We start from the raw sequence: 83774 nt of genomic DNA, 5'->3' as shown, positions 1-83774 counted from the left end.
CCAACGGCGAAGAGGGCAACGCGGCGGTTGAGGCGAAGGTGAAGGCGGACGTGGCCGCGCTCTGCGCCCGCTTCCCCATCTACCCCACCCTCTGAGGCCGGACCAAGGGGTGGCCCAAGGCCCACCCCACCTGCCGCTCACAGACCTCAGACACCACCACACCCCAAAGCCAACAGCAGGTCCGGTGGGCTTCAGGCCACCGCTACAAGGCCACATGCCGGAGCGCGGCAGGAGGGCAATCGCTTGTTTGCGACACGCAGGCGAGCAACATCTGCGATTAGGTCTACACGTAGGTATCGCGGTCCTACCTGCCCAAAAATTCCGGTGCTTCGGTATAGCTTCTCTCCTTGAGCCACCCTATTGGGTTGGGCGCCCTTAGGCCCATTCAGCACCTGACGCAGCGGTAGAGTTTTTTAACGCCGAGACGATCCCAGACTCATAGCTCTGCGATTGGTAGCCTGATCCGTGCAGGACTTCGGGCAATAAAAAGAAGGATGTTCAATGAGCCCTAAGCTCAGGACTCATAGCCAATAGATAACGCGCGCGGCGAGCGCGACTGCTGAGAGGAATACGTTCGGGCATCTGTCGTATCGCGTTGCCACGCGCCGCCAATCTTTGAGCCTGCCAAACATGATCGCGATCCGATTGCGCCGTTTGTATCGGTGCCTTTGCAGTTGTCGCGTCACTTCTTCTTAAGCCGTTGCGATCGATGAAGATAATCCCACGCGACACGCGTTGATTATGGATGCGTGGCTTGCCACGGGACTTTGGGAAAAAGGGCTGAAAGTGTGCCATTTGCCCGTCGGTCAGCCTAAATGGAAAGGACATATCAACGCTCTTTTTTAAACTGTGAAGCACACCATACCAAGGAAATGAGCGGGTCCTGACCCTAAGGCACGGGTGGTTTCGCTAGCGGCTTCGAAATTTGTCAAACCACTGTTGGCCGCTCGATCAGATGCTGCAAGAGGCGCATTTATCTTTTTATATTAACAGCTTGTTCGCTCGCCGAGTTTGGAAATCGAGGGCGAATCCCACCAGCAACTTTCCAGGCGATATACTTAAGGTTGAAGAATCACTAATTTTCTGAAAATATCTTGAAATATTTAATAGTTTTTGGAGAAAGAAGCCATGCGAACATTTGTTCTCATTGCGTTTATTACGGCGTTAGCAACTGCCACGCATTCGCCGCTGACCGCACAGACCTGTAACCCGTCCGTTCAAGCTTGCCGCTAATCGATTTGGTCGAAGTATTTAAAAATGTCCGAAATTGCAGCGCTTTTTTTCGGCGCGACGATTATTGTTTTCTTTTCATATGAACGCTTTAACCGCGCCAGCTACGACGCAGGTAGCAGACTAGAACGACTGATAACCATGCTCTCGCCCGACAAGCTTCGGGCCAGACGTGTCGTTTTGCAGGCTTGGTGTTTATATACGACCGCACTGTTGCTGATTTACGTTTTGTCTTGCGCCTACGTCGAAGTCCTCCCTGAGATCGACCGTACCCAACTTGCCGGTGCAAGCAACCTTCCTGACAGCTCAGACGAAAGCAAGCAAAGCGGTTCGATTGGAATACCACCTGGTGTTTCGCTCGGCGTCGCCCTGATCCTGGTGGGGCTCGCTCCATCCGTACCCATTCTGAAACGTTTCGAAAACTGGCTGCGTCAGACAGCGCATCGCTTGGCGGGAATCCCAACGCGGGTTTTGAGTAACAGCGAAGAACTGCGCACAAACGCGATAGATCTGAAAGTAGAGGGGGATGAAAAGCTTCTTATTCCTTCAGGATATTGGGAGCGACGAGAGCACTACAAAAAGGCAACGTCAGATCAACTTACCGCGCCTTCCGACTTTGCAAACGATATTGACCTGATCTTTGCTGTGACCGCTTGGTTGATTGATCGTCGACTGAAATTGAGCAATGTGGATATGCGCGAAAAGTTTCAATTGCTCGAAGACGAACTTCGCAACCGCAAAGACGTCATGATTCTCGAACTCGATGAGAGAACCAATTTTGTTTTGGGTGGCGCGGTATCGACGCAGACGTCTTCCGGGCCGGCCACAGCAGACGAAACCGCGACAGAAGAACTCAAACGCCGCAGTTGGGAGCGCGTCGCGTCAGACGTCAATAATTTGGCGGATGATCTTTGCGTTCTTCTGGCGCTCTACGTTGAGCATGGGTTTATTCAGATTGACCCGGTCGACCAAGTGGAACCAAGGTCCAAAGGTATCGCACGCGCTGTACCAACAACCGCGGTGCGTCAATCCGCACGCCAGCAAGACTTAGCGCGCGCGCGATTGCTTGGCTTCGTCTGGCCCATTTTGGGCGATGGCCTGAACAAAATCCAACCCTCGAACACGACGCCAGCCCTATTTTGGTCAACCATTCTGATATTCATCGTGACACTTGTTTGGAGCTACTGGCCCGGGCTTTACGAAATGGAGCTTCGCTGGATGGGCGTTCCAAGCACTGGATATCAGCGCGCAGGAGATTATCTCGTCGTCGCATTCAATGGCTTCATGATCCCTATGTTGATCGCTGTTGCGCTGCGTGATGCGGGTCTGCAATCCAAAACTTGGATCAATATATGGCGCGCTCCTCATTGGACCGCATCCTTGCCACAAATCTTAATGATGCTGGCTTTGGCCTGGTTTTCAGCGATTTTCATCGTGATTGCCATAAATTTTTGGAACGTTGCAATCACTCAGAACCAGGGATTCGACAGAAACGGAAGCTTTGACGTTGTCCGGACCGCTTTTGAAGCAGACGCCCTATTTATTCTCAGAGGCTCGATTTTTGCAGTCCTTGTCGTACTGCTCCTGGATGGGATCTCCGCCCAATTGCCTTCGCTGCAAAAGCAAAAGACTTGGCGCTCCAGTTTGCTTTGGGCGTCTCGCGTTGCCGTAATCATGGGCGCTTTGGGATTTTGTGCACGCACGATACGGTCGATTGTTGCTGCGCGTGTGGCTGAACCGCCGCGCCCGGGCCTGGACGCCATCGACTTTGGCTTAATCTTCTATTCGACGGTCTACTCTGCGCTTATTGGATTTGTGGTCGTTTTCTTTCTTAGCGAAGTATTGCTGAACCAAAGGCAGGGCAAGCGTTACAGTCTCATCCCCAACATCACCAAACCAGCTGAATAATCATGACGTATTCACTTGTCCCATTGTATCTCATTGCCTTTCTGACAGCCTCGTCCACCGCCTTTGCGTCAACGGATGATGTCCGGATCGCAATGCGGGTCGATACGCCCCCCTTTGTGTCCAGAGATCCTTCCTCGGGCGCATATGTCGGGTACTTCTATGATGTTTGTACCGAGGCCGTTACACGTGCTGGCTATCAGTTTACGGAACACCCGATCTCGGCAGCCGATCGCAATGAGTTCCTGAAGTTTGGGTCAGGCAATTTTGATTTGGTCTGTGATCCCACAACCATCACCCTTGCGCGCATGAACAATTTTTCTGATGACCAGGACATAGGGACACCGCCTGAAACCCAAAAATCTGTTTCCGGCGCGAAAGCGTTGGACTTCTCTCAGATTATTTTTGTTGCCAATGGTGGGTTTGCGTCTGTCAAGAGCCCGCAAGACCCGGATTGGTCTTATCGCCTGCATAGTGTGACCGAAGGGTTGTCTGAAAAGATCAGCGGGAACGGTGTCTTACACTGCAAGGATCTCTTTCAACAGGTTAAATTGGCGCCCTCAAAACCGGACGAACCCGCGCCCAAGGATCAGAGCTCGCAAAACGACGAGGCGGACCATGATCTAGTAGAGGAATGGAAGCTGAGCGAGTTTATTAGGTTCCGCTACAAGGCCGTCGAAGTTCCGCAAGACAAAGAACAAGAGGCAGAAGAGGTTCCGCAAACGCGCATCCTGCGTGCGCAAGTTTTGGGCTATGTTGTTGGATCAACCATTCGGGAAGCAGTTTTGAACTTCAACGAAATAGGTGTGCGGCCAATAGCTTGTGTTATGCCGTCCCACAAAGACGCCGCAGCCGCGTTTTGTCGTGGGCAGCTCGATCGATATTACGGAGACTTAGATATCGTGCGCGCATCTATAGCCGCTTACAACACACAGGAGGATGAGACTTGCGAGGCGACCTTTGCCGGTCCGGATCAACTGACCTACGAGCCTTATGCATTTGTTGTGTCGGACCGCTTGGCGGGTTTCCCGGAGCGATTGAGATGTGCGATCTTTAGCATGTTCGCGGATGGGACAATGAACAACCTTTATGCCGGGCGTTTCAAAGAGGAAAAGAGTGCACCTCTTGCGACATTGTTTGCGATTAACAGGGTCCCCTCCGGACAGCGTGAAGCTGTAGATCCAGAGCAGCCGGTTTGCGGCGCTTTCCGGTAGGTCGTACGGAATACGTTAGATCCAGAAACACGGCTAAATCGTGCTCACAGATGCGTTAGGCATAGCCGTGACACCTTTGCTATTTTTGCGGGTCTATTTGCTATTTTTGCGGGTCTATAAATGCCTCTGTGCTTATCCCATAAGGCCGCCCTTTTGGCTTAGTTTTTTGCGCTGCCAAGGCAGCGCAATGTAACCTGTTCCCCAGAAAAGTCCTCGATTTGGGGGTATCCGTGCATGGTGGCCTCAGACAACGGGACGGAACTGACCTCCGACGCAATGCTCAAATGGTAAGAAAACCGTAAGGTCGATTGGCACTACATTGCGCCAGGCAAGCCCATGCAGAAATGCCTCATCGGTAGCTTCAACGGGCGCATGCGCGAAGAATGTTTGAACGAACACCTGTTCCTGTCGCTCTGCCATGCCTGCCGCTTATTTGTGGCATGGCGCACAGACTACAATCTCCATCGGCCTCACTCCAGCTTTGCTGGTCTGACGCCATTCGAATATGCTAATCGGTCAGACAAGGACCAAAACCTGAACAGAGCCAATCTAGAAACGCCGACTCCAGGGAGAGCAGGTCACCAGCTCTCGTCTCGTTTTCAGAAGTAGGGGACGCTCCTCTTGCTGCTCGACCTTGCCCTTCCAGCAATATGCGCTCTGGATCGGTGCATATCGCTTGGAACAGGCGACCAGACGCTGTTCAATAGGTGTTGCGCCGCAACATGCCCATGCAACACGTCATGTTGGAGGCAAGAGATGTGCGTCAGTGGAGCTTACCACGCCTGTGCCGTCCGTTTTGCTCAGACAATCACATCTTCGGCAACTTGTTCCCCCACGCCAAAGACGCGCTTGTAGCGGCCTATCTCCTGCGCCGGACCCATGGCCTTGTTTGGGTTGTCCGACAGCTTCACCGTCGGTGCACCGTTGGCCTCCACCGCCTTGCAGACCAGCGAGAAGGGCGCCAGCCGGTCCTCGGGCACAAGCATGCGGAAGTCATTGGTCAGCAGCGTTCCCCACCCAAAAGAGACATTGGTGCGACCCGCGAACTTGCTGTGCAGCGAGCGGATCTTGTCCACGTCCAACCCGTCGCTGAAAATAATGCGTTTCTGGGCCGGGTCCTCGCCACGGGCGCGCCACCAGTCGATGGCAATCTGTGCGGCCGTTGCCGGGTCACCGCTGTCGATGCGGATGCCCGTCCACCCCGCCAGCCAATCCGGCGCCTTATCGAGGAATCCCTTCGTCCCAAAGGTATCGGGCAGGATGATCCGCAGGTTGCCGTCATGCTCTTCATGCCAGTCTGATAGAACGTCGTAGGGTGCCTGTGCCAGGTCCTCGTCGTTGTCGGCCAAAGCGGCATAGACCATCGGCAACTCATGCGCATTTGTGCCGATGGCTTCCAACTCGCGGTTCATGGCGATCTTGCAGTTGGAGGTGCCGGTGAAGGCCGTGCCCAGCCCTTCCTGCATGGCCTGTACGCACCAGTCCTGCCAGAGATAGCTGTGCCGCCGCCGTGTGCCGAAATCGGCAATCGACAGATCTTCGACCTCCCGCAGCGCCTCGATCTTCTCCCACACCCGGGTCATGGCGCGGGCATAGAGCACCTGCAGCTCGAACTTCCCCATGCGGTTCAGCACCGCGCGCCCGCGCAGCTCCATCAGCACCGCCAGCGCCGGGATCTCCCAGAGCATCACCTCGGGCCAGTTCCCCTCGAAGGTCAGCTCGTACTGGTCGCCCTTGCGCTCGAGGTGATAGGGCGGCAGGCGCAGCTGCTCGAACCACTCCATGAAGTCGGGCCGGAACATCTGGCGTTTGCCATAGAAGGTGTTGCCGCGCAGCCAGGTGCTTTCCCCGCGCGACAGCGATAGGGAGCGGATGTGGTCGAGCTGTTCGCGTAACTCGCCCTCGTCGATCAGTTCCGCCAGCGGCACGTGTTTGGACCGGTTGATCAGGCTGAAGGTCACGCGCGTGCCGGGCTTGTTGCGAAAGACCGATTGGCACATCAGCAGTTTGTAGAAATCGGTGTCGATCAGGGAGCGGACAATCGGGTCGATCTTCCATTTGTGGTTCCAGACGCGGCGCGCGATATCAACCATGGCGGGTCTCCAACTGCACACCCGCGGCTGTCATCCCGTCACGTGCGGCAGCGAGCGAGCCATCGAGATCAATCGCGCGGCAGAGGTCTTCGCGGACCTCAACGTCGAACCCCAGCTTGGCGGCGTCCACCGCCGAGAAGTTCACGCAGAAATCCAGCGCAAGCCCGACCATGACCAATGCGTCGATACCCCGGGTGCGCAGATATCCTTCGAGGCCTGTGGGCGTCACCTGATCGTTTTCGAAAAAGGCAGAATAGCTGTCGATGGCGGGATTATAGCCCTTGCGGATGATCAGATCGGCCCGATCGGCCTGCAGCTCGGGGTGAAACTGCGCGCCGAGGCTGCCCTGGATGCAGTGGTCGGGCCAGAGCACCTGCGGCCCATAGGGCATGTCGATCAGATCATAGGGCACTTTGCCCTCGTGCGAGGAGGCAAAGGAGGAATGGCCCGCAGGGTGCCAGTCTTGTGTCAGGATCACGGCGTCGGCCTCGGCCATCAGCGCATTGACACCTTGCACGATGGTATCTCCTTCAGGAACGGTCAGCGCACCGCCGAGGCAGAAATCTTTCTGCAGGTCGATCACGATCAGGGCTGTTGTCATCTATGCCTCCTGCTTCGGTCATCTTTGGGTAAGGGGCAGCGTGCGGGGCGTCAATGGCAACCGGTGCGTGTGAGCGCAATGCGCCCTCTTGCTCCAGCGGCCATTTCGGCCTAGTCCACCGCGCATGTATACCATCGCCGCCCTCTATCACTTCACCCGGTTTGAAGATCCTGCCGCGCTGAAACCCGACCTCCTTGCGCTTTGCACGGCGCAAAGTGTGCAGGGCACGCTGCTGCTCGCACAGGAAGGGCTGAATGGCACCATCGCCGGGCCGCGCGCCGGGATTGATGCGGTGATCGCCCATTTGCGCGGGCTGCCGGGCTGCGCGGATCTGGAGTGGAAAGAGGCGGTCAGCGATCACGCGCCCTTTGGCAAGATGAAGGTCCGGCTCAAGCGTGAGATTGTGACGATGGGTCAGCCCGATGTCGATCCGCGCGCGCGGGTGGGTCACTATGTGGAACCGGAGGACTGGAATGCACTCATCACCGCGCCCGATGTCGCCGTGATCGACACGCGCAACGATTATGAAGTGGCCATCGGCACCTTTGAGGGTGCCATCGACCCCAAAACCGAGAGCTTTGGCGAGTTCCCTGCTTGGTGGGAAGCGAACAAGGCCCGATTTCACAACAAGAAGGTTGCGATGTTCTGCACTGGCGGTATTCGCTGTGAGAAGTCCACGAACTATCTGCTGGGGCAGGGGGTCGAGGAGGTCTATCACCTCAAGGGCGGCATTCTGAAATATCTCGAAGAGGTGCCGGAAGAGGGAAGCACCTGGCAGGGCGCGTGCTTTGTTTTCGACAACCGGGTCAGTGTGGAGCATGGCCTGCGCGAGGGGCCGCATATGCTCTGCCACGGCTGCCGTCGCCCGATCCTGCCAGAAGACACCAAGCGGCCTGCCTATGAGGCCGGGGTGAGCTGTCACCAATGCATCGACGAGACCTCGGATGAGGACAAGGGCCGGTTTCGGGAGCGGCAAAAACAGATGGCTCTGGCCAGGGCGCGTGAGACATCGACAGGCTAGGCAGGCATTGCAGGGCTGCGCCGTGGGCCGCCGCGTGACAGGAGCCACAGCATCACGACGATGTTGAGCCCGTTCCACAGGATGCCGTTGATGAAGGCCAGTTGGTACGATCCGCTCACGTCATAGATCCAGCCGGACATCCGACCTCCCAGCGCCATGCCCATGATTGTTGCCATCATGACAAAGCCGACGCGCGTATCCGCCTCGCGCGCAGGCATATACTCCCGCACGATCAGCGCGTAGCTGGGCACGATGCCGCCCTGGCTGAGGCCAAAGATCAGGCTGACCACGTAAAGCGAGATCAGCGCGTCTGATGGCAGATAGAGAAACAGCGCAAGGCATTGCAGGGCCGAGCCGATGAGCAGCGTTTTCACACCTCCCAACCGGTCGGCCAGCAGCCCCGAGACGATCCGCGAGCCGACGCCGCCCAACAGCATCAACGCCAGCATTTCCGCACCGACAGCAGGGCCATAGCCGAGATCCACGCAATAGGCGACGATATGCACCTGCGGCATCGACATCGCCACACAGCAGCCGATGCCCGCAAGCCCTAATAGGTATTGCAAGGCCCGTGGGGAGAGCCCGGCAGAGCTGGCATTGCGCAGCGACATGTTCTGCGCGGTCACCTGCGCCTCTCGCGGGAGACGTCGCCGCAACGCCAGAGCCAGGGGGATCACGCCCAATAGGGTCACCACCGCCATGAAGAGATAGACGCTGCGCCAGCCGGTCTGCTCCAGCATCCCGGCGAGCACCAGCGGCCAGAAAGCCCCGGAGAGGTAGTTCCCGCTGGCCACCAGCGCCACCGCGATGCCCCGACGCCGGACGAACCAATGGGAAATATCCGCGATCAACGGGCCGAAACCGACAGCGGACGCAAAGCTGACAAGCAACTGCGCCAATGACAGCATCGCGATAGAATGGCTCAGCGTGGCCAAGCCAAACCCCGCCGCAACCCCGACAGCAGCTGCGATCAAAGACAGTGTCACGCCAAACCTATCCACAGCTTTGCCGATGGCAAAGTTGCCCACCGCGAAACCGATCATCGTCAGAGTATAGGGCATGGGTAATGCCCCCGAGATTTGGTGGTGTCTGAAAGTAGAATTTTCTCGAAGATGAAAGAGGAGTTTCTGATGAAGAAATCAAAATACAGCGACGCGCAGATCATGGCGATCTTGAAGCAGGCAGAGAACGGCGTGCCGGTTTCTGATCTGTGTCGCGAACATGGGATGAGCGGCGCGAGCTTCTACAAGTGGCGTTCCAAGTATGTTGGTATGGACGCCAGTCCAATGGCGCGCATGAAAGAGCTGGACGAAGAGAACAAGCGGCTCAAGAAGATGTATGCCGAGAAGAGCATGCAGAACGATTTGCTGAAGGAAACGCTTGGAAAAAAGTGGTGAGGCCGTCTCAAAGACGCGAGATGGCCGAATGGGCGGTGCGCTGCCGATCCGCCAGCATCGCTTTGGCTTGTAGGGCGTTCAGCATCAGTGAAACCTGCTATCGGTATCAGCCAAAGCTTAGCGATGAGAACGAACTTGTCGCGGATTGGCTGATTGCGCTGACGACAGCGAAGAAGACCTGGGGCTTTGGCCTTTGCTTCCTGCACTTTCGGAACGTGAAGGGGTTCAATTGGAACCACAAGCGTGTCTATCGCATCTATCGCGAGCTCGAACTGAACATGCGGATCAAGCCACGTAAACGGCTACAGCGCGAGAAACCGGAACCGCTGGCGGTGCCTGAATCCCCGAACGAGGTTTGGTCCATGGACTTCATGGCGGATCAACTGGCGGACGGTCGGTCCTTTCGGACGCTGAACGTGCTGGATGACTTCAATCGTGAGGGGCTGGCCATTGAAGTAGACTTCTCGCTGCCGTCAGAGCGCGTTGTCCGGACCCTGAACCAGATCATAGCCTGGCGCGGGAAACCGTTGGCCATTCTCGTGGAAAACGGTCCGGAATACGTCAGCGGTCGGCTCCAGACGTGGGCTGAGAAAGCTGGGATCGGATTGATCTACATTCAACCGGGCAAGCCGCAACAGAACGCCTATGTCGAGCGTTACAACAGGACCGTCCGAACGGAATGGCTTGGGCGGTATCACTTCACCAGCATCGAAGAGGTGCAGGATCACGCAACGCGATGGCTCTGGACATACAACAACGAAAGACCAAACATGGGCATCGGCGGGATAACCCCGATACAGAAACTGAAAGCAGCTTAAATTCTACTGAAGCACCCCTCCAAAAATTGGGGGAATGCCAAGCCTCTTGCTGCTGAACATAGTAATTTCACATCATTTTCTGGTCACGACGAAATCCAGATCGGTGTCGTCGGCCGGTTCATCAATGCAAAAGTCGATCTCGTCAAGGTCAGAACCTGCGACTAGGAAAATCCGCTCGACGCAGCGCAAGAAGTTGCCTCCTGCCTTGACTAGGTGCTTCTAATAAGTCGTCGCTGCCCGCGCCGCCTGATCGTATTGCCCGGACATCAGCCGCAGCAGAGACGCGGCGTGGCTGACCTGCTCTGGCTCCAGGCCCAACTCACCCACGGCACGTAATAACAACCCTTCGCGGATCTCGCGGTAGCGCACACAAGTCTCGGCCCCCTTCTCGGTGGCAGTCACCGTCTTCTCCTTGCCTTGCCGCCCGTCCGTCACCAGCCCGGCCTTGATCAGCTTCTTGACCGCATAGTTGACCGTATGCGTATCCTCCACGTTCAGCACCAGACAAATATCGGCGAGCTTCTTGGGCCGGTCGCGATGATAGACCGAGTGCAGCACCAGCACATCGAGCGCGCCGAGTTCGGGATAGCCCGCCATGGCAATCGCGCGCACCATCCAACGGTGAAACGCGTTGTTGGCCAGCGTCAGGCCGAACTCAAGCTCCGAGATCTCCGCGAAGGAGCCGCTCGCGAGATGGGCAGAGGAGACAACAGGGCCAAGAAATCCATCAGACATATCCGAATTCTCCGCAACACAGACATTTTGTCAACATTTTGTTGACGTGTTGTGAAAGTTGCGCAGTATTGACCCTAGGGAATCATCTGCGGGCGGTAGCGGCCCTCCGGCAGGTGCATTGCTCGTGCGACAGGGGCCAACCTCTGCGCGCGGAGAAACAGACGACCAACAAGGGAAACTCACATGACATTCACAAGAGCACTGATGGCTGGCACGGCCACGCTGGCACTCACGGCGGGCGCGGGCCTCGCGGCCGAGAAATGGGACATGCCGATGGCCTATTCGGCCTCCAACTTTCATTCGGAAAACGGCGTGGCCTTCGCGGAATGCGTGGGCGCAGGCACCAATGGCGAGATCACCATCGAGGTGCATCCTGGCGGCTCGCTCTTTGCAGGGGCAGACATCAAGCGGGCGATCCAGACCGGGCAGGTGCAGATCGGCGAGCGCCTGCTCTCCGGCCACCAGAACGAAAGCGCGGTCTTCGGGTTCGACTCCGTGCCCTTCCTCGCGCCGTCCTTTGACGACAGCGAAAAGCTTTACGCAGCGGCGAAGCCCAAGATCGAAGCGCTGCTGGACGAACAGAACCTGGAGCTGCTCTATGCCGTGCCATGGCCGCCGCAGGGCCTCTATTTCAAGAAAGAGGTCAACAGCGTGGCAGACATGGAAGGCATCAAGTTCCGCTCCTACAACAACACAACGAGCCGTCTGGCGGAACTCACAGGAATGTTGCCGGTGACGGTGGAGGCTGCCGAGATCAGCCAGGCCTTTGCCACCGGCGTGGCGGAGTCGATGGTGTCGTCGGGGGCGACGGGCTATGACCGCAAGGTCTGGGAGAGCCTCACGCATTTCTACGAGGTCGATGCCTGGCTGCCGCGCAACTATGTGATGGTCAATCAGGACGTCTGGGCCGATGTCTCCGACGCCAACAAGGAGGCGATCATGGCCTGCGCCACCGAGGCGGAAGCGCGCGGGCTGCAGGCCTCCAAGGACTACACGCAGTTCACCATGGACGGGTTGGCCGAAGGTGGCATGACCGTGCAGCCCGCGGGTGACGCCTTGATGGGCGAGCTGCGCGAAATTGGCGCGACCATGACCGCCGAATGGCTCGAGGCCGCCGGTGAAGAGGGCGCAGCGCTCGTCGATGCCTTTAAGGCCGCGCAGTAAGCGACCCTCGGGCGGTGCACTACGCGCCGCCCGCTTTCCAAGATAGCGCGAGAGGGTGGGCCTGTGACTGCGATCCGCAAGACGCTTGATTTTCTGTATCTGGCCTCCGGCGTGGCGGCGGCGCTCTGCCTGATCGCCATTCTGGGGCTGATCGTGGCGCAGATGGTCGCGCGCTGGACCGGAGAGATCTTCCCCGGCGCGCCGGATTACGCAGGCTACGCGATGGCCGCGGCGAGCTTTCTGGCCTTCGCCAATGCGCTGAACCGCGGGGCGCATATCCGGGTGTCGATCCTGCTGAACGCGGTTACGGCCAAGACCCGGCGGGCGCTGGAGATCTGGTGCTTTGCCATCGCGGCGGCCGTAGCATGGTACTTCACCTACTACGCCTATTGGTTTGTCTACTGGTCGTGGAAGTTCAACGAGGTGAGCCAGGGGCAGGACGCCACTGCGCTCTGGATGCCTCAGTCGGTCATGGTGATCGGCGGCGCGCTGATGGCGATTGCGCTGACCGACAATCTGTTTGCCGTGATCTTCAAGGGCGACCATCGCATCGTGCGCGAAACGGTCGAAGACAGCTTCGAGGGGTGATGATATGACCGAACTCTACGCCATCATTCTTTTTCTCGTTGTCCTTTTCCTGTTGCTCGGCACCGGCGTCTGGGTCGGCCTTGCGCTGATGGGTGTGGCCTGGGTGGGCATGGAGCTCTTCACCACGCGGCCCGTGGGCGACACGATGATCACCACGATCTGGGCGTCGTCTTCGAGTTGGACCCTCACCGCCCTGCCGCTCTTCATTTGGATGGGGGAAATCCTCTATCGCACGCGACTTTCGGAGGACATGTTCAAAGGGCTGTCGCCCTGGCTTGCGCGCATGCCCGGCGGGCTGGTGCATACAAACATCGTCTCCTGCACGATCTTTGCCGCCGTCTCGGGGTCGTCGGCGGCGACGCTGACCACCGTCGGCAAGATGGCCATCCCGGAGCTGCGCGCGCGCGAGTATCCGGAGAAGATGGTGATCGGCACGCTTGCCGGGGCGGCCACGCTGGGCCTGATGATCCCGCCATCCATTGCGCTGATTGTCTATGGCGTGACCGTGAATGAATCGATCACCAAGCTTTTCTTTGCGGGCGTCTTTCCTGGGCTGATCCTCGCGGCGATGTTCATGGCCTATGTGGCGATTGTCTCGAAGGTCTCACCCTCCTGGAACCCGAAGATGGACACCGGCCTGAGCTTTGCCGAAAAGCTGCGCAACTCGCGCTTCCTGCTGCCGGTGCTGGCACTGATCACCGTGGTGATCGGCTCGATGTACGGCGGCTATGCCACAGCGACCGAGGCGGCGGCCATCGGGGTCATCGGCGCGCTGGTGCTGGCGGCGGCGCAGGGCTCTCTCACGCCGTCCACATTCCGGGCCAGCCTCATGGGCGCCATGCGGACAAGCGCCATGATCGCACTGATTCTCGCGGGGGCGGCTTTCCTGAAACTCTCGATGGGCTTCACCGGCCTGCCCCGCGCGCTGGCCGACAACATTGCGGCGATGGAGCTGGGCCGGTTCGAGCTGCTGATGGCGCTTCTGGTCTTCTACATCATCCTCGGCATGTTCCTCGACGGCATTTCGGCGGTGGTGCTGACCATGGCTATCGTCGAGCCCATGGTGCGCGAGGCGGGGATTGACCTCATCTGGTTCGGCATCTTCGTGGTGGTCGTCGTGGAAATGGCGCAGATCACCCCGCCCATCGGCTTCAACCTCTTCGTGCTGCAAGGCATGACGCGGCACGAGATGGGCTACATCACCAAGGCGGCGCTGCCGATGTTCCTGATCATGGTGCTGATGGTCTTTGTGCTGATCTGGTTCCCTGGCATCGCCACGTGGCTGCCGGACAATATCCGAAACACGCCGTAGATGCTCGCGGCTCTGTCCTTATGCGCCACTTACTCTCGCACCCTGCTGATCCTGGGCCTGTCGGCCGGCGTGGGCCTGCCCGGCCTCGCCGCTGCCATGGCGCTGTGGCTGCCGGAAATGGTGGCGGTGCTGCTGGTGATCACCGCGTTCCGCATCGGGCACCGGGCGGCTTTTGGCGCGCTGAGCGATCTGCGGTGGAGCCTGCCTGCGGTTTTGGTCCTGCAACTGGCGGTGCCGCTGGCGGTTGCTGTTCTTGGTCATCTGGCGGGGCTTGGCGGCACGCCACTGGCCCTGGCCTTGGTGCTCGCCTGCGCCGCACCGACCATTGCGGGTGGGGCGTCGCTGGCGATCATCCTGCGGCAGGACCCGGGGCGCATGATGCAGTTTCTGGTGCTGGGCACCGCGCTTTTTCCGCTGACGCTGTTGCCGGTGCTGGTCGCGGTGCCGGTGGTTGTGGATACCTACGTCTTGCTCAGTGTCGGGCTGCGGGCGTTGCTGATCATTCTCGGGGCGGCGGGGCTGGGGTTCCTACTGCGGCACTTGCTGTTGCCCGTCGCCAGCCCCGGCCAGATCAAGGCGATGGATGGCGCCTCGGTCCTGTTCTTTGCAGTGATCGTGGTGGGGCTGATGGCCGCGCTTGGTCCAATGCTGCGGAGCGATCCATGGATCGCGCTTGCGTGGGCGTTGGCGGCCTTCGGGCTGTCGTTCGGGCTGCAACTGCTGACGCTGCTGGCCCTGCGCCACTCGACGCTGGCGCATGTGAGCGGGCCGCTCGCGCTGGCGGCCGGCAATCGCAACATTGCGCTGTTCCTCGTCACCCTGCCGCCCGAGGTGATGGCACCGGTGATGATCTTTGTCGCCTGCTGGCAGTTGCCGATGTACCTCACGCCAATTCTTCTGCCACCGCTCTACCGGCTGGCACCTTAAGATGAGCGCCCCCCCCACCATCGCCCGCGTCGGCCTCACCGGTCTGCTGGTCAGCTTCGGCAGCGCCATGAGCGAGCCTGCGAACCGCGCGGCCCTGGCCTTTCGCACTGCCGTTGAGGCCGAAGACTGGCCGGAGGTCAGCGAGACCATGATGTCGCTTGTCTCGGTCTTTGTCGCGGTTGATCTTGTGACCGCGCCCGCCGAGGAGATCGAGGCACGGCTGCGCGAGGTTCTGGCACGGCAGGACTGGTACGCGGCGGAGCTGCCCAGCGGGCGCACGCTCTGGCATGTGCCCACGGTCTACGGCACCGATCTGGCGCCGCAGCTGGAGGAAGCGGCGGAGGTTGCGGGGCTCGACCCGGATGAGGCGATCCGCCAGCTCTCCACCGCGCGGGTGCGGGTGCTGACGCTGGGCTTTGCACCCGGCCAGCCTTATTTGGGGGAGCTGCCCGAGGTTTGGAACATCCCCCGCCAGCAGGGGCTGACCAAAAGCGTGCCGCGCGGCGCGTTGGTCACGGCGATACGGCAGCTGATCATCTTCACCGGACCGACGCCTACGGGCTGGCGCCATGTGGGTCAGACCGCGTTTCGTAATTTCAACCAGCAGGCCGAGGTGCCCTTTGCGCTGTCGCCGGGAGATGAGCTGGTGTTTCCGGCCATCGACCGGGCGGCGTTTGACAAGCTCTCAGCCCCTAACAGCTATGGCGCCGCAGAGCGGGAGGTGATTGCATGAGCGGCGCATTGACCATCCTCAGCGCCGGACCCGCGCTCAGCCTTCAGGACCTTGGGCGCCGCGGCTATCTCGCAAAAGGGCTCACGCGCGGCGGAGCAGCGGACTTGCGCGCGCTGCACGAGGGCGCGGCGCTTCTTGGGCAGGCGCCGGACTGCGCCGCCATTGAGATGATGGGCATGGGCGGCACCTTCGAGGCGGATGTGGACACGGTGATCGCGCTGACTGGCGCCGAGATGGCGGCGACGCTGGACGGCGCACCGCTGATCTGGAATGCGAGCCACGCGCTGTCCGCAGGGGCGAAACTGGTGATCGCGGGTGTGCGCGCAGGGACCTACGGGTATCTGCATGTGGCGGGCGGTTTTGACACCCCGCCCGAGATGGGGGCGCGGTCTGCCCATCTGACCGCGGGCATTGGGGCACTGTTGCAGGCCAGCGACAGCCTGCCAATCGAGGCTAGCCATGCCCGGCCGGGCCTGTTTCTGACGCCTGAGGGTCGGCTGAGCGGTGGCGTGATCCGCATGGTGCTCTCGTTCCAGTCCGCGCTGTTTTCCGACGCGACCCGCGCGCGGTTCGGAGAGACGGTGTTTCGCCGCGACCCGCGTGCCAACCGGCAGGGCGTGCGGCTGGACATGGCGGGCGACGGCTTTCACGCCGAGGGCGGCCTCAGCATCGTCTCGGAAGTCATCACCCCCGGCGATATTCAGGTCACCGGCGACGGCGCGCCTTATGTGCTTATGTGCGAGAGCCAGACGACGGGCGGCTATCCTCGCATCGGCACGGTGCTGCCCTGCGATCTGCCGAAGGTGGCGCAGGCCCCAGCAGGCGCGGAGTTGCGGTTTCAGGTGGTCTCGCTGGAGGAGGCCATCGCCGCCGAGACCCGCGCGCGCGCCGAGATCAAGGCGCTGCCGTCGCGCATCGCTCGGCTGGTGCGCGACCCGCATGACATTGCCGATCTGCTGAGCTACCAGCTGATTAGCGGGGCCGTATCCGCAGCCGCCGATCCCTTTGCCACAACAGGAGAACAGCCATGACCCGCGTCGATCTGAATGCCGATATGGGCGAGAGCTTTGGTCCCTGGACCATGGGCGACGATGCCGCCCTTCTGCAAACCGTCACCTCCGCGAACATCGCCTGCGGGGCGCATGCGGGCGATCCTTCGGTGATGGCGCGGACCATGCGGATTGCCATAGAGAATGGCGTGGGCCTTGGCGCGCACCCGGGCTTTGCGGACCTGCAGGGCTTCGGGCGGCGGCGGCTCAACATACCGCGCGCCGAGCTGCAAGACCTGATCCGCTTTCAGGTCGCCGCCTCTGTCGGGGTCGCGCGGGCACTTGGCGGCGGGGTCAGGCATCTGAAGCTGCACGGCGCTCTGGCCAATATGGCGTCAGAGGATGAGGCGCTGGCGCGGGACTGCTACGAGGCTGCGCTCTCGGTCGACCCGAACCTCATCGTCATGGTGCTCTGCGCCACAGCGCAGGAGCAGGCGGTGCGGGCTTTGGGCTGCGCCTTCGCGGGCGAGATTTTCGCCGACCGCGCCTATAACGAAGACGCAACGCTCGTGGACCGCAGCCTTGAGGGGGCCGTGATCCACGACCCGGAGCTTGCCGGTCGGCGCATGGTGGAGATGGTGCAGGCGGGCGCAATCCTCACCGCCACGGGTAAGCGGATCGAGACGAGCATCGATACGATCTGCCTGCACGGCGACACGCCCACCGCTGTCCAGATCGCCCGATCTGTCCGCGCTGCGCTGGAAACAGCGGGCGTAACTGTGACGCAGTTTGACGGGCGCAGGGTGTGAGTCAGCCGCGGTCGGGCGACATGACATGGTGGTCGCACCTATGCAATTCGGCCACGACAAATGCCTAAGCCCGCCTGCGCAAGGGTCCGCCAACAGTCCGACGGGTTTTAGGGCGGGCGGCGCTGTCCGGGCCTCGATGGCCTGGTCAGCGCCTCTTTGCCTCACATCACGATCATCAAATCAAACTCAGCCGAGAGGCGCGCAGCCTGCAAGTCCCGCTGGTAGCACAACAATGGCCCCAGCGCGGTAGAGCTGTCGCACCAGATCAGTGTTGTCGCTTGCCAGCACGGTACCCAGGGCGGTTTGCTCAATAACGGAGATATTGGCCGGCAGCGCCGCGGCAAAGCCAGGCAAGGCCGCTGGAACAAGTGCGGCAGGCGCCGAGCGAGACAGGCTCATCACAGCAGCCAGAAGCGCGACCCACGCAACAAAGAGCACTCCGATCCCGAGACCAGCCCTAATAATCATGGATGTGCTCCACGCCTATGCCATCGCGCTGATACTGTCGCAGCCGCGCCCCAAGATCCCGCACCTTCAAGCCGACGAGGTGGCGATAGTCGCCATATCCCTGCCTCTGAATGGAACTACGCGCGCCATCGAATGTTGCAGTCTCGCTGATCACCGTCAGCATAATATCATCATTCCCGGCGATTTCGATGAAATTGACACCACGCGCGGCAAGTTCCCGCAGCAGATGCGTCAGCGCGCGGTAGCGCACCGTCTCGACTTCCAGCCCGACCTCCCGTGCCGCGATGATCTGCAGCCTGTCTTCGCCCTCTCCGGCATAACCTGTGATGATCATGCGCAGTGTCAATTCATCGGCACCGACGGTGTCCACAGCCGCTGCAATGACCCGCGCGTATGCCGCTTTGGCGCCGTACTCCAGCCCAAGGGCAAAGCGCCGCTCGCGGTCGCGCAGTGCACCGGTCGCCATAGTCTCCAGAGCCTCCGCATCCGCGACAAACTCCCATTGGTACCAGGGCACCTGCTGCAGGAAGGTCGCATAACGCCGGGCCTGCCGGGCAGAGAGATCGTCGAGCGGCGCGCGCTCTGGCCCGCGCAACATGGCGATCACGCGGCCCAGGGTTTCCTCATAGGCGGCCTTCATCAGCAGCTCGGCGGTGAAACTGACACCGATCACATAAACCATCTGTTTCGTCTCGCCCGGCACGCCGCCATGGGCGCTGGCGACGCGGGTCACATCGCAGAGGGTGGACCAGAAGCCCGCGATGCTGCGCAAGAAGCCGAAGGTGTGCGGATCGTCGGTGCTGATCACCTGCGCATAGTCGTCATAGGCATGCACGATGTGCCACTCAGGGTAGGTCAGATATGTCCGGCTTTCGGCGCGGTGATGCGCGGGCGGCAGGATGGCGTCATAGGGCTCGGGCGCGGCCTCGCCCCGGCAGGCAAGCTCGGTGTAGGCGACCGGCGCAAGCAGCCCCGCCAGGCAAAGCGCGAGGACAAGCAGGAGACGCCCGAGCCAGCGCCCGACCCTGCGGATCACGGGCGTCTCAGCCCCGCCCAGAGCGCGAAGGCCCCGAGGGCCAGATGCGGCAGGTTCGCGGCGAAACGGACAAAGGTGAAGGACAGCCCGGCAGAGGCGTTGGTGAAGATCCCCAGATCAAGATAGCCGTAGCCGGTGAAAAAGCCGAACACCCCATCACCGAGATAAAGCGCGCCAAAGACGATCAGGAAGAACCGCGCCGTCGCGTGCGACCGCAGCCCGGAGAACAGCGCCCAGAGCGCCGAGGCCACGTGCAGCGCATCGTCAAAGATGTCGAGCGCGAAGATGCCGAAAGCAAGGCCGTCCTCATCGGTGAGCCCGGGGATATAATTCAGCGAGGCTGCGGCCATCAGAACGACGAAATAGCCCAGGCAGATCTTTTGAAGGTGGCTCACAGGCGCTCCAGGTAGCTGTTCCAGAGATTACTACGGAAAAGCAGGCCGGGGTCCAGCCTGCGTTTGGCCTGCGCGAACTCGGCGGCCCGCGGATAGGCGGCGCTGAGCTGCACCACGGTGGGGTGCGGGCGGTAGGGCAGATAATAGCTGCCGCCGATTTCGGTGATGGCACCGACAAGCGCGCGGGTCATGCGCTGCATATCCGCCTCACCCCGCGCGGTTTTCTCCTGGCTGAAGGACATGACTGCAGCGATGCGCGGCTCGCTCGCGTAGCTCAGCCAGCTTTCCGCGTCGGTATCGATGTAGCGCAGCGTGACGTTCAGGAACTCCTGATACGACGCCGGGATAATCTCGCGGCAGATTTGCAGGAATTCGGGGAAGCGCGCGGGCGCGACGAAGTACTCATGCAGGATGTCGACGCGCTGCGGGTTGCGATCATCAAGCGTGACCACCGGTTCGTTGATCAGTGAATTGCGGGTGCTGGCACCGCCACCGACCATGGGGCCGAGGTCGGTCTCGAAGGTCCAGCGCAGCTTGCGGCCCGCCTCGCTGCCCAGCTGCGCGCGGTAGACGCGGCTGGCGAGCTTCGACACCCAGCCGGAGCCGGAGGCGGGCGGTAGGTCGGATTGATCCGCGCTGGGGCGGTAGGTGACCATGAAGGCCTCCTCAAAGAAGGTGTCGTGATCGACGTTGAGCCGCCCATAGGCCATGTTCACCTGCGGGTCATAGACCGCCCTCGCGAAAGCCTCGCCGAACGCCTCGGCGGGCATGATGTCGAACGACGGATCGAGGCGCAGGTTCGGCTCGGCGGCGACCTCCATGGCGATGATCGCGCCGGTGAGCCCATAGCCGCCCATGCTCATGGCGAAGAGCTCGGGGTTTTCGGTGCGGCTGCAGCGCAAAAGCTCGCCATCGGGGAGCAGCAGGTCGATCGCCTGGACCGTTGCCCCCATGGGGCCAAAGGGCACCGCCCAGCCGTGGGCGTTCACGCAGAAGGTGGCGGCGACGCCAAAGTCGTGGTTCGACTGCATGACCTGGGGCGAGAGACCCGCGGGGTCGAGTTCTGCAATCACCTGCGACCAGCGCGCACCGGCATGAGTGCGATAGCTCCGCGCCGCGCTGTCGATCTCGACAAAGCCGTTGTCGAAGGTGATGGCGTGGCCATCGCGGGGGATCGCCTGCCCGCCCATGGAGTGGCGCGCGGCGCCGATGTTCATCGGGCGCCCCTCGGCCCGCGCCTCGGCCATTTCCGCGCGCAGCCGGTCGATCAGAGCGGCGCCCGGATCTTCACTCATCACGATATGCTTGTGCACAGGCGTCGCGCTCAACTCGCTGGCGTCGTTTAGGATCGTCTCGCCTGTTGGTGTCTCGGTTAGGATGCGGGGGGCAATGCGCGTGAGGTCCGTGTCGAAGCTGCGGGCGGCCACCGCACCGATCACCGCGCCGCTGCCAAGGAGCACCGCACGTCTGCCAAATGTCTTCATCTCAAACTCTTTCTTCGGGCAATCGTACCAACATATGCCCGTCAGACTAACGCCGAAGGCGGGCGAGGTCTAAGGACTTCCTGGCCGCGTGCTATAAAATCTGAAGGGGGCTCGCCGCATCTGGGCCTGCGCGTTTCAGTGGCGCGGCATAAAATGCGGGGCCGGATCCGGCAAATTTTAAGACCTTTTGGCTTTTCGGCAGCCCGGAACGCGGTATCTTTGCGCAACCCTGTAACGAGCATCCAGCCGGTGTGAGAGGAGCGCAGCGATGGCCAACCCCCGTGTCTATGAAGGTGGCTGTCTCTGCGGCGCGATCCGGTTCGTGGCCACCGGTCCGATCCCAAGACCGCACACCTGTTCCTGCCGCATGTGCCAGCGGCACAGTGGCGCGCTGACGGCCGTCTGGGTCGAACTGCCCGCCGACCGGGTGCGCTGGACCGGCCCCGGCGGCGCGCCCGCCACCTATCGCTCGTCCGAGGCCTCATCGCGCGCCTTCTGCCCCGCCTGTGGCAGCAGCCTTGGCGCGATGGATGATCACCCGGTGGTGGCCCTGTTGCTTGGCGCCTTTGACAAGGGGCACTACAAGGAATTCGCCCCCGGCGCGCATTCCTATGTCACGCCGCGCCCGAAGTGGTGGAAGGTGCATATCGCCAGCTGACAGCCCCGACCAATTGAGGACTCAACATGATGCGGCGCGCCTCATATACTCCAACCCAATAAGAGACAGATACGCGACTAGGGCTGCCCGCGACGTATCCGGGTGCCCCCGCACGCGCATCGCGCGGGAGGACACGACAATGTGCAAGATTTTTGCCAGCCAGGACCCCGACCGTTACGAGTTGCAGACCCGGCGGCTGCGGCTGAACGGCCAGAGCACCAGCATCCGGCTTGAAAACAGCTTTTGGCGAATCCTCGATGAAATCGCGGAGATGAATGAGATGACGACCCCGGCCTTCATTTCGACCCTGCACAGTGAGGTGCTCGAAGAGAAAGGCGAACCTAAGAACTTTTCTTCTCTGCTGCGCTGCGCCTGCCTGCTGTATCTCGACCGCAAGACAGACCGGGACGTGACGCATCTGGCCGCGGAGTAGCGCGCCCAGAAATGGAACGACGTAGTAGCCCGCTACTACCCGCACGCCGCCCCCGGTGCTTTGCTGAGACGAACGGCAAGACATCAGGGAGGTTGCCTTGGCCAAAGCCATCCACAGCATGATCCGTGTGATCGACGAGGAAAAGTCGGTTGCATTCTACCGCGAAGCCTTTGGGCTGGAGGTCGCGGACAGGCTTGATTTCACGGACTTCACACTGGTCTACCTGTCGAACCCCGAGACGCCCTTCGAGGTGGAGTTGACCATCAACAAAGACCGTACGGAGCCGTATGATCTGGGTGACGGTTACGGCCATCTTGCCGTCTCGGTCGAGAACCTGGAGGCCGAGCATGCCCGGTTTGAGGCCGCTGGCCTCGCCCCCCGCAAAATTGTCGAATTTGCCCCGGATGGAAAACTCGTAGGCAAGTTCTTTTTCGTCGCCGACCCGGATGGCTACCAGATCGAGGTTCTGGAGCGCAGCGGGCGGTTTCTCTGAGCGCACGCGCTCATCACGTTCATGACAGAGGGAGGAGACTCGATGAACATTCAAAGCAAGCCAAGGGCTATGACCCGGCGCCAGCTGCTGAAAAACAGCGCCGCCGCCGGCAGCGCATTTGTGGTCGGCACAGGCTATCTTGCCGGTGCCGATGCGGCCTGGGCCACGGAGACCAGCACGCTGCAGCCGCGCACCATGGCCACGCTGGTGCAGATGGCGCGGGATATCTACCCGCACGACAAAGTCAGCGATGAATACTACGTCGTGGCCGTGAAAGGCTATGACACGCCCGAGGCGGCGGAAGAGGTCGAGGTGGGTATTGCAATTCTCGACGGGGCTGCGCAGGGCAAGGGCTTTGCCAGCTATCTCGATGTGGGCTGGGAGCGCGACCGCGTGGATATCCTGCGTCAGGTTGAGCAGAGTCCGTTCTTTCAGAAGGTGCGCGGCGGGTTGGTGACCGGCCTCTACAACCAGAAAGCGGTCTGGCCGATCTTTGGCTATGAGGGCGAATCCTTCAGCCAAGGCGGTTATCTGGACCGCGGTTTCGACGACATCACCTGGCTTTGAGCCATAGCCTGGGAGGAGAGAGATTATGGCTGCACCTTTTGAATTGAGTGACGCATCTGTCGTCGTAGTAATCGGCACGGGCGCGGGCGGCGGCGTGCTGGCAAATGAATTGGCACAGAAGGGCGTGAGCGTCGTGGCGCTGGAAGCGGGCGGGCGCTACCTGCCCGAAGACTACGTGAATGACGAGTGGGAGGCTTTTGGCCGACTGTCCTGGCTCGATCCGCGCACGACGTCTGGAGACTGGCGCGTGGCGAAGGATTTTTCGGGCCTGCCTGCGTGGATCGTGAAGGCAGTGGGCGGGACCACAACCCATTGGGCGGGCGCTTCATTGCGGTTCCAGCCGCATGAGTGGAAGGCGGCGCAAACATACGGCAACGTACAGGGCGCGAACCTGCTCGACTGGCCCATCGATGCCGAGGAGATGGACCCGTGGTACGATCTGGCCGAGAAGAAGCTGAACGTCACGCGGACCAACGGCAACGCGGGCCTGCCCGGCAACAACAACTACAAGGTGTTCGAGGCGGGCGCGAAGGCGCTGGGGTACGAACAGGTGCACACGGGCCGCATGGCGATCAACAGCGCTGACGGCGACCGGCAGATGTGCCAGCAGACCGGCTTCTGCTTCCAGGGTTGCAAATGGGGTGCCAAGTGGTCGGCGGCCTATACCGACATCCCGCAGGGCGAGGCGACCGGCAACCTGGAAGTGCGGGAGCGCGCCCACGTGCTGCGCATCGAGCATGGCGACGATGGCCTCGTGAACGGCGTGGTCTATGCGGATGCGGACGGCAATGAGCACAAGCAGATGGCACGTGTGGTCTGCGTGGCGGGCAACTCCTTCGAGAGCCCCCGGTTGCTGCTGAACTCTGCTACGTCCATGTATCCCGATGGGCTGGCCAATAGCTCTGGCCAGGTTGGGCGCAACTACATGCGGCACCTCACAGGCTCGGTCTATGCGGTCTTTGACAAGCCGGTGAAGATGTGGCGCGGCACGACCATGGCGGGGATCATCCAGGACGAATCTCGGCATGATCCGTCACGCGGGTTTGTTGGTGGCTATGAGCTGGAAACGCTTAGCCTCGGGCTGCCCTTCATGGCCGCCTTCCTCGACCCCGGCGCCTGGGGGCGCGAGTTCACATCCGCGCTCGACCAATACGAGAACATGGCGGGCATGTGGATCGTGGGTGAGGATATGCCGCAGGAGACCAACCGCGTGACGCTCAACCACGACGTCAAAGACCAATATGGCATGCCGGTGGCCAACGTGCATTACAGCGACCACCCGAACGATCGGGCCATGCGGGATCATGCCTTCCAGCAGGGCGCTGCGGTCTATGACGCGGTGGGGGCCACGCGCACCTTCCCGACGCCGCCGTACCCCTCGACGCATAACTTGGGCACCAACCGGATGTCGGAGAATGCGCGCGACGGGGTGGTGAACAAATGGGGCCAGACCCATGACATCAAGAACCTGTTCATCTCTGATGGCTCACAGTTCACGACCGGAGCGGCGGAGAACCCGACGCTGACCATTGTGGCCTTAGCAATCCGTCAGGCGGACCATCTGGCGCGCGAGATGTCCGCGCAATCACTGTGACCCGGTGACGCAGATGCGAAGGGCGCCTGATCCAGCGGCGTCCGTCGCAGCAGGCCCTTGACGCCTTGTCTGGGCTTCTATCGGTTTCATCCGAAACGCCCTTTGGATCTTTCGTGGCCTGCGGTTTTGCGCCAGACAAGCGCAAAACTTTGGCGGATTGGGCAATGACCACTTCTCAGAATAATGGCTCGGAAAAACAGACCCTTGCTGCGGCAGATCTATTGCGGGAATATCCCAGCGTCTGGATACATGGAGCGGGCCTCTCCGGCAGCACCTGGCAAGACATCACGCAAGATCTGCCCAAGGCTCAAACGCCTGATCTGCCGGGTCATGGCGCTGCGCCGCAGATTGACCCGCCGCGCGTCGAAGGCTTTGCTGAGGTCCTGCTACACGACATGCCGGAGGGCTGTGTTCTGATTGGCCACTCCTTGGGGGGTATGGTCGCGCTCGACATGGCTGCACGCGCGCCCGGGCGGATCGCGGCGCTGATCATCGTCGAAGCAGTGCCGACCGTCCGCGACACGTGGTTTCAGCGTGTCTCGGCGCAACTGGCCGCCGGTATCTTTTCGCATTTGTCCCCAAAACTGCTGGCCTGGCTCTCGGGGCTGGGCGAACGGGGGCAGGCGCGCAACGAGATGCGCGCGCAGTTGGCCCGCCACTCGAAACGCAGCTTGTCTCAAGCTCTCTATGCTGCCTTGGCCTATGACGGGCGCGCTCATCTTGCGGAGATCACGGTGCCAACATTGGTCATCACCGGGCGGCGCAACCGGGCCACGCATCGTGGCGCGGCTCTCATTGCAGCACAGGTGCCGAGGGCCGAGCATGTCATGCTGGGCGGTGGCCATATGTTGCACATCGACAACCCCGACGGGCTGCGCGAGGCCATCAACAGCTTTCTGCACCGACGCTTACCTTGAGCCGCGCACCGATCTTGCATTCAGCGGCCAGTCTGCTAGCACCTCCGCGACGAGGACGCGCGAGGCAAAGATGGACGATCTCAAGCAAAAATACCTGACCCAGATTGCCGGGGCCGGAGATGAGGCGACGCTGGAGACCATTCGGCTTGCTGCCGTTGGCAAAAAAGGTGAGGTCGCGCTGAAAATGCGCGAGCTGGGTGGGATGACACCTGAAGAGCGGCAAGTCGCAGGTCCGGCGCTGAATGCCTTGAAGAACGAGATCAACTCGGCGCTGGCCGCCAAAAAGGCGGCCCTCGCGGACGCGGCGCTCGATGCGCGGCTCCGCGAGGAGTGGCTCGACGTCACCCTGCCGGCGCGCAGCCGTCCGCGCGGCACCATCCATCCCATCAGCCAGGTCACCGAAGAGGTCACCGCGATCTTTGCCGAAATGGGGTTCAGCGTGGCCGAAGGCCCGCGCATCGACACCGATTGGTACAACTTCGATGCGCTGAACATCCCCGGCCATCACCCCGCGCGGGCCGAGATGGATACGTTCTATATGCACCGCGCCGAGGGTGACAATCGTCCGCCGCATGTGCTGCGCACTCATACTTCACCAGTGCAAATCCGCTCGATGGAGGCGATGGGCGCGCCGATGCGCATCATCTGCCCCGGCGGCGTCTACCGCGCTGACTATGACCACACCCACACGCCGATGTTCCATCAGGTCGAAGGGCTGGCGATAGACCGTGATATCTCCATGGCGAACCTGAAATGGGTTCTGGAGGAGTTCGTGAAGGCGTTTTTTGAGGTCGACGGGGTCGATCTGCGTTTTCGCGCCTCGCATTTCCCCTTCACCGAGCCATCAGCGGAGGTCGACATCCGCTGTTCCTGGGAAGGCGGCACGCTCAAGGTGGGCGAGGGCGACGATTGGCTTGAAATCTTGGGCTCCGGCATGGTGCACCCCAAGGTGCTGAAGGCCGGCGGAATCGACCCCGAGAGCTGGCAGGGCTTTGCCTTTGGCATGGGGATCGACCGGATTGCGATGCTGAAATACGGCATCCCGGATCTGCGCGCCTTCTTCGATTCCGATCTGCGCTGGCTGCGCCACTACGGCTTTGCCAGCCTGGACCAACCCACCTTGCATGGCGGCCTGAGCCGGTAGCTATCGAGAATTGTCGACGGGCTGGGAAAACCGTGTTATGATTCCCGTTATGGTAGAGGAAGAGCACACACCCGACCGGGGCTCGCGCGTTTTTCTTGTGACTGTGATGTTGTGCCTGATCATCGTGGCACATGTGTTTATGTGGTTCTCTGACATGCCGCGCGATCTGAAAATCGTCTTCACCGTGCTGAATGCGGCGGGCTGGACCATTGTGTTGGCCCCCATTCTGCTGGTGGACCGCTGGCTGGCGGCCCTTCAGGCGCGCGATGATGAGGCCGACAGCTCGAACGCCTGACGCGGACGTGATGTGACAGCCGGGGCGCGTCGGCTAAGACTGCGGCCATGATCTATCGCAGTATTGCTGCCTTTTTCTTTGTTGTTCTTACCCAAGCGGCTCACGCCATGGGGCCGTGGAAAGGGCCCTGTGTTGGCGATGTGCCCTGTGCCTTGGGCGAACGGTCGTACCACGTGGCGCTGCCGGATGTCTGGGACGGGATCACGCCACTGCCCGTCATGCTGCATTTTCACGGATGGCAACGCACAGGCGCGCTGCCTGTGCAACACCAGCGTATCGCCGGGGCCACGCGGAGGCGAGGTGTGCTGCTGGTCGCGCCGAATGGGCTGCGCAAGACCTGGGATTTCTGGGACAGCGACACGGATGATGTGGCCTTTGCGGCCGCCGTTCTGGAAGATGTGGCCAAGCGCTATCCCATAGACCGGGAGCGGATTTACATCTCCGGCTATTCCTTCGGGTCGGCCATGGCCTGGCGGTATGTCTGCGAAAACGGCAATAGCGTCGCGGCGCTTTTGGCCGTTGCGGGCACCTTGCAGCAGAGCGAAAACTGCCCGCAGGCCCCGCGCGAAGTGCGCCATGTGCACGGGCTGGATGACACGGTTATGGATTTCCCGATGGGCCCGGGCGGAGATGACACCTATCCTGTCGCCCTATGGCGCGATCATTTCGGCTGTGCCGAGGGCGAGCCGCGGGGGCCTTGGGCGGCGCGCGACTTTCTGACCTTCGAGCGCACCACCTGGGCCTGTGACGGCGGGCGCGTCAGCCTCGATCTGCACCCCGGCGGGCATTTCATCCCGCATGGCTGGTTTGCGCGGCAGCTGGACGAATTGCTCGGGCTGCCGCCGTCGTATCCCTAAGCGCACCAATCACTTTCCCCTGCCGATGCTTTGGGCTATCAGGGCGCGGACTTGATTTGCCCCGGTGAAGAGACATGAAATTCACGCTTTCCTGGTTGAAAGACCATCTGGACACAACCGCGACGCTGGACGAGATCCTCTATGCGCTGACCGACCTCGGGCTTGAGGTCGAAGGCGTCGAGGACCGGGGCGCGAAGCTGCGCGACTTTACCATCGGTTACGTCAAATCGGCAGAGAAACACCCGGATGCCGACCGGCTGCGCGTGTGCCAGGTAGAGACCGACGAAGGCTTGAAGCAGATCATCTGCGGCGCGCCAAATGCCCGCGAAGGGATCGTCGTCGTTGTGGCCAAGCCCGGGGTCTATGTGCCGGGCATCGACACCACCATCGGTGTCGGCAAGATCCGCGGGATCGAGAGCTTCGGCATGATGGCCTCCGAGCGCGAGATGGAGCTCAGCGATGAGCACGATGGCATCATCGAACTGCCATCGGGTGAGGTTGGTCAAAGCTTTGTCGATTGGCTTGCCGAGAACGATCCGGCCAAGGTTGACCCGGTGATCGAGGTCGCGATCACGCCGAACCGGCCCGATGCGCTGGGGGTGCGCGGTATTGCGCGCGATCTGGCGGCGCGCGGTCTCGGCACGCTGATCAAGCGCGATGTGGAGGCGGTGGAGGGCACTTTCCCCTGTCCGATCAGCGTGACCATCGATCGCGATACGTTGGAGCAATGCCCGGTGTTCTATGGCCGTGTCATCAGAGGCGTGAAGAACGGGCCAAGCCCCGCCTGGCTGCAGGATTGCCTGCGCGCCATCGGTTTGCGCCCGATCTCCTTCCTCGTGGATGTGACGAATTTCTTCACCTATGACCGCAACCGCCCGCTGCATGTCTTTGATGCGGACAAGATCGCCGGGAACGCCCTGCGCGTGCACCGCGCCAAGGGCGGCGAGACGCTGATGGGCCTGGATGAGAAGGAATACACCTTCGACGAAGGCATGACGCTGATTTCCGACGCGGGTGGTGTCGAAAGCAGTGGCGGCGTGATGGGGGGGCTGGCCTCGGGTTGCACCGACGAGACCACGAATGTCTTCCTTGAAGCGGCCTATTTCGATCCGATCCGGACTGCGTACACGGGGCGCGCGCTCAAGATCAACTCCGATGCGCGCTACCGGTTTGAGCGGGGGATTGATCCGGCCTGGACACCTTATGGCATCGCGCAAGCCACGCGGATGATCCTGGATCATGCGGGTGGCGAGGCCTCCGAAGTGATTGTGGCGGGCAAGATCCCCGCGACGGATCGGGCGTACAAGCTCGACGCGGCGAGAGTCCAGTCGCTGGTGGGCATGGATATTCCCGAGAGTGAACAGCGCCAGACGCTGACCGCGCTGGGTTTTGTGCTTGAGGGCAATATGGCCCATGTGCCCAGCTGGCGCCCGGATGTGCAGGGCGAAGCTGATCTGGTGGAGGAAGTCGCGCGCGTGGCCTCCCTGACCAAGCTCGAAGGCAAACCTTTGCCACGTGTGACCGATGGTGTGCCCAAGCCGATCCTCTCGCCGATGCAACGGCGTGAGGCGATTGCCCGGCGCACCTGCGCGGCCTTGGGATACAATGAATGCGTCACCTATACGTTTATCGATCAAGCCTCTGCCGCGCTTTTCGGCGGCGGCGCGGATGCCACCAAGCTGGAAAACCCGATCAGCAGCGACATGAGCCACATGCGCCCCGCATTGCTGCCGGGGCTGTTGCAGGCGGCTGCGCGCAATCAGGCGCGCGGGTTCAGTGATCTGGCGCTCTTCGAGGTTGGCCCTGCCTTCCATGGTGGTGAGCCGGGCGACCAGCACACGCTGGTCAGCGGCTTGCTGGTCGGGCGCACCGGTCCTAAGGATGTGTTGGGTTCCTCCCGGGCGGTGGATGTCTTCGATGTGAAAGCGGATGCCGAAGCGGTGCTGGCAGCACTTGGCGCGCCCGCCAAGGTGCAGATTCTGCGCGGTGCGTCCGCGTGGTGGCATCCAGGGCGGCACGGCAAGATCTGTCTGGGCCCAAAGAAGGTGCTGGGCGTCTTTGGGGAGCTGCACCCTCGCGTGCTGGAGGCGATGGATGTGAAAGGCCCGGCGATGGCCTTCACCCTTTGGCCCGGCGAGGTGCCGATGCCGCGCAAGACAGGTGCCACCCGCCCCGCGCTGGGCATCTCCGATCTGCAGGCGGTCGAGCGTGACTTTGCCTTTGTGGTGGATGCTGATGTCGAAGCGCTGACCCTCGTGAACGCGGCCATGGGTGCCGACAAGGCGTTGATCGAGGATGTGCGCGTCTTCGACGAGTTCATCGGCGGCAGCCTTGGCGAGGGCAAGAAGTCCTTGGCACTTACGGTGCGCATGCAGCCGGTGGAACAGACGCTGAAGGACAAGGATATCGAGGTGGTCAGCGCCAAGGTGGTCGAGAACGTGAGCAAAGCCACCGGTGCCGTCTTGCGCGGATAGCGCGGGACAGGCCCGTCTGGCGCCCTACCTCTGAGCAAATGTCGACAAAAGGAGAGCGCCATGACGCTGAAGGTCTATCTGTCCGGAGAAATCCACACCGATTGGCGTGAGCAGATCATCGATGGGTCCAAAGACCTCGATGTGAGCTTTGGCAGCCCGGTGACAGATCACGCAGCCAGCGATGATTGCGGCGTGGCGATCTTGGGCGCAGAGCCGAACAAATACTGGCACGACCACAAGGGCGCGATGGTGAATGCGATCCGCACGCGCAAAGGCATCGCTGACGCGGATGTGGTCGTCGTGCGCTTTGGGGAGAAGTACAAGCAGTGGAACGCCGCCTTCGATGCTGGTTATGCGGCCGCCTTGGGCAAATCGCTGATCATTCTGCACAGGCCAGATCACGCGCACGCTCTGAAAGAGGTCGACGCTGCCGCGCTGGCGGTGGCGCAAGAGCCAGCGCAGGTGGTGGATATCCTGCGCTATGTGCTGCACGGGACTTTGCCGTCCTGACGTTGCGGCCATGGGTGGCCTGAAAGCCCACCCAACCTGCCAGTACAAACGGTTGCGACCAGCAGGTGGGGTGGGCTTTCAGGCCACCCCTTGGCCCTTGCGGGCTTGCTTCGCGCGGCGCTGCTCTGTACGCAGTGAGCGTTTGCAGTTGAGGGAGTCTCCGCATGTCCGATGATCCGAAGACACTGGTCTCGACCACGTGGCTGGCACAGCATCTCAAGGACCCTGATCTGCGGGTGCTCGATGCCTCCTGGTATTTGCCGACCGACGGGCGTGACCCCAAGGCCGAGTATGACGCTGCGCACATTCCGGGTGCACGGTTTTTCGATATCGATGAGATTGCCGACCATCGTTCGGACCTGCCGCATATGGCGCCGCCGGTCGAAAAGTTTATGTCGCGCATGCGGGCCATGGGCGTGGGGGATGGCCATCAGGTTGTCATTTACGACGGCGCCGGACTGCTCTCTGCGGCGCGGGTCTGGTGGCTCTTCCGCCTGATGGGGCAGGAAAATGTGGCTGTGCTGGATGGGGGTTTTCCCAAATGGCAGGCCGAAGACCTGCCCATTGAAGACATGCCCCCCGTGATCCGCGACCGCCACATGACCGTGCGCTTTCAGAACCATCTGGTGCGCGACGTGACGCAAGTCTCTGCGGCCTCCAAGCTGAAAGACCCCCAGATTGTCGATGCCCGGGCGGCGGCGCGCTTTCGCGGCGATGCACCTGAACCGCGCGAGGGGCTGCGGGCTGGCCATGTTCCGGGATCGCGCAACCTGCCGTTCACCGAGCTTCTGAATGACGACAAGACCATGAAGAGCCCAGATGCCTGTCGCGCCGTGTTCGAGACAGCGGGCGTGGATCTGGGCAAACCTATCATCACGTCCTGCGGGTCCGGGGTCACGGCCGCAATCCTTGCTCTGGCCTTGGAGCGGATGGGGCACACGCAATGGTCGCTTTACGATGGATCCTGGGCCGAATGGGGCATGTTCCCCACCGTGCCCGTCGCAACCGGAGACGCCTGATGTTCGAGACCCTCAAGACCCGCCCCGCCGACGGCATTCTTGTGCTGATGCAGATGTACAAGGACGATCCGCGCCCGACTAAGATCGACCTGGGCGTCGGCGTTTATAAGGATGCGACCGGCCTGACGCCGATCATGCGCGCGGTGAAGGCAGCGGAGCACCAGCTTTGGGAGGCGCAGGACAGCAAAGTTTATACGGGTCTCGCGGGCGATCCGGCGTTCTCCGATGCGATGATCCGGCTGGTGCTGGGCGACGCGGTTGCGCGCGACAGCGTGGCTTCGGTGGCGACGCCGGGGGGCACAGGCGCGGTGCGGCAGGCCTTTGAGCTCATCAAGATGGCGCGGCCTGAGGCGCGGGTGTTTGTCTCGGATCCGACCTGGCCCAATCACCTCTCGATCCTGAAGTATCTTGGCATGGAAGCGGTCAGCTATCGTTACTTCGATGAGGAAACCTGCGGCGTCGACTTCGACGGGATGCTGGCAGACATCAAGCAGGCCAAGGCGGGCGATGTCGTGCTGCTGCATGGCTGCTGTCACAATCCGACCGGGGCCAACCTGAACCTCACGCAATGGCAAGCAGTGGTTGACGCGCTGATTGAGACCGGCGCGGTGCCGATGATCGACATTGCCTATCAGGGCTTTGGTGACGGGCTGGACGAGGATGCTGCGGCCACGCGTCTGGTGGCCTCATCCGTGCCTGAATGTCTGATTGCCGCGAGCTGTTCGAAGAATTTCGGCATCTACCGCGAGCGCACGGGTCTATTGATGGCGATCAGCCAGAACACGCAAGCCCGCAAGCTGCATCAGGACACTCTGGCGTTCCTGAATCGGCAAAACTTCTCCTTTCCGCCCGATCATGGGGCACGGCTGGTTACCATGATCCTGAACGACGACGCGCTGAAAGCGGATTGGATGGCGGAGCTGGAAGAGGTGCGCGGCAGCATGCTGGGCCTGCGGGAACAGCTGGCACGGGAGCTCCAGCGGCTTTCCGGCTCGGACCGCTTTGGGTTTCTGGCGCAGCACCGGGGCATGTTCTCGCGTCTTGGCGCCTCGCCCGAGAAGGTGGTCGAGATGCGCGAGACACATGGGATCTATATGGTGGGGGATAGCCGCATGAACATAGCGGGTCTGAATGCCGAGACTGTCCCGATCTTGGCGAAGGCCATCGTGGAGACGGGCGTCTAGCTCAGTTTTTTGACTTTCCGCCTCCGGCGGGGATATTTTTGGCCAGAAGAAGGCTCTCATGCAAAAAGCCCGGGTGGTATGCCCGGGCTTTTCGCTGTTTTGGTGGCCGATGGTTTAGCCTTTGGAGAAGTCCGGATAGGCTTCCATGCCCAGCTCGGATGTATCCAGGCCGTTGATCTCGGCTTCTTCGTCCACACGGATGCCCATGGTGGCCTTCAGGATGAACCAGAGCACCCCGGCAGCCACAAAGGTAAAGACGCCGTAGGCCAGAATGCCGGTGAACTGAACGCCGATTTGTTGCGAAAATGTGCGTTCGACACCTTCGCTGATCTCAGTACGGGTATTGAAGGCAACCGCGAGGGTCCCCCAGATGCCCGCGAAGAGGTGTACCGGGATTGCGCCGACGACGTCGTCAATCTTTAGCTTGTCCAGCATCGGTACTGTCAGCACCACGATCACACCACCAACAGCACCGATCCAGAGCGAGTCGAAGAGAGACGGCGCCAGCGGCTCAGCTGTGATCGAGACCAGGCCCGCCAGACAGCCGTTCAGCACCATAGTCAGGTCGACCTTCTTGTACATGATCTGCGTCAGGATGAGTGCTGCGATAGCGCCCGACGCGGCGGCCATATTGGTGTTGGCAAAGATGCGGCCCACGTCGGTGATGTCACCCACGGTTCCGGCCGCCAGTTGCGAGCCACCGTTGAAGCCGAACCAGCCCAGCCACAGGATGAATGTGCCCAGTGTCGCCAGCGCCAGGTTGGAGCCGGGCATCGGGTTCACCTTGCCGTCCTTGTACTTGCCGATGCGCGGCCCGAGGATGATGGCGCCAGCAAGTGCCGCCCAGCCGCCCACCGAGTGCACGATGGTGGAACCCGCAAAGTCGCTGAAGCCTGCTTCAGAGAGCCAGCCGCCGCCCCACTGCCAGGAACCGGAGATCGGGTAGAGGACGCCCGTCAGCACGACCACGAAGATCAGGAAGGGCCAAAGCTTGATCCGTTCCGCCAGAACACCCGACACGATGGAGGCGGTCGCCGCCACAAACATCAACTGGAAGAAGAAGTCGGAGGCAACCGAGGCATAGTCGAGCGAGGCATCTGCCGCCGCCAGCCCCACCGGCTCAAGCACGGTGGGCGTGATGCTGAACGCCAGATAGCCGTTGAAATCGCCCGGATACATGATGTTGAACCCGATGAACCAATACATGATCGATGCGATGGAAAAGAGCGCGATGTTCTTTGTCAGCTGCATGGTCACGTTCTTGGACCGCACCAGACCGGCTTCGAGCATGGCAAAGCCCGCCGCCATCCAGAACACAAGGAAACCACCCACCAGGAACAGCAGGGTGGTCATGATATACGGCCCGATTTCGTCGAAACCGGGTGCCGGTTCGTCCTGAGCCAGGCCCAGGCTCGGCAGCGCAATCAGCACCGCGGCGGGGGCAAGAGTGTTAAGAAGCTTCATGAGTATCGTATCCCTCGTTGATATCTCGCGATTACAGCGCGTCTTCGTTGGTTTCGCCGGTGCGGACCCGCACCGCCTGATCGACGCTGAGGACAAAGATCTTGCCGTCGCCGATCTTGCCGGTCTGTGCCGTCTTGGTGATGGTCTCGACCACCTGATCGACGACGCTGTCGGCGACAACGATCTCGATCTTGACCTTCGGCACAAAGTTCACGGCGTATTCGGCGCCACGGTAGATTTCGGTATGGCCGGATTGTGAGCCGAAGCCCTTGATCTCCGTGACCATCATGCCGCGCACACCGGCTTCGGTCAGTGCTTCGCGCACTTCCTCCAGCTTGAACGGCTTGATTGTTGCAATGATGAGTTTCACCTCGTATCCCCTTCACTTGCCAGACATGTCTGTGACATTTGCGCCCGCAGAAGACGCCAGAGGGTGGCTGAGTTGAAAGTTGCTGCGGCCAATTTCTGAGCAGAACGCACCGCATATGCCCAAAAATATGGCGGATGATTTTTTCTGCACAAAAAATGGGCGAACTTTTGATTGAATTAATATTCGGCTGCGCCTCAACAATCGCCGCACATCAGGGTAGAGTGCAAAAAACAACAGTGAGCCGGGCAGGTTCGTCATGAGTGATTCACGAAAAGGCAAGCGACCGCTGGTCGCTGACAAACGCTATGCGGTGTCGCCGAAAACCGCACGCAAACCAAAAGCGAAGCCAAAGCCGAAACCGAAGACGCGCCCCCGGAAGGTGGCCCGACGCAAAACGCCCGTCCGCAAGCGCGGTGGGTTGATCGGGCTTGTGCAGCGGCTGATCGGTTGGGTGCTGCGGCTGATCTGGCGGATCACCTGGCGGGTGGGGGCCGTGGCCTGTCTGATCCTCGGGCTGATGGTCGGCTACTACTACACAACTTTGCCGGATGTGACAGAACTGCTCGATGGCCGTGCACGTGGGTCGGTGACGCTGCTCGACAATGACGGGCGGGTCTTTGCCTGGCGTGGCGATCAATTTGGCGGGGCGATCACAACCGATACCGTATCTCCGCATCTGCGCAACGCGATCGTGGCGACAGAAGACAAGCGGTTCTATCGGCATTTCGGGCTCAGCCCACGCGGCATCGCCAGTGCGGTGCGCATCAACCTCAGCGAGGGGCGCGGGCCGCTCTCGGGGCATGGGGGGTCGACCATCACGCAACAGACAGCGAAGCTTTTGTGTTTGGGCGTGCCGTTCGACCCGACTGTGCAGAGCGAAGCGGAATACGAGGCGGAATGCCGTCGCGGCACCATCAAACGCAAGGCGTCAGAGGCGATCTATGCGCTGGCGATGGAAGCCAAGTATTCCAAGGATGAGATCCTGACCGTCTACATGAACCGCGCCTTCCTCGGCGCTGGGGCGCGGGGGTTTGAGGCGGCGAGCCAGCGCTATTTCGGCAAATCGGCGGCCAATGTGACGGCGGCTGAGGCGGCGATGCTGGCGGGGCTCCTGGTGGCACCCACGCGCTTTGCACCCACGAATGACCTCACGCGCTCGCAGAATCGTGCGGCGACCATCGTGCGGCTGATGAACGAGCAGGGTTATCTGAGTGGCAGCGAAGCACGGACAGCGCAGAACAACCCAGCGCAGCTGTCACAGGCCGCTGAGGCCCGCGCGGGCGGCTACTTTGCCGATTGGGTGATGTCCTCCGGGCCGGAGTTCTTCACGCGCAAGACCACCGAGGACGTGATCATCAAGACCACGCTTGACCCGCGCATCCAGCGTGCGGCGGATGATGCGATGGATTGGGTGTTTGAGAACAAGATCCGCCCCGGAAGCAAGGCGCAGGCGGCCATCGTGGTGATGTCTGCAGATGGGGCCGTGCGCGCCATGGTCGGTGGGCGCGAAACCAAGGTGGCGGGGGCCTTCAACCGCGCGGTGCAGGCCAAGCGGCAGACCGGGTCTGCCTTCAAACCCTTTGTCTATGCGGCGGCGCTTGATCTCGGCTATTCCCCGAATGACACGGTCACGGATGAGCCACTGACCATCAATATCCCCGGCTCGGGCCCCTGGTCTCCGCGTAACTACACCAACCAGTTTTATGGCAAGGTCAGCCTGACCCGGGCTCTAGCGGATAGCCTGAATATCCCGGCGGTCAAAGTGTCGGAATTCGTCGGGCGCGACCTGGTGCGGCAAGTGGCCAGCGATTTCGGGCTGGAGAGCGATCTGGCCGCTGGCCCGGCACTGGCGCTTGGGGCGTCTGAAAGCACATTGATCGAGATGACCAGCGCCTATGCGGGCATTCTCAACGGTGGCTCCTCGGTGCAGCCTTACGGGCTGGTGGAGCTGCGCCTGTTGGGTGACGACGACCCGTTGATGGGCACAGGCGGCGGTATTGGCGAGCGTGTGGTGCAGGAGAGTGCCGCGCGTCAACTCATCTACATGATGGAAAAGGTGGTGTCAGAAGGCACGGGAGGGCGCGCGCAGTTCGGTGGCTGGCAACTGGCGGGCAAGACGGGCACGACCCAGGCGGCCCGGGATGCGTGGTTTGTCGGCTTCTCAGCGGATTATGTGGCGGGTGTCTGGATGGGCTATGACGACAATACCCCGCTCACGGGTGTAACCGGTGCGGGCCTGCCAGCCGAGATCTGGCGCGAGACCATGGCGCGCGTGCATGAGGGGATGGCACAGAAGCCCCTGCCGATGATGCAGCCCAGCGGGCGTGGTCTGGTGCGTGCGCCCGACAGCACGCCAAGCGCCGAGAGAGGCGGAGCCGGTCGTTTTCTGGAAGGCTTGCTGCGTGACATTCTGGGCGGCGGCGGAACCAGCACCCAGGAACGCACGCCCCCGGTCCGTGGGAGCGACCGGTAGCCCGGGCGCTCAGCGCAGCTTAGCCTGCGTTGCGCAGATCGTTGATCATGGCACTGATATCGCCGCCGCGCCGGTCCAGCAGCGCGCCGATTTCGCCGCGCTCGGTCAGCAGCAGATTCACACCCTCAATGTAAACATTGAAGAATTTGCTGCTGCCGGATCTGTCAGAGATGTGGAAATTCACCTCAAAGGGACCTTCGCCGCGCAGATAAGCCCGGGTCCGAACTTCATAGCCCGCCTTGATCTGCCGTGTGGACTGGATTTCGACCCGGCCCCCTACGAAATCACGGAACTGGCGACCGTATTTGCGGGTGATATAGGTCGTGAAAGCATCGTTGAAGGCGCGCTTTTCTGACGCCGAGGCCGAGCGGCCATCCGCCCCAAGCGCATATTGCGCCATGATGTTCACATCGGCATAGCGCGCGAACAGCTTTTCGAACTCACGCAGGACGGCGCTGTCGGATTGTCCGGAATTGATCACACGGTCGATATCGGCCACCACCTTGTCGACCAACTGGCGCGCGCCAGCCTCAGTGAGGGCGGAGGCCGGTTGTCCAGCGAGAAGGGCGAGGGCAGCTGCGCCCAGAAGCGTGTGTCTGCGTGTAAGATTACTCGGCATAGGGGTCCTCGTAAGGGTCTGCTGAGAAGGGATCAATGTCGGTCTGTTCGTCCTGTCCAAGCTCGAACCGGCGGTTCTGCAGGTAGATCGAACGCGACTGTGCGTAGCTGTCCGCGCTCTCGTAGAGCACGGAATCGATGGTGTCGGAGAATTTCTCGCGGTCGTTCAACACTGATGCTGTCGCCGTTGTTGGCGGCACTGCGCGCAGGTCGTCATCGAATTTGTTGTTGGTGTTCCTGGTCAGCGGATTGGTGAAGAAATCCACCACCAGCCCAACCGCGTCCCGCTGGGTTGAGGGCCCGAAGACCGGAAGCTCCACATAGGCGCCTTCGCCCGCGCCCCAGACCGCCAGCGTTTCCCCGAAATCGGTCGTGTGCTGCGGGATCTTCAGCTCGGTCGCCGGATCAAATAAGCCAGCCAGGCCGATCGTCGAGTTCATCACAAACCGCACAGTCGCCAGCCCTGTGCCGCGCAAATCGCCCTGAAGCAGGCTGTTCACAGCCACCCGGGGCATCGACAGGTTTTCCGAGAAATTGTTGACGGTATTGCGGATCTCGACAGGCACAACGCCATAGGCTTGCGATACCGGACGCACCAGGTTCTTATCCAACCCTTTGTTGAAGCCGTGAACCTTTCGGTTCTGCGTCTCGTAAGGATCGTTGATCCCGTCTGCCCGGGTCACCGCCTCCTGCGTGGCGCAGGCGCTGAGCGCAAGGACGGTGAGAAGGGCTGCAACGGATCGCGCGGACGCTTTGGAGAGGGAGAAAGCAGGCACTGGAATCATCCTGTGAAATGGTTTGGGCGTTAGTTAAAGCCTTTTACGGCGATGCCCAGAGCGGGCGATGTGGAATCTAGCAGGTGTGATGATTGCGCGACAGCGCAACCCTAAGTCTAATGTGTGGCAACAGTCCACAAATCAAAGGGCGGGCGCCGAATTGTGAGCGGAAATGTGTCGGTTCAACCTGCACGGGCGCGTGGATGGGGTCAAGAGATCCCTGCCGCTCTGTCTGATTTCCTCGCTGTTCCGGTGGCTTAAGGATTGAGCATCATCTTATGTTGCGCGATGTGCCAAACCGGTGCGCAGCGCTTCATATCTGCTTGTGCCCCTCCGAAGACTGGGCATAATCCGCTGCGCGGGCGGCATCAGACTGTGCCCGATTGACCCAAAAGGACATGATCATGAGTATTTCTTCCCGCCTTGCCGAGCTGGGTGTCACCCTGCCGGATGCGCCCGCACCCGCCGCGAACTACGTCCCGTTCGTCCAGATCGGAAGCACGCTTTATGTCTCCGGGCAGATCTCGGCTGACGCGGATGGGCTGGTGACCGGCAAGCTGGGTGCCGATATGGAGGTTGATGCGGGCGCTGCGGCGGCGAAACTCTGCGCCATCAGCCTCTTGGCGCAGGTCAAGGCAGCCTGTGGCGGAGATATCGAACGTCTCGTGCGGGTGGTCAAGCTGACCGGGTTTGTGAATTCGACCGGCGAGTTCACTGATCAGCCCAAGGTGATCAACGGCGCGTCCGACTTTCTTGTCGAAGCGCTTGGCGATGCGGGGCGGCATGCCCGCTCTGCCGTCTCGGCGGCCGCCTTGCCGCTTGGCGTTGCGGTTGAGATCGAAGGCATCTTCGAGATCCGATGAAGGTCGCACTGCCGGAAGCGTTCCTGCACCGCCCGCTGGCCCATCGTGCGTTGCACGATGTGGCGCGCGGGCGTCCGGAGAACAGCCGCGCCGCGGTGCAGGCGGCCATCGACGCCGGATATGGGATCGAGATCGACGTGCAGATGAGCGCGGATGCGCAGGCCATGGTCTTTCACGACGATGCCCTCGACCGGCTGGCCGAGGCCGCAGGCCCTGTACGCGCCGTCTCGGCCCGGAACCTCGGCCAGATTGCTCTGAAGGGCGGTGAAGAGGGCATTCCGGATTTGCCGGACATCCTGTCTTTGGTGGCGGGCCAGGTGCCATTGCTGATCGAGATAAAGGATCAGGACGGTGCACTTGGCCCGGATGTCGGTCCGCTGGAGAACGCTGTGGCAACCGCGCTTGTGCGCTATCCTGGGCCAGTGGCCGTCATGTCCTTCAACCCGCACACGGTGATGCGTATGGCGGAGCTTTGCCCGGCTGTGCCGCGCGGTCTGGTGACCGATCCCTTTGGCGCGCGCGATTGGCCAGCCGTGCCGGAAGCTCGCCGGGCCGAGCTGCGCGCGATACCCGACTACGACCGGGCGGCGTGCAGCTTTGTCAGCCACAACTGGCGCGATCTCGGCAACCCGCGTGTGGCGGCGTTGAAGGATGAGGGGGCCGATATCCTGTGCTGGACCGTGAAGTCCCCGGCTGACGAGACAGAGGCGCGCAAAATCGCCCGGAATATCACATTTGAGCAGTACCTCGCACCGCTCGCCGCTTGATCCCGGGCAGGCGGGGCACAAGTAAGGCGATGAGCAGAGGCGAGGCGATGCAGGAACAGGAAATCGAGATCAGGGTATTGCCATCGCTGCACGACATCGATGCAAGCGACTGGGATGCCTGTGCCTGCCCTGAGGCCGCAGATGGCGCGCGGCCTATGGATCCGTTCACCACCTATCGCTTCTTGCGGGCGCTGGAGGACAGCGGCTCGGTCGGCACCGGCACAGGATGGCAACCGCAGTACCTCACGGCGCGCATCGAAGGCCAGCTGATTGCCGTGGCGCCGATGTATGCCAAGTCGCACAGCCAGGGCGAATACATCTTTGACCACAATTGGGCGCATGCCTACGAGCGCGCGGGCGGGCGCTACTATCCCAAACTGCAGATCGCCGTGCCGCATACCCCTGCTACTGGTCGGCGATTGCTGGTGCGCCCGGGGTTCGAGGAAACCGGCACGGCGGCGCTGATCCAGGGGGCGGTGCAACTGGCCGAGAACAATCGACTGTCGTCGCTGCATCTGACCTTTTGCACCGAAGAGGAGGCCACCCGGGGCGCCGCCATGGGGCTGATGCTGCGCAAGACACAGCAGTTTCACTGGCAGAACGACGGCTATGTGGATTTCGACGGATTCCTCGCGAGCCTCAGCTCGCGCAAGCGCAAAAACATCCGCAAGGAGCGGGCGCGGGCGCAGGCCTTTGGCGGCACGATCCACACCTTCACCGGCGATGCGTTGGAGCCGGAGCACTGGGACGCCTTCTGGCACTTTTATCAGGACACCGGCGCGCGCAAATGGGGCACACCCTACCTCACCCGCCGCTTTTTCGATATTGCGCAGGAGACCCTGCGAGACGATATGGCGCTGGTGCTCGCAGAGCGGAATGGGCGCTGGGTGGCAGGTGCGTTGAACTTTTTTGGCGCTGAAGCGTTATATGGCCGGTATTGGGGATGCACCGAGCACCACCCTTGCCTGCATTTCGAGCTGTGCTACTACCGCGCGATCGATATCGCCATTGCGGATGGTTTGGCGCGGGTCGAGGCGGGTGCACAAGGCGAGCACAAACTGGCGCGGGGCTATCTGCCACAGCCGACGTGGTCGCTGCATTGGGTGAATGATGCGGGCTTTGCGAAAGCCATCGGCGATTATCTCGAAGCTGAGCGTGCGGCCATCGACGAAGAAATCACCGTATTGACGGAATATGGGCCCTTCAAGCGGGCGGAGATTGAGGAACAGGAATGACGGAAAAACTGAGTGAAGAAACCCGCGGCCCCCTGCTGGAGCCGCTGTTTGCCGCTGGCTGGCAGATGGTAGACGGGCGCGATGCCATTGAGAAAACGTTCGTTTTCAAGAATTTCGTGGAGGCGTTCGGGTGGATGACCCAAGTCGCCATCTGGGCGGAGAAATGGGACCACCACCCGGAATGGAGCAACGTTTACAAGACGGTCGATGTGGTGCTGAGCACCCATGATGTGGGGGGGCTCAGCGCCTTGGACGCGAAGCTTGCGCGCAAGATGGACAGTCTCTCGGAGTAAAGAATGGAAGACCTTCTGCAAACCGAGATCTGGCAGGGCAAGACCCTGGCGGATCTTCTGACACTTGATTTCCTCCTGACCACCGCAGGTTCGGTACTGGCGGCCATCTCCATCCTTATGGTGGGCTGGATCGTGTCGGCCTGGCTGCAGCGGCGTGTCAAAAGCCTTAGCAGGCTGAACCGCCATCTGGACGAGACGCTCTTCGACTTCCTGTCGTCGATTGTGCGCTACGTGGTGCTGGGCTTCACCGTCCTCTTTGTGCTCAACAGCTTCGGGGTGCAGACCACATCGGTGGTCGCCGTTATCGGTGCCGCCGGTCTGGCCATCGGCCTGGCCTTGCAGGGCACGCTGTCGAATGTGGCGGCGGGCGTCATGCTCATCCTCTTCCGTCCCATCAAACTGGGCGATTTCGTCGAGGTTGGTGGCGAGATGGGCACGGTCAAGGCGATCACGCTGAACTTCACCGAACTGGCTGACATCAGCAACGTTCAGGTGATCATCCCCAACTCTGAAGTCTGGGGCAATGTGATCACCAATTATTCGACAAACTCCACCCGCCGGGCCGAATGGACTTTTGGTGTGGGCTACGGCGTGAACCTTGCCGATGCGCAGAAGATCATCCTCGATACCATCATGGCGGATGCGCGGTCCAAATCCGACCCGGAGCCCTTCATTCAGGTGAACAATCTGGGCGACAGTTCGGTTGATTTCCTCGTGCGGGTCTGGGTCGATGCGGCGGAGTATTTTGCCTATCAGGCCGACATCAAACGCGCCGTGAAAGAGGCGCTGGATGCAGGTGGGATCGAGATCCCGTTCCCGACCCGCACGATGGTGCAGGCGACCGCCTCCTGATTGGATGGCTCGGCAGGGATACTTGCCGAGCCTTGCCCTTACATGTTTTCCAGCAGCGCTTCACCGCCCGAGACCTCGCAGACGCCGGGGCTTTCCTCGGCCTGCAACAGTGTCACCGTCCCGTCCTCGACCAGCATCGCATAACGCTTGGAACGGCCATGCAGGCCTGCTGGCGGCGCGTCGAAATCCATGCCGATGGCCTTGGTGAAGGAGCTGTCAGCGTCACCCAGCATTGTGATGCCGGCCCCGGTCGCGCCGGTTGCTTCCCCCCAGGATTTCATGACGAAAGGGTCGTTGACCGAGACGCAGATGATCTCATCCACGCCTTTGGCGTCGAACTGATCCTTGGTGCGGATGAAGCTGGGCACATGCGCCGAATGACAGGTGGGCGTGAAGGCGCCGGGCACGGCGAAGATCACCACTTTACGCCCCTTGGTCTTGTCGGCGAGCGAGACAGGCGCGGGGCCGTCTGCGCCCAGTTCGACCAGAGTTGCATCGGGAAGGGGAGAGCCCTGTGAGATCGTCATATGCGGCGCCTTTCTTGCAATTGCGTTTGTCGCTCTAGCGGATATAGGGTGCGGCCTTGGGCGAGACCAGAGAATTCCTTAACGCAAAGGAAGGGAGCAGGATGGGCCATATCATCGTGATCGGAGCGGGGCAGGCGGGGGCCTCCTGCGTGGCCAAACTGCGCGGGCGCGGATGTGAAGATCGGATTACACTGATCGGGGCCGAGCCGGTGCCGCCTTATCAGCGCCCGCCGCTCTCCAAAGCCTATCTGATGGGCGAGATGGCGCTGGAACGGCTGTTCCTGCGGCCCGAGAGCTTCTATGCCGAGCAGGACATCACCCTGCGCATGGGCACGCAGGTCACGGCCATTGTGCCTGATCACCGGCAGGTACATCTGGGGGCCGAAATTTTGCACTATGATGATCTGGTGCTCACCACCGGTTCCGCACCACGCCGCCTGCCCGCCAGCATCGGGGGCGATCTTGAGGGTGTCTATTGCGTGCGCGACCTTGCGGATACCGATGCCATGGCGCCGCAGTTTCAGGCCGAACGCCGCGTGTTGATCGTGGGGGGCGGCTACATCGGGCTCGAAGCGGCGGCTGTGGCGGCCAAGCTGGGCCTGCAGGTGACGTTGGTCGAAATGGCCGACCGCATTCTGCAACGGGTCGCGGCGCCACAGACCAGCGACTATTTCCGCGCGCTGCACAGGCGGCATGGCGTCGACATCCGCGAAGGCGTGGGGCTGGCGCGGCTCACCGGCGATGACGTGGTCAGCGGAGCGGAGTTGAGCGACGGCTCCACACTAGACGTGGATTTCGTGATCGTCGGCGTGGGCATTGCCCCGGCCGCCACGTTGGCCGAGGCCGCAGGGTTAGAGATTGACAATGGCATCCGTGTGGATGCGCATGGGCGCACGTCCGATCCGCATATCTGGGCGGCGGGGGACTGCACGTCTTTCCCCTACCGTGGTGGGCGCATTCGGCTGGAAAGCGTGCCGCATGCGATTGATCAGGCGGAGCTGGTGGCCGAGAATATCCTCGGCGCGGGCCGGGCCTACGCCGCGAAACCCTGGTTCTGGTCGGATCAGTACGACGTGAAACTGCAGATTGCCGGGTTGAACACCGGCTACACGGATGTGGTTGCACGTCTCGGCGCGGGGCAGACGGCGTCCTTCTGGTACTATGCCGGTGATGCGTTATTGGCGGTCGATGCGATGAACGATCCGCGTGCCTATATGATCGGCAAGCGGCTGGTCGAGGCGGGTAAGAGCGCAGATCCGACGCTGGTTGCAGACGTGCAGGCCGACCTGAAACCGCTGCTCAGCGCGTGAGGATCATTGCGGGTCAGTATCGGGGCATGGCGCTGGTGAGCGTTGGCAAGGGCGACGCGGCCGCGCATCTGCGCCCCACGGCGGACCGGGTCCGCGAGAGCCTTTTCAGCGTATTGACCCACCATGGTGTGATTGAGGGCGCGCGCGTGCTTGACCTCTTTGCGGGCACCGGCGCGCTTGGCTTGGAGGCGCTGTCGCGGGGCGCAGCGCATGTGACCTTCGTCGATGACGGTCGCGTAGCGCAGGGTCTGGTCCGGCAGAACATCGCTAAGCTGCGTGCGGAGGAGCAAACCGCCATCCTCAAACGGGATGCACGGCGTTTACCTGCATGTGAGGGTGCGGCATTTGATCTTGTGTTTCTGGATCCGCCTTACGGCAAGGGGCTGGGGGAGACGGCATTGAGGGCTGCGGACGCAGGCGGGTGGCTCGCGCCAGAGGCTTTCATCGTATGGGAAGAAGCGCAGCCGATGCCGGTGCCCGAAGGGTTTGAGCCCGTCGACCAGCGCCGCTATGGCGACACACATGTCAGCTTATTGTCGAAAACAGCGCGCTGATGTGCTATTCAAAGGAGTATGTTCGCCACCGCTTTTTCCTTCTTGTGGCCCGTTTCTCCGGCGCCAACGACGGGGTCGCCAGAGCTAAAACGCAGACCGCCACCGATTTTCATCGGTGACGCGGTACACCCGTGGGGACGGGAGACCTTGCTACTTGCCATTTTGCGCCGGGACGTCGACGACTCGCCAGATCAGCCGGTCGAATAGGTCGGATGGAACAGCCCGCCAGGCGAGAGTGTGAAAATCTCGGCCCCATTTGCTGTCACCCCAATGGAATGCTCAAACTGGGCTGAGAGAGATTTGTCGCGGGTCACCGCTGTCCAGTCGTCGGCCAGCGTCTTGGTCTCAGGGCGGCCGAGGTTCACCATCGGTTCGATGGTGAAGAACATGCCCTCTTCCAGCACCGCCCCGGTGCCCGGACGCCCATAGTGCAGCACGTTGGGTGGCGCGTGAAAGACCCGGCCCAGCCCGTGACCACAGAAGTCACGGACCACAGACATGCGTTGGCTCTCCACGAAGGACTGGATTGCGTGCCCGATGTCGCCAAAGGTCTTGCCCGGTTTGACCGCATCAATGCCCAGCATCAGCGCGTCATGGGTAATCTGGATCAGCCGTTCGGCCTTGCGCGGCAGCTTACCTGCCACATACATGCGGCTGGTGTCGCCGTACCAGCCATCGACAATTACGGTCACGTCGATGTTCAGGATATCGCCATCCTTCAGCCGCTTGTCACCCGGGATGCCATGGCAGACCACGTGATTGACCGAAATGCAGCTGGCGTGTTTGTACCCCTTATAGCCGATGGTGGCGGACGTAGCGCCCGCCTCCTCGACCATTTTGGTGATCGCATCGTCAATCGCGCCGGTGGTCTGGCCCACAAAGATCAGCCCCGCCACATCGTCGAGAATACGCGCAGCAAGCTGGCCCGCGGCATTCATGCCTGCGAAATCGGCCTTTTCGTAAATGCGGATGCCATCTTTGGTATGGCGGCCGCGCAGCTCATCGTCCACGGGACAACTCCATCGTGACTGTTTGGCGCGCTTCTAACGCGCAAAAGATCCAAGAGCCAGAGGGCCGTTAGATCACACACTCAAGCGCGTCTGCGAGATCGACGCCTTGCTGAGTTATAATGGTGCCGTAGCACAAAGTTTCAACGCCCTGATCGCGGGCGCTGCGAAACGTCGCATCATATGCGGGGTCGATATCAGCCGCCAGAGTGAAGCGGGTGCAGTCGGTGCGCTGCACCAGATAGAGCATGATGGCCCGGTGCCCTTGCTGCGCCATTGTAGCCAGTTCAGCAAGGTGCTTGGCTCCGCGCGCGGTCACGCTGTCGGGGAACTCGGCCAAGCCTTCCTGCCGCGAAAGTGTGACGCTTTTAACCTCCACATAGGCGTCTGGCAGGCCCGGCTCCTGCAACAGGAAGTCGATGCGGCTGCCGGTGCCGTATTTCACCTCTGGCCGCACTGTGCCATATGCGGCAAGCTCCGGCACGTCTCGCGCCATCAGCGCCGCTTTCAGCGCCTTGTTGGGCAGCGAGGTGTCGACGCCGGTGAAATGCCCGTTCTCGTGATCAACCAGCCGCCAGCCGTATTTCAGCTTCTTCTTCGGATCGTCATTTGGCTCCAACCAGACCTTTGTGCCGGGCTCTGCAAGGCCCATCATGGAGCCGGGATTGGCGCAATGCGCGGTGATCTCTGCGCCGGAGCTCTCCAGCACGCAATCGGCCAGAAAGCGTTTGTAGCGGCGGGTCAAGCGGGCGGGCACAAGATCGGTTTGAAAGCGCATGAGGCCGGGTCTATACCTCACGCCAGGTGAGACGCAAGGAAGGCCCCCAACATGGCAAACCCAACCGCTGCGATGATGGTGATCGGAGATGAAATCCTCTCAGGCCGGACGCGGGACGCGAATATGTATCACCTTGCGGGCAAACTGACCGAGGCCGGGATCGACCTGCGTGAAGTGCGTGTGGTCAGTGATGACCGCAAGGCGATTGTGGCCGCGGTGCGGGCGCTCTCGGCCGCCTATGACCATGTCTTTACCAGTGGCGGCATTGGGCCCACGCATGACGATATCACGGCGGACTGCATCGCCGCAGCCTTCGATGCACAGATTGACGTGCGGGACGATGCGCTGGCACTGCTCAAGCGACACTATGCGGTCTCTGGTATCGAGTTGAATGCTGCGCGGTTGCGCATGGCGCGTATCCCCGACGGGGCGATGCTGATCGACAACCCGGTGTCCGCAGCACCGGGCTTCACCCTGCAGAATGTGCATGTGATGGCCGGTGTGCCATCTGTTTTTCAGGCGATGGTTGAGGGGCTGCTGCCGCAGCTTGTGGGCGGCGCGCCGCTGGTCTCTGAAACCTTGCGCATTGACCGGGGCGAGGGTGATATCGCCGGGCCCTTGGGCGCACTGGCCGAAGAATATCCGATGTTGAGCATGGGGTCTTACCCGTTCCAGCAAAAGAACGGCACCTATGGGGCCAATGTGGTGATCCGGGGGGCGGACGCTGCTCTGGTGCGGCAGGTCAAGCAGCAGCTGGCCGAGATTTTTGCGGAATGACCTCACCGGATCTCTTTGCCGCGACCGATGCCACATGGCCTGCGGCAGCCTATACGCAGGTGGGGCCTTGGGTGCTGCGAGACGGGCAGGGCGGTGGCAAGCGTGTTTCGGCCACATCCCCCACGGCGGAGGCCCGCCCCGCTGATATCCCGCAGGCAGAGGCGGAGATGACCGCTCGGGGGCAGAGCCTGCTCTTTACTCTGCGCCCCGAGCAAGCTGACATTGATGCAGCGCTGGCGCGGCAGGGGTATGACATCATTGATCCAACCAATCTGTGGCTGGCCCCGATTGAGCGGCTGACCGACGTTTCGCTGCCGCGTGTCACCGCGTTTTGCATCTGGGAGCCGCTGGCGATCATGGAAGAAATCTGGGCCAAGGGCGGTATTGGCCCCGAGCGGTTGGCCGTGATGGCGCGGGCGCAGGAGAAGACCGGCATTCTGGCCCGGTGGAATGAAAAGCCCGCAGGCACTGCCTTTGCCGCGCTGCATCAAGGTGTGTGCATGGTGCATGCGGTGGAGATCCTGCCCGAGCAGCGTCGTCAGGGCGTCGCCAGCTGGGTCATGCGTGCCGCCGCCTTCTGGGCCGCCGCACGCGGCGCGCGGCATATCTCGGTGCTGTGCACCCAAGCCAATGACGGGGGTAACCGGCTCTATTCCTCTCTGGGCTTCGAGGTGGTTGGGCAGTACCATTACCGGCAGAAAAACCCACAGAAGGTTACATGATATGGCGGATGAGACCCTGCCCACAGCGCTGAACCTGCCCATGGTGGACCCGCTGCCCGAGGCCACGCAGACCTATTTCGACATCTGCCAGGACAAGCTGGGGCTGATCCCCAATGTGCTGCGTGCCTATGCCTTTGACATCGAAAAGCTCGATACGTTCACAGCGATGTACAACAGCCTGATGCTAGCGCCGTCCGGCCTCAGCAAGCTGGAGCGGGAGATGATCGCGGTGGTCGTCTCTTCGATCAACAAGTGCTTTTATTGCCTTGTGGCGCATGGCGCTGCGGTGCGCGCGTTGTCGGGGGATCCCCAACTGGGTGAGGCATTGGTGATGAACTACCGGGTGGCCCCGCTTGATGCGCGCCAACGCGCGATGCTGGATTTCGCCGCACAGATGACCACGGCGAGCGCGACAATAGAGGAGGCGGACCGCGCGGCCCTGCGGCAGGCGGGCTTCACCGACCGCGACATCTGGGACATCGCCAATGTGGCCGGGTTCTTCAACATGACGAACCGGGTGGCCAGCGCCACGGCGATGCAGCCCAACGACGATTATCACGCGCAGGCCAGATGAGACGTCTGACCGCTCTTTTCGCCGTGGGCATCTGTGGTTTGCCTCATGTGGCCCCAGCGGATGATTTAATCATGCTGCCGTCCGCCCAGATGACGGTGGAACGGGCCACGCCCCTTGACAGTTTCGCCGCCCCGCAAGCGGTGTTTTCAGACGGAGACGTGCCTGCGGTGACGCTGGAGGGTGCCGTCACGCGCCGGGCGTGGCGGATCGACAGCGGCGGCCTCAGCCCGCTTGAGGTCATGGCACCGCTGCGCAGTCAGCTTGCGGCGCTTGGCTATGACGTCGCTTTTGAATGCAGCAGCACGGAGTGCGGCGGGTTTGATTTTCGCTTTGCTGTCGAAGTGCTGCCGGGGCCGAACATGTACGTCAACATTGGTTCCTACCGCTACCTGACGGCTCTCAAAGGTGACAGCGAAGCGTTGACCATCCTGGCAAGCACGACCTCCGCTTCGGCCTATGTGCAGATCATCCATGTGGGGCCGGCTGAGGCAGTGGCAGCGCAACCGCAAAGACCTGTTGCCCGGGCGCCGGCCGCGCGCCCGGAGGTCGAGGAAACGCAGCCAGACTTGTTGAAAAATGGCTTTCAAGTGCTGTCGGATCTGGAGTTTGACACGGGCAGCACACGGCTTGGCCCCGGCGCATTTGCGTCGTTGGATGCCCTTGCAGATGTGTTGCGCGCCGACCCCGATTTGCGCGTGGCCTTGGTGGGGCACACGGACACCGTGGGCGGTCTTGCCCCGAACATCGCCTTGTCCCGCGCACGTGCTGAGGCGGTTCGCGCCCGGCTGGTGGAGGATTATGGCATTGCGGTAGAACGGCTCGATGCGGAAGGGATGGGCTATCTGGCCCCCGTGGCGTCGAACCGCACACCCGAGGGGCGGGAACAGAACCGGCGGGTCGAGGTGATCCTGCTCAACACCGAAGGCTAGGCATCTCGGCGGGCCAACCTACCAGTCCGACGGCCCCTTGTCCGCAAAGGCGTGCACCAGAAAATCAATGAAGGCCCGGACCTTGGGCTGCGTGAACCGCCCCGGCGGGTAGACCGCATAGATGCCGTGGGTTTCCAGCGGCAGGCTTGGGATGGCATCCTCGACCAGCCCCTTTTGCATCGCATCCGCATAAAGGTAGCTGGGCAGATAGGCGATGCCGAGGCCCGAGATGGCCGCGTTCAACAGCGACTGGCCGTCGTTGACGCTCAGCCAGCCTGCTGTGCGCACCTGGCGCTTTTCGCCTGAGGGCGCGCGCAGCTTCCAGACATTGCCCGACGGCTGGTTCGAATAATGCAGCAGCTTGTGATTGTTGAGATCATCGATCTTCTCGGGGCGCCCGTATTTCTCGAAATAGGCGGGGCTGGCGATCATGCGCCTGCCGGTTTCTGTCAGCTTCCGGGCGCGCAGGCTGCTGTCTTCCAGCTCGCCAATGCGGATTGCCATGTCAAACCCTTCGGAGATCAGTTCCACATAGCGGTTGTTCAGTACCATGTTCACGGTGATGTCGGGGAAGTCGGTCAGAAAGTCGCTCAGCACGGGAGAGAGGTGGTTCACTCCGAAATCCGTGGCCACCGAGATGCGCAGCAGCCCTGTGGGTGCGCTTTGCATCGATGTGACCAGCGCATCGGCCTCGCCCGCGTCATTCAGGACACGCCGCGCGCGATCATAATAGGCCAGCCCGATCTCCGTCGGGCTGACGCGCCTGGTTGTGCGGTTCAACAGTCGCGCGCCAAGACGGGCCTCCAGCGAGGAGACATGTTTGGAGACGGCGGATTTCGAGATGCCCAGCTTTTTAGCCGCATCGGTAAAGCCGCCCTGGTCCACGACCATGGCAAAAGCTTCCATTTCAGTGAGGCGGTCCATGGCGGATCCTTTGGTTGTCCCGATGCTATGTGGCGTTTATGCAGAGCAATTCAGGCAGGATCTGGGCAGATGTGAGACAGTAAGGCGGTTTTTGGCGGAATCGTTCGAGTAGAAGAAACGCTGGAGGATGACACCTGCGTGATCCGCACCCGGTGTTTGGCGGGTCGCGCTCGCATTGCCGTCGACAAATGCCCCAGACGCCTTATCCTCCTTAGAACCACGACAGGAGGAGGAGTCTGATATGAAACATCTATTGGCTGCGATGGCACTTGGGGTGCTGGGTGCAACAACGGCGTTTGCCGGGGGTGAGACCCCGTCAAATCCGGATGCGAAGGTCTATTTTGTGAACCTTGAAGATGGTGCAACCGTGTCGTCGCCCATTCAGGTGGTCTTCGGGCTGAGCGGCATGGGCGTCGCGCCTGCGGGCACCGAGGTTGAGAACACCGGGCACCATCACCTCTTCATCAACCGGCCGCCGTTGGGGGAAGGTGAAGATGGCGCAGAGGAGCTGGAGTACGGCATTCCGGCGGATGAGAACCACATTCATTTTGGCGGTGGACAGACTGAAACCACCATTGAACTCCCGCCCGGACAGCACACCCTGCAACTGGTGCTGGGGGATTGGAGCCACGTGCCCCATGCCACACCAATTGTCTCGGACATGATCACCATCACCGTGGAGTAAGGCGCCTCAGAGCGCTGCGGCCAACCGGGTCCCCTGGTTGATCGCGCGCTTGGCGTCCAGTTCGGCGGCCACATCCGCGCCGCCGATCACATGACAGGGCGTGCCTTGCGCCTCAAGTGCGTCGGCAAGGCTGCGATCTGACAGCTGCCCGGCGCAGAGCACGATGGTGTCCGCCTTCATCAGCGTCGGGGTGTCGCGTGCCTCGCCGTGGGAGATGAGGATACCATCCGCCTCAATGCGCTCGTAGTTCACACCACCGATCATCTTCACGTCTTTCATCGCCAGCGCCGCGCGGTGAATCCAGCCGGTGGTTTTGCCCAGGCGCTTGCCGGGCTTTTCCGCCTTGCGCTGAAGCAATGTGACCTGCCGCGCGGGTGCCTCGGGTTGCGGACCTTCAGGTGCTAAGCCGGAGCGGTGCATGGCCGGGTCCGCCACGCCCCATTCGCGCATCCAGTCCGGCAGGCTTTCCGTGGGGCTGGTCCCTTCGTGGACGAGGTATTCGGCCACATCAAAGCCAATGCCACCGGCTCCGATGATGGCCACGCGTTTGCCCACCTTGGCCTTGCCGCGCAGCACGTCGATGTAGTTGAGCACATGGGGGCTGTCCTGCCCGGGGATCTCCGGGTCGCGCGGCATCACGCCGGTCGCGATGATGACCTCGTCAAAGCCTGCCAGATCTGAGGCGGCGACAGTTCGCCCCAGCTGTACGGTGATCTCATGTTGCGCGATCATGGTGCGATACCAATCGACCAGGCCCCAGAACTCCTCCTTGCCCGGCACCTGCTTGGCCATGTTGAGCTGGCCTCCAATCTCATCGGCCTGGTCGAAGAGGGTCACGACGTGACCCCGCTCCGCCGCCGCAATCGCCGCTGAAAGCCCCGCAGGCCCCGCGCCAACGATGGCGATGGATTTGGGGGTTTCCGTCGGAGTGATCGCCAGCTCGGTCTCGTAACAGGCGCGCGGGTTCACAAGGCAGCTGGAGATCTTGCCGCTGAAGGTGTGATCCAGGCAGGCCTGATTGCAGGCGATGCAGGGTGCGATCTGTGCCGACTTGCCCGCCATGGCCTTGGCGACGAAGTCTGCGTCCGCCAGCATGGGCCGCGCCATCGACACCATATCGGCGCAGCCACCCGCGAGCACCTCTTCGGCGACCTCGGGTGTGTTGATCCGGTTCGAGGTGATCACAGGGATGCCCACCTTGCCCATCAGCTTCTTGGTCACCCAGGCAAAAGCCGCGCGGGGGACAGAGGTGGCAATGGTCGGAATGCGCGCCTCATGCCAGCCGATGCCGGTGTTGAGGATCGTGGCCCCTGCCTTCTCGATCTCCTGCGCCAGTTGCACGACCTCGTCATGGGTCGAGCCATTGGGCACAAGGTCGATCATCGACAGCCGGTAGATCAGAATGAAGTTCGGTCCGACCGCCTCGCGGGTCCGGCGCACAACCTCGATGGGCAAGCGCATCCGGTTCTCGTATGATCCACCCCAGCGGTCTTCGCGCTTGTTGGTATGGGTGACCAGAAACTGGTTCAGGAAGTAGCCTTCCGAACCCATGATCTCCACGCCGTCATAGCCTGCCTCCTGAGCGCGCTCTGCACAGGCCACAATGTCGCTGATCTGCTTTTCGATGCCCTCTTCGTCCAACTCCGCGGGCGGGAAGGGCGAGATCGGCGATTTGATCGCCGAGGGTGCGACGCACTTCGGCCCGTAGGCATAGCGGCCCGCGTGCAGGATCTGCATGGCAATCTGACCGCCCTCCGCATGCACCGCGCGGGTGATCACGCTGTGGTTCGCCACATCCTCGTCGGTGACCATCATCGCGGCGCCCGGCAGCACGGAGCCCTCAAAGTTCGGGCCGATCCCGCCTGTGACCATCAACGCGACCTGACCGCGTGCGCGCGCTGCGTAGAACTCGGCCACGCGCGCCCAGTCCTTGGTTTCCTCCAACCCGGTGTGCATGGATCCCATGAGCACGCGGTTCTTCAGCGTCGTGACCCCCAGATCGAGCGGTGCCAGAAGATGCGGATAGTTGGCCATTGAAACTCCTCCCCGGATGGTATTGGCACGAGATCACATTTTCACATATGGGCTGTCACGCCCGACGCGGCGTCACGGGGGGGTATCATGATCAGATGGGCAAAGCCGGAGGATGCGGAGGCCTTGGCGCAGGTGTTTTATGCGGCAGTACACGAGGGCCCCAGCCTCTACACCGCAGCGCAACGGGCCTCCTGGCTGCCACATCCCCCCGAGGGTCAGGCCTGGGCGGAGCGGCTCGCACCTTTGCAGGTGGCGGTCGCTGAGGTCAGCACTGAGATCGTCGGCTTCATGGGGTTGGGCACAGACGGCTATGTTGATTTTGCCTTTGTGCATCCCGCCCACCAGGGCACCGGCGTGTTTCGCAGGCTCTCTGGGCATATCGAGGCACAGGCGCGCGCGGCGGCAGAGCCCCGCCTCTGGACCCATGCCAGCCTCATGGCGCAACCGGCCTTTCAGGCCATGGGCTTTTCGATTATCCATCACGAAACGGTGCAGCGGGCGGGTGAAAGCCTGCAACGCGCCAAGATGGAGAAGACCCTGAGATGACCCCCGAAGACATCGCCAAGCTGCCCTATCGTCCTTGTGTTGGTGTGATGCTTGTGAACCCCGCAGGCTATGCGTTTGTGGGTCAGCGTCTGGACAGCGAATACGACGCCTGGCAGATGCCGCAAGGCGGGATCGACACGGGCGAAGATCCGCGGGACGCTGCTCTTCGAGAGCTGTGGGAAGAAACCGGCGTGACCGCCGATCTGGTCAATATCGAGGCTGAAAGCCAGCAGTGGCTGCCTTATGAGCTGCCGTTTGATCTGGTGCCGAAGCTCTGGAAGGGGCGCTATCGCGGGCAAAAGCAGAAGTGGTTTCTGATGCGGTTCCACGGGCAAGACAGCCAGATTAACATTGCGACCGAGCACCCCGAGTTCTCGCGGTGGCAGTGGCTGGCCGCAGACAAACTGGTGCAGAACATCGTGCCCTTCAAGCGTGACGTCTATGCTGCGGTGATGGCGGAATTTGCCGAGCAGCTCTAGGCGCTACACAACAAACTCGGTCTGCGAGGCCTGGGAGCCGCCCCCGGCTGGCAAGCCGGGCAGCGCCTGATCCCCCTCGATGGGGGTGAGGGCGCTTGGCCTCCCCAACGATTTAGGGTCGCAATATCGGCACATGCGGCCCCGCGCTCTCGGGTAGAAGGCCGATCAGGCGCGGATCGTCGGTGATCTGGACGGCCTGTTTCACCGGCGTGAAGCCAATGTGCCGATAAAACCCCAGCGCTTGTGGGCTGTCGATCGTGCAGGTGCTCAAATGAAACCGGGAGATCGGCTTTGACCACGCGCGCTCAATGCTTTCGGTGATCAAATAGCGGCCCGCACCTGTTCCGATCAACTCGGAGGTCAGGCCGAAGTATTGCAGCTCACACGCCCCTGCCTTGCGGAAGTCGAGCTCCATCAGCGCCAGATCCACACCACCACGCGACAGGGTATAGAACTCCACGTCCGGGTCGGCTAAAACCACCTCAAGTACCGCATCATCCTGCCTCAGGCGGCCAAACCACAACCAATCGAGCCCGCCCACGCGAGTCAGGATGTCACGATACCACGGCACATCCGGTGTGACCTGCCGAAACGTCACGCCTTCGGGCAGGGCGTTGGCTTCCGTGGCCACTTTGGTGGTCATCTCAAGGTAGGTGATCACCACGGCGAGTTTGCCGCGCGGCACATCGTGAAATCCATCATTGAGCATGCTCAGGCGAGGCCTTCCTTCTCGAACACCTTCATCATATCGGTTTGGGGGCGCGGGCCCACATGGCTGATGACTTCTGCCGCGCAAAGGTTGCCCATCTTGGCGCAGATCTCCAGGTCACGGTTCGTCGCCAGACCGTAGAGGAACCCGGCGGCGAACTGATCCCCGGCACCGGTGGCATCCACCGGCGTGACCTCCTGTACCGGCACATCGACGCGACGCCCATCGCCCAGCACGCTCACCCCGTCGCCCGAGCGGGTGGCGATCACCAGCGGGCAGATCTCGGCGGTCTTGGCCAGCGCTGTCTCGAAATCGGTCTGGAAAAGCGATTCAATCTCGTGCTGGTTGCCGATCACGTAATCGAGGTCGTTTTCAATGAGCGACAGGAAGTCATCACGGTGCCGCTCCACGCAGAACGGGTCGGAAATCGCGATGCCGGCCATGCCGCCGCCCGCCTTGGTCGCGCGCGCGGCCTCGCGGAACGCGGTTTTGCCCGCGTCGTGGTCAAAGAGATACCCTTCGAGGAACATGATCCGCGCGTTGCCGGAGACTGCGGACGGCACATCGGCTGAGGTCAGACCCGTGGAGATGCCCAGATAGGTGTTCATCGACCGCTCCCCATCGGGAGCCACGAAGATCATGCTGCGCGACGTGGGCACCTCGCCATCCTCAACCGGAGGGTTCACGAAGTCGATGCCGTTGTCGGTCATGGCGCTGGCGTAGAAATGCCCCAGCGCGTCATCGCGCACGCGCCCGATGAAGGCGGTCTGCAACCCCAGCGCCCCCACCCCTGCCACAGTATTCGCCACGGCGCCACCAGGGGTTTGCAGCCGGTCGTTCATGGACGCATAAAGCGTCTCAGACCGGTCGCGATCCACCAGTTGCATGATGCCTTTTTCAATTCCCATCAGGTCAAGAAAGCTGTCGTCGGCATGGGTGATCACGTCGACAACGGCGTTTCCGATGCCGACAAGCTGGTAGTTCTTCATTCGGTTTTGTCCTCAAATGGGCAGAGATCGCGGATGATGCAGGTGGGGCACAAGGGCTTGCGCGCTTTGCAATGATAGCGCCCATGCAGAATCATCCAGTGGTGGGCGTGCAGTTGGAAATCGACGGGGATGTGGTCTTCGATGGCGCGTTCGACTGCCTCGACCGTCTTCCCCGGGGCGATGCCGGTGCGATTGCCAAGGCGGAAGATATGCGTGTCCACGGCCTGCGCGGGGTACTGCCACCACATGTTGAGCACCACATTGGCCGTCTTGCGCCCCACACCCGGCAGGCTTTGCAGGGCCGCGCGGCTGTTGGGCACCTCGCCGCCGTAGTCATCAACGAGGATCTGGCTGAGCTTCATCACGTTCTTCGCCTTCTGGCGGAAAAGCCCGATGGTCTTGATGTGTTCGGTCAGCCCCTCCAGCCCGAGATCGAGCATCTTTTGTGGCGTATCCGCAATCTGGAAAAGTTGGCGCGTAGCCTTGTTCACGCCTGCGTCGGTGGCTTGCGCGCTCAGCGCCACGGCGACGACGAGCGTATAGACATTCACATGCTCCAGCTCGCCCTTGGGCTCGGGGTCCGCGTCCTGAAACCGCGTGAAGATCTGGCGGATCGTATGATAGTCAAGCTGTTTTGCCATTCGCTGGGTATGCGGGCTTTCAGCCGCATCGGCAAGTCCGTGTTCACGCAATTGATAAAATCCGCTTCAAACAAAAGGGGAATTTTCAGCGGTATATTTACCTTGATCGTCCAATGTGCACGCGACCCGCAGTGCAAGAGCCTCGCCATGTATGAACGATCATTTTACGGCTACTCTGCGGATGCGCTGATCTACGATGCTTCCACCGGAAGCTTCTCGCTTGATCCAAACTATGATCTCACGACCGACCGGGTGCGGTTTGCCGTCACTGATGATGACGACTCGCTGGATGGGGATGAACATGCCGCTGAGGTCGGCGAGGATGCCAATCAGACAGGGGTCGTGACGCGCCTTGATGGCTCGACTGTGGCCTCGGGCCGGATCTACGGCGAAGAAAGGTTCATTCTTGAAGCGCCTGACGGGTCGACGATTTCAATCGACCGGATTGAGATCGCAGGTGTCAAGGTCGGCTACCTGCCGTCCGAGCCCCTGCAACGAGGTGTGACCTATGAAGTCGTTGGCGGCATCGACATCGACAATATTCTCAAATCGCATGGCAGCGCCGACACACGGCGGACTTATGACTACTATCAGACGCGCAGCGTGCCCTGCTTTGGGCCGGGCACCATGATCTGCACTGATCAGGGTGAAGTGCCCGTCGAATGGCTGGAGACGTCCGATAAGGTGTTGACCCGCGATCACGGATATCAACCGATTGTGTGGATCGGTCGCACCAAGCTGGAAGCCGGCTATTTTGACCAACACCCTGATGCGCGTCCGGTCTGTATCCCGGCGGGATCGTGCGGGTCCCAAATGCCAACCCATGATCTTCACGTGACGGGAGATCACCGCCTGCTGTTTTCCTCGGCCGAGGCCGAAATGCTCTTTTTCACCAATGAGGTTCTGCTGCCCGCCAAGACATGGGCCGAGAGCGGGCACGGGTGGCAGTTTGCCCCGGAGGGTGACTATACCCTGACCCATATCGCTTGTGCGCATCATCAGGTGATCATGGCGCAGGGTGCCTGGGTCGAAACGATCTTTGCTGGCCCCGAAACTCTGCGGCGGCTGTCCATTGAGGACAAGGCGCGGCTGGAGGCGGCTCTGGGTCCAGGCTGTTTTGACCAGCAAACGGCTCGGCCCTGCCTGTCGCGGCGCGAGGCGCGGGTTTTGATAGGGCCAGTCACTGCGCCCGCTCCGCTCCGCCGCCGCGCCTGACCCCGGGGCGTCTGCGAAGGCGATGATCGCGCAGGTTTCGGGTCGCTTGCGCGCTGGCAGTTTCATATGATCCGGGTATGACACAGCATCAGACACTCCCGACCGAGGCAGAGACCGGCTATCACTATCAGGTGGTGCGGCGCGCCATTGACCTGATTGACCAGGCAGAAGAACCCTTGTCTCTGGACCAGATCGCCGCCGAAATGGGGATGAGCGCGGCGCATTTCCAGCGGCTCTTTTCGCGCTGGGCGGGGATCTCGCCCAAGCGCTATCAGCAATATCTGACGCTTGGCCACGCCAAGACGCTGCTGCGCGAGCGATTCACCACGCTTGATGCCTCACATGCCGTGGGGCTGTCGGGCAGCGGACGGTTGCACGACCTCTTCGTCAGATGGGAGGCGATGAGCCCTGGCGACTTTGCCCGGGAGGGTGCGGGGCTGACCATATTTTGGGGCTGGTTCGAAAGCCCCTTTGGCCCGGCCATCGTGATGGGCACGGACAAGGGCATTTGCGGCATGGGCTTCGCCGCCGAGATGGGGGAGGAGGCGGCCCTGACAGATCTGTTCTCGCGCTGGCCAAAGGCGGACTTCATCGAAGATCCGATGATGCTGCGGCCCTGGGTGGTGCAGGCTTTTGGCGCGGGCGATGGGCAGATCGACACCGCACCGCTGTTCCTGATTGGCGCGCCGTTTCAGATCAAAGTATGGGAGGCGTTGCTGCGCATCCCCTCCGGGCAGGTCACCACCTATTCCGAGATTGCGCAGGCGATTGGCAAGCCGCAGGCCGTACGCGCGGTCGGCACGGCCGTTGGCCGCAATCCGATCAGCTGGCTGATCCCATGCCACCGGGCCTTGCGCAAGTCGGGTGGTCTGGGAGGGTATCATTGGGGTCTGCCGATGAAGCGTGCGATGCTCGCTTATGAGGCCGTGCACGCGGAAACGTGACCCAATAATGGGTGGCGGCGGGTTGTCGCCGACAGGCTTTCCTCTTGGTTTGTTGCGGAACTGCCGCCATATATAGGGCGTTCTCATCAAGACGTCCCGCCCGAACGGGACCGAAACCATTGAAGGCAGTACGTTATGACTATTTCAAAGATGCCTCTGGTTCTGGCAGTCTCAGGCGCGCTTGTGCTGACCGCCTGCACGGACCCGAACCAGACCGGCGCAAATTCCAACACTCCTAAAACGCAGCAAGGCGCGCTTATTGGCGCAGGCGCCGGGGCCCTGTTAGGGGCCCTCGTCAAGGGGGATGGCAAACGCGATGATGGAGCCCTGGTTGGTGCCGTGGTCGGCGGCGCCATTGGTGCGGGCATTGGCTATAGCCTCGATCAGCAGGAGGCCGAGCTGCGCCGTGATCTGGACAGCGATGTGACGATCACCAACACCGGTGACCGTCTGATCCTGAATTTGCCGCAAAGCATTGTCTTTGCGACCAACAGCTTTGCGGTGCGCCCGGATTTGCGTGACGATCTCTTCTCCGTCGCGGCCAGCCTGAACAAATACCCGCAGTCGACCGTGCAGGTGATTGGACACACCGACAGCGATGGCGACGCGAGCTATAACCAGCAACTTTCCGAGCGCCGTGCGACTTCGGTGGCCAACGTTCTGCTGGACGCCGGTGTGCCGGGCAATCGCTTGCGGACCTTTGGGCGCGGCGAGAGCCAGCCGATCGCCAGCAATCTGGACGCGGCGGGCAAGGCGCAAAACCGTCGAGTGGAGATTGTCATCCTGCCCACAAGCTGACGATTTGCCAATTCACTGAGGCAAGAGCCCCGCAAATCCCGCCGGGGCTCTTGTCTTTTTGTGACGGTGCATCAGGGTATGCGACAACGTCCGCTGAAGGGGAAAGCGATCATGGCAAAATATACTGTTCTGGGCCTGTCGGGGTCATTGCGCAAAGGGTCGACCAATACGATGCTGCTGCGAGAGGCCGCGCGCCTGTTCGGGGATTGTGACTTCGATTTGGCCGACCTGCGCCTGCCGCTCTACAATGGCGACGATGAGGCGGCCAATGGCGTACCGGATGCCGTGCAGGCGCTCAGCGATGACATCAGGGCGGCGGATGCGGTCATCATTTCGACGCCGGAGTACAACAAAGGGCCGTCCGGTGTGCTCAAGAACGCGCTGGACTGGGTCAGCCGGACGAAAAATCGCCCTTGGAATGGCAAGCCCGTCGCGGTGATGTCCGCCGCTGCTGGCCGCGCCGGTGGAGAGCGCGCGCAGATGGTGCTGCGTGGTTTCATGGTGCCGTTCCGGCCTGTCATCCTGCAGGGGCCGGAAATTCACCTGGCTGACAGCGGCAATCAATTCGACGCAAACGGGCAGCTGACCAGCGAGATCTATGTGCGCGAGTTGACCACGCTGATGCAGAGCCTGCGCGCCCTGACGGATCGCTAGCCGTTGCGGGTTGAGATTTCGATCAGGTTGCCATCGGGGTCGCGGATGTAAAGCGAGGTGATCGGTCCGGTTGCGCCGGACCGTGCGACCGGACCCTCTTCAATAGCGAGGGTCTCACTGGCCAGATGGGCTTGCCAGCGGACCAGCGGTACATCTGTCAGAAAGCACAGATCGGCGCTGCCAGGCTGGGCCTGTCTGGCCTTTGGGTCGAACTCACGCCCGGATTGATGCAGGTTGATCTTGCTTTGCCCGAAAATCAGCGCCCAGCGTTGACTACCATCTGCCGCATCAAAGGCTTTGGCTGTCATGCCCAGAACCCGGGCATAAAAATCCAGGCTGGTGGGGATATCCGCCACCGTCAGCACCAGATGATCCAGGGTGTGAACAGTGCATTTCTGTGCATCGGTCATGGTGTTGTCCTTGTGAAGATGGCCCTGATCACAGCGATGTCGCGATGGCAAAGCCCTCAGGGATGCTGTCGCGCCCGTCGAGCACAAGATCAGCCATGACCTCCGCCACTTCGGGTGCCATGCCAAAGCCGATCTTGAAGCCACCGTTTGCGATGTAGTGGCCAGGCCGGTCGGGCCAGACGCCGAGCATGGGCGCGCGGCTGCGCGCGCGGGGGCGCACCCCGGCCCAACGGTCCAGAACGGCAGCATCTTGCAGCGCCGGAACTGCTGCGCGCGCCTTGTCGATAACAGCATCAAGCTGCGCGTCTGTTGTGTGCGGGTCATCAAAATCACGTTCCGATGTGGAGCCGACCGCGACCGTGCCGTCCTGATGTGGAATGATATGCACACCATCCGCAAAGATTTGTGGCGCGCCGCTTGCGTCATGATCCAGCAACGCCGCTTGCCCTTTTACGCCGGTCCCGACTGCCCGCTGATGCTGTTCACTGAGAGCGGCGAGCCCGGCGACGCCGGTGGCCCAAACGACGCGTCCTTGGTCTTCGGCATCCCTGCAAATCTGGACGCCGCGCGCCTCCAGCGCAGCCACAAGGGCAGCACAGGCCAGCCTTGGGTGAAGATGGGCGCTCAGCGTGTCGCGGATGATCCAGCCGGTCGGAGAGGGGGGCTCCCAACCGGTCGCATTGGCCGGTTCAACCTGCCAGACTGCGTGCCCCGCCCAGAGATCCTTGGCGCTGTCTGCCCGCGCCTTCGCAAGGTCCAGGGCATGTGCACTCAGGATAGGTTGCAGGCGCCCGCCGCGATGATACCCCGGATCGCGACCGCCAGCTGCGGCGACGTCACCCCAGAAGGCGGGTGCGCGCAACAGGCTGCGCAACTGAAACGCCTTTTTGACGTTCCAGTTCTCGGGCACATGCGGGGCCAAGGCCCCAACGAGGCCGCCGCTGCTACCTGCGCCCGGGCCCTCCGGATCGATGACCGTCACACGCGCGCCGCGCTGCGTACACACCCAGGCGATTGACAGGCCGAAGATACCCGCGCCGCGCACTGTGACATCCACCATTGCCAAAGCTCCGCCTCTCCCCCAATGTCGCGCCAAGTTTCCACTGTCTTACAAGGGTCTTGCGTGCAGAACCAGACTGCAGATCTGTCTTGGAGCGCCGAAGGCGTGCCGGTGTCAAACCGCTTTGATGACCCCTATTTCAGTCTTCAGAACGGTCTTGAGGAAACGCGGCATGTGTTCCTGCAGGGCAATCGCCTGCCTGAACGCTTTGCCCCGGGGTTTCGCATCGCAGAGCTTGGGTTCGGGACGGGTCTGAATTTTCTAGCGACCGTGCAGGCGTGGCAGGGTGCAGGTGCGCCGGGCGATCTGAGTTTCACCAGTTTGGAGGCCTTTCCGATGTCTGCCGAGGAAATGGCCACTGCATTGCGCCCCTTTGGTGAGCTGGGTGGTCTGCGGGATCAGTTGACCAGCCGCTGGTCCGAGGCGGGTGGCCCCATCGATTTCGGGCCCGGCGTTCGGCTTGAGGTGATCATTGGAGATGTCCGTACCACGCTGCCATGCTGGCACGGAGCGGCGGATGCCTGGTATCTCGACGGGTTTTCGCCCGCCAAAAACCCGGACATGTGGTCGGAGGACCTGATGCAGATGGTCGCTGCGCGGACGGCTCCGGGTGGGACGGTTGCCACATATTCTGCTGCAGGCGCGGTGCGGCGGGCTTTGGCGGATGCGGGGTTCAGCGTGCAACGCGTCCCGGGCTTCGGGCGCAAGCGGCACATGACCGTCGGGTCTCTCGCCACGTGACGCAATCCAACAACATTCGGCTGGGTGTCACGCTGATGATGCTCACCACCTTTGTCTTTGCGCTGCAAGACGGCATCTCGCGCCATCTGGCGGAGGCCTACAACGTCTACATGGTGGTGATGGTGCGGTATTGGTTTTTCGCAGCCTTTGTGGTTGCGATCGCCTACCGGCAATCCGGTGGGGTGCGGGCCGCAGCGCGGACCCGGCAGCCGGTGTTGCAGGCCTGTCGTGGTATCCTCTTGGCGCTGGAGGTCTGCGTGATGGTGACCGGGTTCACGCTGCTTGGTCTGGTGGAGAGCCATGCGGCCTTTGCCTGCTACCCGCTGCTTGTGGCTGCCCTGTCCGGCCCTATTTTGGGTGAGACTGTCGGCTGGCGTAGGTGGGTTGCCATTGCGATCGGTTTTGTGGGCGTGTTGATCATCCTGCAGCCCGGCGTATCCGTGTTCAACCCCTATGCCGTGGTACCTTTGGTCGCCGCACTGATGTTCGCGCTCTATGGTCTGCTGACCCGCTATGCCGCGCGTCAGGACAGCACCGCCACCAGCTTTTTCTGGACCGGGGCAGCGGGGGCGATCACCATGTCGCTCATTGGCGTATGGTTTTGGGAGGCGATGACTGGTTCCGACTGGGCGTGGATGGGCGTGCTCTGCGTAACAGGCGTGGCCGGGCACTGGTTGCTGATCCGCTGCTACGAGGTGGCAGAGGCCAGCGCGGTGCAGCCTTTCGCTTACTTCCAGCTGGTGTTTGCTGCAGCCCTCGGCGTGACAGTCTTTGGCGAGACGATCCGGCCCAATGTCGCGCTGGGTGTTTTGGTGATTGTGGGCGCGGGGCTATTCACCCTTTGGCGCGAACGCCAGAAGCGATGATCCTTTGAGCTCTTCCAGAAATGGCACAGGCATCGGGTCCTTGCCCAGACGCGCGCGGTAGATCGGCAGGCTTTCGGTCACGCGCATGACATAGTTGCGTGTCTCGCGAAACGGGATGTGCTCGATCCAGTCGATCATGTCGATCTCGCTGCGGCGCGGGTCACCATAGGCGAGCATCCAGCGGTCGGGCCGACCGGGCCCGGCGTTATAGCCCGCTGACATCATCACCACATTGCCACGAAACCGCTTGGCAAGGCCTGCCAGATACGCCGCGCCCAGCTCGGCGTTGTAGTCCGGGTCCGAGATCAAACGCTCTGTGCTGTGCCGGGCTGAGCGCCCAAGCGATGCAGCAACCTCCCGCCCGGTCGCCGGCATGATCTGCATCAACCCGCGCGCGCCCACGCCGCTTTGGACCTGCGGGTCGAATTCGCTTTCCCGTCGGGCAATTGCCAGCAGCATCTCGGGTGCCATCGGCAAGTCCCGATCCGCAAGAGGATGCAACGGATAGTACCCGCGCGGCACCACGACAGCCCGGCGTGCGGTGCGTTTCCCGATCATGACGGCCAGATGGGGGTGCTCGACATCAAGCGCCGCTTCGGCCAGCAAAGCCGCAGTGTCACGGTCGAGGGATTCCGCCAGATGCGTCCAGAAGCGTTCTGCCAGGTTGATCTCACCTGACGCCTGCAGAAGCATGCCGGCGATGAACAGAGGATCATCTGCGAGAGGGGCGCTTCGCCAGTCACCGGCGACAGTTTCGGCAGCCAGCGCGTCATCGAACGGCAGGCCCGCGCGATCAGCCGCCAAAAGCCCGTAAAAGGACGTCTGATACTGTGCCGCATCGGTGTAAGCCTGATCTGCTGCGGCCACATCCCCCATCGCCTCCAGTGCCCGTCCGCGCCAATAGCCCGCCCGGCCCTTGGAAATCGGTGAGCGGACAGCGGCGTCATGGTTCTGGAAATGCTGCAGTGCTGTTTCGGGCTCATTCAGCTTGCGCAGCGCTATGTAGCCGGCCAGCCACTCCAGGTCAGCGTAAGACGACCCAGAGGTGAGAAAGTGACGCGCGGCCATCTCATAGGCGCGGTCCGCCTTGCCGTCGCGCATTTCATCCCGCGCCATGGAGCGGCGCCGGTTGGCCCAGGCTTCCGGCTCGCCTAGTGCCTCAGCGCTGGTCGAGGTGGCAAGCAGCAGGTCTTTCGCATCATCCCAGCGCCCCTTGCGCGCGCGCCAGACAAAACGCTCATATTGCAACCCGGGGCTGGCGGCATGGCTGCGCGGGACCCGCGCGATCAATGTGTCAACTCCGTTTTCCAGCCCGCGCAGGGCAATCCGGGCGTTCGCCACTGCCACATCCGCGCGGGAGACATGGTCATACATACGGCGCGCAGTCTCGAATGCACCAGCCCAAAGCATCGCGTCCAATCGCGCGCTGTGATGTGGTTTGAGCAGGGTCTGATGCGTTGCCAGAAAAGCCCTTTGTGCGGTGGCGCCCATGGGCATTTCGCGCCAGGCACGGATCAGCAGCCGCTCCGCCTCCGCCGGTTTGCCGGTGCGCGACAATGCCTCGGCGTGCCGCAGGACCCCTTCGGGCGTCTGGGCCGCAGCTTCTGCAAAAAACGCAAGCACATCCGTGTCAGGCTGGAGGATCACAACATGCTCTGACTGCTTGCGCAGATAGGGCTCGCCTGGCCAGTTGGGCCGCCGGGACAGAAATGCGACAAGATCGGCGTGCGAGCCTTCGCCCGCGCGCAATCGGTGCCATTCGACGATATCTGCCGCGATGTCGCCGTCACGTGCCGCAATCCTGGATGCCGCCGCCCAGTCGCCACCACGCACTGCGTCCATCGCGTGGCCGAGGGGGCGTGGACGCTCTGCAACGACCGGTGCCGCGAGGGTGAAAATCAAAAACAGTGTCGTCAGGCAACGTCTGATCACTTGCAATCCCCGGCGATTGAAGGCTAGAGCCTCCCCTACATAAGGTGTCGTCCGTGAGGAGCAAATCACGATTGCGCTTTACAGACTGTTAATCTCAGGCCTTTTGCCGGCCAAAAATAAAAGGAGCGTGCACATGTTTAAAGGCTCACTGCCTGCCCTCGTCACGCCGTTCAGGAACGGCGAACTGGATCTTGAGACCTTGAAGAAGCTGGTGGAATGGCACATCGGCGAAGGCAGCAACGGTCTGGTGCCTGTGGGGACCACCGGCGAAAGCCCGACGCTGACCCACCGCGAACACGAGATCGTGGTCGAGGAGGTGGTGAAGGCTGCGGCGGGCCGGGTGCCGGTGATCGCCGGTGCGGGCTCCAACAACACGGTCGAGGCGATGCGGCTGGTGCGTCACGCTGCCGAGGTTGGGGCTGACGCGGCGCTGGTCGTGACGCCCTATTACAACAAGCCCACGCAATCAGGGCTTTTGGCCCATTTCACGGCATTGCACGATTGCGCCGAGCTGCCGATCATCATCTACAACATTCCCGGTCGCTCGGTCGTGGACATGTCGACCGAGACCATGGGAGAGCTCGCCAAGTTGCCGCGGATCGTCGGGGTGAAGGATGCGACGGGTGATCTGGCGCGGGTGAGCGACCAGCGGATCACCTGCGGGCCGGACTTCATCCAGCTGTCGGGCGAAGATGCCACGGCCCATGGGTTCAATGCCCAAGGTGGCGTGGGCTGTATCTCGGTCACGGCCAACGTGGCGCCAAAACTGCTCGGGGAGATGCAGGCGGCTTGTCAGTCGGGCGACTATGCCACGGCGCTGAGCATTCAGGACCGGCTCATGCCGCTGCACAAGGCGATCTTTACCGAGCCGGGGCTGGTGGGCGTGAAATACGCGATGTCCCAGCTGCGGCTCTGCTCGGATGAGGTGCGCTTGCCGCTGGTGGGGCTGTCGGATGCCACCCGCGCGCTGGTGGACGACGGGCTGCGGCATGCGGGGCTTCTGAACTAGGCGCTAGGATCAGCGAGACGCAAAAAGGTGTGGATTTCTCCACGCCTTTTTTGTTTTGCGCATGTGGCGCCTAGCGCTTGCCGTAGTAGAGGCCGACCACATGTTCGGCCTCCGCAAAGAAGAGCCAACGTGCGGTCAACACGCCCGCGATGTGGCTGAGGATCGCAAGAACGCCTATGAGGTGCGAAAACGGCAGCGCTAGCAGAAGCACCGGCACGACGGTCATGAGCCCAAGCGCGATGATCCGCAGCTTTTGGCTGTGCTTGCGGCCAATGACATGCACGAATTCCTTGAGCAGGTAGTTTGTGCCTGTATGCGGCGGTTCAAATGCACGAACCTGCCCGATGTTCCCAAGCCCGGTGGCTGTGGCCATATTGGTGCCGGACGCGCCCAGAGCTTTGTCACCCTCCACCCAGGTGTAAAGCTGCACAAGCCCCGCGATCACCAGCAGAACAAGCGCTGCATCAGTCTGCCCAGCCAGAAGGGCTCCTCCGGCCAGTGACAGGGACATGAACTTCAGCGGGGTGAACTTCATGTTCCAGCGCGGGATGGTCTTGAGCTGAGTGTAGATCATTGAGGTGGTGAAGACGGTGGCCATCGAAAGCAGCGCGCCCAGGATCCCGAAGGCGGTCCAGCGCGTGCCAAAGAACACCAGTCCCAGCCCGTAAAGCCCCATCAGGACGAGCGCGCCCACAGCGCACCAGGCTTCGCGACTCAGCCAGCTGGAGCGCCATTGGGTGAAGGCCTTGATCGCGCGTTCGGGGCGGCCGAGGTGGAAGGTCGAAGCCATAAGCCCGCCCACCGCCATGAGATAGGCGATCACGAAGAAGGCGAAGGCGGTCCAGCCGGTGACGACGGGAAACCCGAGACCGAGGAAAAACAGGAGACCAAAGCCCAAGCCACTGAAAGTCGTAAAGAAAATGACGGAAGGGGCGGGGTGCATCAGAGTTTCTCCAGGGTCTTGTCGAGCCAGCCGAGGAAGCCCTTGGGCTCTTCCGCGACGGGTTCCAGGAAGGGGGCAAGCACGTCGAATTCGGGCATCTCGTCCTTGGGGCGCGGGGGCAGGTATTTGTTCACTGGTTTGGTGCCCTGTTCGGGCATCAGGTCCATGCCGCCGCGTTCGGCGACGAGCTTGCTCACGTCGCTGGTTTCATCCCCCAGATCACCGAAGTGGCGCGCGCCTGCTGGGCAGGTGCGCACGCAGGCGGGCTGGCGGTCTTCTTCGGGCAGGTTTTCGTTGTAGATGCGGTCAACGCAGAGGGTGCATTTCTTCATCACGCCTTCGGCCTGATCCAATTCACGTGCGCCGTAGGGGCAGGCCCAGGCGCAAAGACCACAGCCTATACAATTGGATTCGTTGACCAGAACGATACCATCCTCAACGCGCTTGTAGCTGGCGCCGGTGGGGCAGACGGTCACACAGGGCGCATCCTCGCAGTGCAGGCAGGACTTGGGGAAGTGGATCAGCTGGGCCGCTGCATCCCCTGCCGGCTGCACCTCGTAGGAGTGCACACGGTTGAGGAAGGTGCCGGAATTGTCGGCGCCATAGGCGTTCTGGTCAGAGAGGGGGGCGCCGTAGTTTTCGGTGTTCCACCCTTTGCAGGAGATCACGCAGGCATGGCATCCGACGCAAGTATCCAGGTCGATGACGAGCCCCAGTTTCTTTTCGGTTTTGGCTGGCAGAGTGGTCATGGCTGGCCCTCGTTTTGGTCTGTCGGTGACGTATCGGTATCCCGTCGGTTTTGCGTCGGTATCACGTCGGTGCGGGGCGCGCGGTGGCGTAGGGATCCGTTCAGCTTTGGGGGCGCTGCCCCCGCGCGCGCTGCGCGCTCCCCCGGGATATTTTGGGCCAGAAGAAGGGTCATTTGCTCACCTTCCACGTGAGGTCTTTCGGGCCTGTGCCGACGGGAGATTTGATTGGCGCGAAACCGGGTTGGGATTCGGCGTGGGCGGCGGCCTTTTCGATGCGGACCTTGAGGTCGAACCAGGCGGCCTGGCCGGTGATGGGATCGGAGTTGGCCCATCTCAGACCGTCGCCTTTGGGTGGCAGCAGCTCGTGGATGAGGTGATTGAGCAGGAAGCCGCGGGTGGCTTCGGGGGCGTCCTCTTCCAGCGCCCAGGCGCCCTTACGCTTGCCGATGGCGTTCCAGGTCCAGATCGTGTTCTCGTTGAGCGCGGCCATCTCCAGCACCGGCACAGTGATTTCGCCGTGGGGCGAGGTGACCTTGGCCCAATCGCCGTCCTGCAGGCCGTTTTCGCGCATCAGCTTGGTGGGCACGTAGAGCGGGTTGTGCCCGTGCAGCTGGCGCAGCCAGGCGTTTTGCGAACCCCAGGAGTGGTACATCGCCATGGGGCGCTGGGTCAGCGCGGTGACGGGGTAGTCGGCGGCGTGGTTGTCCTCTTCCGTAGAGTACCAGATGGGCAGGGGGGAGAGGGTGTCCATGATGCGGTCGCGCAGGTGGTCAGGCGGTTGGATTGGCCCATAGCCTTCGGCGGCGAGCTGGAACTTGCGCATGGGCTCGACATAGAGCGAGAAGAGATAGGGTGTGGGGGCGTCGTAGAGGCCGAGCTGCACCGCCCAGTCCTGATAGGCCATGTTCCACGGCTTGTAGTAGTTGGCGCCGTCGGGGATGTGTTCGACGAAGAAGCCGCCGTTCTCGATGTATTGGTCGAGCTGTTTGGGGTTCACCGACCCGCGCCCGGCCTGATCGCCATTCTCACCCCGGAAGCCGGCCAGCGGTCCAATGCCGGGGCGACGTTCATGGTTCACGATGTAGTCGCCGTAGTCGGCGTATTTCTGGCTGCCGTCTTCGTTCACGAAGCCGGGCAGGTTCATCTTGGCGCCAAGCTCGCAGAGCATCGACTGGAACCCTTTGACGTCACGGTCAGGCTCAATCACCGGCCAACGGATGGCGTCTGCTGCGGCATCCGCCTCGCAGATCGGACGGTCCAGCAGCGAGATGCAGTCGTGACGTTCGAGATACGTGGTGTCGGGCAGGATCAGGTCGGAGTAGGCGACCATTTCTGAACTATACGCATCAGAATAGATGATCTTGGGGATCACATACTCGCCGTTCTCGTCCTTATCCGTCAGCATATCGATCACGCCGCGGGTGTTCATGGTCGAGTTCCACGACATGTTCGCCATGTACATGAAAAGCACGTCGATCTTGTAGGGATCCCCCGCATAGGCGTTGGAGATCACCATATGCATGAGCCCGTGGCTCGACATCGGGTTTTCCCAGGTGAAGGCCTTGTCGATGCGGGCGGCGGTGCCGTCGTCTTTCAGCGCCAGGTCTTCCGGGCCATGGGTGAAGCCCAGATGCGGGCCATTTAGCGGTGCGCCTTTGGTCACGCCCACGTGGGGCTTGGGGTGCGCCGTGGCGGGTTTGGGGTAGGGTGGTTTGAAGCGAAAACCGCCGGGGACTTCGACTGTGCCGAGGAGGATTTGCAGGGTGTGCAGCGCGCGGCAGGTCTGGAAGCCATTGGCATGGGCGGAGATGCCGCGCATGGAGTGAAAGGAGACCGGGCGGCCCACCATCTTGTTGTGCTTCTCGCCGCGGAAATCGGTCCAGGCGTGGTCCAGCTCAAAGGATTCTTCGAAGGCGACGCGGGCGAGTTCGGCGGCGATGGCGCGGATGCGCTTGGCGGGAATGCCGCAGCGGTCGGCGACAGCCTCAGGCGCGTATTGATCGTCGAGATACATCTCGGCCATCTGGTGGAAGACCGGGCGGTGGGTCTGGCCGTCTTTCTCGTAAGTGGCGGCGAGGTCGGGTTTGACGCCGGGTTTGTCGAAGGGGGTGAGTTCGCCGGTGGCGCGGTCGATCACCAGCTCTTTGCCATTCTCGTCCCGCATCAAGAGGCCGTGGTCGGCCTGCCCGGGGTTGTTGATCACCAGCACCGGCGCGTTGGTGTATTGCGCCAGGTAGTGCAGGTCGATCTTGCCGGCCTTCATCAGGCAGTGGATCATCGACAGGATGAAGAGCCCGTCGGTGCCGGGCGTGATGCCGACCCAGTCGTCGGCCACGGCGTTGTAGCCGGTACGGATGGGGTTCACGCCGATCACGCGGGCGCCGCGTGCTTTGATCTTGCCAATGCCCATCTTGATCGGGTTGGAATCGTGGTCTTCTGCCACGCCGAAGAGCATGAAGAGCTTGGTGTGGTCCCAGTCGGGCTGGCCGAACTCCCAGAAGGCGCCGCCCATCGTGTAGATGCCCGCAGCTGCCATGTTCACCGAGCAGAAGCCGCCGTGCGCGGCGTAATTCGGCGTGCCGAAGTTCTGGGCCCAGAAGGAGGTGAATGATTGCGACTGGTCGCGGCCGGTGAAGAAGGCGAGCTTTTCGGGGTTGTCTCGGCGCACCGGTTCAAGCCAGTCGGCAGCGATCTGCAGCGCCTCGTCCCATTCGATCTCTTCGAACTCGCCGGAGCCGCGTTCGCCCACGCGCTTGAGTGGTTTGCGCAGGCGGGAGGGGGCGTTCACCTGCATGATGCCCGCTGATCCTTTCGCGCAGAGCACGCCTTGGTTGACCGGATGGTCGCGGTTGCCTTCGATGTAAGCCACCTGTCTATTGCCATCGGGGCCGTCTTTCATATGCACGTTGATGCCGCAGCGGCAGGCGCACATGTAACAGGTGGTCTTGCGCACCTCGTCGGAGACTTTCGGGCTCAGGTCGATGACAGGCTGATTCATGGGAAAGCTCCTAGAGGGTTAGCGGGCGACCTGCAGGGTGGTCACGGCGATCATATTGGCGACGTCTTCGGCGGTGCAGCCGCGCGAGAGGTCGTTTGCGGGTTTGGCGAGGCCCTGCAGCGTCGGGCCGATGGCCTCCGCCCCCCCCATCCGCTGGGCGATCTTGTAGCCGATGTTCCCCGCGTCGAGGTTGGGGAAGATCATGACGTTTGCCTGCCCGGCGGTGGGGGAGCCGGGGGCTTTGGAGGCGGCGACGTCAGGCACGAAGGCCGCGTCGAACTGCAGCTCACCATCGGCCTTGAGGTCGGGGTGCCGGGTTTTCAACAGGGCGGCTGCCTCAGCCACTTTGCTGACGGTGGGGTGTTTCGCGGACCCCTTTGTGGAGAAGGACAACAGCGCCACCTGCGGTTCGACGTCAAGCAGCTGTCGGCAGGAGGTGGCGGAGGCCACGGCAATGGCGGCGAGTTCCTCGGCAGTCGGGTCGATGACCAGACCACAGTCGCCGAAGATCATCGCGTCGCGGCCTGAGGGATGGCCTTCTGTCAGGGCCATCAGGAAGAAGCTGGAGACAAGCGGTGCGTCTTTGGCCTTGCCGATGACCTGCAAGGCGGCGCGCACGGTGTCGGAGGTGGTGTGGATGGCGCCGCCAACGGTGCCGTCGGCGTGGCCCTCACGGACCATTAGGGCGGCGAAGACAAGCGGGTTCTTCACCTGTTGCTCGGCGATCTCGGGTGTGACGCCTTTGTGCTTGCGGAGCTCATAGAAGGCCGTTGCCAGATCGCCGCTCAACGCGGAGGTGGCCGGGTCTTCAATGGCGATGTTGGGGTGGCTGGGCGTGCCCGCAGCGACGAGTTGGGCGGCAACATCGTCGTGTTGGCCGACCAGGGTAATGCGGGCGGTGCCAGCTGTGACAGCGGCAATGGCTCCAGCCACGATCCGGGGATCGTGGCCTTCGCTCATTACGATATGGGCAGGCCGGGCGGTGGCGCGGTCGGTCAATGCGCTCAGTACGCTCATGGCCTGGTCCTTTCTTTTATGCGGATGCTGTGCGGCACCCTAGCCTTAGACGGTTTGCGGACGCATGTCGTCTTTGCTGATGCCAGCAACCTCGACAGGCTTCTTCATCGCGTCACGGCGGAACGGATCCCCCAGCTCCTGGTTGATCATGGCTTCGATCAGCGTGGTCACACCGTTCTCCATCTGATCCTTGATCGCCTGGTTCAGCGCGGCGGTCAGCTCTTCCTGGGTGCGGGCGACCACACCTTTCAGACCACAAGCTTGCGCGATCCCGGCATAGGAGACCTCGGTGTCCAGCTCGGTGCCGACGAAGTTGTCATCGAACCACAGCGTGGAGTTCCGCTTTTCCGCGCCCCACTGGTAGTTGCGGAAGACGATTTGCGTGATCGCAGGCCATTCGCCGCGGCCAATCGCCGTCAGCTCGTTCACCGCGATGCCGAAGGCGCCGTCACCCGCGAAGCCCACAACCGGCACGTCCGGCTGGCCGATCTTGGCACCCACGATGGCAGGCAGACCGTAGCCACAGGGGCCGAAGAGGCCGGGGGCCAGGTACTTGCGGCCTTCCTCGAAAGACGGGTAGGCGTTGCCAATGGCGCAGTTGTTGCCGATGTCCGACGAGATGATCGCCTCAACCGGCAGCGCGGCCTGGATCGCACGCCATGCCATGCGCGGGCTCATCCAGTCCGGCTTGGCGGCGCGGGCACGCACGTTCCAGTCGGTGCCGGGGTCGTCCTGCTCGTGTGTGAGCGAGGTCAGTTCCTGCGCCCAGGCGGATTTGGTCTGGGCAATATGCGCTTTGCGCTCGGCGCGGCCTTCGTCGCCGGCGGTGTCGGAGAGCTGCGCGAGGATGCCGTTGGCCACTTTGGCGGCGTCACCCACGATGCCGACGGTGACCTTCTTGGTCAGGCCGATGCGGTCGGGGTTGATGTCCACCTGGATGATTTTCGCATCCGCAGGCCAGTACTCGATGCCGTAGCCGGGAAGGGTGGAGAAGGGGTTCAGGCGGGTGCCGAGGCAAAGCACAACGTCCGCTTCCTTGATCAGCTGCATCCCGGCCTTGGAGCCGTTGTAGCCCAGCGGGCCGGCGAAAAGCGGGTGGTTGCCGGGGAAGGCGTCGTTGTGCTGGTAGCCCACGCAGACCGGCGCTTCGAGACGTTCGGCCAGAACCTTGGAGGCTTCGATGCCGCCTTTGGACAGAACCACTCCAGCGCCGTTCAGGATGACGGGGTTTTTCGCATTTGACAGGATCTCGGCCGCTTTGGCGACGGAGTTTTCACCACCGGGGGAGACTTCGAACTCGATCGGGTCGGGGATCTCGATGTCCACAACTTGCGTCCAGAAGTCCCGTGGGATGTTGATTTGCGCCGGGCCAGACAGACGCTTGGCCTTGGCGATCACGCGGGCCAGAGTTTCGGCGATGCGCGAGGGGTCACGCACTTCTTCCTGATAGGCCACGCAGTCAGCGAAGAGGTGCATCTGTTCCATCTCCTGGAAGCCGCCCTGACCGATGGTCTTGTTGGCGGCCTGCGGTGTGACGAGCAGGCAGGGCGTGTGGTTCCAGTAGGCAGTTTTCACGGCGGTCACGAAGTTGGTGATGCCGGGGCCGTTCTGCGCGATCATCATCGACATTTTGCCGGTGGCGCGGGTGTAGCCATCCGACATCATGCCGGCGGAGCCTTCATGCGCGCAGTCCCAGAAGGTGATGCCTGCGTCGGGGAAGATGTCGGAGATCGGCATCATGGCGGAGCCGATGATCCCGAAGGCATGTTCGATGCCATGCGATTGCAGCGTTTTTACAAAGGCTTCTTCAGTTGTCATTTTCATCGGGCGTTTCCTTGATTGATCAGTGGTGATTCTGGGCTGGGGGTTACTTAGAGGGTTGCGTTAAGGGTCGTTAGGGCCAGTTAATGGCTTCGCTTAGACCCAGATGGGCCATGTCGCGGATCTCGCCTGCGACCACATCGATGCCTTTGGTGATCCGGTTCGCCGGGATCGAGGAATAGGCCAGTCGATAGTAGCTTTTGGGGCGGGTGGGGCCGGAAAAGAAGGCGTGTCCGGATTCGATGAGAACACCTTTGGCCTGTAGGCGGCGGGCGAGCTCTTGCGTGTCGACGGTGTCGGGCGCGCGCATCCAGAAGGACGACCCCCCGTAGGCGCCCTGTCCTGCGATCTGCAAATCGTTTGCGGCGATTGCCTTGGCCATCACCTCGCGCCGGTCATGCAGGGCGGCCCCCATGCGACGAATGAGCGCGTCGTGATGACCGAGCGAGAGGAAATAGGCTGCGGTGCGCTGCACGTGCCCAGGCGGGTGACGCAGCACGCTGGCGCGCAGCGCGCGGGCCTCGCGGATGAAGGGTTCGGAGCCCACGAGATAGCCCAGCCGCAGCCCCGGGAAGAGCGATTTCGAGAAGCTGCCCACATAGATCACGCGGCCATCGGCATCCAGGCTCTTGAGCGCAGGTGAGGGGCTTTTGAGAAAAGACATCTCAAATTCATAGTCATCTTCGACGATCAGCGCATCCATCTCGGCGGCCCGCTCCAGCAGGTCATGCCGGCGGTGCATGGGCATGGTGTTGGTGGTCGGGCATTGATGGCTGGGAGTGGTGAAGATCACATCCGTGTCGGGCGGGATCGCGTCGGGCGGCATGCCGTCGGCATCAACCCGCACCGGGGTGACGTGGCAGCGTGACTGGCTAAGGATATCCCTAAGCGCATGATAACAGGGGTCTTCCAGCGCCGCGCGGCGGCGTTGTGTCAGCAACACCTGCGTCGTCAGCCAGAGCGCGTTCTGCGCGCCCAGGGTGATCAGGATCTGCTCGGGGCGCGCCGTGATCCCCCGGCGCGGGAGGGTGTGCCGCGCGATGAACTCGATGAGCTGCGGGTCGTCCTGGTCGTAGTAATCGGTGGTCAGCGCGGTGAAATCCTTCTGCCCCAGCGCTTTCAGCGCGCAGAGCCGCCAGTTGGCGTGATCGAAAAGCGCGGGGTCGGCCTGGCCGTAGATGAAGGGATAGCGATAACCGCCCCAATCGGGCGGCTTGCGCACGGTATCGCCGCCGGAGAATTTCTGGCCAATCGCGCGGGTCCAGTCGACCGCATCGGGACCTACTTCGCTGGGTGCGAAGGCGGGCGGCACGGGGGCGTTGTCGGACACGAAATAGCCGGACCGGCCCCGCGACGTCAGATAATCATTGGCCAGAAGCTCGGTATAGGCGATGGTGACGGTGATGCGGCTGACGCCGAGATGGGTCGCAAGCTTACGCGTCGAGGGCAGCTTTTCCCCGCGCTGGAAACGACCCGACAGGATGCCCTGCGCAATCATCTGCTGGATCTGCGATTGCAGAGTCCCCTGGGCGTCAGGATGCAGAAAGAATGTCTCGACGGGCAACGCCATGTGCTCAGCCTATTCTGGATATAGACTGATCGCAATCTGGCATTAGTCAGGCGCGAAACGGCCTGACAGCTCCCCCCAAATGCACAGTCCGTGGAAACCAAAACACTAATTATTGAAACTATGGGTATCATTTATGCTCATATATTGCAAGTGGTCTTATATACACCGCGCTCGCAGGCTGACTGGACCTATCGGCGGCGCTGCTAAGGTCTTGTTCTGATTGTCGGCTGGGGTTTTGCAGCTGATCAAGACGCAGAGCCAGAAAATGCGCCACGCCTTGATCGATATCAGAGACAGATCGGTTTTTTAGGCGCAGAAGAATCGCGCTCAACGAAAGGATAATGCCATGAAAGATGCGGTTCTGGAAAAATCAGGTCCGGATCCCGCTGCTGTTGCGGGACTAGGGTTTGAACAGGAAGATTACCCCTACGACACCAAGCTTGATCGCGCCCGGTACGAGGCGGAGAAAGCCGCGCTCCAGGTCGAACTGCTCAAGGTGCAGCACTGGCTGCACGAGACCGGGCAGAAGGTGGTGATGCTCTTTGAGGGCCGCGATGCTGCGGGCAAGGGTGGCACCATCAAACGGTTCATGGAGCATCTCAACCCCCGGCAGGCGCGTGTCGTAGCGCTGAATAAGCCCACGGACGAAGAACGCGGCCAGTGGTTTTTTCAGCGCTACATCAAGCATTTGCCAACGGATGGCGAGGTCGTGCTCTATGACCGCAGCTGGTACAACCGTGCGGGCGTCGAGCGGGTGATGAACTTTTGCGCGCCGGGCGATTATCTGGAGTTCATGCGTCAGACCCCGAAGTTCGAGCGGATGCTGACACGCTCGGGCATTCGTTTGTTCAAATACTGGTTTTCGGTCACGCGCGCCGAGCAGCGCGCGCGGTTTACCTCACGCGAGACCGACCCTTTGAAGCAATGGAAGCTCTCACCCATTGACCGGGCCAGTCTGGACAAATGGGACGACTATACCGAGGCAAAGGAGGCCATGTTCTTCTACACCGACACGGCTGATGCGCCTTGGACGGTCATCCGCTCTAACGATAAGAAGCGGGCGCGGCTGAACTGCATGAGGCACTTCCTCGCCGCCTTTGATTATCCGGATCGGGATGAGGCTGTTGCTGTTGCGCCTGACCCGCTGATCGTGCGTACCGCGAGCCATGTGGTTCATTCATCGGACCACATCCTGGCGTCCTCCCTGCACCCCAAATCCCGACGTCGTACATAAGAAAAAAGGAGATCGACATGAGCCACGTCCCCCATAATGTCTATGAAGAGTTCCCTGATCGCGCGCAGCAGATCGGCGCGCGAAAGCTGATTGATCCGCGCTTCAGGAAGCTTTTGGACAGTTATCATGCGCTGAACCGCGCCATCCATAGGGCCGAAACCAATGTGGAGCCGACGGATGATTTCCACATGCTGGAGATGCGCAAGGAGCGCCTGCATCTGAAGGACGAAATAGCTGGTCAACTGGCTATGGTCTGACCTGCGGGCGGACAGCCCGCGGGCCGGGGAGAGGGACAGCCCCGGCCCGCGGGTGCCGCATCAGGGACAGGCCGCCGTGTAGCGGGAGCCGTCCGGGTTCTGATAAGTGCAGTTGCGGCTGTTTGTACCGGTCGGGCGGACAAGCTGGTTGCCTGCGATGGCGCCAGCGGCGGCGCCGACCAGCGCGCCCCGACCACGGTCGTTGTCATCCAGAGCATACCCAGCCGCAGCCCCGCCGAGTGTGCCCGCGATGGTGTTTTGATCCTGCGTGGCGCAGGCCGCAACCGCCGCGATCAGCGGCAATGTGAGAACAATCTTACGCATTCGCTTACTCCTTTACACTGACCTCTCAACGTGCCGTCTCATGGGAGGTTCCGTTTGAAATGCGCCGTGACCAGGTGGCGCGCGGAAAGACGCCGATGCGGGGGGCAAGCGATTTGGTTTTGGCCGTTTTGCGTGGCTGTGGCAGAGTTGCGGCGGCGAGGGTCAACTTGGGAATGCCATGTCGCGTCATCTGTCGTTCTGGATCGGGTTTTTCGCGGCGGCCCTCGTGATTGTGCCTGTGGCGGTCGGGGCCTGGGGCGTCACGCAAGGGTTTGCCCGCGACTGGGCCGCGACCTTTTTCATCGTGATCTGCACCTGTGTCGGCCTGCTGGTGATCGGCCTGCTTTTTCGCGGGGTGATCCTGCGCAGGCTCACAGGCCGCGCAGAGGCGACGGTAGAGGACATCTCGTTCACGCTGATCTCGGGTGTCTCGGCGGCGGTGGCGCAGGACCGGGCGGCGGCGGAGCGCGAGGCCGACAAGCTCGCCCGGGTGGTGCTGGGCTGGTACGCGTGGTCGAATTTCTATCGCTGGGTGATCGGCACGGCGCTGGCGCTTCTGCTGGCGTTTGCGTCTTTCACCGGGACGGTGCTGCTCTTCGAGCAGATAGCCAAGCTGGAGGATCAGACCCGCGTGATGCAGGCCCAACAGGAGCTGATGGACGCCCAGACCCGCTTCATGGAGAGCCAGACGCAGCGGTTGCAGGAACAGGCGCAAGCGGCGGCGATGCAGAACGAAATCATGACGCTGAATCTGGTGAACCAGCTGCGTGATCAGATGCTTGCCTCCATCGACGCGCGACCCTTGGGCGAGTGGCTGCGCTCCTTCGGGGTTGCGGGCGTGGATGACCCGGTAGTCAGCCAAATCACATCGCGCGAGGGGTGTGGACTGGGGTTCAACCAGGATCACATCCTGCACTCACACCCGAGCACAGCAACGCTGGGTGCGATCGTCACTTTGACAACCAGCAAGGCGTTGGGCGCGCGGGTCATCGAGGCGCTACGGTTATTGACCCAGGATCGCCACGGCGGTGTTGCCCTAGGTGCGCTGATGATCCTTGAAGAGATTGGCCACCCCTATATCGAAGCGGAGGTGCATCTGCGCAGTGTTATGATCGCCGAACCGGTCTTCTTGCGCAACGCGTCCTACAAGCTTGTCTTCCAGGCGTCCTATGTCGCAGCCTTATTCTGTGCGGACTGTCACGTGCATGTCGGAACATCGGTCTTCTTCAAGAGGGTGCCGCATTCGATGTCTGGCTTTGGCAACATCCTTGTGCGGCAGGACGCACAGGATCCGTTGAACGGTGTCACTGTTCTCCATCGCTCTGACGATCTGCCGCAGGACTGGGATGGTATACGCCTCAGCAAGAGCGCATACTTCCCGGAGGACTACACGGCTTGGCTCACGCAACATGACGCGGGGCCGATGTGTAAGGAAATGGCAGGGCTGGCTCGGATCAACCCGCTCCTGGCCCCCATGGCACCGGGGGTATCCTCCGCGCGGGGCGCGGAGGACAGATGATTTAGCCAAAGACGCGGGTCAGTGCGCCGTCGACCGCCGCACAGATCTGATCGATGTCGTCTTTGGTTGCGATCAGCGCGGGTGAGAAACACAGTGTATTGTTCTTGCCGGGCAGCGAGCGGTTGGTGGCGCCGATGACCACCGCCTGCTTCATGCAGTCGCCAACAACGGCTTGCACCATCTTCTCATCAGCCGGGTCGCGGCTCTCGCGGTCTTTCACCAGCTCCGCACCCAGGAAAAGACCCTTGCCGCGCACGTCGCCGATGACGGCGTGCTTGTCTTTCAGCTCGCCCAGCTTGCCCAGCATGTAGTCGCCCATGGCAGTGGTGTTTTCGAGCAGGTTTTCATCCTCGATGATGCGCATGTTCTCCAGCGCCGCCGCCGGGCCTGCGGTGCAGCCGCCGAAGGTGGAGATGTCGCGGAAGTAGTTGAGGTGATCCGAGGTGTCGTCCTTGAACATGTCGAACACGGCTTCGGTGGTCGCGAGGCAGGAAATCGCCGCGTAGCCAGAGGCCACACCTTTTGCCATGGTCACCATGTCCGGCTGGATGCCGTAGTGCTGGTAACCGAACCATGTGCCTGTCCGGCCCACGCCGCAGACGACCTCGTCGATGTGCAGCAGGATGTCGTATTTTTTGCAGATCTCGGCAACGCGCGGCCAGTAGCCTTCTGGCGCTTCAATCACGCCGCCACCCGCTGTGATAGGCTCAAGGCAGAGCGCGCCCACGGTGTCGGGGCCTTCGCGCAGGATGATCTCTTCGATCTGATTGGCAGCCCATTCGCCGTAATTCTGCTCGGGCGCGCCCTCCTGCTCGTGCTTGCGGTATTCCAGGCAGTGCGGCACACGGATGAAGCCGGGCGTGTAAGGACCATACTGCGCGTTGCGCTCATCCTGGCCACCCGCTGAGAGGCAGGCAATGGTGGTGCCGTGGTAGTCGCGATCACGGTAGAGGATCTTGTGCTTCTTGCCGCCATAGCGCTTGTGCGCGATCTGGCGGACCATCTTGAAGGCCTTCTCATTCGCCTCGGAGCCGGAGTTGGCATAGTAGACGCGGTCGAGCCCGGGCATCTTGGTCAGAAGCTTTTCGGCAAAGAGCGCGCCGGGGATCGAGCCCACGGTGCCGCCAAAGAAGTTCATTTTCACGATGGCGTCGCGCACCGCGTCGCCCATGCTCTCGCGGCCATAGCCCACGTTGACTGTCCAGACACCGCCCGAGACAGCGTCGATGTGCTCGATGCCCTTCTGGTCCCAGACCCGCAGGCCCTTGCCTTCGATGATGATCTTGGGATCAGCGCCTGTAAAGAAAGGCTGGTGCTGGATCAGGTGGTGCCAGACATTTGCGCGGTCCGCTTCGACGACGCGGCTGAGGTCGTTCTCGTTGAAATTACCGTCCATGGGTCGGGCCTTTCTGTTGGCGTAGAATCAGGTGAAATCGGATGGCGAGCAATCCGGATTTGGCTGACATGACTGTTTTTGTGGCACCCGCAGTAGGGCCAGATGTGCTGCAACGATAGATCCAGATGCTGGGCGCAATCAAGCGATATCGGTCGCATCGCCCTGTTATTGTGGGCCAATTGAGCCGCCCGCGTCAAATCTGCAGTCTTTTGGCCCCGTTGACCGGTGCCGCTTTTGTGAGCGACGGATGGCTGATGCAGATCCCTGACGCACTTTGGCGGGTGACCGCGCCCGACGCTGGGTCACGTGGTCTCCGCTTTCGAGACGGGGGGCGTGGGCTTTGGGGCTAGGGGATGTCATGGAACTCAGGTGAACCCGGTACTGCCGGTGGTGACGCTGGGCCTGCGCGATCAGATGGACTGGAAGGCGGATGCCTCAGGTAAAAACTGGACTCATTGAGGAGGCAAAAGTGGACGTTTTCTCTGGGGTATCCCACGCCACTATGCGCGCACAAACGGCCAGAACAGCGGTTTGGCTTCGGGAAATTGAAATCTTGTTTTTCAAGGGTTTGCAGTTTTCTGCAGGCAGATAAGAAGAGAGGCGCATTTTTCGGGCAGTTTCATCCGAATGACAGTTTTGTATCAATAATGCTCTTGCAGGCAGTGCATTTCTGACATTGGATATTCACGTGCAAACGAAGAGCAATGGCGGTGACAAGCCGCAGTGCACCAAATGAAGGCCGGTCTGGAAGGGCTGGCGTATGATCAACGGGAGAACGAAATGATCAAGAAGACAACATGTGCTTTTGTAGCAGGTGCCGTGATGGCGCTGAGCGTGCAGAGTGCGGCGGCGGATGGCCATGGTGAGATCACCATTGGCTACTTCCTTGAGTGGCCGATGCCGTTCCTGGCGGCCAAAGCCTCCGGTGCTTATGATGAAGCGCTGGGGATGAAAGTGAACTGGGTGTCGTTCGAAACCGGCACGGCGATGTCGGCAGCAATGGCGTCGGGTGACGTGCAGATGTCTGTCTCGCAGGGTGTGCCGCCTTTCGTGATTGCGACCTCCGGCGGCCAGGACATTCAGACAGTGGATGTGGCCGTATCCTATTCGGAGAACGACAACTGCGTTGTGCATGCTGATCTGGAGATCGACAAGGAGACCGCTGGTGAGCTGGCAGGCAAGAAAGTGGCCGTGCCGCTGGGGACAGCCGCGCACTACGGCTTCCTGCGGCAGATGGACCATTTCGGTGTTGATGTATCCACCCTACAGGTCGTGGACATGGCGCCGCCAGAGGGTGCAGCCGCTTTGAGCCAGAAGGCTGTGGATTTCGCCTGTGGTTTTGGCGGTGGCCTGGGCCGGATGATGGAATATGGCAACGTGCTGTTGACCGGCGCGGAAAAGGAAGAGCTTGGTATTCTTGTGTTTGATGTCACATCGGCACCGGCGTCCTTCATCGCGGAGAACGGCGATGTCGTGGCCAAATTCCTCAAAGTCACCGCAGATGCCAATGCCGACTGGACCGCGAACCAAAGCGAAGAGATGCTGTCTGTGATTGCACAGCAGGCCGGTATGGATCTCGACGCCGCGCGCACCGCCATTGGCGGATTTACCTTCCCCTCGATTGAAGAACAGCTTTCCGAGAAGTGGTTGGGCGGAAACGCTGCCCCCTTCATGCAGGGCGTGGCAGGCGTGTTTGTGGAGGCCGGTTCAATCGGGTCGGCACTCGACAGCTATGAGGACTCGGTGAACACGGGCCCGCTGCAAGCTGCGAGCGAAATGTAAAGTCGCCGGGCGGCGCGGGACAGTCCCGCGCCGCTTCGCAAACAAGGCAGAAGGCGGGGTCAACCCCGCCCATTTTTCCGCTATGCGCGGGCAATAGGTGGGGACGTGATGACATGACCGGATTATCCATAAATAGTTTATCGATGCGCTTTGATCTGCCGAATGGCAGCCATGTGCAGGCTTTGCAGGACGTCTCACTCGACCTCAAGGCGGGCGAGTTGCTCAGCGTGCTGGGGCCCTCGGGCTGCGGCAAGACCACATTGCTGAACATCGTGGCGGGGTTTCTGGCGCCTACCAGCGGAGAGCTGATCCTGAATGGTCACAAGGTGACCGGGCCGGATGCCGAGCGTGGCATGGTGTTCCAGCAGGGCGCGCTGTTTGAGTGGATGTCCGTGCGCGAGAATGTGGGCTTTGGCCCCTCGATGAAGGGCACACCCAAGGCCGAGAAGGACGAGACGGTCGACCACCTGCTCGACGTGGTGGGCCTGCAGGACTTCAAGGAAAAGGCGGTTTATGAGCTCTCGGGCGGGATGCAGCAGCGCGTGGCGCTGGCGCGGTGCTTGGCGAATGACCCGGATGTCATCCTGATGGACGAACCGCTGGGCGCGCTCGACGCGCTCACGCGGGAGAAGATGCAAAGCCTTGTGCTGAAGCTCTGGAAAGAGACCGGCAAGACGATCATCCTGATCACCCACTCGGTCGAAGAGGCGCTGCTTCTGGGTGAACGCCTGATCGTGATGGCGCCGCGCCCCGGGCGTATCCACACCGAATACCGGCTGCCTTTTGCGGATCTCGGCGTGAATGCCGATCTGCGAGAAGTGAAGAAACACCCCGACTTCGGGCCCAAGCGGGAAGAGATCCTGAACATGATCTGGGATATGGAAGAAGAAATCATGGGCGGGAAGGAGAACGCGGCATGATCCCTCTGCTGATATATGTCACCATCTTTGTGGCGGCGTTCTTCATCGTGACCAAGGTCGTACAGGGTGCTGGCCTCAAGGACTACACCTCGCTCAAGACGGTGACCTTTGGCGATGAAAGTGCTGTGCGCCCCAACCGGGCGGCGGGCATCATCTCGATCCTGACGATCTTCCTGATGTGGGGCATCTTTACCGGCTCCAGCCTGCTGCCGGGCTTTCTGCATGCGCCGGGGCCTTATGAAGGGACAACGACATTCACCTATACGGCTGAGGCGAATGGCCAGAGTGACGATGCGACGGTCACCGTTGTTGTGCATCCGCGCGAAATCAGCACGGACGCGCCCGAGGTCGACCCGGGCGATGGTTTTGCCAAGAACGATTCAGCCGCGATTGCGCAATGGCGTTCGGGGCTGATCCGGGTGGATCGGAACGATGAGCTGGGCCGTGACGACGGTGCAACTGTTGTGGCCGTCAACGGACAGTCCATCGCCCCCGGTCAGACGGTTGCGGTGGATGGCGGGACTGTCACGCTTAGCGACCGGGGCACACCGAACTTTGAGCCTGCCAAGGGCTGGCAGATGGAGCCACTCTACCTGCCCGCGCCCGAGGCGGTCTGGACCCGGACCATTGAAGTGGTCAGCTCCGGCTTTCGCAA

Annotated in this window: 85 protein-coding genes and 2 pseudogenes (1 of these 87 only partly in view); 53 read left to right on the top strand and 34 right to left on the bottom strand. The window is 61.7% G+C overall.

Features of this window, described 5'->3' with window-relative positions; genetic code table 11:
* Positions 1-521: 521 nt before the first annotated feature.
* Positions 522-668: pseudogene (locus So717_RS22725) on the bottom strand (IS5/IS1182 family transposase); the annotation flags it as partial.
* 589 nt (positions 669-1257) lie between these two features.
* Here So717_RS22725 and So717_RS03840 point away from each other — a divergent pair.
* The 3 genes and pseudogenes from So717_RS03840 to So717_RS03830 all read left to right on the top strand — a co-directional run.
* Complete coding sequence (locus So717_RS03840; RefSeq protein ID WP_159974857.1) at positions 1258-3138, top strand: hypothetical protein; 1881 nt, start codon at positions 1258-1260, stop codon at positions 3136-3138.
* 2 nt (positions 3139-3140) lie between these two features.
* Positions 3141-4349 carry a substrate-binding periplasmic protein gene (locus So717_RS03835; RefSeq protein ID WP_159974856.1) on the top strand — a complete coding sequence of 403 codons (1209 nt, stop codon included), beginning with the start codon at positions 3141-3143 and terminating at the stop codon, positions 4347-4349.
* A gap of 222 nt (positions 4350-4571) precedes the next feature.
* A pseudogene (locus tag So717_RS03830) lies at positions 4572-4958 on the top strand (integrase core domain-containing protein); the annotation flags it as partial.
* On the opposite strand, the gene cutA reads toward So717_RS03830, so the two are convergent.
* The 3 genes from cutA to pncA all read right to left on the bottom strand — a co-directional run bounded on the left by cutA (position 4899) and on the right by pncA (position 7043).
* On the bottom strand, positions 4899-5054 hold the full coding sequence (gene cutA, locus So717_RS22625; RefSeq protein WP_159974909.1) for a divalent cation tolerance protein CutA: 156 nt from the start codon (positions 5052-5054) through the stop codon (positions 4899-4901). The pseudogene So717_RS03830 and the gene cutA sit on opposite strands and share 60 nt — an antisense overlap.
* Before the next feature lie 95 nt (positions 5055-5149).
* Entirely contained in the window at positions 5150-6442 is a 1293-nt protein-coding gene (gene pncB / locus So717_RS03820; protein WP_159974855.1) for a nicotinate phosphoribosyltransferase, read from the bottom strand.
* On the bottom strand, positions 6435-7043 hold the full coding sequence (gene pncA / locus So717_RS03815; RefSeq protein ID WP_159974854.1) for a bifunctional nicotinamidase/pyrazinamidase: 609 nt from the start codon (positions 7041-7043) through the stop codon (positions 6435-6437). Before pncA ends, pncB begins: the two co-directional genes overlap by 8 nt.
* A gap of 124 nt (positions 7044-7167) precedes the next feature.
* On the opposite strand from pncA, the gene trhO reads away from it, so the two are divergent.
* Entirely contained in the window at positions 7168-8064 is an 897-nt protein-coding gene (trhO, locus tag So717_RS03810; protein ID WP_159974853.1) for an oxygen-dependent tRNA uridine(34) hydroxylase TrhO, read from the top strand.
* Here trhO and So717_RS03805 read toward each other — a convergent pair.
* Positions 8061-9125 (bottom strand): MFS transporter, encoded by a 1065-nt coding sequence (locus tag So717_RS03805; RefSeq protein ID WP_159974852.1) that lies wholly within the window; start codon positions 9123-9125, stop codon positions 8061-8063. The genes trhO and So717_RS03805 overlap by 4 nt on opposite strands.
* 69 nt (positions 9126-9194) lie before the next feature.
* On the opposite strand from So717_RS03805, the gene So717_RS03800 reads away from it, so the two are divergent.
* A protein-coding gene (locus tag So717_RS03800; protein ID WP_238840654.1) for an IS3 family transposase occupies positions 9195-10279 on the top strand; the annotation gives its coding sequence in 2 pieces (ribosomal slippage) (positions 9195-9393 and positions 9393-10279; 1086 coding nt in all).
* A gap of 219 nt (positions 10280-10498) precedes the next feature.
* On the opposite strand, the gene So717_RS03795 is transcribed toward So717_RS03800, so the two are convergent.
* Positions 10499-11014, bottom strand: a complete 516-nt coding sequence (locus So717_RS03795) for a winged helix DNA-binding protein (RefSeq protein WP_159974850.1) — start codon at positions 11012-11014, stop codon at positions 10499-10501.
* Between the two features lie 183 nt (positions 11015-11197).
* On the opposite strand from So717_RS03795, the gene So717_RS03790 reads away from it, so the two are divergent.
* The 7 genes from So717_RS03790 (at position 11198) to So717_RS03760 (ending at position 17536) form a co-directional block, all read left to right on the top strand.
* Complete coding sequence (locus So717_RS03790) at positions 11198-12178, top strand: TRAP transporter substrate-binding protein (RefSeq protein WP_159974849.1); 981 nt, start codon at positions 11198-11200, stop codon at positions 12176-12178.
* Between the two features lie 63 nt (positions 12179-12241).
* Positions 12242-12766 (top strand): TRAP transporter small permease, encoded by a 525-nt coding sequence (locus So717_RS03785; protein ID WP_159974848.1) that lies wholly within the window; start codon positions 12242-12244, stop codon positions 12764-12766.
* A 4-nt stretch (positions 12767-12770) separates the two neighbouring features.
* Complete coding sequence (locus So717_RS03780; protein ID WP_159974847.1) at positions 12771-14078, top strand: TRAP transporter large permease; 1308 nt, start codon at positions 12771-12773, stop codon at positions 14076-14078.
* The gene (locus So717_RS03775; protein ID WP_159974846.1) at positions 14079-15005 is read left to right on the top strand and encodes a hypothetical protein; all 927 of its coding nucleotides are present in this window, start codon (positions 14079-14081) and stop codon (positions 15003-15005) included.
* 1 nt (position 15006) lies between these two features.
* Positions 15007-15738: a 5-oxoprolinase subunit B family protein gene (locus So717_RS03770; RefSeq protein WP_159974845.1), complete on the top strand. Its 732-nt coding sequence runs from the start codon at positions 15007-15009 to the stop codon at positions 15736-15738.
* Entirely contained in the window at positions 15735-16769 is a 1035-nt protein-coding gene (locus So717_RS03765; RefSeq protein WP_159974844.1) for a 5-oxoprolinase subunit C family protein, read from the top strand. Before So717_RS03770 ends, So717_RS03765 begins: the two co-directional genes overlap by 4 nt.
* Positions 16766-17536, top strand: a complete 771-nt coding sequence (locus tag So717_RS03760; RefSeq protein ID WP_159974843.1) for a LamB/YcsF family protein — start codon at positions 16766-16768, stop codon at positions 17534-17536. The genes So717_RS03765 and So717_RS03760 overlap by 4 nt, the downstream gene beginning before the upstream one ends.
* Positions 17537-17722: 186 nt before the next feature.
* Here So717_RS03760 and So717_RS03755 read toward each other — a convergent pair whose 3' ends face one another.
* Genes So717_RS03755 through So717_RS03740 form a run of 4 tightly spaced genes read right to left on the bottom strand, consistent with a single transcriptional unit; the run spans position 17723 to position 20919 of the window.
* Entirely contained in the window at positions 17723-18004 is a 282-nt protein-coding gene (locus So717_RS03755; protein ID WP_159974842.1) for a hypothetical protein, read from the bottom strand.
* Positions 17994-19040, bottom strand: a complete 1047-nt coding sequence (locus So717_RS03750) for a hypothetical protein (RefSeq protein WP_306439494.1) — start codon at positions 19038-19040, stop codon at positions 17994-17996. Before So717_RS03750 ends, So717_RS03755 begins: the two co-directional genes overlap by 11 nt.
* Positions 19037-19435 (bottom strand): hypothetical protein, encoded by a 399-nt coding sequence (locus So717_RS03745; RefSeq protein ID WP_159974841.1) that lies wholly within the window; start codon positions 19433-19435, stop codon positions 19037-19039. The genes So717_RS03750 and So717_RS03745 overlap by 4 nt, the downstream gene beginning before the upstream one ends.
* Positions 19432-20919, bottom strand: a complete 1488-nt coding sequence (locus So717_RS03740; protein WP_159974840.1) for an FAD-binding protein — start codon at positions 20917-20919, stop codon at positions 19432-19434. Before So717_RS03740 ends, So717_RS03745 begins: the two co-directional genes overlap by 4 nt.
* Before the next feature lie 268 nt (positions 20920-21187).
* Between So717_RS03740 and So717_RS03735 the strand changes: the two genes are divergently transcribed.
* The 13 genes from So717_RS03735 to So717_RS03675 all read left to right on the top strand — a co-directional run bounded on the left by So717_RS03735 (position 21188) and on the right by So717_RS03675 (position 33064).
* Entirely contained in the window at positions 21188-21577 is a 390-nt protein-coding gene (locus tag So717_RS03735; RefSeq protein WP_159974839.1) for a GFA family protein, read from the top strand.
* Between the two features lie 139 nt (positions 21578-21716).
* Positions 21717-22010 carry a ribbon-helix-helix domain-containing protein gene (locus So717_RS03730; protein ID WP_159974838.1) on the top strand — a complete coding sequence of 98 codons (294 nt, stop codon included), beginning with the start codon at positions 21717-21719 and terminating at the stop codon, positions 22008-22010.
* A 97-nt stretch (positions 22011-22107) separates the two neighbouring features.
* Entirely contained in the window at positions 22108-22503 is a 396-nt protein-coding gene (locus So717_RS03725) for a VOC family protein (protein WP_159974837.1), read from the top strand.
* Between the two features lie 42 nt (positions 22504-22545).
* Positions 22546-23070 (top strand): twin-arginine translocation signal domain-containing protein, encoded by a 525-nt coding sequence (locus So717_RS03720; protein WP_159974836.1) that lies wholly within the window; start codon positions 22546-22548, stop codon positions 23068-23070.
* Positions 23071-23095: 25 nt separating this feature from the next.
* Entirely contained in the window at positions 23096-24664 is a 1569-nt protein-coding gene (locus tag So717_RS03715) for a GMC family oxidoreductase (RefSeq protein ID WP_159974835.1), read from the top strand.
* Positions 24665-24828: 164 nt separating this feature from the next.
* Positions 24829-25581 (top strand): alpha/beta fold hydrolase, encoded by a 753-nt coding sequence (locus So717_RS03710; protein WP_159974834.1) that lies wholly within the window; start codon positions 24829-24831, stop codon positions 25579-25581.
* A gap of 70 nt (positions 25582-25651) precedes the next feature.
* Entirely contained in the window at positions 25652-26725 is a 1074-nt protein-coding gene (gene pheS / locus So717_RS03705; protein WP_159974833.1) for a phenylalanine--tRNA ligase subunit alpha, read from the top strand.
* A gap of 49 nt (positions 26726-26774) precedes the next feature.
* A complete protein-coding gene (locus So717_RS03700) occupies positions 26775-27020 on the top strand; it encodes a phenylalanyl-tRNA synthetase subunit beta (RefSeq protein ID WP_159974832.1) in 246 nt (81 codons plus the stop codon).
* A 47-nt stretch (positions 27021-27067) separates the two neighbouring features.
* On the top strand, positions 27068-27877 hold the full coding sequence (locus So717_RS03695; protein ID WP_159974831.1) for a CE1 family esterase: 810 nt from the start codon (positions 27068-27070) through the stop codon (positions 27875-27877).
* Positions 27878-27951: 74 nt separating this feature from the next.
* Positions 27952-30351: a phenylalanine--tRNA ligase subunit beta gene (pheT, locus tag So717_RS03690; protein WP_159974830.1), complete on the top strand. Its 2400-nt coding sequence runs from the start codon at positions 27952-27954 to the stop codon at positions 30349-30351.
* A gap of 60 nt (positions 30352-30411) precedes the next feature.
* Positions 30412-30861, top strand: a complete 450-nt coding sequence (locus So717_RS03685) for a YtoQ family protein (protein WP_159974829.1) — start codon at positions 30412-30414, stop codon at positions 30859-30861.
* A gap of 164 nt (positions 30862-31025) precedes the next feature.
* On the top strand, positions 31026-31880 hold the full coding sequence (gene sseA, locus So717_RS03680; RefSeq protein ID WP_159974828.1) for a 3-mercaptopyruvate sulfurtransferase: 855 nt from the start codon (positions 31026-31028) through the stop codon (positions 31878-31880).
* On the top strand, positions 31880-33064 hold the full coding sequence (locus So717_RS03675; protein WP_159974827.1) for an amino acid aminotransferase: 1185 nt from the start codon (positions 31880-31882) through the stop codon (positions 33062-33064). The genes sseA and So717_RS03675 overlap by 1 nt, the downstream gene beginning before the upstream one ends.
* Positions 33065-33178: 114 nt before the next feature.
* Here So717_RS03675 and So717_RS03670 read toward each other — a convergent pair whose 3' ends face one another.
* From So717_RS03670 to So717_RS03660, 3 genes are read right to left on the bottom strand one after another with little or no spacing between them, the layout of a single operon-like run.
* Complete coding sequence (locus So717_RS03670) at positions 33179-34528, bottom strand: ammonium transporter (protein WP_159974826.1); 1350 nt, start codon at positions 34526-34528, stop codon at positions 33179-33181.
* A gap of 31 nt (positions 34529-34559) precedes the next feature.
* Positions 34560-34898 (bottom strand): P-II family nitrogen regulator, encoded by a 339-nt coding sequence (locus tag So717_RS03665; protein ID WP_159974825.1) that lies wholly within the window; start codon positions 34896-34898, stop codon positions 34560-34562.
* A 12-nt stretch (positions 34899-34910) separates the two neighbouring features.
* The gene (locus So717_RS03660) at positions 34911-35156 is read right to left on the bottom strand and encodes a hypothetical protein (protein ID WP_159974824.1); all 246 of its coding nucleotides are present in this window, start codon (positions 35154-35156) and stop codon (positions 34911-34913) included.
* On the opposite strand from So717_RS03660, the gene So717_RS03655 reads away from it, so the two are divergent.
* Positions 35155-37371: a transglycosylase domain-containing protein gene (locus So717_RS03655; protein WP_159974823.1), complete on the top strand. Its 2217-nt coding sequence runs from the start codon at positions 35155-35157 to the stop codon at positions 37369-37371. The two genes, So717_RS03660 and So717_RS03655, sit on opposite strands and share 2 nt — an antisense overlap.
* Before the next feature lie 19 nt (positions 37372-37390).
* Here So717_RS03655 and So717_RS03650 read toward each other — a convergent pair whose 3' ends face one another.
* Together So717_RS03650 and So717_RS03645 are read right to left on the bottom strand one after the other, a co-directional pair.
* On the bottom strand, positions 37391-37990 hold the full coding sequence (locus So717_RS03650) for an MlaC/ttg2D family ABC transporter substrate-binding protein (protein ID WP_159974822.1): 600 nt from the start codon (positions 37988-37990) through the stop codon (positions 37391-37393).
* Entirely contained in the window at positions 37980-38774 is a 795-nt protein-coding gene (locus So717_RS03645; protein ID WP_159974821.1) for an MlaA family lipoprotein, read from the bottom strand. Before So717_RS03645 ends, So717_RS03650 begins: the two co-directional genes overlap by 11 nt.
* 395 nt (positions 38775-39169) lie before the next feature.
* Here So717_RS03645 and So717_RS03640 point away from each other — a divergent pair, with 395 nt between their 5' ends.
* The 5 genes from So717_RS03640 to So717_RS03620 are packed head-to-tail and all read left to right on the top strand — an operon-like array spanning position 39170 to position 42775.
* Positions 39170-39628 (top strand): RidA family protein, encoded by a 459-nt coding sequence (locus So717_RS03640; RefSeq protein WP_159974820.1) that lies wholly within the window; start codon positions 39170-39172, stop codon positions 39626-39628.
* Positions 39625-40395: a glycerophosphodiester phosphodiesterase family protein gene (locus tag So717_RS03635; protein ID WP_159974819.1), complete on the top strand. Its 771-nt coding sequence runs from the start codon at positions 39625-39627 to the stop codon at positions 40393-40395. Before So717_RS03640 ends, So717_RS03635 begins: the two co-directional genes overlap by 4 nt.
* 47 nt (positions 40396-40442) lie before the next feature.
* Positions 40443-41630, top strand: coding sequence for a GNAT family N-acetyltransferase (locus So717_RS03630; RefSeq protein WP_159974907.1), 1188 nt, complete (start codon positions 40443-40445; stop codon positions 41628-41630).
* Complete coding sequence (locus tag So717_RS03625) at positions 41627-41923, top strand: 4a-hydroxytetrahydrobiopterin dehydratase (RefSeq protein WP_159974818.1); 297 nt, start codon at positions 41627-41629, stop codon at positions 41921-41923. Before So717_RS03630 ends, So717_RS03625 begins: the two co-directional genes overlap by 4 nt.
* Before the next feature lie 3 nt (positions 41924-41926).
* Positions 41927-42775 (top strand): mechanosensitive ion channel family protein, encoded by an 849-nt coding sequence (locus So717_RS03620; protein ID WP_159974817.1) that lies wholly within the window; start codon positions 41927-41929, stop codon positions 42773-42775.
* A gap of 38 nt (positions 42776-42813) precedes the next feature.
* Here So717_RS03620 and So717_RS03615 read toward each other — a convergent pair whose 3' ends face one another.
* On the bottom strand, positions 42814-43302 hold the full coding sequence (locus So717_RS03615) for a peroxiredoxin (protein ID WP_159974816.1): 489 nt from the start codon (positions 43300-43302) through the stop codon (positions 42814-42816).
* A 101-nt stretch (positions 43303-43403) separates the two neighbouring features.
* On the opposite strand from So717_RS03615, the gene So717_RS03610 reads away from it, so the two are divergent.
* Together So717_RS03610 and rsmD are read left to right on the top strand one after the other, a co-directional pair.
* Positions 43404-44612 carry an NAD(P)/FAD-dependent oxidoreductase gene (locus So717_RS03610; protein ID WP_159974815.1) on the top strand — a complete coding sequence of 403 codons (1209 nt, stop codon included), beginning with the start codon at positions 43404-43406 and terminating at the stop codon, positions 44610-44612.
* Complete coding sequence (gene rsmD / locus So717_RS03605) at positions 44609-45166, top strand: 16S rRNA (guanine(966)-N(2))-methyltransferase RsmD (protein ID WP_159974814.1); 558 nt, start codon at positions 44609-44611, stop codon at positions 45164-45166. The genes So717_RS03610 and rsmD overlap by 4 nt, the downstream gene beginning before the upstream one ends.
* Positions 45167-45357: 191 nt before the next feature.
* Here rsmD and map read toward each other — a convergent pair whose 3' ends face one another.
* Together map and sfsA are read right to left on the bottom strand one after the other, a co-directional pair.
* On the bottom strand, positions 45358-46176 hold the full coding sequence (gene map, locus So717_RS03600; protein WP_159974813.1) for a type I methionyl aminopeptidase: 819 nt from the start codon (positions 46174-46176) through the stop codon (positions 45358-45360).
* A gap of 67 nt (positions 46177-46243) precedes the next feature.
* On the bottom strand, positions 46244-46951 hold the full coding sequence (gene sfsA / locus So717_RS03595) for a DNA/RNA nuclease SfsA (RefSeq protein ID WP_159974812.1): 708 nt from the start codon (positions 46949-46951) through the stop codon (positions 46244-46246).
* A 51-nt stretch (positions 46952-47002) separates the two neighbouring features.
* On the opposite strand from sfsA, the gene So717_RS03590 reads away from it, so the two are divergent.
* The 4 genes from So717_RS03590 to So717_RS03575 are packed head-to-tail and all read left to right on the top strand — an operon-like array spanning position 47003 to position 49953.
* On the top strand, positions 47003-47728 hold the full coding sequence (locus tag So717_RS03590) for a competence/damage-inducible protein A (RefSeq protein WP_159974811.1): 726 nt from the start codon (positions 47003-47005) through the stop codon (positions 47726-47728).
* Positions 47725-48450 carry a GNAT family N-acetyltransferase gene (locus So717_RS03585; RefSeq protein ID WP_159974810.1) on the top strand — a complete coding sequence of 242 codons (726 nt, stop codon included), beginning with the start codon at positions 47725-47727 and terminating at the stop codon, positions 48448-48450. Before So717_RS03590 ends, So717_RS03585 begins: the two co-directional genes overlap by 4 nt.
* 1 nt (position 48451) lies before the next feature.
* A complete protein-coding gene (locus So717_RS03580) occupies positions 48452-49024 on the top strand; it encodes a peroxidase-related enzyme (protein ID WP_159974809.1) in 573 nt (190 codons plus the stop codon).
* On the top strand, positions 49021-49953 hold the full coding sequence (locus So717_RS03575) for an OmpA family protein (RefSeq protein WP_159974808.1): 933 nt from the start codon (positions 49021-49023) through the stop codon (positions 49951-49953). Before So717_RS03580 ends, So717_RS03575 begins: the two co-directional genes overlap by 4 nt.
* A gap of 18 nt (positions 49954-49971) precedes the next feature.
* On the opposite strand, the gene So717_RS03570 is transcribed toward So717_RS03575, so the two are convergent.
* Complete coding sequence (locus So717_RS03570) at positions 49972-50877, bottom strand: LysR family transcriptional regulator (protein ID WP_159974807.1); 906 nt, start codon at positions 50875-50877, stop codon at positions 49972-49974.
* A gap of 241 nt (positions 50878-51118) precedes the next feature.
* Here So717_RS03570 and So717_RS03565 point away from each other — a divergent pair, with 241 nt between their 5' ends.
* Positions 51119-51562: a DUF4399 domain-containing protein gene (locus So717_RS03565; RefSeq protein ID WP_159974806.1), complete on the top strand. Its 444-nt coding sequence runs from the start codon at positions 51119-51121 to the stop codon at positions 51560-51562.
* Between the two features lie 6 nt (positions 51563-51568).
* On the opposite strand, the gene So717_RS03560 is transcribed toward So717_RS03565, so the two are convergent.
* Positions 51569-53596: an NADPH-dependent 2,4-dienoyl-CoA reductase gene (locus tag So717_RS03560; protein ID WP_159974805.1), complete on the bottom strand. Its 2028-nt coding sequence runs from the start codon at positions 53594-53596 to the stop codon at positions 51569-51571.
* 87 nt (positions 53597-53683) lie between these two features.
* Between So717_RS03560 and So717_RS03555 the strand changes: the two genes are divergently transcribed.
* A complete protein-coding gene (locus tag So717_RS03555) occupies positions 53684-54142 on the top strand; it encodes a GNAT family N-acetyltransferase (RefSeq protein WP_159974804.1) in 459 nt (152 codons plus the stop codon).
* On the top strand, positions 54139-54621 hold the full coding sequence (locus tag So717_RS03550) for an RNA pyrophosphohydrolase (RefSeq protein ID WP_159974803.1): 483 nt from the start codon (positions 54139-54141) through the stop codon (positions 54619-54621). Before So717_RS03555 ends, So717_RS03550 begins: the two co-directional genes overlap by 4 nt.
* Positions 54622-54733: 112 nt before the next feature.
* Here the strand turns inward: So717_RS03550 and So717_RS03545 are convergent, their stop codons facing one another.
* Genes So717_RS03545 through nth form a run of 3 tightly spaced genes read right to left on the bottom strand, consistent with a single transcriptional unit; the run spans position 54734 to position 56960 of the window.
* Entirely contained in the window at positions 54734-55330 is a 597-nt protein-coding gene (locus So717_RS03545) for a GNAT family N-acetyltransferase (protein ID WP_159974802.1), read from the bottom strand.
* Positions 55331-55332: 2 nt separating this feature from the next.
* The gene (locus So717_RS03540) at positions 55333-56319 is read right to left on the bottom strand and encodes an adenosine kinase (RefSeq protein ID WP_159974801.1); all 987 of its coding nucleotides are present in this window, start codon (positions 56317-56319) and stop codon (positions 55333-55335) included.
* On the bottom strand, positions 56316-56960 hold the full coding sequence (gene nth, locus So717_RS03535) for an endonuclease III (RefSeq protein ID WP_159974800.1): 645 nt from the start codon (positions 56958-56960) through the stop codon (positions 56316-56318). Before nth ends, So717_RS03540 begins: the two co-directional genes overlap by 4 nt.
* A 147-nt stretch (positions 56961-57107) precedes the next feature.
* On the opposite strand from nth, the gene So717_RS03530 reads away from it, so the two are divergent.
* The 4 genes from So717_RS03530 to So717_RS03515 all read left to right on the top strand — a co-directional run bounded on the left by So717_RS03530 (position 57108) and on the right by So717_RS03515 (position 60571).
* Positions 57108-58175 carry a Hint domain-containing protein gene (locus tag So717_RS03530; RefSeq protein WP_159974799.1) on the top strand — a complete coding sequence of 356 codons (1068 nt, stop codon included), beginning with the start codon at positions 57108-57110 and terminating at the stop codon, positions 58173-58175.
* Positions 58176-58252: 77 nt separating this feature from the next.
* Entirely contained in the window at positions 58253-59119 is an 867-nt protein-coding gene (locus So717_RS03525) for a methylated-DNA--[protein]-cysteine S-methyltransferase (RefSeq protein ID WP_159974798.1), read from the top strand.
* Positions 59120-59254: 135 nt separating this feature from the next.
* A complete protein-coding gene (locus So717_RS03520; protein WP_159974797.1) occupies positions 59255-59917 on the top strand; it encodes a YiaD family glycine zipper/OmpA-like lipoprotein in 663 nt (220 codons plus the stop codon).
* 111 nt (positions 59918-60028) lie between these two features.
* Positions 60029-60571, top strand: a complete 543-nt coding sequence (locus So717_RS03515) for an NADPH-dependent FMN reductase (RefSeq protein WP_159974796.1) — start codon at positions 60029-60031, stop codon at positions 60569-60571.
* Here So717_RS03515 and So717_RS03510 read toward each other — a convergent pair.
* The gene (locus tag So717_RS03510) at positions 60568-60981 is read right to left on the bottom strand and encodes a VOC family protein (RefSeq protein ID WP_159974795.1); all 414 of its coding nucleotides are present in this window, start codon (positions 60979-60981) and stop codon (positions 60568-60570) included. The two genes, So717_RS03515 and So717_RS03510, sit on opposite strands and share 4 nt — an antisense overlap.
* A 28-nt stretch (positions 60982-61009) precedes the next feature.
* A complete protein-coding gene (locus So717_RS03505) occupies positions 61010-62041 on the bottom strand; it encodes an NAD(P)/FAD-dependent oxidoreductase (protein ID WP_159974794.1) in 1032 nt (343 codons plus the stop codon).
* A gap of 63 nt (positions 62042-62104) precedes the next feature.
* On the opposite strand from So717_RS03505, the gene mnmC2 reads away from it, so the two are divergent.
* Both mnmC2 and So717_RS03495 read left to right on the top strand, forming a co-directional pair.
* Complete coding sequence (gene mnmC2, locus So717_RS03500) at positions 62105-62782, top strand: tRNA (5-methylaminomethyl-2-thiouridine)(34)-methyltransferase MnmC2 (protein WP_159974793.1); 678 nt, start codon at positions 62105-62107, stop codon at positions 62780-62782.
* Positions 62779-63648 (top strand): DMT family transporter, encoded by an 870-nt coding sequence (locus So717_RS03495; RefSeq protein ID WP_275113660.1) that lies wholly within the window; start codon positions 62779-62781, stop codon positions 63646-63648. The genes mnmC2 and So717_RS03495 overlap by 4 nt, the downstream gene beginning before the upstream one ends.
* Here So717_RS03495 and So717_RS03490 read toward each other — a convergent pair.
* Complete coding sequence (locus So717_RS03490; RefSeq protein WP_174238990.1) at positions 63613-65586, bottom strand: lytic transglycosylase domain-containing protein; 1974 nt, start codon at positions 65584-65586, stop codon at positions 63613-63615. The two genes, So717_RS03495 and So717_RS03490, sit on opposite strands and share 36 nt — an antisense overlap.
* A 127-nt stretch (positions 65587-65713) precedes the next feature.
* Here So717_RS03490 and dapA point away from each other — a divergent pair, with 127 nt between their 5' ends.
* Positions 65714-66589, top strand: coding sequence for a 4-hydroxy-tetrahydrodipicolinate synthase (gene dapA, locus So717_RS03485; RefSeq protein ID WP_159974791.1), 876 nt, complete (start codon positions 65714-65716; stop codon positions 66587-66589).
* A 70-nt stretch (positions 66590-66659) separates the two neighbouring features.
* Here the strand turns inward: dapA and So717_RS03480 are convergent, their stop codons facing one another.
* From So717_RS03480 to pdxR, 6 genes are all read right to left on the bottom strand, one after another.
* Positions 66660-67532: a dimethyl sulfoxide reductase anchor subunit family protein gene (locus So717_RS03480; RefSeq protein ID WP_159974790.1), complete on the bottom strand. Its 873-nt coding sequence runs from the start codon at positions 67530-67532 to the stop codon at positions 66660-66662.
* Positions 67532-68281, bottom strand: coding sequence for a 4Fe-4S dicluster domain-containing protein (locus So717_RS03475; protein WP_159974789.1), 750 nt, complete (start codon positions 68279-68281; stop codon positions 67532-67534). The genes So717_RS03480 and So717_RS03475 overlap by 1 nt, the downstream gene beginning before the upstream one ends.
* Before the next feature lie 169 nt (positions 68282-68450).
* Positions 68451-71279 carry a molybdopterin oxidoreductase family protein gene (locus So717_RS03470; protein ID WP_159974788.1) on the bottom strand — a complete coding sequence of 943 codons (2829 nt, stop codon included), beginning with the start codon at positions 71277-71279 and terminating at the stop codon, positions 68451-68453.
* An 18-nt stretch (positions 71280-71297) separates the two neighbouring features.
* Positions 71298-72296 (bottom strand): phosphate acetyltransferase, encoded by a 999-nt coding sequence (gene pta, locus So717_RS03465; protein WP_159974787.1) that lies wholly within the window; start codon positions 72294-72296, stop codon positions 71298-71300.
* A 45-nt stretch (positions 72297-72341) separates the two neighbouring features.
* Positions 72342-74120 (bottom strand): sulfoacetaldehyde acetyltransferase, encoded by a 1779-nt coding sequence (xsc, locus tag So717_RS03460; RefSeq protein ID WP_159974786.1) that lies wholly within the window; start codon positions 74118-74120, stop codon positions 72342-72344.
* A 70-nt stretch (positions 74121-74190) separates the two neighbouring features.
* Positions 74191-75687, bottom strand: a complete 1497-nt coding sequence (pdxR, locus tag So717_RS03455) for a MocR-like pyridoxine biosynthesis transcription factor PdxR (protein ID WP_159974785.1) — start codon at positions 75685-75687, stop codon at positions 74191-74193.
* A gap of 346 nt (positions 75688-76033) precedes the next feature.
* On the opposite strand from pdxR, the gene ppk2 reads away from it, so the two are divergent.
* Together ppk2 and So717_RS03445 are read left to right on the top strand one after the other, a co-directional pair.
* Positions 76034-76921: a polyphosphate kinase 2 gene (ppk2, locus tag So717_RS03450; protein WP_159974784.1), complete on the top strand. Its 888-nt coding sequence runs from the start codon at positions 76034-76036 to the stop codon at positions 76919-76921.
* A 17-nt stretch (positions 76922-76938) separates the two neighbouring features.
* Complete coding sequence (locus tag So717_RS03445) at positions 76939-77178, top strand: HP1242/YdcH family protein (RefSeq protein WP_159974783.1); 240 nt, start codon at positions 76939-76941, stop codon at positions 77176-77178.
* 60 nt (positions 77179-77238) lie between these two features.
* On the opposite strand, the gene So717_RS03440 is transcribed toward So717_RS03445, so the two are convergent.
* Positions 77239-77502 (bottom strand): YMGG-like glycine zipper-containing protein, encoded by a 264-nt coding sequence (locus So717_RS03440; RefSeq protein ID WP_159974782.1) that lies wholly within the window; start codon positions 77500-77502, stop codon positions 77239-77241.
* A 178-nt stretch (positions 77503-77680) separates the two neighbouring features.
* Between So717_RS03440 and So717_RS03435 the strand changes: the two genes are divergently transcribed.
* On the top strand, positions 77681-79021 hold the full coding sequence (locus So717_RS03435; RefSeq protein WP_159974781.1) for a hypothetical protein: 1341 nt from the start codon (positions 77681-77683) through the stop codon (positions 79019-79021).
* Position 79022: 1 nt separating this feature from the next.
* Here the strand turns inward: So717_RS03435 and So717_RS03430 are convergent, their stop codons facing one another.
* Positions 79023-80417: an aminotransferase family protein gene (locus So717_RS03430; RefSeq protein WP_159974780.1), complete on the bottom strand. Its 1395-nt coding sequence runs from the start codon at positions 80415-80417 to the stop codon at positions 79023-79025.
* A 780-nt stretch (positions 80418-81197) separates the two neighbouring features.
* Here So717_RS03430 and So717_RS03425 point away from each other — a divergent pair.
* The 3 genes from So717_RS03425 to So717_RS03415 form a co-directional block, all read left to right on the top strand.
* Positions 81198-82199: a taurine ABC transporter substrate-binding protein gene (locus tag So717_RS03425; protein ID WP_159974779.1), complete on the top strand. Its 1002-nt coding sequence runs from the start codon at positions 81198-81200 to the stop codon at positions 82197-82199.
* Between the two features lie 113 nt (positions 82200-82312).
* Complete coding sequence (locus So717_RS03420; RefSeq protein WP_159974778.1) at positions 82313-83119, top strand: taurine ABC transporter ATP-binding protein; 807 nt, start codon at positions 82313-82315, stop codon at positions 83117-83119.
* Positions 83116-83774 carry the 5' portion of an ABC transporter permease gene (locus So717_RS03415; protein ID WP_159974777.1) on the top strand. Its footprint extends 607 nt past the window's final position, so 659 of the gene's 1266 nt are visible here — the first part of the coding sequence; the start codon lies at positions 83116-83118; the stop codon falls past the right edge of the window. Before So717_RS03420 ends, So717_RS03415 begins: the two co-directional genes overlap by 4 nt.

Source organism: Roseobacter cerasinus (genome assembly GCF_009811755.1).
GTDB classification, from domain to species: domain Bacteria; phylum Pseudomonadota; class Alphaproteobacteria; order Rhodobacterales; family Rhodobacteraceae; genus Roseobacter; species Roseobacter cerasinus.
The sequence above is the reverse complement of the archived record's forward strand: the minus strand, read 5'-3'. Positions and strand labels throughout refer to the sequence as shown.

Coding starts and splice junctions, on each gene's coding strand:
- So717_RS03840 (WP_159974857.1), top strand. CDS start 1,258: ATGTCCGAAATTGCAGCGCTTTTTTTCGGCGCGACGATTATTGTTTTC.
- So717_RS03835 (WP_159974856.1), top strand. CDS start 3,141: ATGACGTATTCACTTGTCCCATTGTATCTCATTGCCTTTCTGACAGCC.
- pncB (WP_159974855.1), bottom strand. CDS start 6,442: ATGGTTGATATCGCGCGCCGCGTCTGGAACCACAAATGGAAGATCGAC.
- pncA (WP_159974854.1), bottom strand. CDS start 7,043: ATGACAACAGCCCTGATCGTGATCGACCTGCAGAAAGATTTCTGCCTC.
- trhO (WP_159974853.1), top strand. CDS start 7,168: ATGTATACCATCGCCGCCCTCTATCACTTCACCCGGTTTGAAGATCCT.
- So717_RS03805 (WP_159974852.1), bottom strand. CDS start 9,125: ATGCCCTATACTCTGACGATGATCGGTTTCGCGGTGGGCAACTTTGCC.
- So717_RS03795 (WP_159974850.1), bottom strand. CDS start 11,014: ATGTCTGATGGATTTCTTGGCCCTGTTGTCTCCTCTGCCCATCTCGCG.
- So717_RS03790 (WP_159974849.1), top strand. CDS start 11,198: ATGACATTCACAAGAGCACTGATGGCTGGCACGGCCACGCTGGCACTC.
- So717_RS03780 (WP_159974847.1), top strand. CDS start 12,771: ATGACCGAACTCTACGCCATCATTCTTTTTCTCGTTGTCCTTTTCCTG.
- So717_RS03775 (WP_159974846.1), top strand. CDS start 14,079: ATGCTCGCGGCTCTGTCCTTATGCGCCACTTACTCTCGCACCCTGCTG.
- So717_RS03770 (WP_159974845.1), top strand. CDS start 15,007: ATGAGCGCCCCCCCCACCATCGCCCGCGTCGGCCTCACCGGTCTGCTG.
- So717_RS03765 (WP_159974844.1), top strand. CDS start 15,735: ATGAGCGGCGCATTGACCATCCTCAGCGCCGGACCCGCGCTCAGCCTT.
- So717_RS03760 (WP_159974843.1), top strand. CDS start 16,766: ATGACCCGCGTCGATCTGAATGCCGATATGGGCGAGAGCTTTGGTCCC.
- So717_RS03755 (WP_159974842.1), bottom strand. CDS start 18,004: ATGATTATTAGGGCTGGTCTCGGGATCGGAGTGCTCTTTGTTGCGTGG.
- So717_RS03740 (WP_159974840.1), bottom strand. CDS start 20,919: ATGAAGACATTTGGCAGACGTGCGGTGCTCCTTGGCAGCGGCGCGGTG.
- So717_RS03735 (WP_159974839.1), top strand. CDS start 21,188: ATGGCCAACCCCCGTGTCTATGAAGGTGGCTGTCTCTGCGGCGCGATC.
- So717_RS03730 (WP_159974838.1), top strand. CDS start 21,717: ATGTGCAAGATTTTTGCCAGCCAGGACCCCGACCGTTACGAGTTGCAG.
- So717_RS03720 (WP_159974836.1), top strand. CDS start 22,546: ATGAACATTCAAAGCAAGCCAAGGGCTATGACCCGGCGCCAGCTGCTG.
- So717_RS03715 (WP_159974835.1), top strand. CDS start 23,096: ATGGCTGCACCTTTTGAATTGAGTGACGCATCTGTCGTCGTAGTAATC.
- So717_RS03710 (WP_159974834.1), top strand. CDS start 24,829: ATGACCACTTCTCAGAATAATGGCTCGGAAAAACAGACCCTTGCTGCG.
- pheS (WP_159974833.1), top strand. CDS start 25,652: ATGGACGATCTCAAGCAAAAATACCTGACCCAGATTGCCGGGGCCGGA.
- So717_RS03700 (WP_159974832.1), top strand. CDS start 26,775: ATGGTAGAGGAAGAGCACACACCCGACCGGGGCTCGCGCGTTTTTCTT.
- So717_RS03695 (WP_159974831.1), top strand. CDS start 27,068: ATGATCTATCGCAGTATTGCTGCCTTTTTCTTTGTTGTTCTTACCCAA.
- pheT (WP_159974830.1), top strand. CDS start 27,952: ATGAAATTCACGCTTTCCTGGTTGAAAGACCATCTGGACACAACCGCG.
- So717_RS03685 (WP_159974829.1), top strand. CDS start 30,412: ATGACGCTGAAGGTCTATCTGTCCGGAGAAATCCACACCGATTGGCGT.
- sseA (WP_159974828.1), top strand. CDS start 31,026: ATGTCCGATGATCCGAAGACACTGGTCTCGACCACGTGGCTGGCACAG.
- So717_RS03675 (WP_159974827.1), top strand. CDS start 31,880: ATGTTCGAGACCCTCAAGACCCGCCCCGCCGACGGCATTCTTGTGCTG.
- So717_RS03670 (WP_159974826.1), bottom strand. CDS start 34,528: ATGAAGCTTCTTAACACTCTTGCCCCCGCCGCGGTGCTGATTGCGCTG.
- So717_RS03655 (WP_159974823.1), top strand. CDS start 35,155: ATGAGTGATTCACGAAAAGGCAAGCGACCGCTGGTCGCTGACAAACGC.
- So717_RS03660 (WP_159974824.1), bottom strand. CDS start 35,156: ATGACGAACCTGCCCGGCTCACTGTTGTTTTTTGCACTCTACCCTGAT.
- So717_RS03650 (WP_159974822.1), bottom strand. CDS start 37,990: ATGCCGAGTAATCTTACACGCAGACACACGCTTCTGGGCGCAGCTGCC.
- So717_RS03645 (WP_159974821.1), bottom strand. CDS start 38,774: ATGATTCCAGTGCCTGCTTTCTCCCTCTCCAAAGCGTCCGCGCGATCC.
- So717_RS03640 (WP_159974820.1), top strand. CDS start 39,170: ATGAGTATTTCTTCCCGCCTTGCCGAGCTGGGTGTCACCCTGCCGGAT.
- So717_RS03635 (WP_159974819.1), top strand. CDS start 39,625: ATGAAGGTCGCACTGCCGGAAGCGTTCCTGCACCGCCCGCTGGCCCAT.
- So717_RS03630 (WP_159974907.1), top strand. CDS start 40,443: ATGCAGGAACAGGAAATCGAGATCAGGGTATTGCCATCGCTGCACGAC.
- So717_RS03625 (WP_159974818.1), top strand. CDS start 41,627: ATGACGGAAAAACTGAGTGAAGAAACCCGCGGCCCCCTGCTGGAGCCG.
- So717_RS03620 (WP_159974817.1), top strand. CDS start 41,927: ATGGAAGACCTTCTGCAAACCGAGATCTGGCAGGGCAAGACCCTGGCG.
- So717_RS03615 (WP_159974816.1), bottom strand. CDS start 43,302: ATGACGATCTCACAGGGCTCTCCCCTTCCCGATGCAACTCTGGTCGAA.
- So717_RS03610 (WP_159974815.1), top strand. CDS start 43,404: ATGGGCCATATCATCGTGATCGGAGCGGGGCAGGCGGGGGCCTCCTGC.
- sfsA (WP_159974812.1), bottom strand. CDS start 46,951: ATGCGCTTTCAAACCGATCTTGTGCCCGCCCGCTTGACCCGCCGCTAC.
- So717_RS03590 (WP_159974811.1), top strand. CDS start 47,003: ATGGCAAACCCAACCGCTGCGATGATGGTGATCGGAGATGAAATCCTC.
- So717_RS03585 (WP_159974810.1), top strand. CDS start 47,725: ATGACCTCACCGGATCTCTTTGCCGCGACCGATGCCACATGGCCTGCG.
- So717_RS03580 (WP_159974809.1), top strand. CDS start 48,452: ATGGCGGATGAGACCCTGCCCACAGCGCTGAACCTGCCCATGGTGGAC.
- So717_RS03575 (WP_159974808.1), top strand. CDS start 49,021: ATGAGACGTCTGACCGCTCTTTTCGCCGTGGGCATCTGTGGTTTGCCT.
- So717_RS03570 (WP_159974807.1), bottom strand. CDS start 50,877: ATGGACCGCCTCACTGAAATGGAAGCTTTTGCCATGGTCGTGGACCAG.
- So717_RS03565 (WP_159974806.1), top strand. CDS start 51,119: ATGAAACATCTATTGGCTGCGATGGCACTTGGGGTGCTGGGTGCAACA.
- So717_RS03560 (WP_159974805.1), bottom strand. CDS start 53,596: ATGGCCAACTATCCGCATCTTCTGGCACCGCTCGATCTGGGGGTCACG.
- So717_RS03555 (WP_159974804.1), top strand. CDS start 53,684: ATGATCAGATGGGCAAAGCCGGAGGATGCGGAGGCCTTGGCGCAGGTG.
- So717_RS03550 (WP_159974803.1), top strand. CDS start 54,139: ATGACCCCCGAAGACATCGCCAAGCTGCCCTATCGTCCTTGTGTTGGT.
- So717_RS03545 (WP_159974802.1), bottom strand. CDS start 55,330: ATGCTCAATGATGGATTTCACGATGTGCCGCGCGGCAAACTCGCCGTG.
- So717_RS03540 (WP_159974801.1), bottom strand. CDS start 56,319: ATGAAGAACTACCAGCTTGTCGGCATCGGAAACGCCGTTGTCGACGTG.
- nth (WP_159974800.1), bottom strand. CDS start 56,960: ATGGCAAAACAGCTTGACTATCATACGATCCGCCAGATCTTCACGCGG.
- So717_RS03530 (WP_159974799.1), top strand. CDS start 57,108: ATGTATGAACGATCATTTTACGGCTACTCTGCGGATGCGCTGATCTAC.
- So717_RS03525 (WP_159974798.1), top strand. CDS start 58,253: ATGACACAGCATCAGACACTCCCGACCGAGGCAGAGACCGGCTATCAC.
- So717_RS03520 (WP_159974797.1), top strand. CDS start 59,255: ATGACTATTTCAAAGATGCCTCTGGTTCTGGCAGTCTCAGGCGCGCTT.
- So717_RS03515 (WP_159974796.1), top strand. CDS start 60,029: ATGGCAAAATATACTGTTCTGGGCCTGTCGGGGTCATTGCGCAAAGGG.
- So717_RS03510 (WP_159974795.1), bottom strand. CDS start 60,981: ATGACCGATGCACAGAAATGCACTGTTCACACCCTGGATCATCTGGTG.
- So717_RS03505 (WP_159974794.1), bottom strand. CDS start 62,041: ATGGTGGATGTCACAGTGCGCGGCGCGGGTATCTTCGGCCTGTCAATC.
- dapA (WP_159974791.1), top strand. CDS start 65,714: ATGTTTAAAGGCTCACTGCCTGCCCTCGTCACGCCGTTCAGGAACGGC.
- So717_RS03480 (WP_159974790.1), bottom strand. CDS start 67,532: ATGCACCCCGCCCCTTCCGTCATTTTCTTTACGACTTTCAGTGGCTTG.
- So717_RS03475 (WP_159974789.1), bottom strand. CDS start 68,281: ATGACCACTCTGCCAGCCAAAACCGAAAAGAAACTGGGGCTCGTCATC.
- So717_RS03470 (WP_159974788.1), bottom strand. CDS start 71,279: ATGAATCAGCCTGTCATCGACCTGAGCCCGAAAGTCTCCGACGAGGTG.
- pta (WP_159974787.1), bottom strand. CDS start 72,296: ATGAGCGTACTGAGCGCATTGACCGACCGCGCCACCGCCCGGCCTGCC.
- xsc (WP_159974786.1), bottom strand. CDS start 74,120: ATGAAAATGACAACTGAAGAAGCCTTTGTAAAAACGCTGCAATCGCAT.
- pdxR (WP_159974785.1), bottom strand. CDS start 75,687: ATGGCGTTGCCCGTCGAGACATTCTTTCTGCATCCTGACGCCCAGGGG.
- ppk2 (WP_159974784.1), top strand. CDS start 76,034: ATGAAAGATGCGGTTCTGGAAAAATCAGGTCCGGATCCCGCTGCTGTT.
- So717_RS03445 (WP_159974783.1), top strand. CDS start 76,939: ATGAGCCACGTCCCCCATAATGTCTATGAAGAGTTCCCTGATCGCGCG.
- So717_RS03440 (WP_159974782.1), bottom strand. CDS start 77,502: ATGCGTAAGATTGTTCTCACATTGCCGCTGATCGCGGCGGTTGCGGCC.
- So717_RS03435 (WP_159974781.1), top strand. CDS start 77,681: ATGTCGCGTCATCTGTCGTTCTGGATCGGGTTTTTCGCGGCGGCCCTC.
- So717_RS03430 (WP_159974780.1), bottom strand. CDS start 80,417: ATGGACGGTAATTTCAACGAGAACGACCTCAGCCGCGTCGTCGAAGCG.
- So717_RS03425 (WP_159974779.1), top strand. CDS start 81,198: ATGATCAAGAAGACAACATGTGCTTTTGTAGCAGGTGCCGTGATGGCG.
- So717_RS03420 (WP_159974778.1), top strand. CDS start 82,313: ATGACCGGATTATCCATAAATAGTTTATCGATGCGCTTTGATCTGCCG.